Source organism: Arthrobacter sp. 05T444, assembly GCF_056395905.1.
In genome coordinates, this window is record NZ_JBFTKK010000002.1 from 341,701 (window position 1) to 450,112 (window position 108,412).

Consider the following 108,412-nt stretch of genomic DNA (forward strand, 5'->3'; position numbering starts at 1 on the left):
AGGCTGCGGCCAGCGGCATCCACGACCGCGGACGCAGCCCGTTCAGCACGCCCTGGGCCGAATCTCCTCCGGACGAGCTGGGACAGAACATGGCCCAGTGGTACTGGCAGTGCCGGGCCGGCACCCCGCCGCAGTCCTGGGCCCTGATCCTGGGCATCTGGCACGGCGGCACCTTCCTGGGATGCCAGGACGTCGGCGCCAAGGATTTTGCCATCCTCAAGACCGTGACCACCGGCTCGTGGCTGAGGAGGAGCGCGCACGGCCGCGGCTTCGGCAAGGAGATGCGTGCCGCCGTCGCGCTTTACGCCTTTGACTGGCTGAACGCCGACGCCGCGGAATCCGAAGCGGCGGAGTGGAACGCCGCGTCCTTGGGAGTTTCCCGGTCCCTCGGCTACGAGCTGAACGGCGTCACGCGGAGGTCCTGGGGCGGCAAGCCCGAGACAGTCCAGCGCGTCCGCCTCACCCCTGAATCCTTCAAGCGCCCCGACTGGCAGCTCAAGGTAGAAGGCCACGCCCCCACGGCCAAGTTCCTGGGCCTCTGACCGGCCGAGACCGCCCCGGCTTCGACAAGCCCAACCAGCGGCATCCCGGGTTTCGCCAAGCCCAACCAGCGGAACTCCAGGTTTCGACAAGCTCAACCAGCGGCATCCCAGGTTTCAACAAGCCCAACCAGCGGCCCTCGCCGGGACGCGGTCCTTCGCGTAGGAGCGCATCGCGGCGCATCGGACCCGCGGAGGTCGCCCAGCGACCAGAGCGGGTCCATATGCGTCGTGTCTAAGCGACGGCGAAGGGCCGTGGCCCGGCGAACCCGGCCACGGCCCTCGGGCACGCAGGTTAGATCTCAGCCCCTTCCAGCAGCTCCGTCACCAGCGCGGCGATGGGCGAGCGCTCGGAACGGGTGAGGGTGATGTGGCCGAAGAGCGGGTGGCCCTTGAGGATCTCGACGACGGCGGCAACGCCGTCGTGCCGGCCGACCCGCAGGTTGTCACGCTGGGCGACGTCGTGGGTGAGGACGATCTTCGAGTTCTGCCCGATGCGGCTCATCACGGTGAGCAGCACGTTCTTCTCCAGGGACTGTGCCTCGTCCACGATCACGAAGGCGTCATGCAGGGAACGGCCGCGGATGTGGGTTAGCGGCATGACCTCCAGCATGCCGCGGTCCATGACTTCCTCCACGACTTCCTGGCTGACGAGGGCACCGAGGGTATCGAAGACAGCCTGTGCCCACGGGTTCATCTTCTCCGCCTCAGAGCCCGGCAGGTAGCCCAGTTCCTGGCCACCGACGGCGTAGAGCGGGCGGAAGACAATCACTTTGCGGTGCTCCCGGCGCTCCAGCACGGCCTCCAGTCCTGCGCACAGGGCGAGGGCTGACTTGCCGGTGCCGGCGCGGCCGCCGATCGACACAATGCCTACCGCCGGGTCCATCAGCAGGTCGATGGCGAGCCGCTGTTCGGCGGAGCGTCCGTGGAGGCCGAAGACGTCCCGGTCGCCTTTCACGAGGCGGACCTGCTTGTCCGGGCCTACCCGTCCCAGTGCCGAGCCCCTGTTGGAGAGCAACACGAGACCGGTGTTGACCGGCATCTCGGCGGCGGCGGGAATGAAGACCGGCTCGTGGCCGTAGAGCGTGGAAATCTCCTCCTCGCTGGCGTCAACTTCCGCGACGCCGGTCCAGCCGGAATCCTTGACCAGCTCGTTGCGGTACTCATCGGCGAGAAGACCCATGGCCGAAGCCTTGACCCGCATGGGAAGGTCCTTGGACACCACGGTGACGTTGCGGCCCTCGTTGGCGAGGTTCTTGGCGACGGCGAGGATGCGGCTGTCGTTGTCACCGCCGCGGAAACCGGCCGGCAGCACTTCGGACGAGATGTGATTCAGCTCCACCATGAGTATCCCGCCGGCGTCTCCCAGCGGGATGGGCCGGTCGAGCCCGCCATGCTGGACGCGCAGGTCATCAAGGAGACGGAGGGCTGTCCGGGCAAAGTAGCCCAGCTCGGGATCGTGCCGCTTCCCTTCCAGCTCGGTGATGACCACGATGGGCACAATGACCTCGTGCTCCGCAAAGCGGAGCAGGGCGCGGGGATCGGACAGCAACACCGAGGTGTCAATGACGAACGTCGAGACGGCGGGCTGGGATTCTGACCTTGGGCCGGAAACAGCAAGACCGGCCGCGGCGTCTTTCGTGGCCGCACCGGTCTTTGAAATTGCTCGCTTGGCGCGAGAGGTAGCCTTCTCACCCTGGTCCGTGATGACTTCGGGCAGTTGTTCAGAATTAGCCACATCGACTCCAGCCCCGGGGCACATGCCCGGAATTGTTATTGGTGAGGCGGCTCGGCCAAAAGAGGCCGGCTCGGCCTCCCATACAACCGGTGCGAAAATTCCGCTCCATGTACTGGCCTCCCCGATCAGCCGGCGGTTTGCCTGCTGATGGTTTTAACGTAAATCTCCTCCGACTAATTTCCAAAGTCTTGGACCGGCGATTCCTGTTGCCATCTTGTGAATTCAAGATGAACGGCGCGGACAGTCCGCGGTCACGCCGGGACCGGCCCAAGGAAGGCTAGGAGCCAAACCGCCGCTGCCTGCCGGCGTAGTCCCGCAGGGCGCGGAGAAAATCGACCTTTCGGAACGCGGGCCAGAGCGCCTCGCAGAAGTAGAACTCGCTGTAGGCGCTCTGCCACATCAGGAAGCCTGACAGCCGCTGTTCGCCGGAGGTCCTGATGACCAGGTCCGGGTCCGGCTGGCCGCGGGTGTAGAGGAAACGTGAGATGTCGTCCACGGACAGGGTGTCGGCGAGTTCGCTGATGTCGGCCTTGCGGGCCACGGCATCGTGAAGCAACTCCCGCACGGCATCGACGATTTCCCGACGTCCGCCATAGCCGACCGCTACATTGACGTGCAGCTTCTCGCGCACCGGAGTCCGCGTGGTCAGTTTGGTCAGCCGGTCTGCAAGGTAGTCCGGGAGGAGTTCGGGCGCACCCATGGCGTGCACCGAAATGTCGGCGGCCTCATCCAGGCGGTCGAGTGTGTTCGCGATGATGCCCATGAGCAGGTCCAGTTCCTCACCGGAGCGGCTCATGTTGTCGGTGGAGAGCATGTAGAGGGTGACTACCCTGATCCCCAGTTCCTGGCACCAGCCCAGGAACTCGTGGATCTTGTCCGCACCGGCCTGGTGTCCCTGGCTCGTGGGGGCGTTGAACTGCCGGGCCCAGCGCCGGTTGCCGTCCACCATGACGCCGATGTGCCTGGGAATGCGTGCTGGATCCAGCGACCGCTGGAGTTTGCGCTCGTAGAAGCCATACAGGAACCCGGGCAATTCCATCCGGAGATTCACCTGACTTCCTGGCTGTGTGACTTCGTGCAAACCCTAGGCTACCGTCCGGAGGAGGCCCCCGCGCACAGGAGCAGCGCCCGTGGACGCGGTCTTCTCCTGCAGCAGGTCACGCCACCTCCCGTTACCGGCAAGTAACTTACTGAAGCGTAGGTTATTCTTGAGGCATGACGAGCAATACCCCGGAGGGGACTTCGGGCGCGCCCGAGCGTCAGCCGAACGCCATGGACAGCGCCGCCGTCCGCATCGCCGAACTGCTGACGATCAAACCAAAATGGCGCGGCTGGATCCATACAGTCACCGCGCCCCTGGCCCTGGCCGCGGGGATCGTGCTGGTAGTGCTGGCCCCCACGCCGGACCGCAAGGTCACGTCCGCCATCTACGCCCTCACGGGCGTCCTGCTGTTCGGTATCAGCGCCGTGTACCACCGCGGCAACTGGTCCCCCGGCGTGAAGATTGTCCTGAAACGCCTCGACCACACCAACATCATGCTGGTCATCGCCGGCAGCTACACGCCTCTGGCCTGGAGCCTGCTGGAGCGGCCCACCGCGGTGCTGCTGCTGTGGCTGGTCTGGTCCGGTGCCATCCTGGGCGTGCTGTTCCGGCTCCTGTGGACCAACGCGCCCCGCTGGCTCTACGTCCCGATCTACATCGCCCTGGGCTGCGGCTCGCTGTTCTACCTTCCGGACTTCTTCGCGGCAAGCGTGCCGGCCGCCTTGCTCATCTGCATCGGCGGAGCCCTGTATATCGCGGGCGCTGTCTTCTACGCGCTCAAGAAGCCGAACTTCAGCTACCAACACTTCGGCTTCCACGAACTGTTCCATGCGTTCACTGTGCTCGCATTTGCCGCCCACTTCGCGGCAATCCTCATAGCTGTCCTCAGCTAATGCGGTCCGGGCTGAGGCTTTCCAGAACCTCGGCCACGGATGCCACCGGCCGCTCACACACCATGTCGCGGCACAAGTAGACGAGCGGAACCCCGTCGGCGCCGGCCGTCCTGCCGCGCAGCAGCGGCACTCCCTGGGCATGCTCCGCAGCACCGGCACCAGAATCAGGGTCATCGCCCAGTGCCACGACCAGTCCGGGGCTGGGTGACCCCAGCAGTGCCCGGTGCAGCGCGTCCCTTGCCGGACCTGGGGGTCCGACGACGGCGGCCTCCACCGGGCCTGCAGCCGCCGCCTGCGCGGTGGCCAGCAGCCAGCCCGCCACCCGCGGGGCCCGCGGGGCAATCGGCGGCAACAGGGACATGATGTTGCCTGCCGTGATCCGGTGCTCCGCGGAGCCGGACAGGGCCGCGTAGCCCAGCAGGACGCCTGCAAACGCGGCTGCGCCGCTGGGCGTGGCGTTATCGAAGGGGTCCAGTCCCGGCTGGCGGCCCTGGGCATTGAACACCTGCTCGGATTCCCCGGTTGAGTCCGCCAGTTTGCCGTCCACGATGAATCTCGCGCAGGCGGCAGAAATCACCGACTCCGCCAGCCGGTACCAGTGGGCACTGCCGGTGACCGAGAACAGCGCCAGAAAGCCCTCTGCGCAGAACGCGTAGTCCTCCAGCAGGCCGCCGATCCCCCGTGCGGTCCCGGAGTGTGAAACGCGAACCAGCTCCCCGGTGGCAGCGCGCCAGTGGACTTCTTCCAGATAGCCAGCGATCCGCACGGCCGCGTCCAACAGTTCGGGCCGGTCCAGCACCGCGCCGGCCTCGGCCAGGGCCGCCACCGCAAGACCGTTCCAGCCGGCCACCACCTTGTCATCGCGCGCCGGCTGCGGCCGGGCAGCCCTGGCCGCCTGCAGCGGAGCCCGCACCTCCGCCCACAGCGCCGCCTCCTCGCCTGTCAGGGCCCGGGCGGGATGCAGCGGCGAACCGAACTCCGAGACCGTACCCTGGGCGCCCACGTTCATCATCCGGGCAACGGCGGCAGCGTCGTCGGCATCCAGCAGCTGGTCGAGACCGCCGACGGTCCAGAGGTAGCTGGCGCCTTCATGGTGTTCTCCATCGACCACCGAGTCGGCGTCGAGCGAGGACGCCAGCGCGACGGCGTCACTCGGCGCCGTCCGCCCGCCGTCTGCCGCAGGGAGCCCCAGGGACGCAAGCATCCATTCGGCGGTGCGCCCCGACACTTCGGCCGCTTCCGCCGCGGGAAAGCCGGGCGTGCCGCCAAGCCGGATCCAGTGCACGTAAACCCTGAGCAGCTGGGCGTTGTCGTAGAGCATCTTTTCAAAGTGCGGAACGGACCAGTCGCGGGTCACGGAATACCGCGCGAAACCGCCGTCGAGCTGGTCGAACAACGCCGAACGCGCCATGGCCGCCAGGGTACGCCCCGCCATGTCCCGGGCCGCCCCGGCCGTCTCTGAGGGCACGGCCGCGTGCCGTATCAGGAACTCAAGTACCGCCGACGGCGGGAACTTGGGGGCGTCGCCGAAACCGCCGTCGTCGGGGTCTTCCGACCGGGCCAGCGACAGGACCGCGGCGGGAAGTAGCTCCGCATCGAGCAGCTCGGGCGGACCTGATAGGTCCACAGCGGCGGAGAGCTGGGCGTGGCCCATGTTCTGCGAAAGGGAGCGGGCATTCTGTTCCACCGCGTCGCGGCGCTCGTCCCACGCATCCCGCACGGCCTCGAGCAGCTGCAGGAACGACGGCCGGCCGGGCATCGGCCGGGGCGGGAAGTAGGTTCCGGCATGGAACGGGAGTCCGTCCGACGTCAGGAAAACGGACATGGGCCATCCACCCTCGCCACTGATGGCCTGCGTGGCCGCCATGTAGACGGCGTCGACGTCCGGCCGCTCTTCACGGTCCACTTTTACCGCGACAAAATGCGCGTTCAGATAGTCCGCGGTGGCCTGGTCCTCGAAGGATTCATGGGCCATGACGTGGCACCAGTGACATGCGGCATAGCCGATGGACAGGAACACCGGAACGTTCCGGGCGGCCGCGTACGCAAACGCCTGGTCGCCGAAGGGCTGCCAGTGCACCGGGTTGCCGGCGTGCTGGCGCAAGTAGGCGGACGGTTCCCCGCCCAGGGCGTTGTGCGCCCCCGGCTGCGTGGCCACCGGCTGGGTGGCCGGCTGCTCCGTTGTCCCGGGCTCCGTGGTGCTGCCATCGGGGCCGGCGTCAGGCGTCTGTTCTGCCTGCATTGCCGTCAGCGGCATCGTCGTGGGCGATGTCTGCAGCTTCAGCAGCAGCCATGCGCTCCTCTTCGACCTGGGCGCGGTAGCGCACGCGCCGGATGCGGCGCACCATGTCCACAATCAACAGCGCCGTCAGCACGACGATGAACGCCGTCAACAGGAACCCCAGCAGGCCGGGGGTTACCTGGTCCTGCGAGAGGCCCGGGCGCAATGAAGGCGAGGGAGCCGGGGACGATGCCAGGGCGATGAGCAAGTGGTGCACGGTTGGAACCTTCTCGGTGGACTGGGGCGCAGGACGCCTGGCCGTTCTCGGCTGCGTTATTTTCTACCGCGTCATTTTCTACGCGGGATAGAAATGATCTGTTGTCTCTATCTTAGCCCCGCAAAAAGGTCCTTCTCCGGGAGCTCGGCAGGCACCCGCGACTGGATCAGCGTGTAGTCCTCCCACGGCCAGGCCCGGCGCTGCATATCGGGAGAGACAGCGAAAAAGAAGCCCAGCGGATCAACCTGGGTGCGGTGGGCGCGGAGGGCGTCGTCGCGCGCTTCGAAGAAGTCACCGCAGTCCACCTGGGTGGTGGTCGCGTGGGTGGGCTGCGGAGGGGTGTGCCCTTCGGCGTCGGTCTCAAGCCACGCAGCCAAGCGCTCGGCATAGGGCGACTGGAGCCCGGCCTCTTCGAGCGCGAAGTGGAGGGCGCGGAACCGGTCGGGACTGAAGGCGCGGTCGTAGTAAAGCTTGCTCGGCTCCCAGGGCTCGCCGATTCCCTGGTACCTGGCCGGGTCCCCGGCAGCCTCAAAGGCCTCCACCGCCACGCGGTGGGCCATGATGTGGTCCGGGTGCGGGTAACCGCCCTTTTCGTCGTAGCTGACGATCACCTGCGGCTTGAAGTCCCGGACAAGACGTACCAGCGGTGCGGCGGCGCGTTCAAGCGGCTGCAGTGCAAATGATCCGGCGGGCAGGGGCGGGAGCGGATCGCCCTCCGGCAGCCCTGAATCGACGAAGCCGAGCCACCGCTGCCTGACGCCCAGGATCCGCGCGGCCTCACTCATTTCGAGCCTGCGCGCTCCGGCCATGTCCCGCTTGGGGTGGGGCTCCCCCTCCACGGCGGGGTTCTGGATGTCCCCCCGCGAGCCGTCGGTGCAGGTGGCCACCATGACGTCCACACCGGCAGCGGCGTACATGGCCATGGTCGCGGCGCCCTTGCTCGACTCGTCATCCGGGTGGGCATGGACGGTCAGCAGGCGAAGCGAAGGTGACTGGCTGGTGGACGCGGTCATCTGGGACTGCCCCTCTTTCTACTGTTGCCGGTTGCGGCGGCTGGCTCCGGATTTTTCACCGGCGGATCCCCACTAAACTGGAGGGGTGACTACCGAGGACAAGTCGGGCACTCCCCAGCCTGCAGACATTAGCCTAGCCAATCGCTATGGCGGTCCAAAGCGCGGGCTGTCCGGAAAAGCCAAACGGGGCGCAGTGATTGCAGCCCTGGTGGCCGGGATCGGATTCCTGGCCTGGGTGTCCACGTCCTCGGCCATGTCGTCTGTCACGTTCAAGGACCTCGGCTACAGCACCACCGACGCAACCCGGGCCGAGCTGGATTTCCAGGTCACCCGGGAGCCCGGCACCGCCGTGAAGTGCGCGGTCAAGGCGCTCGATTCCAAGTTCGCCGTCGTGGGCTGGAAAGTGGTGGATATTCCGCCGGACCAGCCGGATTCCCAGCAGGCACAGGGTGCTGACGGCGGCCGCACCATCTCCCGGCGCGAAGTGCTGCGCACAGAATCGCAGTCCGTCTCTGCGGTCGTGGACGGCTGCTGGATCCCGGGCGCCGCCAAGTAGGTATGTGACCCACACCGCTTGCTCGTTGGGTTTTATCCACAGGATTGACTACAATGGACCAATACCTTTACCCCGCTGAGTTGGTTGCTGAGTTCCACAAGTGGCCACCGTGGCGGGGTCTTTGCTTGTATGACCTGCTTGTTTAACCACTAGAGGAGAAGTCCGTGTCTACCACCAACAGCGCGCCTGCAGCTTGGCTTACCCAGGAAGCTTTTGACCGCCTGAAGGCAGAGCTGGACCACCTTTCCAGCGCCGGCCGGGCGGATATCGTCCAGAAAATTGAAGCTGCGCGCCAAGAGGGAGACCTCAAGGAAAACGGCGGCTACCACGCAGCCAAGGAAGAGCAGGGCAAGATTGAGGCCCGCATCCGCCAGCTCACCGCGCTGCTCCGCGACGCCCACGTCGGCGAAGCCCCGGCAGATGACGGAATCGTCGAGCCCGGCATGCTCGTCGTTGCCCGGATCGCCGGGGACGAGGAGAAGTTCCTGCTTGGTTCGCGTGAAATCGCCGGCGACTCCGATCTGGATGTCTTCAGCGAGAAGTCCCCGCTCGGCGCGGCCATCATGGGCCACAAAGAGGGCGACAAGCTCAGCTACACTGCCCCCAACGGCAAGGAAATCCCCGTGGAGATCCTGTCCGCCAAGCCCTACGCAGGCTAAGCGGCGCGCCCTTCGCTTCGGCTGGTCGTGCTAAAACGCACGACCGTCAACGCACGACGCCGGCCCTCCCCCATTGCGGGAGGGCCGGCGTCGTGCTTTAACTCGCCTTAGCCGCTGCGGGCCGCGCTTCTTGCCCGTAGCACGACCGCCGCCAGGACGCCGCCGGCGGCGCCGCCGAGGTGTGCTTGCCACGAGACGTAGCCCGCCACGCTTGGAATGAGCCCGAAGAGGATGCTGCCGTAAGCCATGAAGAGCACCACAGACAGCAGAATCTGCCACCAGTTGCGGTTGAAAAAGCCCCGGACCAGGAGGAAGGCGAACAGCCCGAAGACCAGGCCGGACGCCCCCACGGTGATCCCGCCGCCGCCGATCAGCCAGACTGCCGCGCCGGAGCCCAGCCAGCTGCAGGCCACGGCCGTAAGGAAGATCCGCAACCCGGACATGAAGACCAGGAAGCCAAAGATGATCAGGGGCAGCGCATTGGACAGGACGTGGTTCAGGTTGGCGTGGAGCAGAGGGAAGGTGAAGATGTCCAGGATTCCGTCCGCGCTGCGCGGCCGGAGTCCGAAGATGCCGTTCAGGGCGTGGAGCGTGAGCATGTTCACCAGCTCGATGGCAAAGAGGAGCGCCACGAATGACCCCACCACCAGCAGCCCGCCCTTGGCGCGCGACGCCGGCGTGTCCCTCGTGGCCGGAGAGTCGCCAGGGGTGTCCAGCATGCCTGCTCCTAGTGCACCACGATCGGCTGGAAACCCTCGGCGCGCAGCGCACCGAGGACCTGTTCACCGTGCTCGTGGCCCTTGGTCTCGAGGTTCACCGTGATGGAAACGTCCCCCATGCTGATGGATCCGCCCACCCGGGTGTGGTCAAGACCCGTCACGTTGGCATCGTTCTCCGCAATGATCCGCGCGATAGTGGCCAGCGAACCCGGGCGGTCGTCGAGCATCATGCGCACGGTCATGTAGCGGCCGGCGGCGGAAAGACCGCGCTGAATGACCTTGAGCATCAGCATCGGGTCGATGTTGCCGCCGGACAGGATGACTGCCGTTGTGCCGGGGTTTTCGATCTTGCCGTCCATAAGGGCCGCCACGCCCACTGCCCCGGCCGGCTCCACCACCATCTTGGCCCGTTCCAGGAGGAAGATCAGCGCCCTTGCCAGGGAGTCCTCGCTGACCGTGACCACGTCATCCACGAGTTCACGGATGATGCTGAAGGGCAGCTGCCCGGGTCGGCCCACGGCGATGCCGTCGGCCATGGTCGAAACCTTTTTCAAGGGCACCAGGGCATCGGCCGCCAGCGACGGCGGGTAGGCGGCCGCATTTTCGGCCTGCACGCCGATGATACGGATTTCCCGGCCAAGTTCCTTGGCTCTGGCCTTGACGGCCACGGCCACGCCGGCCAGCAGGCCGCCGCCACCGACGCCCATGAGGATGGTGTCGACGTCGGGTATCTGTTCGAGGATTTCCAGGCCCACGGTACCCTGGCCGGCCACCACGTCAACGTTGTCGAAGGGGTGGACAAAGACCGCGCCGGTATCGTCGGCGTAGCGCTGCGCCTCGGCGAGTGCCTCGTCCACGTTATGCCCGTGCAGTATCACCTCGGCGCCGTGGCTGCGCGTGGCGGCCAGCTTAGGAAGGGCCACGCCGAGCGGCATGTAGATCCGTGCCTTGATACCCAGGCTCTTGGCAGCCACTGCCACACCCTGCGCGTGGTTGCCGGCTGAGGCCGCCACAACTCCTCGCTTTTTGTCCGACTCAGAGAGGCGGGCCATCCTGACGTAGGCGCCGCGCACCTTGAAGGAACCGGCACGCTGGAGGTTTTCACACTTGAAGAAGACCTGGCCGCCGACCATGCTGCCCAGCGCCCGGGAGGACTCCACGGGCGTCCGGGTAATAATCCCGTCAAGCAACTTCTGCGCCTCAAGGACATCGTCCAGCGTGACGGGAAGGCTTTCAGGGGTATTCACGAACTATTCTCCTTTGGGAAATTCAGCTTCGGAGCCCGGAGCGGCCTTGCCGCCCGGGGCACCTGTTGCACGATCGGCGTCCTTGCCGTGGCCGGGATTCGCACCCGGCAAACGGACGTCTTTGAAGGTGTTGTCCTGGTCTGCGCCGGCTGAGCCCGCCGCGACACTGCCGCGCGCGGCAGCCAGCACTTGATCATGTTCCCACGTTCTGCCGGCAATATACCGAATCGCCGAGTTTGCTACGGCAAGGATCGGCACGGAGAAGAGGGCTCCGGGGATGCCTGCGAGGTAGGAACCGGCGGCGACAGACAGGATCACTGCCACCGGGTGCAGGGCCACGGCCTTGCCCATGACGAGCGGCTGCAGGATGTGGCTTTCCAGCTGCTGCACCAGCAACACGATGCCCAGCATGACCAGCGCGTTTACGGGGCCGTTGGCCACAAGGGCCAGCAGCACCGCGATGGCACCCGTCACCAGGGCACCGACCACCGGAATGAAGGAGCCGATGAACACGAGCACGCCGAGCGGGAGTGCCAGCGGGACGCCGATGATGGCCGCACCCACTCCGATGCCCACCGCGTCCACAAAGGCCACAAACATCTGGATCCGGGCGTAGCTGACCATCGACGTCCAGCCGCGCCGCCCGGCACCATCGGCGGGAATGCGTGCCCGCCGCGGGAGAAGCCGGACCATGAAGCCCCAGATCCGCTCCCCCTCCAGGAGGAAGAAGATGAGGATGAACAGCGCCAGCACCATCCCGGCGGCAAAGTGTCCTGCAGTGCTCCCGAAGGAAAGCGCACCGCTGAGTATGCTGCTGCTGTTGTTCTGCAGCGCAGCCGTTGCTTCCTGAATGTATTGGTCAATCTGCGCGGCCGTCAGGTGCAGCGGTCCCACCGCCAGCCAGTCCTGGACCTGCTGGACACCCGTCAGTGCCTCGCTCCACAGCTCCTGGAAGCCCAAAGCCAGCTGGCGCCCCACCAGTGCCAGCGCCCCGACGATCAGTCCGACGAACGCCAGGACCGTGAGGGCGACGGCAGCTCCGTTCGGAAGGCGCTGCGAGCGCAGCCACCCCACCACGGGGCTGAGCAGGCCGGCCAGCAGCGCCGCCACCATGACCGGGATGATGAGGAAGCTGACCTTGCTGAGCAGCCATACGAGCCCGCCGATGACCAGCAGGATCAGCCCCAGCCGCCATGCCCACGCCGCCGCGATGCGCACGCCGTAAGGAATGTCGTGCTCGAGGTCATGCTCCGTCCGTGGGCGCGGGGGCGGAAGGATGGTTGTCTTGACAGGTTCTTCGGGCGTGGCGTCCTTAGCTGGCGTCATAGCCCCATAATTCCCTAGCTGCGCGGCTATGGGAAACGGGAGCGAAGCACAGAGTCAGGTGGTGCTCCCGCTGATGCCCCACGTCATGGTGAAAGACTCATCGGGGGCCAGCCACCCGAGGCCGTGGCCGGAGTTGAAGGCGTTCGCCGGCCCGGTCATCGGTTCTATGGCCACCGCCTTGGGCCGGCCGGGAAATTCGCGGGTCACAAACACATGCACGAACGGGCACGTGGCGTCCTGCCACAGGCTCACGGTGCGGCCGTCTGCCGCCGACAGCGTGTGACGGGCAATCCCGCCGTCGAACTCCAGGTCAGTGAGGGCGACGTCGATGTCGAGGTCCCCCACTTTCCGGCCCGGGCGCAGATCGGTGTCTTCGCTGACAGGTTCAGAACTGCGGGGAATGAGCCTGTTGTCCGCCACAAGTCGCGTATCTGCGTGAACGGTCAGGGTGAGGTCCTCGCTGGGGACGTCGCCCAGCCGAAGGTACGGATGCGCCCCCAGGACGAACGGCGCGTCACCCTCCGAATCATTGATCAGGGTTTGGCGCACCACCAGCCCCAGGTCCTCGGCCAGGGAGTACTCCACACGGTGCCGCACCAGGAACGGGTAGCCATGCTGGGGGAAGACGGGGGCTTCGAGGGTCACCGAAAACTCCGACTCGGAGACGAGGGCGTACGACGCGTTGCGCAGGAGTCCGTGGCTGGCGTTATTCCGCGACACCTCGGTGATGTCCAGCTGCTGCTTCTTGCCGTTGAGGTGCCACGTCCCGCCCTCCACCCGGTTTGCCCAGGGCGCCAGGGTTATGCCCGTTGCTCCCGGCGGGATATCGGCGTCGCCATACGACTCGGTGAGCTGGACGCCGCCGCGGCTGTACCAGCGCAGACCCGCGGCCAGCTCGGTCACCACTGCGAGCGCGTCGCCGCGCCTCAGCTCGTACTGCCGGCCGGAGGCATAACGCCTGCGTTCGTGCTGGTCATCACGGGGTTCAGGAAGGGCGCCGGAAGTCATGAAACTTACCGTACAACGTGCGGGCCTTCCGTCGTCAGCCGATCCGATTGTTATCTTTTGTTAGAAAGTATTTGTTTTTGATCGTTTTATGCCACAATGGTGATATGCCGCATACGGGGCAGACGGAGCACTGGTGAGCGGCGCTCCGGACCACAGGCGCCGAAGAGGCCGGAAAGGAGGGACCCTTTGCTTGCAACCCAGCGCCAGCACCGGATCCTCCAGGAACTCGAAGCCCAAGGCACCGTCCGCGTCACCTCACTCGCCGGTCTGCTCAGCGTCTCGGAAATGACAATCCGGCGGGACATCGACGCCCTGGACGCCGAAGGCCTGCTGCTGCGGGTTCACGGCGGTGCCACGAAGACCGGAACCTTTGGCGCCGTCGAACCGGAGTTTGTCAGCAAGTTGGCCCAGGAAACCGAGGCGAAACGGGCCATCGCAGCCGAAGCGCTGAACCTGCTGCGGCCGGACATGACGCTCCTCATCTCCGGCGGCACCACAACGTATGAGTTCGCCCGGCTCCTCCCCCGCGGCCTCGGTCTGACGGTTGCCACGAATTCCATCATGGTGGCCAATGCCCTGGCGGGTCCGGCCCCGTCGCCCCAGTCAGGCCAGGGACAGTCAGGGCAGGGACAGTCAGACCGGGAACACCCAGGCGGTGAACCCGGCGGCATCCGCACCCTGGTGCTTGGCGGCCAGCGGACGCCCTCCGAAGCACTCGTCGGCCCGGTCACCATGCACGCCATGAAAAACCTTCACGCAGACCTTTGCTTCATGGGAGTGCACGGCATCGACCCGCATGCCGGAATCACGTCGCCCAACCTCCTCGAAGCCGAGGTGAACGCCGCCATGATTGCAGCGTCGGGCGAGCTGGTCGTGCTCGCGGATGCCACAAAGTACGGACTCGTCGGGCTGGCCGGAATAGCGCCGCTTTCGGCCGTCGGCACGCTGGTCACCGACACCAGAATCGGCACGGGCTACGGCGGCCGCTCCGCACTGGACCTGCTGCGGGAGACGGTCCGCGATGTGCGCATCGTGCCCGCCGGCCCCCATCACGAACGGCCCGCACGCGGAGCACTCCACGCTTCTGCTGCCGAACTCCACCCCTACCTCCCGGCCGGCCCGAACCGGCCGGTTACCGCGTTCAAAGGACATGACGCATGACCCACATCACCAGCACCCACCTTGCCGACGGCCGGGAACTGCTCTATTTCGACGACGCCGGATCGGCCCGGCCCCGTTCCGTGGAAACCACGCAGGACCGCCGGGACCTCCCGGCCCGCGGGGAACCGGGCGAGGTCCGCTTCGACGCCCTCACCGGGGAATGGGTGGCCGTGGCCGCGCACCGGCAGGCCCGCACGCACCTCCCGCCGGCGGACCAATGCCCGATCTGCCCCACCACCGACGCCAACCCCTCCGAGATCCCGGCGCCGGACTACGACGTCGCCGTATTCGAAAACCGCTTCCCCTCCCTGGGCCCGGCGGTAGGGCCGGTTCCGGACAACCCAGGCTGGGGAACTACTGGACCCGCGTTCGGCAGGTGCGAGGTGGTGACGTTTACGCCCGAGCACACCGGATCCTTCAGCGGCCTGACCGAAACCCGCTCGCGGACCGTGGTTGAAGCCTGGGCCCACCGCACCGCCGCCCTCAGCGCCCTGCCGGGCATCAAGCAGGTTTTCCCGTTCGAAAACCGCGGAGCGGACATCGGCGTGACCCTGCACCACCCGCACGGCCAGATTTATGCCTACCCTTACGTGACACCCCGGGCCGCCGTCATGGGGGCCGCCGCCCGCAAGTTCTATGACGACGCCGACGGCCGGCAAACGCTGACCGGCTCGCTTCTGAGGGCAGAACGGGAGGACGGCAGCCGGATGGTCATGGAAAGCGACAGCTTCAGCGCTTACGTTCCGTTCGCCGCCCGCTGGCCCCTTGAGATCCACCTCGTTCCCCACCGCCAGGTTCCCGACCTGGCGGCACTGACCGGCGAAGAGAAGGACGAACTGGCGCACGTTTACCTGGACCTGCTCAAACGCCTCGACGCCCTGTATCCCACACCGACCCCCTACATCTCGGCCTGGCACCAGGCACCGGTGGACACCCTGCTCCGCCCGGCGGGCTACCTGCACCTGCAGCTCACCTCCCCCCGCCGCGCTGCGGACAAGCTCAAGTTCCTGGCAGGATCGGAGGCCGCCATGGGCGCGTTCATCAACGACACCACACCCGAGCTTGTGGCTGAGAGGCTCCGCGCTGTCACTGTTCCAGCCTCGACGGCTGAAGCACTCGCCCCGTCCGCCTCCGGACTCACCGAAGGAGCCCACGCATGACCGCCGCCAGCACCACCCAGCTCGCGGAACAGTTCCGAGCCGCCTTCGGCAGCGAACCGGACGGCGTCTGGCAGGCCCCGGGCCGGGTGAACCTGATCGGCGAACACACCGACTACAACGAAGGCTTCGTCCTTCCGTTCGCGATCGACAAGACGGCGCGTGTCGCCGTCGGCGTCCGTTCCGACTCAACGGTGCGGCTCTTGTCCACCTACGGGGACCAGGGCCTGACGACGGCGGACACCGCCACGCTGGACGGCCGGACGGCCAAGGGCTGGACCAAGTACCCCCTGGGCGTCATCTGGTCGCTGCAGCAGCGCGGCATCGACGTTCCCGGCCTTGACCTGCTCCTGGATTCCAACGTTCCTCTCGGTGCAGGACTCTCCTCGTCCCATGCCATCGAATGCGCCGTTGTCTCCGCCCTGAATGACATCACCGGCGCCGGGCTCAGCCCCGAGGAAATGGTCCTGGCAACGCAGCGTGCCGAGAACGACTTCGTCGGCGCACCCACAGGCATCATGGACCAGTCCGCCTCGTTGCGGGGCTCAGCAGGGCATGCCGTGTTCCTCGACTGCCGCGACCAAAGCGTGGAGCTGGTGCCTTTTGAGGCAGAGGCCGCCCGCCTGGTCATGCTCGTGATCGACACCAAGGTTTCCCACTCCCATGCCGACGGCGGTTACGCGTCCCGCCGGGCATCCTGCGAGCTGGGGGCAGAAGTGCTTGGCGTCAAGGCCCTGCGGGATGTTGCACCGGGCGACCTCGACGAGGCCAGCGGACTCCTGGACGAAGTCACATTCCGCCGGGTCCGCCACGTCGTCACCGAAAACGACCGCGTCCTGCAGACCGTGGAACTTCTTGGTCTGGAGGGTCCTTCGTCGATCGGCGGACTCCTGGATGCCAGCCACGCCTCCATGCGCGATGATTTCGAAATCTCCTGCGCCGAGCTGGACCTTGCTGTCGAAGCCTCCCGGTCGAACGGGGCCATCGGCGCCCGGATGACGGGCGGCGGGTTTGGCGGCGCGGCCATCGCCCTGACCCCGGTGGCGGAGGAACAGCGGGTGCGCACCGCCGTCGAACGGGCCTTTGCCGAGGCGGGATACACCGCGCCGGACATCTTCACTGTCACCCCGGCCGCCGGGGCGATGCGGCTGGCGTAGCCGCGGGCGTAGGCTGGGCGCATGCCGGAAGCAGTCATTGTTTCAACCGCCAGAAGCCCGATCGGCCGCGCCTTCAAGGGGTCCTTGAAAGACGAGCGGCCGGACGACCTCGCCGCGGCCATGGTGGCCGCGGCGCTTGCGAAGCTGCCGTCATTCGACCCGTCCGGGGACAGCGGTCCCGGGCTCGACGACCTCTATCTGGGGTGTGCCGAACCCAGTGGAGAAGCCGGCTCGAACATGGCACGGGTGGTCACCATACTGGCGGGCCTGGACACCGTCCCTGCGGCGACCATCAACCGGTTCTGCGCCTCGAGCCTGCAGACCATCCGCATGGCTTACCACGCCATCAAGGCCGGCGAGGGGCAGGCGTTCGTGTCGGCCGGCGTCGAGGCCGTGTCCCGGTACCAGAGCTGGGCCGGGGCCGGAGAAACCGACGCCGGCAACCACAACCCCCGGTTCGGGCCGGCCCGCCAGCGCACCGCAGCACGGGCCGAGTCCAACACGCCCTGGACGGACCCGCGGCTGGGCGGGCGTATGCCGGACATCTACGTCGCCATGGGCCAGACGGCCGAGAACGTGGCCACGTCCTACGGCATCAGCCGCGAAGAGCAGGACGCGTGGGCAGTGCTGAGCCAGAACCGGGCCGAGGCCGCCATCGCTTCCGGGTTCTACGCCAGGGAAATCACACCCTATGAACGGCGCGACGGCACGGTGGTGGACCGGGACGACTCGCCGCGCGCCGGCGTCACCCTTGAAGCCGTCAGTGCCCTGCAGCCCGTGTTCCGCCGAGAGGGCACGGTCACTGCCGGCAACGCCTGCCCCCTCAACGACGGCGCTGCCGCGATGGTCATCATGAGCGATTCACGGGCCAGGGAACTGGGACTGGAGCCGCTGGCGCGCATCGTATCGACCGGCGTCAGCGCGCTGTCACCCGAGCTGATGGGAATGGGCCCGGTGGAATCCACCCGGCGGGCCCTGGCTTCTGGCGGCCTGGGCATCGGGGACATTGATCTCGTGGAGCTCAACGAGGCCTTCGCGGTCCAGGTGATCGCCAGCGCCCGCGAACTCGGGATCGATTCTGCGAAGCTCAACGTCCACGGGGGCGCCATTGCCCTCGGCCACCCCTTCGGCATGACCGGTGCCCGGATCACCACCACGCTGCTCAACGGCCTGCGCGCGACGGACGGAACCCTGGGCCTGGCCACGCTCTGCGTGGGCGGCGGGCAAGGCATGGCACTGGTGCTGGAGCGCCTTAGCTGACCGCGCCCCTCCACCTGTATGGAAGAACAGGCTTAATGACGGAAGAGGGCCCCGCCGGAGCGGGACCCTCTTCCTGATTAAGCACGACGGCGGCGGCCGCCTGGCGTTCTAGTCGTCGCCGCGGAGGATGGCCAGCAGGCGGATGATTTCCACGTAGAGCCAGACCAGCGTGACGGTAAGGCCGAAGGCCGCGGTCCACGAGAAGCGCTCGGGAGCGCCGCTGCGCACGCCGGCCTCGATGCTGGTGAAGTCCATGATCAGCGAGAAGGCGGCCAGACCGATGGCCAGGATCCCGATGAAGACCCCCAGCGGAATGCCGAAGATCTCAACGCTGGTGCTGAGCCCGAACGGCGTCTTAACCGCACCGGTCCAGACCAGCACCATGTTGACGAGGGCAAACACGGCGTAGCCGATCATTGCGATCATGAAGAAACGCATGGCCTTCGGGGTGGCGCGGACCTTTCCGCTCTTGAAGAGCAGAAGGGTCACACCGAACACCGAGAGCGTGCCGATGACAGCCTGGAGCCCGACACCCGGGTAGAAGCCGTCAAGGATGCGGGTCAGGCCGCCGAGGAACAGGCCCTCAAGCCCGGCATACGCCAGGATCAGGGCGGGCGAGGGCTGCTTCTTGAATGAGTTGACGAGGCCCAGGACAAAGCCGCCCAGTGCACCAACGATCATCAGCATGCCTGCCAGCGAAAGGCCGACAAACAGGGTGACGGCAGCTCCGGCCATCACGACGCCGAGGCAGACAGCGGTCTTGACAATGACGTCGTCATAGGTCATCCGGCCGGTCTCGGCGGGGCCGGCGGCCGGCCGGTTGTACATCTGCTGCAGCTGGTCCTGCGTCATGTTCTGCTGCTGGGCCATCCAGCCGCCCTGGGCGTCGATGACCTGGCCCGGTGCACGACCGGGAGCCTGGCCGTAGTGGTTTTGGCCGAACGCCTGCGGTACAGGCGGCGCCTGGGTGGCTCCACGGAAGTTCTTTCCGTTGAAGATCGGGTTTCCGCCAAGTGCCATTGCGGGTGTCCTCCAGAGGGGTGCTAGTGGTTTCTTCTATTCAAGCTACCAATTCCCACGCGCCGGCGGCGGGTAAAGTTCCGCCCCGGCCACGGCCGACACGGAATCGTGACCTGCCCGGGCTGCACCCCGGCGTTTTCACCGCCGCAGAAGGGACTGTTTAGGAATACTCCGATACACCAAAAGTTTTCATTAGCGACACTGAATTGTGGATTGGACCCAGCTTCACAGTTGTTACCTGATCGCGATCTAGGCAGCATGTTTGCCCGCAAAGTTTGTACTGCCTGCGCTGTAACATGAGCGAAGAAGGGTGACAAACATCACAAGTATCCAGTAAACAGCTACACCAAAAATTGCACCACCCCTGTCACCTTCTCCGTTCGCAGCGGCTGCAATGAAGCAATCGCAACCCACGCCACCCCCATGTGGAGGTTTTGAATTTGAGACGCACACCGAGAGGCCTGCCGCGCAGACGGCCAGCCGGATTGCTGAAGGTCATGGGGGCAATTGCCGCCGCCACCGTGGCAATCCTGCTCGTCGCCGCACCAGCATCGCTGGCGGCCACGCCATCACCGACGCCATCCCCGTCGAACCAGCAGTTCCAGAACAACATCAGCGGCTTCCTCCGCGATGATGCACGCGCCCCCATCCAAGGTGTGAAGATCACGGCCAAAAACGGTGACTTCACTGGAACAGCAACCTCGAGTGCCAACGGGGCCTGGAACATAGGCGTACCGTCCCAGGGCACCTACGAGGTCCAGCTGGACGAGTCCACCCTGCCGCAGGGCATCAAGCTCGCGGCGGGCCAGGCCAACCCCCGCAGCATCACGTTCAGCCAGACGTCTAACGTCTCGGTGATCTTCGCCTTCGGCAAAGGCATCGTCGTCCAACAGCAGGACTTCGGCCAGAACCTGCTCAACCGGCTGGTCGCCGGCGTGAGCTTCGGGCTCCTGCTCGCCCTCGCATCCGTGGGGCTGTCCCTGATTTTCGGCACCACCGGGCTGACCAACTTCGCCCACGGTGAGATGGTGACGCTTGGCGCCGTTCTCGTATTCGTCTTTAATGCCATGAACCTGCCGTTCTGGCTCGCCATCCTCCTGGCCCTCCTGGGTGGAGGACTCTTCGGCTACGCCCAGGACGCCGGCCTCTGGCGGCCGCTGCGGCGCCGCGGCACCGGTCTGGTCCCCATGATGATCGTCAGCATCGGCCTGGCCCTCGCCATCCGATACGTCATCCAGTTCTACTTTGGCGGTGCCACCCAGCAGCTGCCCTTTGCCCAGAGCGCGGAAATCCAGATCGGGCCGGTCTCCATCTCACCCAACAACCTGTGGTCGCTGGTGATCAGCGCAATCGTGATCGGCCTGATCGGCATCGTCCTACTCAAGACCCGGCTGGGCAAGGCCACCCGGGCAGTGGCGGACAACCCCGCCTTGGCAGCCGCCTCAGGCATTGACGTGGACTCCGTCATCCGTCTCGTCTGGATTGTCGGCGGCGTGCTGGCCTCCCTCGGCGGCATCCTCTGGGCCTACTACCGTCCCGGCGTCACGTTCGACATGGGCTCGCAGATCCTGCTGCTCATCTTCGCGGGCGTGACGCTCGGTGGCCTCGGCACCGTCTTCGGCGCCCTGATCGGATCCGTCATCGTCGGCATCTTCGTCGAGTTGACCACCGTCTTCGGCCTCGCGGCCGACCTCAAATACGTGGGAGCGCTGTTCATCATGATTGTTGTCCTCTTGTTCCGGCCGCAGGGCATCCTGGGCCGTCGCGAGCGCGTGGGTTAGGAGACAGCCATGGACTTCGGATTCATCCTTGCAAGCGCCGCCGGAGAGCTTTTCAGCCCGACGACTGCCGCTTACGCCCTAGCCGCCCTGGGCCTTGCTGTCCACTTCGGCTACTCGGGCCTGCTGAACTTCGGCCAGGCCGGCTTCATGGCGGTGGGAGCCTACGGCTTCGCCATCTCCACCCTTAGCTTCGGCGCCCCCTTCTTCGTGGGATTGCTGATCGCTGTCATCTGCTCTGTGCTGTTCGCGCTGGTTCTGGGTATCCCCACCCTCCGCCTGCGGGCGGACTACCTGGCCATCGTCACCATTGCGGCGGCGGAGATTATCCGCTACGTCGTCACCACCAACCAGCTCACGTCGGTGACTGGCTCGGCCAACGGACTCGCAGCCTTCGAAGGCGGGTTCTACTCGATGAACCCGTTCCCCGAGGGCGACTACCTCGGCATGAACAACAGGGACTTCTTCATCCGGGTCATCGGTTGGGGCCTCGCGGTGATCTGCTGCGTTATTATCTGGCTTCTGATGCGGAGCCCTTGGGGGCGCGTATTGAAGGGCATCCGCGAGGATGAGAACGCGGTGCGCTCCCTGGGCAAGAACGTGTACGCCTACAAGATGCAGGCGCTGGTCATCGGTGGTGTGCTGGGCGCCTTGGCCGGCATGGTCTTCACGCTCCCCCGCGGCGCAGTCCAGCCTGCCAACTACGGCACGGAGCTGACGTTCTTCCTGTGGACCTGCCTCCTGCTTGGCGGCATGGCCACCGTTTTGGGGCCGGTCATCGGCGCCATGATCTTCTGGGTGGTCCTGTCGCTGACACAGGGCATTCTCTACGGCCTCATCGAATCGGGCGCGGTGACCTGGCTGACCACAGTCCAGGCCGGGCAGCTGCGCTACATCCTCGTGGGTGTAGCCCTGATGCTGCTGATGATCTTCAGGCCCCAGGGAGTCTTCGGCAACAAGAAGGAGCTGGCGTTCGCATGAGCAAGCACAGCGAAGAATCAATGGAAGCCGGCGTCGACTACATGACGGACGCCCGCGCGATCGCCGTCGGAGAGAACACCCCCGGCTGCAAGAAGCGGGACCCCATCGTCGTCGCCGAAAACGTGACCCGCACGTTTGGGGGCATCAACGCCGTCGACGTCGAATACCTGGAGATCCCTCGGCACAAGATCACGGCCCTGATCGGTCCGAACGGTGCGGGCAAGACCACCCTCTTCAATCTGCTCACCGGCTTCGACACCCCGAACTCCGGCAAGTGGCAGTTTGAAGGGCAGAGCATTGCCGGCGTCTCCTCCTACAAGGTGGCTCGCATGGGCATGGTCCGCACCTTCCAGCTGACCAAGGTCATGGGCAAGCTGACGGTCATGGAGAACATGCGCCTGGGCGGTTCTGACCAGCCCGGCGAACGGCTTTCCAAGGCCCTGTTCAAGGGCATGTGGGGCAGCCGGGAAAAGGAAATCACGGATCAGGCGAACGTCCTGCTGGAGAAATTCAAGCTGGACACGAAGAAGGACGACTACGCGGCCTCGCTGTCCGGCGGCCAGCGCAAGCTGCTCGAAATGGCACGCTCGCTCATGGTCCGGCCCAAGCTCGTCATGCTCGATGAGCCCATGGCGGGCGTCAACCCTGCGCTGACCCAGTCCCTGCTGGACCACATCAAGAACCTCAAGGCAGAGGGCATGACGGTCCTCTTCGTGGAACATGACATGAACATGGTGCGCCACATCGCTGACTGGGTAGTTGTCATGGCTGAAGGCAAGATCGTGGCCGAGGGTCCCCCGGGCGAGGTCATGAAGAACCCGGCGGTGATCGATGCCTACCTGGGTGCCCACCACGACGTCGACCTGGGCGATTCTGAAGGCATCAAGGCCCTGGAGCAGGAACTCGTCGCCGACGAGGAGTCGATCGTCGGCACGGAAAACGCCGGCATCATCGCCGTGGACGTTGTGGCGCCAGATATGCAGGAGACCATCCGCACAGACAAGGACAAAGCATGAGTGCCACGAGCGCGGCACCGGCCGCAAAGAGCGCAGCAGCGGACGACTCCGTCGTCAAGGTCACGAACCTCGTGGCCGGATATCTGCCCGGTGTGAACATCCTCAATGGCTGCAGCATCGAGGCCCGCAAAGGCGAGCTGATCGGCATCATCGGGCCGAACGGCGCCGGGAAGTCCACACTCCTCAAGGCCATGTTTGGCCTCGTGAAGGTGCACTCGGGCTCAGTGGTGGTCCGCGGCCAGGACCTGACCGGTCTCAAGGCGAACAAGCTCGTCACGCAGGGCGTCGGCTTCGTGCCGCAGAACAACAACGTGTTCGCCACCCTCACCATCGAGGAAAACATGCAGATGGGCATGTTCCAGCGCCCCAAGGACTTCGCCGAGAGGTTCGACTTTGTCACCGACCTTTTCCCTGAGCTTGGCAAGCGCAGGGCCCAGCGCGCCGGTTCGCTGTCCGGCGGGGAGCGCCAGATGGTGGCCATGGGCCGGGCCCTCATGATGGACCCCGCGGTGCTGCTGCTGGACGAGCCGTCGGCAGGCCTCTCCCCCGTGAAACAGGACGAAACGTTCCTTCGCGTGCATGAGATCAACCGCGCTGGCGTGTCCGTGATCATGGTGGAGCAGAACGCCCGCCGCTGCCTGCAGATCTGCGACCGCGGCTACGTCCTGGACCAGGGCAAGGACGCGTACACAGGAACAGGCCGGGAGCTGATGAAGGACCCGAAGGTCATCCAGCTGTACCTGGGAACGCTCGCCGACGAAGCCTAAGCTTCGCTGGACCGCCAGAAGGGCTGTCACCTCCGGTGGCGGCCCTTTCTGCGTGCCCGTGGTTCTTGTCTAGCCCCGGGCGTACCACTCGCTCAGCGAGGCGCACGACTGGAGGCGCACGACTGGAGGCGCACGACGGCGTCACGCGGCGCAGACTGTCGCGTCACCGGTCGTTGCGCAGCGCCAAGCCAATGGTCTGGCACGCAGAAGCCCCCGTCCTCGTGGGACGGGGGCTACTGGTCTGGCTAGGAAAGGGGCTACAGCTTGCCGAATTCTTCCTTCGCAGGCTGCGGCTTGTTGGTGTCGTCGTACTCGTAGATGCCGATGTAGGCTTCCGTGGGGTCACCGGCGTCAGAGAACGTGATCGGACCGGACTGGCCGTCGTAGTCGATGTCCTTGCCGTTCCGGAGCAGGGTGACACACGACGGGAAGGTGTTGCACTTCTCGCCGCCTTCAGAGACTGCCTTGAGCTGCTTGGCAATGTCCGTGCCCTTGGTGCTCTTTGCTGCCTCTGCCGCAAGCGCGGTCATGTTGGTTGCATCGTACGCCTCGCCTGCATAGTTGAACGTCCGCAGGGCGGGATCAATCGCGAGAAGCGACTTCTTGAAGTCCTCCTTAGCAAAGGTTCCCGGCTGCGTGCCGCGAGCGCCCTTAAGGGTTCCTGCTTTGAAGTCCTTGCTGTAATCGAAGAGGTTGCCGTCAACTAGGAACAGCTGTTCCGGCTTGATTCCCTTGCCGGTCAGCAGCGGAATGATGCTCTTGGCTTCGTCGAACGTGATCAGCGCAATGGCGTCGGGCTTGGCGGCGACCAGCGCATCGACCTGGCTGCTGAACTGCGAATCGCCGGTGTTGTAGAGCTGCTCAGCCACAACCTGGCCGCCGGCGGAGGTGAAGGCTTCCTTCACGTTTTTCTGCAGGCCGGTGCCGTAAGCGTCGTTGAGGACCATCATGCCCAGGGTCTGGGCTCCACAAGTGGCCATGTAGTTACCGAGAACCTTGCCCTGAAGGACGTCAGAGGGAGCCGTACGCCAGTACAGGCCCTTGTCGTCCCAGGTGGTGAAGTCCGGGGAAGTGTTGGCCGGAGAGAATTCCAGGACGCCGGCTCCGGTGATCTGGTTGATGACGGTCTTCGAGACGCCGGAGGAAGCCGCGCCGATGATGGCGCTGACACCCTGGCCCAGCAGGGCCGTAGTCGACTGCGTCGCAATGTCCGTCTTCGTGTCGCCCGAGTCGCGGTGGACAACCTGCACCGGCTTGCCCAGAACGCCGCCAGCGGCGTTGATCTCCTTGATGCCAAGGTTAACGCCGGCAATTTCGGGTGGGCCGAGGAACGCCAGCGACCCCGTTGTCGGCAGGAGCGATCCGATTTTCAGCGGAGTGGGGGTGGTCGTCGTCGAAGCGGGCACGGAGGCTTCTGCGGCTGCTGAGCTGGAGCCTCCGGCTGTCGCGCTGGCAGCAGGGCACGCGATGCCGCCGGCCCCGCCGGCCGCTGAGGTGGTCGCGGTTGGAGTGGAGCTGCCACCACAAGCCGTAGCCAGAAGGGCGACGCCGATGCTAAGCGCTGTGAGCTTAGCTACTCGGGGCGCCGTCTGGGGGAGTGAAATCATTTAATGTCTCCTCGATCGAAAGGTGCGAACGGCCTTTGATGCGATTGGTCAGGTGTTCCTGAGCTAACTTCAAGCTAGTGCAATTGGGCCCCGAACATAAGTGAGTAAGGTCACATCCTTATAACACTCGTTGCATATGGGACACCTGAAGGAATGACATTATCCGCGCCCGAATACGGGCCGTTCATACGGCACCTCACGAACCGGGAAACTTGTACCCCAGGTGGGACTCGAACCCACAACACGCGGATTTTAAGTCCGCTGCCTCTGCCAATTGGGCTACTGGGGCGCCCGGTCAATGGTATCGCCTTCCACGGCAGCGAAAGGTTCCGCGTACCGGAAGGTTCCGTGCACGCCTCCGGGCCAGACTGCGAGCGGAAGGAACTGGAAGTTGTCTCCCCACTTTTTATCGGGCGCCTCTATGCCCATGGACGCCGAAGGCACGAAGCCGAACCGCGGGTAATATTCGGTGCTGCCGAGCAAGGCAATGCCCCGCTCCCCTGCCGCGTTGGCCCGGATTACCGTTTCACGCATGAGCGCCGAGCCGATGCCGTGGCGTTGTAGCCTGGGCGCCACACCGATGGGGCCCAGCCCCAGCAGCTCAAGGCCGTCCACCCACGCCCGCGTGCTGATCACGTGTCCCACGATTTCGCCGTCCAGCTCGGCCACAACGCTGAGCTCCGGCAGATACTCCTGCGATTCGAATAGCCGGCGCAGGATGTCCACCTCCACGGGCTCGCCCTCGACCGGCAGTCCTGTGACCGGAGACACCGAGAATGCCTCGGCCGCCAAAGCGAGGATGGCTTCGCGGTCTTCGGGTTTCTCATTCCGCAGCTTCACCTCGCGCACGGGTTCAGGATCAGTTGCGTTCGCCGCTGCGAGCTCGGCCAGCGCCTCGAGGGCCCGGGCAGAGTCTCCCACGGGGACCAGCAAGTGGTCATGGTGAAAGCCTGCCAGCACGTTGCAGCTGATTTTGGCGTCTGTCAGGGCCCGGCTCACGGCGGCAGTCAGGCCCACGGCCTCCAGATCCGAATGGACCTCCAGAGTGATCCAGGCGGCCACGAAGTCGTAATCGAGTCCCAGGGCGTCCGCCTCGGCGCGCGGCAGCACCACGGTCAGCCCTTCGGCTTCACGGACAGCAGCCTCGATGCCGGCTGCCAAGGGCCTTCCGTGCGGCCAGAGCACATACACGTACTCGCCTTCGCGGAGCACCGGATGCATGGCGGCCAGGAGCGTCTGGAGGTTCTTTTCACCCGTCATGCAGCCAGTCTAGACTTCACCGCAGCCGCTTCCCGGGACGCGGCTGCGTCGGAAGCCGCACTGAAGAAAACAGGCCAACGACGAAAGCGGCCGCTCCCCCAGGGGGAACGGCCGCCGTCGTCAGCTGTAGCTCTTTACTTGGCTTCCGCCACAACAGGGTCCTTTGAACCACCCAGCGGGGCGTCGGCGGTCTTGCCGGCAACCGGGGCAGCCGGAGCGGCGGCCGGCTTCGGAGCCGGGGTGGCGGCCGCAACAAAGGCACCGCGGGGGTTGTCGAGGTCCATGAGCGGCGTGGTGTCGCGGCCCATGAAGAAGCTCAGGATCCAGCCAAAGATTACGCGGACCTTGCGCTCAACCGTGGGGATGGCCATGCCGTGGTAGCCGCGGTGTGCCAGCCAGGCGAGGCCGCCCTTGAGACCGATGCGGCCGAGGAGATTGATGTTGGCAACACCCTTCCACTCGCCGAAGCCGGCAACAGCGCCAAGGTTCTTGTGCTTGTAGTCCACCAGCGGCTTGTTCCAGCGGGAAGCCCACAGGTTCTTGGCGAGGCGCTTCGCCTGGCGAAGTGCGTGCTGGGCGTTCGGGACGCAGGTACCGTCCGGCAGTCCACTTCCGGTGAGGTCAGGCACGGCAGCGACGTCGCCGGCAGCCCAGGCATTGTCGACAATGCCTTCGTCGCCTGCGATGCGCAGGTCCGGGAGCGTGCGCACACGTCCGCGCGGCTCGAGCGGGAAGTCGGTGGACCGGACCATCGGGTTGGCCTGCACACCGGCGGTCCACACCAGGGTGTCCGACTCGAATTCCTGCGCCGGGGTCTTGTCCGGGAGGTTGATGAGCTTCAGGGAGCCTTCGGCGCTGTCAAGCGAGGTGTTGAGCAGCACCTCGATGCCGCGGCTGCGGAGGTGCTCCACGACCCATTCGGCCTGCTTGGCCGTGACCTCGGGCATGATGCGGCCCATGGCTTCGACGAGGACGAAGCGGACTTCCTCCTGCTTGACGCGAGGATTGTTCTTGACCGCCGCGCGGGCGAGGTCTTCCATCTCGGTAATGCACTCAATGCCGGCGAAGCCGCCGCCGACGACGACGAACGTCAGGGCGCGGGCACGCTCTGCGGGATCCGTCATGAGCGAGCCGGTCTCAATCCGCTCGAGGACCTTGTTGCGAAGTGCAACGGCTTCCTCAATGGTCTTGAGCCCGATGCCCTTGTCCCCCAGGCCCTTGATGGGGAAGGTGCGGGTAATCGCACCGGCCGCCAGGACAACGTCGAAGTACGGAATCTCGAAGTTGTCGCCGCCGTCTGCCGGAGCAACCACGGCAGTGCGGTTGGCATGGTCAATCGAGGTGACGCGGCCCTGGATAAGTTCGGTCTGCTTGAGGTGCTGGCGGTGGGAGACCACAGCGTGGCGCGCCTCGATGTTGCCGCCGGCGACCTCGGGCAGGAAGGGCTGGTAGGTCATGTAGGGCAGCGGATCCACGACGGTGACGATGCCGCCGGCGTTCGCGATCTTCTTCTGCAGTTTGAGTGCTACGTACAGGCCGACGTACCCGCCGCCGACGACGAGCACCCGGGGACGGTCCTGGAGCTGAGGGGTGGTTGCCATGCATCCAGAATACAGTAGTTTGTGAAAATCTTCACTAACGAGGCGGATCGCCGGAATCCACCCGGTTCAGCACACCCGTATCGGGCTCCTCGCCGCTTCCGCCGGACGCCCGGTAGGCGCGGCGCAGCTGAATGGCTGCGCCGGCGATGATGGCCAGGAAGAGGCCTCCGAAACCGATGACGACGGCGGCAGGAAGGGCGCTGTCCAGAGGCGACGGCGGCTGCGCCACCGGCACCGTGGCCTTGGGAAGGGTGGGCTGGGCCACGTGGGATTCGGCAGGCGGAACCGGGGACGGCGTTGCCAGGTTTCCGCGGCGGTGGACGCGGATCCAGTCCGAGATGGACCCCAGCGGATTGGTCTGCGTCTCTGCGACGTTGTCCTTCAGTGCCGCCTCGGCATTGAGCACCCCGAAACCGTACAGCGGGTCCTTGCCCGGCGCCCCCGCATCCTTGGCAGTGGTGACAATTCTGTTGATGACCTGCTCCGCGCTCATCTGCGGCCATTTGGAGCGGATCAGCGCGGCCACGCCTGAAACGATCGGGGTGGCGCCGGAGGTGCCGGCCCATTCCGCGTAGCTCCCGCCGGGGAGCCCTCCGGCAAGCTTCTCGGCGGGCGCTGCCACGCCGATGCTGATGCCCTGCGACGAGGAGTCCGTGCTGGCGTTGCCGTTACGGTCCAGTCCCGCCACGGTGAGAACGCCCGGGATGGTGGCGGGTGCCCCCACCTGGACGTTTCCACCGACCCGGTTGCCGGCCGCGGCCACAATGACCACGTCCTTCTGTTCCGCGTACAGGAAGGCGGCGTCCCAGCTCTGCGGCCATTCCGGCGATGTGCTGCCCAGCGAAATGTTGATTACCTTGGCCCCGTTGTCCACGGCCCAGCGGACAGCCTCAGGGATCTGGTCCTGATCGCTCTTCCCGCCAGGGTTGGCTGAACCCAGCCATGTGGATACGGAGAGGATCTCGGCTTCGGGTGCGACCCCCATGATCCCGTCCGGCAACGTCTTCGACGGTGACGGGCTGGGCGTCGACTTGGCGCCGGCCTTGGACTTCTTCGGCGGCGGCTGGTGTCCGCGGCCCGCCAGCATGGTGGCCACGAGGGTGCCGTGCTCGGGCTTTGCACCGATGCTTTTCTGCCCGTCGGATGTACCCGCTCCCGAGACGTCATGGCCGCCGGCGATGGCGCCCTTCAGGTCCGGGTGGTCGCCGTCCACGCCGCTGTCGATCACGGCCACTTTGACGTTGGCGCCCTTGGAGATCTCCCAGGCCTTGGTGATGCCTGCTTCCTTGAGCCAGTATTCCTTGTCGCGCCAGGTGTCTGCCTGCGCCGCGGGGGCTGTTGCGATCGCTGCCGCAGCGACGCCGCCGGCAAGCGCCGCAGACAGCAGAGCGGAGACCGTCCGGCGGAACCGGGCTGTTGCTCTGGTCATTCAAGATCCAATACTCGGTTGGCTGGTGCCTCGTTAGCTGACACTCAGTTAACTGACACTCAGGGCAATTCCGTCAAGAATATCGTGCTCGCTGGCGGTGGCTGTAATGACCGCTCCGCCCGTGAGCTCGCCCATCCTGGTGAGGATCTGCCGCCAGACCAGCGCTCCGGCGCCGATGACGTCAACCCGGCCGGGGTGCATGTACGGCAGTTCGGCCCGCTGCGCCTTGGTCATCCTCAGCAGGTCGCTTGCCGCAGCCTGGATGGTTTCGATGGACAGCTCGGCACCGTGGATGGCGGCCGGCAGGTACTCCGGCAGTTTCAGCGCATGCGCGGTGATGGTGGTGATGGAACCGGCAACCCCGACGACGGCGGTGCTGCGTTCCAGCGGAACGTCCAGGCCCGCTTCGGTGATCGCGGCATCTACGTCAGCCTCAGCCGCGGCGATCTGTTCGGCCGTGGGCGGATCGCTCTTGAGGTGGCGTTCGGTCAGCCTGACGCAGCCGATGTCCACGGATTTCGCGGCGATCACGCCGCCGGTGTCACCCAGCACGAATTCCGTGCTGCCGCCGCCCAGGTCCACCACCAGTACCCGGTCACTGCCGGAGAGCGGCAGCACGCTGCTGGCCCCGGCGAAGGACAGCGCGGCTTCCTCATCGCCGGAGATGACCTCCGGCTCCACGCCGAGGAGGCCGTGGATGCCATCCACGAACACCTGGCGGTTGCGGGCGTCGCGGCTCGCGGAGGTAGCCACGAAGCGGACCTTCTCAGCCCGGTATTCACGGATCATTGCGGCGTAATCCGCGGTGGCCGCGAACGTGCGCTCCAGCGCTTCGGGCGCGAGCTCGCCGGTGGCGTCAACGCCCTGCCCGAGCCTCACCACGCGCATCTCCCGCACGATGTCGGTGAGTTTGGTGGCGCCGTTGCCGCGGTCGACGTCGGCGATAAGCAGTCGGATGGAGTTGGTACCGCAGTCAATGGCTGCAACCCTGGTCATTCGCCGGCCTCCTGCTTGGACTTCCGGACGGGTGCGGGCCGCCCGACGATTTCCGGCAGGCCCTGCGGACCGTGGCGGCTGAGGTCCCTCGACGGCGCTTCACCGTCGGTGTCCCAGGCGCCGTCGCAGTAGCAGCGGTCGGCGGTCCACCACTCGGCGATGGCGTCGATGGCTTCGTCGCCGAGGGGATTCACGCCGCGGCCGGCGGCGAGCGACTGGCCGACGAGCACATGCAGGCATTTGACCCGGGTGGGCATGCCGCCGGCCGAGATGCCGTCAATTTCGGGCACGCCGCCAATGCCGGAGCGGGCCCCGATTTCGGCACGGGATGCGAGGTATGCCTCGTGGGCGCCGCGGTAGCTTGCCGCCAGCGCTTCATCCGCGGTGAGGCGGTCGTTCATTTCGTTCATGAGCCCGGCCGCCTCAAGGCGTGACACGGCTGACGTGATCACCGGATGCGTGAGGTAGAAGGTGGTGGGGAACGGCGTGCCGTTGCTGAGCCGGGGAGCCGTGGCCGCCACGAGCGGGTTGCCGCAGACGCAGCGCGCGGGGATCTCGACGACGTCACGGACCGGCCTGCCCAGTTGGCGGCTCAGCACCTCAAGATCGTGTGCCGATGGCTGGCGGGATTCCTCCGGCGCTGTTGCCGTGTTCTCGTCCACTGGCGCGGCCGTCCTTCCTGCCCGGATCTGGCTGTCTCAAAGGCGTGTGAGACAGTCCCGCGGCGGGCGCCGCTCTTAGTCTGTTGCCGAACGCCTGATGGACTCCCAGAGGGAATCCACCCACGGCAGGTTGGCGGGGTCTTGTGCTGCTGCTGCACCGGGCTGGCTGCCTGACGCGCCGGCCGGCAGGTCGCTGCCGAACACCCAGTAGCCGGTCTCTCCCGGCATAACCATGTTAATGCGGTCCCGGGCCTGCTGCTTGACATAGTTCGGGTCCTGCCAGCGCGAGACCTGGCGCTTGAGGTTGTCCTGGTTCGACTTGCTGGCGGCGATGTCCGCTTCCAGCGCCGCGATCTCCGCCCGTTTGTCGATGAAGATCTTTACGGTGGGCGCCAGCATGATGGTGATGGCAATCATAACGACGGCCAGTGCCAGCATGCGGCCGGAAAAGGCTTTGGCGGGAACGGGGTCGAGGGCTTCGTCGGCCGCCTGAACCGCTGAGGATCCGGATGTGCCGCGGTTTTTCCCGGCTGCTTCCTTGCCGGGGGCGGATCCCTTTGCGGGCGCGGGTCCGCCAGCAGGTGCCGTTCCCTTGGCTGGCTGCCCGTGGGTGCCGTTTGCTTTCGACGCAGCCGATTCCCTGGCGCCCGCTGCACCGCTTTCCCGTGTGCCCGTTTCCCTGACGGCGTCAGCAGGACGGTGGCCGCCGAAGTCCGCCTGGATGACGTCTCCCCCGGGGGATCCGGTCTCGGGGTGCCGGGATGCTGGGGTCACCCGGGGAACTTTGGGACGGCGGGTAGCCATGACACTCCTGTAAACGCGTGACGCTGGGCTGTAACGCTGGACGGTAACGCTGGACGGTGGCCGGCCTGACGAGCAGCGGCCGTAGCGGGCAACGGCCTCAAACAAAAACCGGTGGCTATGGTCTTTCCACCATAGCCACCGGTCAGTTGTTTATCCGGCTACTAGCCGTTGAAACGCGGGAAGGCGCTGCGTCCGGCGTAGCGTGCGGCGTCGTCGAGTTCCTCTTCGATGCGCAGCAGCTGGTTGTACTTGGCTACACGCTCCGAGCGGGCCGGGGCGCCGGTCTTGATCTGGCCGGCGTTGGTGGCGACGGAGATGTCGGCGATGGTGGTGTCCTCGGTCTCACCGGAACGGTGCGAGGTGATGGTGGTGTAACCGGCACGCTGGGCCAGTGACACGGCGTCCAGCGTCTCGGTCAGGGAACCGATCTGGTTGACCTTGACGAGCAGCGAATTCGCGGTCTTGGTGTCGATGCCGCGCTGCAGGATGGCCGGGTTGGTGACGAAGAGGTCATCGCCCACGAGCTGGACCTTGTCGCCGATGGCGTCGGTGAGGGTCTTCCAGCCTTCCCAGTCGTTCTCGTCGAGCGGGTCCTCAATGGAAACCAGCGGGTAGTCGGCTACCAGCTCGGCGTAGTAGGCGCTCATCTCGGTGGCGGAAAGTGCCTTGCCTTCGAACTGGTAGGCGCCGTCCGTGAAGAACTCGGAGGAGGCGACGTCCAAGGCCAGGGCGATGTCCTTGCCCGGGGTGTAGCCGGCGTTCTTGATGGCTTCCTGGATCAGGTCCAAAGCGGCACGGTTGGACGGCAGGTTCGGCGCGAAGCCGCCCTCATCGCCCAGACCGGTGGACAGGCCCTTGGCCTGCAGGACTGACTTGAGGTTGTGGTAGACCTCGACACCCCAGCGCAGGCCCTCGGAGAAGGTCTCGGCGCCGATCGGGACAATCATGAATTCCTGGATGTCCACGTCGGAGTCGGCGTGCGAGCCGCCGTTGAGGATGTTCATCAGCGGCACCGGAAGGACGTGGGCGTTGGGGCCGCCCAGGTACTTGTAGAGCGGCAGGTCCGCGGAGGCCGCTGCGGCGTTGGCAACAGCCAGGGACACGCCCAGGATGGAGTTGGCGCCAAGCTTGCCCTTGTTGGCAGTGCCGTCCAGGTCGATCATGGCCTGGTCGATGCTGCGCTGGTCGGTGGCGTCGAAGCCAATCAGGGCCGGGGCGATCTGGTCGATGACCGCGTCAACGGCCTTCTGGACACCCTTGCCGAGGTACCGGCCCTTGTCGCCGTCGCGGAGTTCAACGGCCTCGTGCTCGCCCGTGGAGGCGCCGGAGGGAACCGCTGCGCGGCCGATCTGGCCGTCGGAGAGCAGAACTTCTACTTCTACGGTCGGGTTGCCACGGGAATCGAGGATCTCGCGGGCGTGGATGGCATCGATAAGCGCCATGAATATGCTCCTTATGGTGAAGCGATTTACTGGGAAACTAGCGGAAAATCTCGACGTCCTCGTCAGGGACTAGCGTAGTCGAGAGTGGTGCACGTTACGGAAACCTATCCAGAACCCGGACGTCATGATCCCGGCGGAGCTGAGTTCTGGTACCGCCGGACTGCGCCCCGGAGGGCGCGTTCGGCATCAAACCCCTTGCCGCGGGCAGCACGGACCACCGCGAACAGAAGGTCACCGAGCTGGTTCTCGGAGTCACAGGTTTCGACAAGCTCAACCAGCGGATGGGCATGCCCAACTTGAGGTGTCAGACCCGCCCGGGCGGCCCGGTCGAGGGTTTTCTGGGCACGGGCCAAGGCCGGCAGCGCTTCGGGGATGCCCTCAAAGTGGGTGGCCCGTTCCGGCCGTTCGGCCTTTTTGACGGCGTCCCACTTGAGCACTATCTCCTCCACAGTTGCCGGAAAGGAGTCTTGCAGGGAGCCGTCCGGCCGGAAGACGTGCGGATTGCGCCGGATCATCTTGGCGGTGAGGCCGTGGGCGACGTCGCCGAAAGCGAAGGTGCCGCGCTCTTCGGCGAGCCGGGCGTGCAGCACCACTTGCAGCAGCACATCGCCCAGTTCGCCCTTCAGCTCGGCTTCGTCGGCGCCGGTCTCGATCGTCTCCGCCACCTCGTAGGCCTCCTCGAGGAGGTACTCCACGAGCGACTCATGCGTGAGGGCCCCCATCCACGGGCAGTGCTCGCGGAGTGCTGCAATTATTTCGAGCAGTCTGGAGACCTCCCCGGCGCTGCTTTCAGCCAAGGTCGCCGTAGGCGTCGTTAATGTACTCCACCAGGGCTTCCCTTTCCTCCAGCGGAAGGAAGGACGCCTCGGCGGCGTTGAGCGTCAGTTCAAGCAGGTCGTCGAGGTCATAGTCGAACGTCTCTACCAGAAGCTCGAACTCGTCGGTGAGGCTTACGCCGCTCATGAGGCGGTTGTCCGTGTTGATGGTCACGTTGAAGCCGAGCTGGTAGAGCATGTCCAGCGGGTGGCTTTCGATGCCCTCCCCAAAGCCTGCGATGGCTCCGGTCTGCAGGTTTGAGGACGGGCAGATCTCCAGGGGGATGCCGCGGTCCCGGACCCAGCTGGCGAGGTTTCCGAGCGTCACGAGGCCGATGTTGTCATCGTCTTCGTCGGCGTCGTCGCTGTCGAACTCGACCATGATGTCCTCGGCGATGCGGACGCCGTGGCCGAGGCGCAGTGCCCGTCCGTCCACCAGGGCGGACTGGATGCTGTCAAGGCCTGCGGCCTCGCCCGCGTGAACCGTGGCGGGGAAATTGTTTTCCGCAAGGTAAGTGAAGGCGTCGCGGAAGCGCGACGGCAGGAAGCCGTCTTCGGCACCTGCAATGTCGAAGCCGACGGCGCCGTTGTCGCGGTGGCGGACGGCCAGCTCCGCGATCTCCAGGCCGCGGTCGGCGTGCCGCATGGCCGTGATCAGCTGGCCCACCTGGATCTCGCGCCCGGACTCGGCCACGGCGTCCACACCAGCCTCAAGACCTTCCTGGACGGCCTCAACCACTTCGTCGAGCGTCAGGCCCTTCTGGAGGTGCTGCTCCGGAGCCCAGCGGACCTCTCCGTACACCACACCGTCGTCCCCGAGGTCTTCCACGAATTCCTTCGCCACCCGGAACAGCCCTTCCTTGGTCTGCATCACGGCAATAGTGTGGTCAAAGGTCTCGAGGTAGCGGACCAGAGAACCGGAATTGGCGGACTCACGGAACCATTCCCCGAGTGCGGTGGGGTCTGTTGAAGGGAGGGTGTGGCCAACGGCCTCCGCCAGGTCGATGATGGTGGCCGGTCGCAGACCCCCGTCCAGGTGGTCGTGAAGGGATACCTTTGGAAGGCTCTTCAGGTCGAAGTCAAGGGCAGGGGCGGCGTCAACGATTGGCTCAGTCACGTACCAACTCTAGGGTTGGACCGCGCGCAATGCCAACGGCAATGCGGAGGCCGCGTTTGGCGGGCTAAGCTCAGCGGGCCGATTCGACGTCGGCGGCCACCGCGGCCGGCCGCTCGGCGGCGAGGCTTTCGGCGTCGGGTCCTTTCGGGGCACCCTCCGGTGCCGGCCGATGTTCGGTTGTGCTTCCCGGCGCATGCACGGCGTCGTGGCGGCCGAGCCGCTTGTGCCACCAGCGCAGCAAATGGTCAATGGCGATGCCGAGGATGATGGCGAACACCACGGCGATGCCCGCCCCGAGAAGAGGGTTGCTGTGCAGCCAGGGGAACGAACTGGCAACGATACCGATGCCGATCGAATACCCAACCCAGGTAAAGCAGGCCAGCCCGTCCAGGACGAAAAACCGGCGGTGCGGAAACCCTGTGGTTCCGGCAACGTAATTGACGGCCACTCGCCCCCAGGGGATGTAGCGGGCCGTGAAGATCAGCACGGCGCCGCGCTTCTCCAGCTCATACCGCGCCCAGCCGAAGACCTTTTGCACTTTTGGCCGGCGCATCCATTTCCAGCGGTTCAGTCCGATTTTCCGGCCGAGGAGATATGCCATGTTGTCGCCGGCCATCGCCCCGACGAGCGCAGTGAACCCCAGTATCCAAAGGTTTGGATTGCCGCTTTGCCGGGAGAACGCCGCCAGCGCCACGATGAGTGTCTCGCTGGGAACAACCATGGCGAAGCCGTCCACGAAAAAGAACACGAGCAAGATGGGGTAAATCCACCACTGACCCGCTGCATGGAGCACGGCCTCATTAATAAACTCCACGCGGGTGTTGCTCCTAGCGGAAAATGACCAAAACAATAGTGACGCAAATCGCTCTTTAGTGTCCCATGGCCGGAGCATAGTCCGCTACGCCCGTTCAGGAAAACTCGCCCTCCCCTGCCGGGTCCGGAAGGCGCCCCCGGATCCGGCTGATTACGATGTCCACCACGATGCCCAGCACAATCGCGCAGGCGATCGCGATGGCGGCGCCGAGCAGATGATTGTTCTCGAACCACTGGCCAAAGAACAGCCCGATCCCCACTGAATATGCTGCCCACAGTGACGCGGACAGCACTGTCAGCCCGACGAACCGGGCGTGGGAATAGTGCGTGGCCCCGGCGGTCAGGTTCACGGCCACCCGGCCGATCGGGATAAACCGCGCCACGAGGATCAGCGACGCCGCGCGCTTCCTGAGCTCACGCCCTGCCCAGCGGAAGGCCCGCTGCATGCGGGGCCCCCGCATCCAGCGCCAGCGCCGCGTGCCGACGCCCCGGCCGATCAGGTACGCGGTGTTGTCCCCGGTGAACGCCCCCAGCGCCGCGGTGGCTATGAGCAACCACGGATTGGGGACATCCGCGGTGGCCGCGACCGCCGCCAGCCCCACCACGACGGACTCGCTGGGGATGGGTGGGAAGAAACCGTCAATGATGCAGCAGGCCAGGACAAGGATCAGGACCCAGGGCTGCCCGGCGGCAGCAAGGATGAAGTCGTTGATGGCCTGCATTGGGTCAGGCGATGCGGTCGATGATCAGCTGCTGTGCCGGACGCGATCCTTCCGGCGCGATGGTGACAGCGCTTTCGAGTGCCTCCTTGGCGCGGGCGAATTTCTCCGGGGTGTCCGTCAGCAACGTCATGAGCGGCTCCCCCGCCCGCACAGTGGCTCCAGGCTTGGCGTGCAGCCGGACGCCGGCGCCGGCCTGTACCACGTCCTCCTTGCGGGCGCGGCCGGCTCCAAGCCGCCAGGCCGCAACGCCCACGGCCAGTGCGTCCAGTTCCACGAGGACCCCGTCCGCCGGTGCGTAGATGGTTTCGGACTCCTTCGCGACCGGCAGCTTTGCCTGGGGATCCCCGCCCTGCCCCTTGATCATCCGGTTCCAGACATCCATGGCGCGGCCGTCTTTAAGTGCCGCGGCAGGATCGGCGTCCTTCACGCCGGCACAGGCCAGCATTTCCTCAGCCAGCCGGACCGTCAGTTCCACCACGTCCTCGGGCCCTCCGCCAGCCAGCACCTCCACGGACTCCTCCACTTCGATGGCGTTGCCGGCCGTCAGGCCGAGGGGCGTGCTCATGTTGGTGAGCAGTGCCACCGTGTTCACTCCGGCGTCCTTGCCGAGGGCCACCATGGTCTCGGCAAGCTCCCGGGCACGGGCCTCATCTTTCATGAAGGCGCCGCTGCCCACCTTCACATCGAGCACCAGCGATCCCGTGCCCTCCGCTATTTTCTTGCTCATGATCGACGACGCGATCAGCGGGATGGCTTCGACGGTGCCCGTGACGTCACGGAGCGCGTAGAGCTTCTTGTCCGCCGGGGCCAGGCCAGCACCGGCAGCGCAGATCACCGCCCCGACGTCCTGAAGCTGAGCCAGCATTTCCTCGTTGCTCAGCGCGGCGCGCCAGCCCGGAATGGACTCCAGTTTGTCCAGTGTGCCGCCCGTGTGCCCCAGGCCGCGTCCGGACAACTGGGGCACGGCCACCCCGAATACGGCCACGAGGGGTGCCAGCGGCAGGGTGATCTTGTCGCCCACGCCTCCGGTGGAGTGCTTGTCGGACGTAACCTTCACGCCGCCGTCGGGACGCTGGAGACTCGAAAAGTCCATCCGCTCGCCCGAGGCGATCATCGCGGCGGTCCAGCGGGAGATCTCGGCACGGTCCATGCCGTTGAGCAGGATGGCCATGTTCAGCGCGGCCATCTGCTCTTCGGCGATGACGCCGCGGGTGTAGGCGTCGATGGTCCAGTCGATCTGTGCAGGGCTCAGGATGCCCTTGTCACGCTTGGTGCGGATGATGTCGACGGCGTCAAACGCCTCGGTCTTCTGGGTCACCGTGTTTCCTCCAGGTGTTGGGGGCCGAATGCGTCGGGGAGCACCTGGTCCATGGTCTTGATTCCCTGCGTGGTCATGAGCTCCATGCCGGGAGCCCGGAATTCGTACAGCAGCTGGCGGCAACGCCCGCAGGGCATGAGCACGTTGCCGCCGCCGTCAACGCAATAGAAGGCGCGCAGCAGCCCGCCGCCGGTCATCTGCAGGTTGCCCACGAGCGCGCACTCGGCGCACAGCGTCAGGCCGTAGCTTGCGTTTTCAACGTTGCAGCCGCTCACGACCCGGCCGTCCCCGGTGAGGGCGGTCGCACCCACCGGGAACCTGGAATACGGCGCGTAGGCGTTCTTCATCGCCGCGACGGCGGCGGCCTCCAAAGCCGGCCAGTCGACGTCGGACTTTTCGCCCCGGGTGGTCGAGCTTGTCGAGACGCTCTTGTCCACCGCGGTCAGCCCTTGACGTAAGGGATGCCGCTGGCGGCCGGGGGCCGGGAACGGCCGACCAGGCCGGCCACCGCCAAAACGGTCACGAGATACGGCAGCATGGCCATGAACTGGCTGGGGACCGGGGTGCCGATGATGGTCACAATGCTTTGCAGGTTGTCTGCGAAGCCGAACAGCAGGGCCGCGAAGAACGCGCCAATCGGGTTCCAGCGTCCGAAGATCAGGGCTGCCAAGGCAATAAACCCGCGCCCGCCGGAAATCTCCTTGGTGAAGCTGTCGATCGCCACCAGCGTGAAGAACGAACCTCCGATGCCGGCGATGGCACCGCCCAGTGTGACGTTCCAGAACCGTGTGGCGTTCACCCGGATGCCCATGGTATCCGCGGCCTGCGGGTGTTCCCCGACGGCACGGACGCGCAGGCCCCATTTGGTCTTGAACAGTCCGATCCACACCACGATCACCGCGATGTACATCAGGTAGCCGACCAGGGACTGCTTGAAGAGGATGGGCCCGAGCACGGGAATGCCGGACAGCACGGGGATGTCGATGATCGGGAGCCGCCCCGGAGAATTGAACGTCGCCTTGTCAGCCTGCATCACTGTGCTGAACAGGAAGCCGGTGACGCCGGAGACCAGGACGTTCAGGACCACGCCCACAATGATCTGGTTCACGAGGTATTTGATGCTGAACAGCGCCAGCACCATGGAGACGACGGCGCCTGCCACCGCTGCTGCCAGCAGTCCGATGAACGGGTTCCTGGTCATGCTGGCCACCATGGCTGCCGTGAAGGCCCCGCCCAGCAGCTGGCCTTCGATCGCGATGTTCACGACGCCCACCCGCTCGCACAGCACTCCGGAGAGCGAGCCGAACACGAGGGGAACCGCCAGCGTCACGGAGCCGGCGATGAGGCCGGCAAGGGAGATGCTCGGGGTGCGGGCACCGCCCACCACCCAGATGAGGAAGGCAGCGACGAAGAGGACGATGAAGGCGATGGGCAGCCAGCGGGGTGCAGCCTGGTCCTTCGTCTTGAGGTAAACGGCGTAGCCGGCCAGGCCCAGCATGATGACCGACAGCACGATGCCGCCCAGAAAGCCCGGGACCTCCAGCGCGGGCAGCTGGAAGAAATCCCCGCTGGAGGACAGGCCGAACCGTGCCGTCTGGTTGGGTCCCATAAGGCCAAAGAAGATGAAGGCCACGATGCCCAGTGCCGACAAGAGGACGGGAACCTTCCAGGTCACCGGCTTCTCAGACGTTGCCTGCTGGCGCTCTTCAGCCCGCGGCGGGGTTCCCGCCTGCGGTTTTCCCGGTTGGGGCGAGGTTGCTGTTGTGCTCATGCTGCACCTCCCGTGGTGGCTGCGGTCTTGGACTTGCCGGCGGTTACCGGCTTCTTGCGCCGCGGGTTCAGCCCGAACACTGCCCGCACCAGCGGCGGAGCCGCGATGAAGAGAACGATCAGCGACTGGACCACCAGGACGATGTCGATCGGCGTTCCGGTCTGGATCTGCATCTGGACCGCTCCGGCGCGGAAGGCGCCGAACAGCAGGCCGGCAGCGAACGTCCCCCACGGCGTCGAACGTCCCAGGAGTGCCACGGTGATGGCGTCAAAGCCGTACGTGGCGGCGACGCCGTCGGTGAGGACCTTTTCCGTGCCGGCTACCTGCGCCACGCCGGAGAGGCCTGCGAGGGCGCCGGCAATGGCCATTACCAGAATCGTTGAGCGGGAGACATTGATGCCCGCGGTCTGCGCTGCCTTGGGGTTGGCGCCGACCGCCCGGAACTCGAAGCCCACGGTGGAGCGGTTCAGGAGCCACCACACGAAGACCGTGATGGCGATGGCCAGGAGGAAGCCGAGGTGGAGCCGGTACTGGCTGCCGAAGATCTGCGGGTAGACGGCGCTGGGGTCCAGGATCGGGGAGATGGGGTTGGACTCCCCCGGCCGCCGGAACGCGGGGGTGTTGAGCAGATACCTCAGCAGGTACAGCGCGATGTAGTTGAACATGATGGTGAGGATGACCTCGTGGGCTCCGGTCCGGGCCTTGAGGTAACCCACCAGTCCGCCCCAGAAGGCACCGCCGATGATGCCGGCCACGAGGACCAGCAGCAGGTGCAGGCCCACCGGGAGGTGCAGGGCGAAACCGGTCCATGCCGCCAGGATGCCGGCAATGATGATCTGGCCCTGGGCGCCGATGTTGAACAGCCCGGCGCGGAAGGCCAGGGCCACGCCCAGGCCGGCGGTGATCAGGGGCGTGGCGATGGTGAGTGTTTCCATGAGCGGGGCGAACTGCCCGCCTATGCCTCCTCCGCGCGGATTGAACACCGAGCCCTGGAACAGTGCCACATATGAACGAGTGGCGGCGTTCCAGACCGCCGACAGGAAGTCGGTGGGACGTGCCAGCAGATAGCTTGCCGTGGCGCCGACCTGCTTGTCGGTGAGCGCGATCAGCAGGCCGCCGAGGATCAGGGCGAGCAGGACGGCCAGGACCGATACGGTGCCGCTGCCGGTGAAGATCCTGCGGACGAGTGTTTCCGGGCCGCCTGGGATCTTGCCGCTCTGGGCGGTGGCCGGAACGGCGGAGGGTCCCATGGCTCCGCCGGCAGTGTCCAGTGACACGACGGCGGCGGTCTCCTCGTCCGCGGGCTTCGGCGCATGGTGCCTGTCCGCGTGGGGCTTGTCTGTGTGCGGCCTGCCGGCGTCGTGCTTGTCAGCGGCGTGCTTGTCGGTGTCGTGCTTGTCGGTGTCGTGCTTGTCAGCTTCGTGTTTGTCAGCGTCGGGGCCCGAGGGATTGCCGTCGGGGTGGTGTGGCTGGGTCTGGTCAGTCATGGTCGCCTCCTTCGGCGCGGGAGGCGGACGTCGGCGTAGGGCTGTTGCCGAGGGCTGGGCTGTTGCCGGGTACCGGGTCGTTTCCTAGGGCGGGGTCGCGGTGGTGGAGCTTGTCCGCGTGTGCCTCATCGGGTGAAAGTCCCGCCATCATGAGCCCCAGGACGTCGCGCCCTGTTCCCGCGGGGACGATTCCTACGAGCTTGCCCTTGTAAAGCACGGCGATCCTGTCCGCGAGCTCCATGACTTCATCAAGTTCGGTGGAGACGATCATGACCGGGGTGCCGGTGTCTCGTTCGGCCACGATGCGGCGGTGCAGGAATTCGATGGAGCCGACGTCCACACCGCGGGTGGGCTGCGAGGCGATAAACAGCCGCAGCGGCCGCGAGAGCTCCCGGGCCATCACCACTTTCTGCTGGTTGCCGCCCGACAGCGTTCCGGCAGCGGCTGCGGCGGACGGTGTGCGGACATCGAATTCGCCGATCCGGGAGTTGGCGTTCTCCAGGACCTTGGCCGGGCTCATGCTGATGCCCCTGGCGAAGGGAGCTTTGTCATACAGGTCGAGGACCAGGTTTTCGGCCACGGAGAATGTGCCCACCAGGCCGTCAACCTTGCGGTCTTCAGGCACGAAGCCGACGCCGGCATCCAGCACGTCCTTGACGCTGCGCCCCACGAGTTCCTTGCCGTCGAGCAGGATCGAGCCACTGACCCGCTCCTGCAGGCCAAGGATCGCCTCGGTGAGCTCGGTCTGCCCGTTGCCCTGGACACCGGCGACGGCGAGGATTTCGCCACGGGCGATGCTGAAGCTGATGCCGTCCACGGTGTGGTGGCCGTTCGGCGCGACCACGGTCAGGTCTTTGACCTCGAAGGTGGTCTCCTGCGGCTGCGCGGGGGCCTTGTCCAGGGTGAGGTTCACGGCGCGCCCCACCATCATGGACGCCAGTTCCGTGGTTGAGGCACCGGAATCCGCGGATCCGACCACCTGGCCGCGGCGGATCACGGTGATGATGTCCGAAACGGCTTTGACCTCACGCAGCTTGTGCGAAATGAAGACGATGGAGGTGCCGCCGCCCTTGAGCTGGCGCATGATGTCCAGCAGCTCGTCGGTCTCCTGGGGCGTCAGCACCGCCGTCGGTTCATCCAGAATCAGTACTCTGGCGTCCCGCACGAGTGCCTTAATGATTTCCACGCGCTGCTGGACGCCCACCGGGAGGTCCTCCACGAGTGCGTCGGGGTCGACGTCGAACCCGTAGCGGTCCGAGATCTCCTGGATTTTGCGGCGGGTGTCCTCCAGGTTCAGGAAGCCGCCTGCCTTGGTGGATTCGGCGCCGAGCGCCACGTTTTCGGCGACGGTGAACACGGGCACCAGCATGAAGTGCTGGTGCACCATGCCGATGCCGGCAGCCATGGCGTCTCCGGGGCCGCGGAAGCTGACGGGCTCGTCGTCGATGAGGATTTCGCCGTCGGTGGGCTCGTACAGCCCGTAAAGAACGTTCATCAGGGTGGACTTGCCGGCCCCGTTTTCGCCCAGCAGACAGTGGATCTGTCCGGGTTCAACAACCACATCTATGTGATCATTGGCGAGCAGGGAGCCGAAGCGCTTGGTGATCCCCTTGAGTTCAAGTTTCAAAACTCTGACCAATCTCGTTGCGTCCGGTAGTGAAGGCCGGACGGGATATGTGGCTGCAGCACCAGCCTAGTGCCTGCAGTCATGGGTTGAGCGGGTACGCCCAACGAAAAGCGCCACCTCCCGTGCAGTCAATGACCATCCGGGCGGTGGCGCTTAGCGGAGGAAGTTACGCCTTGGGGCTGGCTGCGGACTCAACCTTCAGCTTGCCGTCCACAATGTCCTTCTTGATCTGGTCCAGCTCGGACTTCACGTCGGCGGGGACGGCCGAATCGAAGTCGTGGAACGGGGCCAGCTGCACGCCGTCGTTGGCGAGCGTGCCGACATACGGCTCGCTGGTGAACTTGCCGTCCTTGTCTTCCTTCACGACGGTCTCAACGGCGGAGCCCATCTGCTTCATGACGGACGACAGCATGATGTCCTTGTAGTCGGGGGCGGTGAGGAAGCCGTCGGAGTCAACCCAGATGAGCTTGACGTCCTTGCCTGCGGCCTTTGCTTCCTTCAGCGCAGCGCCGGCGCCCTTGCCCACCGGGCCGGCCACGGGCATGACAATGTCCGCGCCCTGGTCCAGGAAGTTCTGGGTCAGCTGCTTTCCCTTGTCCTGCTTTTCGAAGTCGTCGGTAAAGCTGCCGTCCTGCTTGGCCTTGTCCCAGCCGAGAAGCTTGACGCTCTTGCCCTTCTTCTCGTTGTAGTACTTCACGCCGTCGGCGTAGCCGTCCATGAAGATCGTGACGGTGGGGAGCTTGATGCCGCCGAAGGTGGCGACGGTGCCGGTCTTCGTGGAGGCGGCGGCGAGGTAGCCGGCCATGAATGCAGCCTGCGCCGTGTCATAGATGATCGGCTTGACGTTGGCGATCGGCTTGTCGTACCCGACGTCGATGATGGCGAAGTGCTTGTCAGCGTTAGCCGCGGCCTGAGCCTTCGTGGCGTCACCGAGGAGGAAGCCGACCGTGATGGTCAGGTTGCAGCCTGCCGAGACCATGGCGCGAAGGTTGGGCTCGAAGTCGTTGTTGGTCTTGGACTCGACCTGGTTGACCTTGATGCCAAGGTCCTTCTCGGACTTTTTGAGCCCTTCGTAGGACGACTGGTTGAACGACTGGTCATCGAATCCGCCGGAGTCGGACACGATGCAGCCGGTGTAGTCGCTGGCCGTGGCAGACGGACTGCCCGCTTGGGGTGCCGGGCCGCAGCCGGTCAGAAGCAGGGCCGCCGCACCAACGGAAGCCACGCCGGCGAGTGAACCGCGCTTGACGTTTGCACGCAGTGAGATCTTCAAATTTCCTCCAGGAAGAACGAGATAGGCGCCACGACGGAGATTCAATGAGTGTCCGTTTCTAATGCTCCACACTGAAATTCTGTTTTCACTGATGGTTTCGCAGCACTGCGCCGAAGCGCACTTATGAAGCCACTGTAGTGGCCTGCGCCACGTCCGGATAACACATCCGAGGCGAAAAATGAAGATTGTTGAGAACTTGTTACCTATGAGTAGCCCGCCGGTGTGCACGCACTCCGTCGGAGCGTCCCGCAGTGGTTGGGCTCGCGCTTTCGGAGCTAGATCCGCACCAGCATCTTTCCGGTGTTGCCGCCGTCGAGGAGATCCATGAACGCCTGCGGAGCGTTCTCGAGACCGTCCACCACCGTCTCGTCATACCTGACGGTGCCGTTTGCCAGCCAGCCGGACATCCGCTCGGCGAACTCCGCCGCATGCTGCCTCTGGCCGCCCACGAGGAAGCCGCGCAGCGTCAGCTGTTTTCCGATGGCCACCGCAAGGTTCCGGGGAGCGGCGGTCGGTTCCGTGGCGTTGTACTGCGCGATGGCGCCGCACAGGGCAACCCTGCCCCCGACGTTGAGGACGGACAGCGCAGCTTCGAGGTGGTCCCCGCCCACGTTGTCGAAGTACACATCGATCCCGCCCTCGCCGGCAGCTTCCCTCAGCTGGTCCCGGACCGGCGCATCACGGTAATTGAACGCCGCGTCAAAGCCGAGCTCTAGCAGGCGTGCAACTTTTTCCGGGCTTCCCGCACTGCCGATCACCCGGGAGGCGCCCATGGCCTTTGCGATCTGACCCACCAGCGAGCCCACGGCGCCGGCGGCGCCGGAGACGAATACGGCATCCCCCGCCTTGAACTCGGCAACCTTCAGCAGTCCGGCGTACGCCGTGAGCCCGGTCATGCCGAGCGCACCAAGGAACGCGGATGCCGGTGCCAGCTCCGTGCGCGCGGGAGTCGTTGCGCCGGCGTCCAGCACCGCGTACTCCCGCCAGCCCAGTGGATGTACGACGGCGTCCCCCACCTTGCGGTCTTCGGCCCTGGACGCGATCACCTCACCCACCGCCCCGCCGTCGAGCGCTTTATCAAGGGCAAACGGCGCCGAGTAGGACTTGACGTCGTTCATCCGGCCGCGCATGTACGGATCAACCGAGATGAACAGGTTGCGGACCAGGACCTGGCCGTCCTGAAGCTCGGGAAGCGGCGTTTCAGCCAGGCGGAAGTTCTCCGGAACCGGACGTCCCACCGGGCGGGATGCCAGCTGGATCTCACGGGTGGTGACGGGCAGAGCCCGCTCGTCGTTGGTGCTCATGCCGCAAACTCCACCAGGGTCAGGGCCACGTCCATGTTGCCGCGGGTCACGTTCGAATAGGGGCAGATCCGGTGGGCCTTTTCCATGAGCGATTCGGCTGCGGCGCGGTCCAGGGCGGGCAGGGCGACCTTGAGTTCGGCAGCCAGGCCGTAGCCTTCACCGCCGTCGAGGGCACCGAAGTGGATCTTCGCCGCAACGGCGGAGTCAGTGAGATTGGCCCGTTCCTTGCGGCCGACGACGCGGAGGGCAGAGTGGAAGCAGGCAGCATAGCCGGCGGCGAAGAGCTGCTCCGGGTTGGTGCCCTCGCCGCTTCCGCCGAGCTCCACCGGACTGGCCAGGTTCACGTCGAGCCTGCCGTCCTTGGAGCGGGCTGAGCCGTCGCGGCCCTCGCCTGAAGCGAGTGCCTCGGCAGTGTAAAGAGTCTTCAAAGTAGTTCCGTTCTGGTCGTTTCGGAGACGGTGGTCTTGGGTGTCAGTGCGAGTCATGGAGGGCAGCGGTGAGCTTGCCGAGAGTTTCCCGGAGTTGATCCAGCTCATCGGGAGTCAGACCGGCAGCCTCTGCGAGGCGCTGGGGAATGCGGGAGGCCCTGCTGCTGAGCGCCCGGCCCGTGTCGCTGAGGTGGACGGCGACACGGCGCTCATCCTCGGCAGAGCGCCGCCGTTCCACGAGCCCGAGGGCTTCGAGCCGCTTGAGCAGGGGTGAGAGCGTGCCGGAGTCCAGGCCCAGCTCCTCCCCCAGTTCCCGCACGCCGCGCGGTTCGTTTTCCCACAGCACCAGCATCACGAGGTACTGCGGGTAGGTCAGGCCAAGCTCGTCCAGCAGGGGGCGGTAGACGGCGGTGGCGGCACGGGACGCCGAGTAGAGCGCAAAGCACACCTGGCGGTCAAGGCGGGGGGCGTCGGTCATGGACACAACACTAGCCCACAATTCAATTGTGCACAACTTACCTAGGCCAGGAAGAGCGCGAACGAACATTCGGGGCCCTCGCAAAGGGGCTGAAGTGTTCGTTCGCGCTCGTCCGACGGTGTTAGAGGTCGCGGAAGGTGCGGAGGGCTGCCGCGGTCAGGACCTGGATGCCGTAGCCGAGGGCCCGCTCGTCGAGGATGTAGTCGCCGCGGTGGAGGTCGTACTCCTCGCCGCCGGGGGTCTTGGTACCCAGGCGCATCATGGCACCGGGCAGCTCGGCGAGGAACCAGGCGAAGTCCTCACCTCCCATGGACTGAGGGGTCAGGACCACGGCGCCTTCGCCGATCTCCGCCCGCGCCGCAGCTTCAATGAGCGCAGTCTCGTGCTCCGAGTTCACCACCGGCGGCACACCGCGGGTGTGTTCCAGGTGCACTTCCACGCCGTAGGGCGCAGCAACCTGCTGCACCACTTCGTCGAGCAGCTCGCCGGCGCTGTGCCAGGCGTCCCTGTCGAGGCAGCGCATGGTGCCGGCCATGTAGCCGGTGCCCGGAATGGCGTTAGGCGCCGAGCCCGCGTTGATCTGGCCCCAAACAACCGACACGCCGCTGCGGACGTCCACCCGGCGCGAAAGGACGGCCGGAACGTTCACGGCGATCTGGGCCAGCGCGAAAACGAGGTCCTCCGTCAGATGCGGGCGCGAGGTGTGGCCGCCGCGGCCGCTCAGCTCGATCTTGATGGTGTCCGAGGCGGACGTGATGGCACCGATGCGCGTGCCGATCTTGCCGACGTTGATGCGCGGGTCACAGTGCAGCGCCAGGATGCGCGGCACGCCCTCCAGGACACCCTGCTCGATGCAGGAGTGGGCGCCACCCGGCATCGTCTCCTCGGCGGGCTGGAAGATGATCCGGACCGTGCCGCCCAGCGGCGATTCCAGGTGCATGCGGTGCAGCACCAAGGCGATGCCCAGCATGGTGGTGGTGTGGATGTCGTGTCCGCAGGCGTGTGTCACACCGTGGTTCTTCGAGGCGAACGGCAGGCCGGTTTCCTCGATGATCGGCAGCGCGTCGATGTCGCCGCGCAGCGCGGTGGCGATGGGGCCCTCGCCGACGTCCACGGTTAGGCCTGTGCCGTCGAGGCGGCGCGGCTCCAGCCCGGCCTCTTCGAGACGTTCCACGAGCTTGTCCGTTGTCCGGAACTCCTTGAACGACAGCTCGGGGTGCGCATGCAGGTCCCGCCGGAAATCGATCAGTTCCGGCAGCAGCGGCTCGAGCCACGGCCCCACCAGTGCGGTGGGCTCAGCTTCAGTAGTGTAATTGCGCACACCACAACTCTAGCGAGGGCCGAAAGAATAGCGGCATCGCCTTCGCCGCGTTACGGATATCCCGACCATGTCGAAGTTCCAGGGGACGTCGAAGTCCTGAAAGGACCGGAAAACTAGAGGACGTCGAAGTCGCCGCTGGCCTTAAGGGCGTTCACAGCCTGCTTCACCCGCTGGGCATGCTGCTTGGTGGTAACCAGCAGCGCATCCGGCGTATCCACGATGACCACGTCCTTGATCCCGATCAGCGCAATGACGCGCTTGGTGTCCGAGACCACCACGCCGCTGGCGTTTTCGGTGAAGACGCGCGCGCCCTCGCCGATGACCGTGACCTCGTCCACTTCCTTGGCGCTGTTGAGCCGTCCCACCGAGGCGAAGTCACCGACGTCGTCCCAGCGGAAGGTTCCGGGCACGACGGCGACGTCCCCGGCTGCCGCCGCAGGCTCGGCGACCGCGTAGTCGATGGCGATCTTGGGCAGGGTGGGCCAGACGCGGGCAGTGACTTCGTCGCGGTTGGGTGTGTCCCACGCCTCGGCGATTTCCTGCAAACCGTTGAACAGTTCCGGCTGGTTCGCTTCCAGGTGCTTGAGCATGAGGGAGACGGGCGCCACGAACATGCCGGCGTTCCAGACGTACTCGCCGCTGTCGACGTACTGCTGGGCGACTTCCTCATCCGGTTTTTCAACGAACTCCACCACCGCCCGCGCGCTGGGCGCGCCGGGGATGTGCAGGGATACGCCGGAGCGGATGTAGCCAAAGCCTGTGGACGGGTGCGTGGGCTTGATGCCGATCGTGACGATCTTGCCGGCCGCGGCGGTGTGGATCGCTTCCCGAACTGTGTCCTGGAAGAGGTCGTCCGGGCTGATCACGTGGTCCGCGGCGAAAGAGCCCATGATGATGTCCGGGTCCCGCTGGTGCAGGATGGCCGCCGCCAGGCCGATGGCGGCACCGGAGTCTTTGGGCTCGCTTTCGAGCACGAGGTCACCGTCCTCGACCTCAGGCAGCTGACGGCACACAGCCGCCCGGTGCGCGTTTCCGGTGACGACCAGGACCCGGTTGCCCGCAAGGGGCTCGAGCCGGTCGTAGGTTGCACGCAGGAGCGTGCTCCCCGAGCCGGTGAGGTCGTGAAGAAATTTGGGAGCTGCTGCACGTGACAGAGGCCAGAGGCGGGTCCCCACACCGCCTGCAGGAATCACAGCTATAAAGCGGCTGATAGGTGAATCCTGGCTTGTCACTTTGTCTTTACTCATCACGCTCTACTTTAGCCGACGACCCCAAAGTGGCCCTTGCGGCGGCACCGGCGGGGCGGACACACTTGGAACCGGATGTGGCGTTCGTCTCATAAAACGCCAAAAACCGTACAGTACGTGGGCGCCAAGGACGCCCTGAATTGAATAAGCTGTGAGCGAAGCCTAGATTTAGGCCTGAGCTACGAGTGCTCTCGCAGCAGGCGTTCCCCCCGCGTGGATCCCACGCCAGCGCCGCTGTGTTGCAGGGAGGTTTATTCAGTGCCGACGAAACCAGCTGGCACCTTGTACCGCGGCCGTGAAGGCATGTGGTCCTGGGTTGGACACCGCATTACCGGTGTTGTGATCTTTTTCTTCTTGTTGGTCCATGTGCTGGACACCTCCCTTGTGAGGGTGTCGCCGGAGGCCTACACCGCAGTGATCGGTGCCTACAAGAACCCGCTGATGGCCCTGGGTGAAACGGGCCTCGTCGCAGCGATCGTATTCCACGCCTTTAACGGCCTGCGGATCATCGCCGTCGACTTCTGGAAGAAGGGTGCCAAGTACCAGCGCCAGATGCTCTGGGTTGTGCTGGGCCTCTGGATCGTCACCATGGTCGCCTTCGCCATCCGCCACCTGTCCCTCGCACTCGGAGGTCACTAAGCCATGACTGCAACGCAGATCCAGTCCCCGCGCAGCGGAAATAACAGCGGCAAAGACAGCAGCGGCAAGATTGGCCCGCAGTACCGCCGCAGCGGCAGCTCCCGCGGCAACTTCGAGATGCTGGCGTGGCTGTTCATGCGGCTCTCCGGCGTGGTGCTGGTTGTCCTGATTTTCGGCCACCTCACCGTGAACCTGCTGGTGGGCGAAGGCATCCACGCCATCGACTTCGGCTTCGTGGCCGGAAAGTGGGCAGACCCGTTCTGGCAGGTCTGGGACCTCGCAATGCTCTGGCTCGCCATGTTGCACGGCACCAACGGTGTGCGGACCATCATCAACGACTACGCCGAGAACAACTCCACCCGCCTCTGGCTGAAGATCGTCCTCTACGCGGCCACCACGGTCATCATCATCCTTGGCACGCTGGTCATCTTCACCTTCAACCCGTGCCCGGTGGTGGACGGCGTCCAGCTCCCCGGTGGTTTCTGCCCGGCGTAGCGAGCTGCGGCTGCCCGCCCCGACCGGCGGGCATCACTTTGCGGAGCAGGCCTCAGCCCGCCCGTTGTTTTATTGCGAATTTTGAGAGAAAGAGCGTCTGGTATGCAGGTCCATAAGTACGACGTCGTCATCGTCGGTGCCGGTGGCGCTGGCATGCGCGCCGCGATCGAATCCGGTCAGCGCGCGCGAACAGCAGTACTGACCAAGCTCTACCCCACCCGCTCCCACACGGGTGCGGCGCAGGGCGGCATGTGTGCGGCATTGGCCAACGTCGAAGAAGACAACTGGGAATGGCACACGTTCGACACCATCAAGGGCGGCGACTACCTGGTTGACCAGGACGCCGCCGAAGTCATGGCCAAGGAAGCCATCGACGCCGTGCTGGACCTGGAAAAGATGGGTCTGCCGTTCAACCGCACGCCCGAGGGCCGGATCGACCAGCGCCGCTTCGGCGGCCACACCCGCGACCACGGCAAGGCTCCCGTCCGCCGCGCCTGCTACGCAGCCGACCGCACGGGCCACATGATCCTGCAGACGCTGTACCAAAACTGCGTCAAGCACAACGTCGAGTTCTACAACGAGTACTACGTCCTGGACCTCCTCACCGTTGAGGAAGACGCCGTGCGCGAGGACGGCACGCCGTTCAAGCAGAAGCGTGTTGCCGGCGTCGTGTCCTACGACCTCGCGTCCGGTGAGCTGCACGTGTTCCAGGCCAAGTCCGTGGTGTTCGCCTCCGGCGGCGCCGGCAAGGTCTTCAAGACCACGTCCAACGCCCACACCCTTACCGGCGACGGCATGGGCATCGCGTTCCGCCGCGGCATCCCCCTGGAGGACATGGAGTTCTTCCAGTTCCACCCGACCGGCCTTGCCGGCCTGGGCATCCTGCTTTCCGAGGCCGCACGTGGCGAGGGCGCCATCCTGCGTAACTCCGAAGGTGAGCGCTTCATGGAGCGCTACGCCCCCACCATCAAGGACCTTGCACCCCGCGACATCGTGGCCCGCTCCATGGCCAACGAAGTCCGTGAAGGCCGCGGCTGCGGACCGAACAAGGACTACGTCCTCCTGGACCTGACGCACCTTGAGCCCGCCCACATCGACGCCAAGCTGCCGGACATCACCGAGTTCGCCCGCACATACCTTGGTGTGGAGCCCTACACGGAGCCGGTCCCCGTCTTCCCCACGGCCCACTACGCCATGGGCGGCATCCCCACGAACATCACCACCGAGGTCCTCCAGGACAACGACACCGTGGTTCCGGGCCTGTACGCCGCCGGCGAGGTGGCCTGCGTTTCGGTCCACGGCTCCAACCGCCTCGGCACCAACTCCCTGCTGGACATCAACGTGTTCGGCAAGCGGGCAGGCATCGCCGCTGCGGAATACGCCAAGACGGCCGACTTCGTGGAGCTCCCGGAGGACCCGGAGGCCTACACCCTGCAGCTCCTCGACATCGCCCGCAACGGCACCGGCGACGAAAAGGTGGCCGTGATCCGCAAGGAACTCCAGGACACCATGGACGCCAACATGCAGGTGTTCCGCACGGCCGACACCCTCAACCAGGTCCTGAAGGACATCGCGTCCTTCGAAGAGCGCTACACGCGCATCAACGTCCAGGACAAGGGCAAGCGCTTCAACCTGGACCTCCTGGAGGCCGTTGAACTCGGCTTCCTGCTGGAGCTGGCCAAGGTCATGACGGTTGCTGCCCTGCACCGCGAGGAATCCCGCGGCGGCCACTTCCGCGAGGACTTCCCCGAGCGTGACGACGAAAAATTCATGAAGCACTCCATGGCGTACAAGGACGAGCACGCTCCCGCGGACGGTTCCGCCGAGAGCATCGCCGGAATTCGGCTTGGCACCAAGCCGGTTGTATTTACGCGCTACGAGCCGATGGTGAGGAAGTACTAATATGTCCGCTGAACTTGCTGAGCCAGCCTCAAAGATTGAACTGCCCGCCGGCGTTGGCGGCGGCGGGGAAATCCCCACGTTCGACATCACGCTGCGCGTGCGCCGCTACAACCCCGAGGTTTCCGAGGAAGCCCGCTGGGACGACTTCAAGCTGACCATGTACGGCACGGACCGCGTGCTGGATGCCCTGCACAAGATCAAGTGGGAAGTGGACGGCAGCGTCTCCTTCCGCCGCTCCTGCGCGCACGGCGTCTGCGGTTCCGATGCCATGCGCATCAACGGCCGCAACCGTCTTGCCTGCAAGACGCTCCTGAAGGACCTGGATACGTCCAAGCCCATCACGGTTGAACCCATCAAGGGCCTGCCGGTGGAGAAGGACCTGATCGTGGACATGGAGCCGTTCTTCCAGTCCTTCCGCGAAGTCATGCCGTTCCTGATCAACAAGGGCCACGAGCCCACCAAGGAACGCCTGCAGTCCGCCGAGGACCGTGAGCGCTTCGACGACACCACCAAGTGCATTCTGTGCGCCGCTTGCACCTCGTCCTGCCCCGTGTTCTGGACGGACGGCCAGTACTTCGGCCCCGCGGCAATCGTCAACGCCCACCGCTTCATCTTCGATTCCCGCGATGATGCCGGAGACATGCGCCTGGAAATCCTGAACGACAAGGAAGGCGTGTGGCGCTGCCGCACCACCTTCAACTGCTCGGAAGCATGCCCGCGAGGCATCCAGGTCACGCAGGCGATTGCCGAAGTCAAGCAGGCAATTCTTTCCCGCAAGATCTAGTCAAGGTCAACGCGGACGACGGCGTCTCTCACCATGCGCGGCAAGCGTGCGGTGAGTGGCGCCGTCGTCGTTTAACGACAACCACCGCAACCTCTCCGCCGTCACCAAGGGGCCTCATGTCACGTTCCGAGAAAATCACCTTTGAAGGGTCCACCGGCGAGATGCTCTCCGGGATCGTCGACCTGCCCGAAGGGCCCGTCAAGGGCTGGGGGGTGTTTTCGCACGGCTTCACACTGGGCAAGGACAGTCCCGCGGCGTCGCGGATGTGTAAGGCGCTGGCGGACAACGGGATCGGCATGCTCCGCTTCGACAACCTGGGCCTGGGCGACTCGGCCGGCTTGTGGTCCGAGGGATCCTTCAGCCACAAGGTGGCCGACACTGTCCGAGCTGCAGAGTACATGCGCGCCGAAGGCCGGCCGGTCTCCCTCCTGGTGGGCCACTCGTTTGGCGGCGCCGCCGTCCTTGCCGCCGCCTCCGAAATTCCGGAGCTCGACGCTGTGGCCACTGTTGGGGCGCCGTTTTCACCCAAGCACGTGGCCCATGTCTTCGACGCCGCCCTGGACAAGATCCTCAGCGAAGGCAGTGCGGAGGTGGACCTCGGCGGCAAGCGCGTGGAGATCCGCAGGCACTTCGTGGAGGACCTCGAAAACGCCGACCTTACCGACTGCATCAAGCGGCTGCACAGACCCCTGATGGTCCTGCACTCCCCCACGGACAACACCGTGGGCATTGAAAACGCCAGCACAATCTTCCAGACGGCACGCCATCCTAGGAACTTTGTCTCCCTTGAGGGCAGCGATCACCTGCTGACGGGCAAGGGACAGGCGGCCCGGGCAGCGAAGATTATCGCGGCGTGGGCCGATCAGTACCTCGACGCCGGGCACTGACTGCCACCGGGCGCGGGTGCTCGGCCGCGTGGTGCCGCTCCACGGGGGTTTTCCCAGGTTGCACCTGCCGTGACCCCCAGCCCGTCTGCCTGGCCGCCGGCGCGGCCTTCAGGTCCTCTTCGCGGATCGCTGACCAGGAAGCGGCCACGAGGTAGACCCGGCTGACCAGGTTGAACCAGATGAGCAGCCCCACGATGATCGCAAAGGGCGCCAGGATGGGATTGCGCCCGGCGCCGGCCAGGAGTTCGGTGCTGAAGACCTGCAGGATGGCGGTGCCCACACCGGCGAGGATGGTCCCTTCCAGCAAGGCCCGCCGGGACAGCTTCAGGCCGCCGGCCAGGCGGAACATGATGAGCGCCGTGATCCAGCTGAGCACCAGCGGCACGGCGATTTTTATCACGGTTGCGAGCGGGACGGCCACGGCGCGGTCCAGCTTGAGCAGCCCGATCACCCAGCCGGCCGCGGTGCCAAAGACCAGCGACGCACCCGAGCTGATCACCAGGGCCAGGCCGAGCAGGAGCAGCGTGCCGGCGTCGTGCAGTTTCAGGACCACGGGGTTGAGCTTCAGCGGACGCAGCATCATAACGCCGCGCAGGCCCTCGCGCAGGCCGGCGATCCAGCCCAGCGAGGTGATGACCGTAACGACGGCTGCGATGACCGCGGTCCAGCCCAGCCCGTCAGGGTTGAGGAGATCCTTGGGGTCCACCAGGCCCTCGCCGCCATTGACCTTCAGGAGGCCCGGCGCGCTTTCTGCCACGCTGGCGATGATGCGGTCAAGCAGGGCCGGCTGGCCCCGGAGCGCAAGGCCGGCAATGGAGAACCCGGTGGTCAGCAGGCCCGTAATGGAGAAGAACATGTTGAAGCCGATGCCGGCGCTCATGAGCGGACCGTGCTGAAGGTTGTAGTGCTGGAAGGCGCGCATGGGCCGCAAGGCGTTCAGCCGGGCCATCAGCCACTGGATCATGGCCAAGAGCTGGGGCACAGTTCCCTTGCCCGACCGGCGCACCTTGCCCCACTCAACCTTTTTGCGGATGACCTCCAGCTTTAGGCGGGCACGTTCAGTGGGAAGCGGCTGCTCCGCCGGCGTCTGCGGCTCGGAGTTGCTCTCGTTCGTCGTCAGGTTCGGTGCCAAAGTCAAGCTCTTCCCGTAGCTGCCAAATACCGTCGGCATCGTGCTCGTAAAGTCCCATGCTAACCACGGGGAAGGTCGCCCTGTAGTTCTTCAGTACCGTTTCGGCCTCGTCCAGGCTTTCCGGCGCCACATCATGGGCAATGGTCACATGGGGGTGGTAGCCGAAAGGCAGGTCGCGTGCCAGAGGGCCCGTCTGCAGTTTTTCGTGCAGTTCGACGCACTCCCCGAAACCCTCTTCCACGTTGATGAAGACCACCGGGGAAACCGGGCGGAAGGACCCTGTGCCGGCGATCGTGACCATGAACGGCGCCTGGGTACGGGCGATCTTGCGGACATGTTCCCGCGCGGCCTCCCAGTCATGGGTGGGCGTGGTGGTGACGAGCGTGATGTGCGCCGGAATGACCGTGGCCATGGGGTCCCCGAAGGATGCCCGCCATCGCTGCAGTTCCTCGGCGATTCCAGGCGGGAAGCCCAGAATGACCCCGAGGCTCATTCCATCGCCGACTCTCCTGTTGGCAGGCATCGGTTTAGCGGGCTCCGGCGTACGGAAGGAAGCCCACCTTGGCATAGACGTCCTGCAGGGTGGCTGCGGCGATTTCACGCGCCTTGTCCGCCCCGTGGGCGAGGAGCCGGTCCAGCTCGGCGGGATCGGCCAGCAGTTCGTTGGCGCGGCTGCGGATCGGCGTGAGGTGCTCCGTCACCACCTCGGCAAGGTCCACCTTGAGGTGACCGTACATCTTGCCCTCGTAGGCCGCGACCAGCTGCTCAACGCTCTGGCCGGTGATCACCGAGTAGATGGTCAGCAGGTTGGAGATGCCCGGCTTGGTTTCGCGGTCGAAACGGATCTCGGTCTCGGCGTCCGTCACGGCCGACTTGATCCGCTTGGCGGTGACCTTGGGATCGTCGAGCAGGTTGATCAAGCCGGCAGGCGACTCGGCGGACTTGGACATCTTGGCGGTGGGATGCTGTAGATCGTAGATCTTGGCAGAATCCTTCTGGATGAAGGGCTTGGGTACTGTGAACGTCTCGCCAAAGCGGGTGTTGAACCGGGCGGCGAGGTCGCGGCTGAGTTCCACGTGCTGGCGCTGGTCCTCGCCCACAGGCACGCCGTGAGGCTGGTAGAGCAGGATGTCCGCGGCCTGGAGGATGGGGTAGGTGAACAGCCCCACGCTGGCATGGTCCGAGCCCTGCTTCTGCGCCTTGTCCTTGAACTGCGTCATGCGGGACGCCTCACCGAAGCCTGTAATGCAGTTCAGGACCCATCCGAGCTGCGCGTGTTCCGGCACCTGCGACTGGACGAACAGAGTGCACTTTTCAACGTCCACTCCGCCGGCGATGTACTGGGCGGCAGTCACGCGCGTGCGGCGGGCCAGTTCGGCAGGATCCTGCGGGACGGTGATGGCGTGCAGGTCCGGGATGAAGAAAATGGCATCGTACTCATCCTGCATCCGCACCCAGTTCACGAGGGCGCCGAGGTAGTTACCGAGGTGCAGCGAGTCGGCGGAGGGCTGCATTCCGGACAGGATGCGGTGCCGGAGTCCGGTGCCGGGCACGGTCCCGGCATCCTGTTGGAGGACGGGGATGGCAGCTGGCTGCCCTGATGCTGCGGCGTCGGTCACGATTGGGGTGGAGGTCATTCGTCGGAGGCCTTAAAACTAGAGCCGGTAGTCCACTACCAGCGGTGCATGGTCAGAGAAACGTGTGTCCCACGAGGGCGCCCGGTCCACGACCGCCGAGACAGCTGCGGCGGCGAGGGTGGGGGTGGCCATGTGGTAATCGATGCGCCAGCCTGAGTCGTTGTCAAAGGCCTGGCCACGTTGGGACCACCAGGTGTAGGGGCCGTTGACGGTACCCGCCAGGCCCCTGTGAACATCCTTCCAGCCGATTTCCTCGCCGAAGAAGCGGTCAAAGTAGGCACGCTCCTGCGGAAGGAAGCCGGCACGTTTGACATTGCCCTTCCAGTTTCTGATGTCCAGTTCCGTGTGGCCAACGTTGAGGTCGCCCGTGACCAGGGCGTGGTCGCTGTGCTTGGAGAGCTCGGGCAAACGGGTGGACATGACGTCCAGGAAACGGTACTTGTCCACCTGCTTTGGCGTGTCCGCCTCACCGGAGTGGACGTATGCACTCGCCACGGTCAGCTGGGCGGGTTTGCCCGCAGTGTCAGTGACGCGGAAGTCGGCTTCCACCCAGCGGCCGGCCATCGCGAAGTAGTCGTCACCGATGTGCGTGCGGGTGGCGAGCGGTTCGTCACGCGAAGCGATCGCAACGCCCGCGCGTCCCTTAGCCTCGGCTTCGGCGTGCAGAATGTGCCAGCCCTCGCCCAGCAGCTTGTGGACTATGGCGTCCGGGGCACGGACTTCCTGCAGGGTCAGGATGTCCACCTCGCGCTCCGCCAGCCACTCCGCCATGCCCTTCTTGTAGGCAGCACGAAGGCCGTTGACGTTGACTGTTGCGATGCGAAGGTGGTCCTTCTTCAATGCCGAGCTCACCCGTTCCACTCTAGTCGATGATGGTTCCGGTAACCGGCTCACCGGGGCCGCCGGAGGACTTGATCATGTCGCGGGCGTTGGTGGCAGTGATCTCGATGGTTTCCAGGGCGCGGCGGATGGTGTCCTGGTCCGCGGCGGCGCCCTTGGCCCGCTCCTGCTCCACAACGCGCACCTGCACCTGCACAATCTTGAAGGAGTGATCCAGCTTCATGTCCCGGATTTCTTCGGCTTCGCCGCGTTCACCCACCAGGCGGGTGCCGCCCTGGTCCGTGGATACCCGTGACGGAGCCCGGCCGGCGGCCGCGTTGAAGGCGTTCTGCGCTTCGCTGAACTTCGCTCCGGCCTTCTTGGCCGCCCTCTGGATGCTGAAAACCACGAATGAGGCAAGCAGTAGCCAGAACAGCGCGATGACAGCCACGATCCAGCCCACGACGTCGTTCTGGTTGGCCGCGAAAATGACGGCCACCAGGAAGGCCGTGATCAGAACCAGCAGGCCGGGACCGCTGATGCGGAACATGGAAAATCCGCCCTTGGTCGGGTGGGAGGAAGACTTGGAGCTGCCCAGTGATTGCATGCAGTTATTGTCTCAAACCCGCGGACCCTGCCAGCAACGCTTCCACCCCGGGCGAACAGCACCGGCGAACAGCACCGGCTGGCAGCACCGGCGGACGGCTACTTGAGGAACAGGCTCCTGAGCCTGCCGGTGGTCAGCGCGAGCCCGAGCACGATCATCACCAGGTAGTAGCCGATGTGGACGGCCGTCGCGGGCGTGAAAGCCCCCGCGCTGATCTGCCGCAGCAGCTCAACGCCGTGCCAGAGAGGCATGGCCTGGATCAGCCACTGGATGTACTGCGGGTAGACGCTGAGCGGATAGAACGTGGCGCTGAACAGGAACATGGGAAGCATGATGAAGTTGATCCAGTCCATCTGCTGGAAGGTCTTCATGAAGCTCGTGATGCCCATGCCGAAGCTGGCGAAGCCGAAGGCGACGAGAACCGAGGCGGGGATCATCAGGAGGGCCCATGGCGTGGTGATGAGGCCCATGACGCCCATCACTGCGGTGAACCCCGTGGCGTACAGCAGTCCGCGCAGCAGCGCCAGGAAAATCTCCCCCACGGCAACATCCAGCGGCCCCAGCGACGTGTAGAGCATCCCCTGGTAGAGCTTGGCGAAGTTCATCTTGAAAAAGACGTTCCAGGTGGAGTCGTACACGGCCCCGTTCATGGCCGAGACTGCCAGGAGGGCAGGCGCGATGTACGCCGCGTAGCTGATTTCCTGGCCACCCGGGCCCTGGACGGTTCCCACCACGGCGCCCATGCCGACGCCCATGGAGAGCAGGAACAGCACGGGCTCGAAGAACCCGGACAGCATGACCATCCAGTTGCTGCTTTTGGTGGCCATCAGGCCGCGTCCGATCACCGCCTTGGCGTTGCGTGAATACAGCGGCCCGAAGCGCCTGTTACGCGCTTCCTCGGTGACGCCGTGGCCCTGGGTCAGGATTGTCACTGCCCCATCCTCCTGGCGAATTGGCGCTTGGTGAGGACCCAGCCAAGCCAGGCGAGTCCGAGCAGGAAGGCAATGTGGATGATGGTGAGCACGGGCGATTCCTCATAGCCGTAGCTCACGACCCGGCCAAGCTCCGTCCCGTGCCAGATGGGCGAAATCCAACCGACCCAGCGGACCGCAACGGGCAGCGTGTCCAGCGGAAAGAACGTCCCGGAGAACAGGAACAACGGCATCACGATGAACCTCATGACCATGGCAAACTGGCCTTTGTCTTCCTTGATGGTGGCGGCGTAGGCCATCAGCGGGAGCCCGAAGGCCAGGCCCGCAAGCGTGGCCACGAGGATGGAGACCCAGCCCCAGCCGCTCGGCGAGGCGCCGAAGAGCGCCACGATCACGAAGTAAATGGCGGACTGGAGGAAGAAGCGCACGGTCACGGCGATGATCTGCCCGCCCGCGATCTGCTCGGGGGTGAGCGGCGAGGCGTGGGGCCCGAAGTAGACCCGCCGCCATTTGAAGCCGTCCATCACAGGGAACGTGAATTCGGTGGCGGCGGTCATGACGGCGGCCGAGATGAGGAGCGCCGGCGCGATGAAGGTTATGTAGCTCACGCCGCCGAACGCCGCAGCGCCGCCGGTGTCCACGAGTGTGGCCAGGCCGACGCCCATGGCGAACAGGTAGGCCGCGGGCTGCCCCACGCTGTACAGGAAGATAGACCAGCCGTAGCCCTTCATCACCCGCAGGACCTGCTCGGCGTAGTAGAACGCGCCCCAGCGCCTTGCTTTGGCGGCCGAAACCTCCGGTGAGTGGGCCCGCAAAGGAGGTACCGACGTCGGGCGCTCCTTGACTTCGTCTGCGAACGACGGCTCAGTCAACGAGGCTCCTGCCCGTCAGCCGGAGGAAAACGTCCTCCAGCGAGGACCTGCGCACCAGCGAGGTGAGCGGGCGGAGGCCGCGGGCGGAGACTTCCTCGAGGGCCGCTTCACCGTCGTGGGTGTAGATGAGGACGCGGTCCGGGAGGGTCTCCAGCCGTTCGCCGATTCCCTCCAGTTCCGCGCCGACGCTGGCGTTGCGCTCGGAGCCGAACCGCAGTTCCAGGACCTCGCGGGTGGAGTAGTCCCGGATCAGGCTGGCGGGCGACCCCTCGGCCATGATCCGGCCTTTGTCCACCACGATGAGCCGGTCGCAGAGCTGCTCCGCTTCGTCCATGTAGTGGGTGGTGAGGATCAGGGTGACGCCCTGTTCCTTGAGCCGGAACAGCCGGTCCCAGAGGATGTGCCGGGCCTGCGGGTCAAGGCCCGTGGTGGGTTCGTCAAGGAGCAGGATGCGGGGCTCGTTGATGAGCGAACGTGCAATCGTCAGCCGCCGCTTCATGCCGCCGGACAGCGCGTCCACCTTGGACTTGGCCTTGTCCGTCAGCTGGGCGAATTCGAGGAGCTCGTCCGCTTTGGGCCTAAGGTAGCTAATCGGCAGCCCAAAATAGCGGCCGTAGACCAGCAGGTTGTCACGGACCCTGAGTTCCTCATCCAGGTTGTCCTGCTGCGGCACGACGCCCAGGTGCGCGCGGACCTCCGGCCCGTGCTGTTCCGGGTCCAGGCCCATGATTGTCAGGCTTCCGGAGGTGCGCTGGGCCACCCCGCCGATCATCTTCATGGTGGTGGATTTCCCTGCACCGTTGGGCCCCAGCAGTCCGAAGGACTCCCCCGCCGGAACGCTGAAGGAAATGCCGTCGACGGCGGTGACGTCGCCATAGGTCTTGGTTAGGTTTTCCGCGGTGATGACGTACGGCCGTGCGGCTGACCCGGATTCGTGGGCGGACCCGGCTTCTTCGGTGGACACAGGTTTTTCAGACGTTTCTTCGGCGGAATGGAGTTCAGGCACTCCACCACGCTAGTACTCGGGCCCTGCCAAAGGAATAGCCCGGTCTCAAAAGATCGGCGCCGCCGCGGCCGACCCCGCCTCTTGACGGTCCCGGCCCCAGCAGGCGCCGATCTTCGTGGGCCTATTTTCCGCCGGTCGTGGCGTCGCCGCGGAGGACCCGCAGCCGCTGGCGGTACTCCGATTCATCGATTTCGCCGCGTGCATAGCGCTCCCGCAAAACGCTTTCACCGCCGCGGGCCGTTGCCCACTCGTGGTTCCGGCGCCAGGTGCGCCTCGCCACGAAAATGAACAGCCCGATGACCAGGATCCAGAACAGCGGGAACAGCAGGAACCACGGTGAGAAGCCGCCGCCATTCCAAGGGCCCCCGTATACAACAGTGTCCGCCGGCAGCTGCGAGGCCGCCGCAGCCAGGGTGGTGGCAAGTGAAGTAAGCATTTCAGTCATCCAAACTCTCGGTGGAGGGCCGTCTTTCGGCTCTGTTCCGAGTCTTGCCGTTCGACGGCGGGGGGGCGTCCGCCGCCGGGAGTCACCTTGGGATGCCCGCCTACTCCGGCAGGAGGCGTGCACCTACGCCTTTGGCCTACACCTTTAAGCTGCCCAGCGCCTTGAGTCAGCCCAGCGCCGTCAGCCGGCCCAGCCCGGGCGCACCAGCCCCGATTCGTAGGCGAGCACCACCAGCTGTGCCCGGTCCCTGATCAGCAGCTTGGTCATGATCCGGGAGACGTGCGTCTTGGCCGTGAGCGGCGTGATGAACAGCCGTTCAGCGATCTCTGCGTTGTTCAGGCCTTCACCCACCAACCGCAGGACCTCGCGTTCGCGCTCCGTAATCTGGTCCAGCGAGGCCGGGGGCCGGGACGCACGCGACTGCACGGCCAGCAGGGCCATGATGCGGCGGGTCACTGCGGGCGACAGGAGGGCGTCGCCGTCGTGGACCACGCGCACCGCGCGGAGCAGCTCCTCCGGTTCCGTGTCCTTGACCAGGAATCCGGCCGCCCCGGCCCGCACCGCCTCCGCGATGTATTCGTCCAGTTCAAAGGTGGTCAGGATTATGATCCGCGTGCCTGCCAGGTCCTCGGCGGCCATGATCTGCCGTGTGGCCTCAAGCCCGTCGCCGCCGGGCATGCGAATGTCCATGAGCACCACGTCCGGATGCTCGCGGGCCGCCAGGCGCACGGCGTCGCGGCCGGTCCCGCACTCGGCCACCACGGCCATGTCCGGTTCGGCGTTCAGCAGTGCGCGGAAACCAGCCCGGATGAGGTTCTGGTCGTCGGCCAGCAGGATGCGGATCATGGCCTGCCGTCCATCTCCTGCAGCGGCGGGGCGGGGACCGGCAGAATGGCCCGGACCCGCCAGCCCGGCTCGAGTGCAGCGAGCTCAAGCGTGCCGCCCAGGGCGGCCGCCCGCTCCCGCATTCCGGTCACGCCGTTCCCTTCGGGAACTCCGGCGGCGCCAGCGCCGTCGTCGTCGATTGTCACGGTGAGCCGGCCGCCGCCGGACTCTGCCGGTGATTCCGGATCTTCCAGGGCGAGGACGACGCCGGCCTTCCGCGCTCCGGCGTGCCGCACCACATTCGTCAGGGACTCCTGGACGATCCGGTAGGCCACCTCCTGCACCGCCTCTGGAAGGCGGCTCGAAACGTCCGGGTCCGGCTGGGTCAGCACCACCTCCAGACCGGCGTTGCGGGCGCCTTCCGCGAGCCAGGCGACGCGCTGCAGCTGTGGCGGCGGCACCGGGCTGAGCGGGGCAGGGTCCAACCGGGCCGGGTCCAACCGGGCCGGGCCCAGCGGGGCTGGGCCCAGCGGGGCCGGGCCCAGCGGGGCGTCGTCGCGGAGGACTCCCAGAAGCTGGCGGATCTCCGCCAGCGATTCCTTGCTCGCTGTCTTGATCGCCTCCAGTGCCGGGCGGAACTGGCCCGGATCCTTCTCCCCCAGGTGCAGCGCCACTGAGGCGCGGACGTTGATCAGCGAGAGTGAGTGCGCCACGACGTCGTGGATGTCCCGGGCGAGCGCAAGCCGGTACTCGTCGCGCGCGGCCTGCTCCCGGGCTTCACGTTGGCGGCGGCGTTCGGCAACCCGCTCGCCGCGCAGCCTGGCACCTTCCCCGAACAGGACGAGGATGCCCAGCCACGATGTTCCAGCGAAGGCCCGGATCAGGGATGCGTCATCGCCGGCCAGCAGTGACACAGCCACCAGCACGGCAGCGCACGCGCCTGCCAACGCCCAGGTCTGCCAGCGTTTGCCGGCCGCCGCGGAGAACACGATGGCGAGGGCCAGCGACAGGAACACCGGGCCCCACGCATAGCCGAGCGCCAAATAGGCCGTGACGGCCGCTGCCGCAACCGGCAGCATGACCAGCGGAGCGCGCCGCCGCAACGATAACGAGGCCGGCCCCAGCAGCAGCAGGACGAAGGCGAGTACATCCAGGGGCCGGTGGTCCGGCTGCCGGGCGGAGGCGAAGAAGGTGCCGACAATCTGGAAAACCGCCACAGCGGTCACGATGACGGCGGTGGGCGGTCCCCGGAAACGGCGCTGCATAGTCCGAGCCTAGCCGCGGGCGCGCTGGTCGTCGTCTGCTTAACGGCGTAGGGCGCCTACTCCGGCAGGAGTAGGCGCCCTACGGTCCGGGCAGTGGAGAGCGAAATCAGCCGACGCCGGAGGTGCTTCCCGCTGCCAGTTGGCGTTCCGCGGCTTCGACCACGTTGGTCATGAGCAGCGCCACGGTCATGGGACCGACGCCGCCGGGGTTCGGCGAAATCCACCCGGCTACCTCGGCAGCGGCAGGATCGATGTCGCCATGGACCTTGCTCTTGCCCGTCTCGGGATCGGTTTCACGGGTGACACCGACGTCGAGCACGGCCGCGCCCGGCTTAATGTCCGCAGCCTTGACGATGTGCTTGGCACCCGCCGCCCCCACAATGACGTCCGCCTGCCGCAGCAGCTCCGAGAGGTTCTTGGTGCCGGTGTGCGTCAGCGTCACGGTGGCGTTCACGGCCCGCCGGGTGAGCAGCAGGCCGATCGAGCGGCCGATCGTGACGCCGCGGCCGACCACCACGACGTGCTTGCCCGCGAGGCTGTAGCCGTTGCGCTCCAGCAACTCGATGACGCCGCGGGGCGTGCACGGCAGCGGCGAGGTGATCTCGCCGTTGACATTGAGCACCAGCCGGCCAAGGTTGGTCGGGTGCAGGCCGTCGGCATCCTTGGCGGGGTCAACCCGCTCAAGAATCGCGTCGGTATCCAGGTGCTTGGGCAGCGGCAGCTGCACAATGTAGCCGTGGCACGCAGGATCCGCATTGAGTTCGTCAATGAGGGCCTCAACCTGGGCCTGGGTGGCATCCGCCGGAAGCTCACGCTGGATCGAGTTCATCCCGATCTCCACAGACTGCTTGTGCTTCATGGACACGTACAGCTGCGAGGCAGGGTCCGCGCCCACGAGTACGGTGGCAATGCCCGGAGTGACGCCGCGGGCCTTCAGGACCGCCACGCGCTCAGCCAGCTCGGATTTAATGGCGGCAGCGGCTGCCCTACCGTCAAGGACCTTCGCGGTCTGCGCCATAGAGGGGTTCACCACTGCTCGTGCTGCGGGTACAGCGGGAAGTCGGCGGCCAGCTTGTCCACGCGGGCCTGCAGTGCCTCCACATCGGTGCCGGACCCTGCCTTCAGTGCGGAGGCGATGATCTCTGCAACCTCGGTGAACTCCTGGGCGCCGAAACCGCGGGTTGCCAGCGCCGGGGTGCCGATGCGCAGACCGGAGGTGACCATCGGCGGGCGGGGGTCGAACGGCACGGCGTTGCGGTTGACGGTGATGCCCACGGAGTGCAGGAGGTCTTCGGCCTGCTGGCCGTCCAGCTGCGAGTTACGCAGGTCAACCAGGACCAGGTGCACGTCGGTGCCGCCGGTGAGGACCGAGACGCCGGCTTCGGCGACGTCGGACTGGTTGAGGCGGTCCGCGATGATCTTGGCGCCCTCGAGGACGCGTTCCTGGCGCTCCTTGAACTCTGCGGTGCCGGCGATCTTGAAGGCCACAGCCTTGGCGGCGATGACGTGCATGAGCGGGCCGCCCTGCTGGCCCGGGAAGACGTTGGAGTTGAGCTTCTTGGCCCACGCCTGCTTTGCCAGGATCACACCGGAGCGGGGACCCGCCAGGGTCTTGTGCACGGTGGAGGTGACGACGTCGGAGTGCGGCACCGGGCTCGGGTGCAGTCCGGCTGCCACGAGGCCGGCGAAGTGCGCCATGTCGGTCCAGAGGAGGGCGCCCACTTCATCGGCGATGGAGCGGAAGGCTGCGAAGTCGAGGTGGCGCGGGTAGGCGGACCAGCCGGCGATGATGACCTGCGGATTCTCGGCGATGGCCTGCTCGCGCAGCTTGTCCATGTCGACCCGGAAGTTGTCCTGCTCAACCTGGTAGGCCGCCACGTTGTACAGCTTGCCGGAGAAGTTGAGCTTCATGCCGTGGGTGAGGTGGCCGCCGTGCGCCAGGGAGAGGCCCAGGATCTTGTCGCCCGGAGTGATCATGGCGGACAGGGCGGCGGCGTTGGCCTGCGCGCCGGAGTGCGGCTGGACGTTGGCGTATTCGGCGCCGAACAGTTCCTTGACGCGGTCGATTGCCAGCTGCTCGGCGATGTCGACGTACTCGCAGCCGCCGTAGTAGCGGCGGCCCGGGTAGCCCTCGGCGTACTTGTTGGTCAGGACGGAGCCCTGGGCTTCCATAACAGCGCGCGGTGCAAAGTTTTCGGAGGCGATCATTTCCAGGGTGCCGCGCTGGCGGCCGAGTTCCTGGTCCAGTACTGCGGCGATCTCGGGATCGAGTTCAGCCAGCGGCTGGTTGCTGACGGTGAAGGAAGTGCTGACGGAAGTCGGTGAAGTAGTCACGAAGAACTCCTGGCTAGGGATGGGCACTGCTAAGGTCAGGCTACCGGCTGGGACGTTGCTCCGCCCCTTGATGACAAGTCACAGGACTGTCCCGGACGCTTGTCCGTTCAGGGCACCGCAGCGAACCGGGTGACCGCTCTTCGAGAAGCGCAGCACCCTGCCGGCAAAACATGACCCTCGGCCCAGGCGTACGATCCGTGGTCTTCGTGATTGCCGCTCCCTGGTGGTTAGCCACCCAACGCCAGTTGCGACCCCACCAGACTACCAAAAGGCAGGCCTCCGCGCGGGTAGGCTGTTCTTCGTGATTGAAGACCAGTTCGCCAAAGCGTACGTAGTAACCCTTTCCTGCCCCGACCGCCCCGGGATCGTCCACGCCGTCGCCGGCGCCCTGCTCGTGGCAGGCTGCAACATTACGGACTCCCAGCAGTACGGCAGCCAGTCCACCGGCACCTTCTTCATGCGCGTTGAAGCAACGACCGCCGCCTCCCGGGCCGACGTCCACGCGGCACTCGAGCCCGTGGCCGGGGCGTTCGGCATGCAGTGGAGCCTCCACCCGGTGGGCCAGAAGGTCCGCACGTTGCTCATGGCGAGCAAGTCCGCCCACTGCCTCAACGACCTCCTGTTCCTGCAGCGCTCCGGCACGCTGCCGATCGAGGTTCCGGCCATCGTCTCCAACCACAACGATCTGGCCGGGCTCGCGGAGTTCTACGGGATCCCGTTTCACCACATTCCGGTCACACCCGACACCAAAGCGCAGGCCGAGGACAAGCTTCGCGCCATCATGGCGGAGAACGATGTCGAACTGACGGTGCTGGCGCGCTACATGCAGATCATCTCCGACGAACTGTGCACCGAGCTGACCGGCAAGGCCATCAACATCCACCATTCCTTCCTGCCGTCCTTCAAGGGCGCCAAGCCGTACCACCAGGCCCACGCCCGCGGCGTGAAGCTGATCGGCGCCACCGCCCACTACGTCACCGCCGCGCTGGACGAGGGCCCCATCATCGAGCAGGAGGTGATCCGGGTGGACCACGCGCGCACTCCGGAGCAGTTCGTGCAGATGGGCCGCGACGTTGAAGGCCGGACCCTCGCCCAGGCCGTGCAGTGGCACGCCGAGCACCGGGTGCTCCTCGACGGCAACCGGACAGTGGTTTTCAACTGACCCGTCCTTAGCTGACCTGGTCACCGCGGGCTTGTTCCCAGCAGGCGGGTTTTAACTCAGACTGGTTAACGCCATGACCCTGCTGACCGAAACTTCGCTGGAAACCTTCATCGCGCTGCTCAAAGCCCAGGGGCGCCACGCAGTGCTGGACGTCTGCTGCGGCCCCGGCGAGGACGGCCTCAGGTTCGTTCGGGCCGGCATCCACTACACCGGGGTGGACCCGTTCGACGGGAACGTCCGGTACGCCCTCTCCCGCCGCCTCAGCGTTTCCGTCGCGGAACCCGCCCGCCTGCCTTTCGCGGACCACAGCTTCCCAGCGGTGTGGGCAGTGCAGGCTCTGGCGGGGCTCACCGCTGAGGAGGCGGACGACGTCGTACGGGAACTCGAGCGGGTGGCGGCACCAGGCGCGCCGATCGCCGTCGTCCTCCCCTGACCACCCAACCGTGTCTGAGCGTGCACTCACGTGACAAAATAGGGTGTATTATCCGCCACCGCATCTGCATTTGCGCTTGCGCTAAGGATGGGCAATGAAGAAAGAGCTGAAGGACGCCGCGAACGCGGTCGAGGACGCATCGAATTCCAGGGCTCTCGTGATTGCCGCCAGAGCAGGTTTTGCCGTCAGCGGCCTGTTGCACCTGCTTATCGGGTTCGTCGCCATCCAGTTGGCATTAGGCACGGCGGGAAAGGCGGGACCGGCCGACCAAGCCGGTGCAGTCGCCCAACTCGCCGCCCAGCCGCAGGGTCTGCTGCTGCTCTGGGCCGGATTCGCCGCCTGCGTAGCTCTGACTCTCTGGCAAATCAGTAACTCCGTGTTCGATTACGGTCAGCTGGAGGCCAAGAAGAAGGTGGGCAAGAAGATTTCCGCAGCCGGCAAGGCGGTGGTGTTCGCAGTCATCGCGCTGACGTTCGCCGCCTCCGCAAGCGGCAACAGCAAGAACAGCGGAAAGACCACCAGTGATTTCACCCTCTCAATCATCAAAGCGCCCGGAGGTGCGGTCCTGCTGATCGCCATCGGGGCCGCGATCGCCATCGGCGGCCTTGTCTTCGTGGTCCTCGGAGTCAAAGGATCGTTCAAGAAGGAGCTCCGGCTGCCGTCCTCGGGCACCGCCCGTTCCGTCGTGACCGGGCTGGGCGTCGTCGGCTACGTGGCCGAGGGCGTCGCACTGTTTCTGGTGGGATTGCTGTTCATCATCGCCACCGCCAACGCCCGCCCCCAGGAGTCCACTGGCCTGGATGGCGGGTTGAAGGCACTGCGCGAGCAGCCGTACGGGGTGTACATGCTCACCGCCGTCGGCGCCGGCCTGATCTGCTACGGGCTCTACCTGATGGTGAAGGCCAAATTCGCACGGATGTAAGCTCCCCGCCGGCGCATATACGGAAATATTCCCGGACATGAGGCGATCCCCCGTTCGGCCAATTTTTCGCTCAGCCTGAGGCCGGCGCGAGCTGCTACGCAAATGGGCCGAACGGGTGTCTTAGGCTGGTGGCATGGCTCCCATATATTCTTTCGCCGGCGACACCCCGGACATCCACCCCTCGGTATTCGTGGCGCCGACAGCGTCGATCATCGGCCGGGCTACGCTCGCGGAGGACGCCAGCGCCTTCTACGGCGTTTCCGTGCGGGCGGACACCGCGACGATCAGCGTCGGCGCCGGCAGCAACCTGCAGGACAACGTAGTGCTGCACGCCGACCCCGGCTTCCCCTGCAGCGTCGGGGCACGTGTCAGCGTCGGGCACAGCGCCGTGGTCCACGGCTGCACCGTTGAGGATGACTGCCTCATCGGCATGAGCGCCACCATACTCAACGGCGCAGTGATCGGCGCCGGCTCGCTCGTGGCCGCCGGCGCCGTGGTCCTCGAAGGAACCGTGGTTCCGCCGCGCTCCCTGGTGGCCGGTGTACCGGCCAAGGTGCGCCGCGAACTCTCGGATGAGGAGTTCGACGGCGTGAAGCGCAACGCCGCCCACTACCGTGAACTCGCGCAGGCACACCGCGAACTGCACGCCAGCTAGCAGCGGCTGACCGAGCTCGTCGAGATCACGGTTTTGACGAGCTCAACCAGCGGCTAGTCCAGGCTGATGGGTCCCAGCGCGTCGAGCAGGTCGCCGGGGCCCGGGTTCGCAGCGGACGACGAACCGCCGAGGTGGTTTACCACGCCCCACACGGCGTTCAGCCCGGTGGTCACGGCGCCCTCGGCCCAGCCGGCGGTGAACGAGATGTCGTCGCCGGCCAGGAAGAGCCCGCGCTGCGCTTCCGGCAGCTTGTCCTGCTTAAAGTGGCTGAAGAGCCGCTGCTGGTAGCGGTAGTGCCCCGGCAGGTTTGCCTTGAATGCACCCATGAAGTTGGGGTCAGCTTCCCAGGAGACGGTGATGGGCTGGCCCACGATGTGGCTCGCGATGTCCACGCCCGGGTAGATCTGCTCCAGCGAGTGCAGCATCAGCTCGACCCTCTGGTCGGCGTCGAGCGCGAGCCACTTCAGGGCGTCGTCGTTCCAGGTGTAGGACAGCAGGATCACTGCCGGCTTGTCCGGTCCGTTGTCCAACAGGTACGTGGCGCGGTTAAGGCGGTCTGTCAGCGTCATGGACAGGACCTCGCGGCCGGTGGCGGGGTCGATGTCCTTCCAGAAAGGCCGGTCCACCATCACGAAGGTCTTGGACGACTGCATGTAGTGGGAACGCTCAATCGCCGTCCAGAGCTCCGCCGGGAACAGCGCCTCCTCGGTGTGGATGCGCGTGGACAGCAGCCACGACTGGCATGTGGTGACCACGGCCGGGTACGCGGACTCGCGGCCCCACCGCTCGCGGATGCGCAGGTCGCCGCTGGCATCGCGGCTGATCCGGTCAACGGCTCCCCGCGGGGAGCCCGAGTGCAGCGACGCCAGTGACGTCCCCTCCGGCCAATGGGCCATGCCCGACGGCGCGTGGTGCCACAGTGCCTCGGGGAGCCTTTGCGCTCCCCCGGCGATGAGACGGTGCTGGTCGTCGGCGTCCGTGTACACGACGCGCAGGATCTCCAGGATGGAGTTGGGGAAGTCCGTGTCCCAGCCGCCGGTGCCGAAGCCCACCTGGCCGAAGGCCTCGCGGTGCGCGAAGCCCGCCTCCTTGAACGAGTCGCTTCCGGCAATGAAGCCGTAGAAGGTCTGTTCGTCCAGCAGCGGCAGCAGCTCGTTCCAGAGCTCCTTGATCCGCGCTGTGTCGCGAGCCCGGATGGCGTCCTGCATCTCACTGAACTTGGCGCCGTCGTTCACGGCCGCCTTCCAGGCCTCGGCCACTTCGCGGAAGAACGGCGGCAGGTCCGCCGCGGTGCTTGCGTAGTGCTTCTGCCCGGCGAGTTCGATCACAGTGCTGGAGGTTGCGGGGGCCAGCGGGTTGGGGAAGTCCTGGGTCTCGATGCCCAACAAGTCAACGTAGTGGTAGAACGCCTTGCCTGACACCGGGAAACGCATGCCGCCCAGATCCGCAACCACTCCCGGAGCGGAGGGGAAGCTGGCCGTGCGCAGGCGGCCGCCGATCTGGTCGGCTTCATAGACTACCGGGCGCAGCCCGAGCTTCATGAGTTCGTAGGCGGTGACAAGTCCAGACAATCCCGCACCCACCACAGCCACTTCTGTGCCGTATAGCTCGGCCGGCACGGAGCCCAGTCCGTCCGGGTGGGCGAGGTAGTGGTCGTAGCTGAACGGGAAGTCCGGGTTCAGCATGGTGATAGGGGCCTGGTCCAGCTTGTCGGAAGCGGCCGCTGCGGTGCCGGTCAGGGTGCCGGCGGAGGTGCCGACGCTGGACGGATCCGAGGCGGGCAGTTCGGTGGCGATGGTCATGGAAGCTCTGCCTTCATGGTTTCGGGGGTTGACGTGGTGCTCGAAAGTTCGCGGCTGGACAATTCACGGTATTCCTCGTGACTCAGGGAAGCCACCCTTGAGTTGCGGCGGCCGTAGCCGAAGTAGGCGGCCAGGCCTACCAGCATCCAGATCCCGAAGGTCACCCAGGTATCGACGCCCAGGTTAGCCATCAGGTAGGCGCACATGAGCGCACCGAGGATCGGGGTGAGCGGGAAGAAAGGGACCCGGAAGGTCCGTTTGAGCTCTGGCCGGGTGCGGCGCAGGTAGATGACGGCGACGTTTACCAGCGCGAAGGCGAAGAGGGTGCCGATGCTGGTGGCGTCGGCCAGGGCACCGAGCGGAACCAGCCCGGCAGTGAGGGCGACGAGGATGCCCACGATCAGCGTGCCGGCAACCGGAGTGCCGGTCTTCGGCGAGACCCGGCCGAAGACCTTGGGCATGAGTCCGTCGCGGGCCATGGAGAGCAGGATGCGGGTTTGTCCGTAGAGGACGGTCAGCACGATGCTGGCGATGGCCAGGACGGCACCCACGGCGAAGACGAGGGCGATCCACGGCTGACCGGTGGTCTCCTCAAGGATCTTGACGAGCGCGGCTTCGTTACCGTCGAACCAGCCCCAGGGCCGGGCGCCGATGGCGGCCACGGCAACCAGGACGTAGATGGTGGTGACGATCAACATGGAGAGCATGATGGCCCGCGGCAGGTCGCGCTTGGGGTTGCGGGCTTCCTCGCCGGCGGTGGATGCGGCGTCGAAGCCGATGTAGGAGAAGAAAACGCTGGAGGCTGCGGCGGACACCCCGGCGGCACCCATGGGCATAAGAGGCTCGAAGTTGCCGGCGTTGAAGGCTGTGAAGGCAACCGCGCAGAAGAAGAGCAGGATGACCACCTTGATAGCCACTATGGCCGTGTTGATCCAGGCGCTTTCCTTGGCACCCCGTACAAGCAGGATCATGGCCAGGAGAACAATGATCATGGCCGGGATGTTCATGACGCCGCCGTCACCGGGCGGCTGGGAGATCGCGTCCGGCATGACCATGCCGAAGACCGCCAGGGCCTCGTTCACGTACTGGCCGGCGCCCACTGCGACGGCGGCCACCGAGACGGCGTATTCCAGCACGAGGCACCAGCCGCAGATCCACGCCATGCCCTCACCCAGGGTGGCGTAGCTGTAGGAATAGCTGGAGCCGGCCACCGGCACCAGGCCGGCCATTTCGGCGTACGACACGGCGGACAGCAGGGCGGCCACGCCGGCGATGGCGAAAGAGATCCAGATGGCCGGCCCGGCCAGCGGTACCGACTCACCCAGAATCACCAGGATGCCGGTTCCGAGGGTGGCACCCACGCTGATCATGGTCAGCTGCAGGACGCCGAAGCTGCGGACCAGGCGGGGTCCGCCGTGGCCTGTTTCGGCTTCAGTGACCATCTGTCCGATCGGCTTGCGGCGCAGCAGCTGGGCTGCCAGGCCGGGCCGGCCGGCCGGCGCCGCCGGCCGCTGTTCTGTGTAGGTGGGCACAGTCATCGTTGACGTCCGTTCGTGAGTAGTTGTCGATTCCCCTCGCCCTAGCCTAGACGTGTGAGGCACCTCTCACTGTTGTGCAAAATGACCTATAGTGTTCTGGCATGAGACGTAATGCACAAAAGAAAACCACGCCCTCTGCCGTGTTTTCCGGCCAGGTCAGCGTTGACCTGACTGCCATTTCCGACAATGTCCGGGCCCTCCGGGCGCTCACTTCTGCGCCGCATTTCATGGCGGTGGTCAAGGGCAACGCCTACGGCCACGGGCTGGTGGACGTGGCCCAGGCAGCCCTTGCCGCCGGGGCCGACTGGCTCGGGACCGCGCAGCTCACCGAAGCCCTCGCGCTGCGACGGGCCGGCATCACCGCCCCGGTTCTGTCCTGGCTGTACCTGGCCACGGCGTCCAGCGACATCATTCGCGAGGCCCTGGAAAACGACGTCGACATGTCCCTGGGCAGCGCCGCCCAGCTGGATGTGGTGGCGGGCATCGCCCGCGCGCTCGGAAAGCCGGCGGCGGTCCATCTGGAGCTGGACAGCGGGCTGAGCCGAGGCGGCGCCCGCACCGAGGACTGGCCGGACCTTGTGGCCGCCGCACGCAGCGCCGAGCTTGAGGGAACGCTCACCGTCAGGGGAATCTGGACCCACCTGGCCTGGGCCGACGTGCCCGCGCACCCCAGCAACGCCGCCGCGGTAAACGCCTTCGAGGACGCCGTGCGGCTGGCCCGGGAAGGCGGGCTGGATCCGGAACTCAGGCACGTTTCCAGTTCCGCCAACATTCTGGACCGCCCCGAGTTCGCCTTCGACATGGTGCGGGCCGGACTGGCCGTCTACGGCCTGGCGCCTGCCGACCACCTGGATCCGGCGGATTTCGGGCTGCGTCCTGCCCTCACCGTGACGGCTCCCGTGGTGCTGGTCAAGAGGGTGCCTGCGGGCACCGGCGTGAGCTACGAACACCAGGCCATCACGCATGAGGCGCGGTTCCTGGGGCTGATTCCGCTGGGCTATGCGGACGGCATTCCCAAAGGCATTTCCGGCCGCAGCATGGTCCAGCTGGGCGGCAGGCGGGTGCCCGTGATCGGCAAGGTGTGCATGGACCAGTTCATGGTGGATCTCGGCCCGGAAACCGGCGGCGTGTCCGTCGGCGACACCGCCGTGCTGTTTGGTGATCCGGACACCGGAGCGGCGAGCGCTGACGACTGGGGCTCGGCCATCGGCAGCCACGGCGACGAAATCATCAACAGAATCGCGCCCCGCCTCCCCCGGACCTACGGCCCGCCCCTTAATAGCGGCCTGCCCAGGGCTTACGAGTGCCCCGACTACCAGGACCCCGAAGACGGTGCGAACCATGTCGCCTGAGGCTGCCGCCGGAACCGGAACCGGAACGGGCTCCGGGACCGCGGCCGGGGCCGGGGCCGGAGCCGGCGCCGGCGCCGGGACCGGGACCGAACGGCTGAGCGTTGTCACGCTCCAGCAGTTCCTGGACAAGTTGCCGCCTGAGTTGAAGATCCTTCACGACGGCGGCAACGGCACCGGCCTGCTCCGGTGGGTCGAGCCCAGTGAGCTTGAGGATCCCACCCCGTATCTGCTCGACGGCGAGTTCCTCCTCACCGCGGGGCTGCCTTTTGTGGGCGAGGCAGGCCACGAAGCCAGGGTTGATGCCTACGTGCGGCGCCTGGTGGGAGCCCGCGTAGGTGCCCTGGGTTTCGGCCTTGAGCCCTACTTCAACGCTGCGCCGGAGGCACTGGTCGACGCCTGCGTCCGGCACAACCTGACACTGGTGGAAGTGCCCAGCACGGTGCCGTTCGCGGCCATCGGGCTGGAGTTCTCACAGCTGCTCGAATCGGACAACGCCAAACTGTTCAGGCAACTGGCGGACACCAACCGGCAGCTGATGCGCGCGGTCCTTTCCGCCCGCCCCGAGCACGAACTCCTGGCCGCGCTGACCCAACGGGTCCCGGTGTGGGCGGTGCTGGTCGGCGCGGACGGAAGGGTCCGCGCCCGGGCGGGCGCTGGCGTCGAGCTTCCCGCACTGCAGCAGATCCTGGAACGGCTCCTGGGCGGCAGCGGGCCCCGGGTGGAGATGGATTCCTTCGACGTTCCCGGCTCCGCGCTGGTGTTCGGGCATCCGCTGCGCAGCACCCGCGACGCCAACCTTGGCGCTCTGATCCTGGGCACTGACGCCCCGCCGACGCCGTCGCAGAACAGCGTGGTGTCATCCGCCGTCGGACTCTTGGAACTGCTGGTCCGGCAGCGGACCAGCGGGTCCCTCGCCCCCAGCCAACTGGCCACCGCGCTGCTGCTGCACCCGGACAGCCTGGCAAGCGGAGGAACGAAGCATGTCAACGGCCTCAGGGACCTGCTGGCCCAAAGCACGTCCTCCACCCGATCGGCCCCGCTGCGGGTGGTGCAGGGCATCAAGGCGGAGCATGCCGCATGGCCGGCGGGCGACAGCCCGGTGCGGGAACTGCTGCAGTGGCGGCGGCTGTTCGACACGAAGCTCGTGGAGATCACGGACTACGGCTTCGCGGCCGTCACGCGGCTGAAGGTCGACGACGCCCTGGTGGGCGAAGTCGAAAAACTCGGCTGGCGCCTGGTCATCGGGGACGCCACCGAACTGGCGGGGCTGGCAGGCGCGTACCAGCGCGTGACGTCACTCCGGTCCCGGGTCAGGAACACCGGAAAGAGCGCGCGGGTGGATGACGTCTCGTGGACGGTGGCCGGCCTGCTGGGCCGCGAAGCCGGCACCATGCTGGCGGGCCGCCTGCTGGAGCCTCTGCTCAGCCAGGAGCCCGAACGCCGGGACGCGCAGCTCGCGGTCCTGCGCTCGTGGCTGGGCGAAAACGGAAGCTGGGATGCCACGGCCAAGGTGCTCGGACTGCACCGCAACAGCGTCCGGCGGCAGATCAACGCCGTGGCGGAACTGCTGGACAGCGACCTCAACCAGGCGCAGGTACGGGCCGAGCTGTGGATCGCCCTGCAGTACGTGGACGAGCTGTTGCCGGCCGCCGGCGCCGCGACGGCCGGTCCCGTGACGTAATTAACCCGGGCCGTCCACATCCAGGCCGTCTTCCCACGCGCGGTAGACGCGCGGACGGCGTTCGGCCAGGTACGGCACGGTCTCCCTTGCCTGCCGGGCCGCCTCGGCGCTGACGTCAGCGAACAGCAGTTCCGGGCCGGACCCGGCCGCGGCCAGCAGGGAACCGTCCGGAGCGGCAATCACGCTTCCGCCGAGGAATTCGCAGCCATCTTCCGTGCCCGAGTGGTTGGCGTAGGCCACCGTCAGTTGGCTTTCCAGCGCACGGGCACGCAGGAGGATCTGGGGAACCTCGTCGAATCCGTGGGCAAGCGCGGTGGGAACGAGGAGCAGGTCGGCGCCGCGGGCGGCCGCGGCACGCGCGGTCTCGGGAAATTCCACGTCGTAGCAGATCGCCAGTGACGTCTTGATCCCGTCTAGATCCACGACGGCGGGGGCTGCTTCGGCGGGGCTGAACGCCTTGCGCTCCTCGGGCCCGAACAGGTGGACTTTGGAGTAGCTGAGCAGTTCCTCACCGTGGTTGCTGACCAGGGTCGCCGAGATCTGCCATTGCCCGTCGGCCGCGATGGCAGGAAGGCTGTAGACGATCGCGATGCTGCGGCGCCGGGCGATGTCCGCCAAGGTACTGCGGATCGCGGAGAGGCCGGCAGGGTCCAGTTCCGTGCGGACCCGCAGCGGCGCGTAGCCCACCGGAAACAGTTCGGGGGTCAGCAACACGCGCGCACCTGCCGCCGCCGCGTTCTGCGCCGCCTCATCAACCGCACGGCAGTTGTGTTCCACATCCAAAACAGTGGAGTTTGCCTGCATCAGCGCCAGCAACACCATGATCACCTCAAGAGTCTTTTGCGAATGTCCGCCTGGACCGGACCGCCTTTGTCTTCAGCGTAGCCCCGGCCGTAAGTCCTTAACCCGGGCCATTTGCACCGTCGAAGTCGGCCTGCGGGACGTATTGTCCGCCTGCACCCGGGCAATGAGAACCCCTCCCTTGCGTTAACTTCTTGACTGCAAGGCTGCGATGGTGCACTCTTCTAAGCATGCCCTCAACATCGCGCTCAACGAGGAGCCGAACTAAAAACCCAGGGTCGCAGTCCGCTCTCCGGCATCTGAACCAGCAGCGGATCATCGAATGCCTGCTGAACGGACCCTCAACCCAGGCGGAACTCGCCCGGCAAACGGGCCTGTCAACCGCGACCGTGTCCAACATCGTGAAAATCATGCAGGATTCCGGCCTGGCCTCCACCGAGCCGATTACCAGTTCCGGGCGGCGGGCGCTCAACGTGCGGCTGAACAGCAACGGCGCGGTGGCTGTGGGCATCGACTTCGGCCGCCGGCACTTGCGCGTGGTGCTTGCCTCCCTGAGCTACCACATCATCGCCGAGGAATCCGTCCTGCTTCCCCTCGGGCACCACGCCGATCAGGGCATCCTGGCCGCCGTCACGCTGCTGTCCAAATTGCTCACCGACAGCGGAGTGGAGCGCAGCGCCATAGTGGGTGCCGGCGTCGGCATCCCCGGCCCCATAGACCGCCGGACGGGCACGGTGGCCCAAGGCGCCATCCTCCCCGAATGGGTGGGTATCAACATCCTGGAACACCTCGAAAACACCCTGCAGTTCCCCATATTCATCGACAACGACGCCAATCTTGGGGCATTGTCCGAGGTCACGTGGGGACCGCACAGCGGCATCAGCAACCTCATGTTTATGAAGATCGGTTCGGGCATTGGCGCCGGGCTGATTCTCAACGGCAACCCGTACTACGGCAACGTAGGCATCACGGGTGAAATCGGCCATGCCACGATCCACGAACACGGACTGATCTGCCGGTGCGGCAACAGGGGCTGCCTCGAGACCATCGCCTCCACCACCACCATGATCGAGCTGCTGAGCCGGGGGGAGGAAAAGCCGCTGACACCCGAGGACATTGTCCGCAAAGCGCTGGCAAGGGACTCGGCCACCCTTCGCGTGGTGGACGACGCCGGCTTGGCAGTCGGGCGTGCGCTGGGCAACGTGGCCAACCTGATCAACCCGGAGGTGATAGTGGTGGGCGGCCCGCTGGCCGGGCTCGGCGAGCTCCTGCTGGACCCCGTCCGCAGGGGTCTGGTGCGGCACGCAGTCCCTGTTATCGGAGAAACGACGACCCTGACAATGTCCTCTTTGGGCGACCGCGCCGAGGCTCTGGGCGCGGCGGCCCTGGTCTTCCAACACGCCGGAATCCGGCGTTCGTAAGGTTTTCGTTACCTGCCCGTTGCGTTAAAGACTTGACGACAAGGGTTGTGATCCAGTTTACTTTTTCATCAGACGGCCCTGCGTTTTGCAGGGCGGACAACGAAGTCACGCATTGGAGGCGTAAGGGCAAATGACGTCCCTCGACACGCATAGCGATCCCGTAATCCTCGAGATGCGCTCCATCACCAAGGAATTCCCCGGCGTTAAAGCTTTGGCCGAGGTAAGCCTGTTGGTGAAGGCCGGAGAGATCCACGCGATCTGCGGTGAGAACGGCGCCGGCAAGTCCACGCTGATGAAGGTCCTCTCGGGGGTGTACCCCCACGGCACGTATACCGGCGACATCGTTTACCAGGCACAGGTCCAGCAGTTCAAGGACATCCGTGCCAGCGAGCACGCCGGAATCGTGATCATCCACCAGGAGCTCGCGCTGATCCCGGAGCTCTCCATCGCGGAGAACATCTTCCTGGGCAACGAGCCCGTCAAGCGCGGCGTTATCGACTGGGCCGAGGCCCGCACCCGGACCCGCGAGTTGCTCGCACGGGTGGGATTGCGGGAGGACCCGGATACTCCTGTCAAGGAAATCGGCGTCGGGAAACAGCAGCTTGTGGAGATCGCCAAGGCGCTGAACAAGTCCGTGAAGCTGCTCATCCTCGACGAGCCCACCGCGGCGCTGAACGAATCCGATTCCCAGCACCTGCTGGACCTGATCCTGGGCCTGAAAGGCCGCGGCATCACGTCCATCATCATTTCCCATAAGCTCAACGAGATCGAGCAGATCGCGGATTCCATCACCATCATCCGCGACGGGAAGTCCATCGAGACCCTGGACGTGAAGGCCGACGGCGTCGACGAGGACCGGATCATCAAGGGCATGGTCGGCCGCACGCTGGAGTCCCGGTTCCCGGACCACGTGCCCAAGATCGGCGAGGTCCTGTTCGAGGTCAAGAACTGGACCGTCGGGCACCCGCAGGTCCAGGACCGCATTGTCTGCAAAGGCTCTAACTTCTTCGTCCGCCGGGGCGAGATCGTCGGCTTCGCCGGCCTCATGGGAGCCGGCCGCACCGAACTGGCACGGTCGGTGTTCGGCCGTTCCTATGGCCGCTACATCACCGGCAGCATCTACAAGGACGGCAAGGAACTCCACCTCAAGAACGTCAAACAGGCCATCGACGCCGGCCTCGGCTACGTCACCGAGGACCGGAAGTCCCTGGGCCTGAACCTCCTGGATGACATCAAGACCACCACCGTCTCGGCGGCGCTGCACAAGATCAGCAAGCACTTCGTGGTGGACGTCAACAAGGAGTTCACGGTGGCCGAGCAATACCGCAAATCGCTGCGCACCAAGACGCCATCCGTGGAGGAAGGCGTGGCCAAGCTCTCCGGCGGCAACCAGCAGAAGGTGGTCCTTGCGAAGTGGATGTTTACCGATCCCGACCTGCTGATCCTGGACGAGCCCACCCGCGGCATCGACGTCGGCGCCAAGTACGAGATATACGGCATCATCCAGCAGCTGGCCAACCAGGGCAAGGGAGTCATCGTCATCTCCTCCGAACTGCCTGAACTGCTCGGCCTCTCCGACCGCATTTACACGATCTTCGAAGGCGCCATCACCGGCGTCGTGGACAAAGACGAAGCCAGCCAGGAAAGCCTCATGAAACTTATGACTTCCGCCAGAAAAACCGCCTGACCCTCTGGAATCCTCCAGAACCTTCCAGAACAAGGACTGACACAATGAACGCGCTCAAGAAGCTCTTTGGCGGCAACACCCGCCAATTCGGCATGATCTTCGCCCTGGTTGCCCTGATCGTCTTCTTCCAATTCGCCACTGAAGGCCGCACGCTCACCCCCGGCAACGTCATCAATCTCTTCAACGGCAACTCCTACATCCTGATCCTGGCCATCGGCATGGTGCTGGTCATCATCGCCGGCCACATCGATCTGTCGGTCGGCTCTGTGGCAGCGTTTGTCGGCGTCACCGTGGCCCTTGCCATCAGGGACTGGGGAATCCCCTGGTACCTGGGCATCCTCCTCGGGCTCGCGCTCGGAGCCCTGATCGGCGCCTGGCAAGGGTTCTGGACGGCCTACGTGGGGATTCCCGCCTTCATCGTCACGCTGGCCGGCATGCTGCTGTTCCGCGGCTTCAACCAGTTCGTCGGCAAGTCCAACACCATCCCGGTCCCCGCCGACTTCCAGTACATCGGCTCCGGCTACCTTCCCGAGGTCGGCCCGAACACGGGTTTCAACAACCTCACCCTGCTGCTCGGCCTGCTGGGCGTCGCATTCGTGATCTTCAGTGAAATCCGCTCCCGCCGCACCGCCAAGGCACTCGGCGCCGAGGTCCCCGAGGCCTGGGTGGTCATCACCAAGCTCGTGCTGATCTGCGGTGCCATCCTGTACGCCACGTACCTGTTCGCCACGGGCCGCCCGGGCACCTCGTTCCCCATCCCCGGGCTCATCCTCGCCGTCCTGGTCCTGATCTACGGGTTCATCTCCGCCAAGACCGTCGTCGGCCGCCACGTGTACGCGGTGGGCGGCAACCGGCATGCAGCCGAGCTCTCCGGCGTCCAGTCCAAGAAGGTCAACTTCCTGGTCATGATGAACATGTCCATCCTGGCCGGCCTAGCCGGCATGATCTTCGTGGGCCGGTCCACCGCCTCTGGACCGTTCGACGGCGTCGGCTGGGAACTAGACGCCATCGCGGCCGTGTTCATCGGCGGCGCCGCCGTGACCGGCGGTGTCGGCACCGTGATCGGCTCGATCGTCGGTGGCCTTGTGATGGCAGTGCTGAACAACGGCCTGCAGCTCCTCGGCGTCGGCGCCGACCTCACCCAGATCATCAAGGGCCTGGTCCTGCTGATCGCCGTGGCGTTCGACGTCTACAACAAGAGCCAGGGAAAGAGGTCCATCATCGGCATGCTGACCCAGAGCTTCAACCGCCCCAGCGGCGGCACGTCGCTCCAGCCGGACGAGACAACTTCCACCAAAGAAACCATCTCCCGGGAAGCCTGAGCACCGCCACTCCCCGGAAGCATTTCCCACCCCTATAGAAAGTGAACCAACAATGCGAATGATTGGTAAAGCAGGAAAGGCGGCAGCGATCGCTGCCATTGCGGCACTGGCGCTGACAGCCTGCGGCCGTTCCGACTCCGGTACAACGGGCGGTGGCACAGCTGGCGGCGAGGCTTTCCCCCAGAACTCCTCGATTGGCGTCGCGCTCCCCCAGAAGACCAGTGAGAACTGGGTCCTGGCGGAAAAGCTGTTCAACGACGGACTCACCGGCGCCGGCTTCAAAGCAGACGTCCAGTTCGCCAACGGCGGCGTCTCGGAGCAGCAGAACCAGATCAGCGCCATGATCACCAAGGGCGCCAAGGTCATCATCGTTGGCGCCATCGACGGCGCCCAGCTTGGCACCCAGCTCAAGCAGGCCAAGGACGCCGGCGCGACCATCATCGCCTACGACCGTCTGCTGCTGAACACCGAGAACGTGGACTACTATGTGGCCTACGACAACTTCAAGGTCGGCGAGCTGCAGGGCCAGGCACTCCTCGAGGGCATGGCGAAGAAGAAGGCCCAGGGACCGTACAACATCGAGCTCTTTGCCGGATCCCCCGACGACGCCAATGCGAAGGTCTTCTTCGACGGCGCGATGAAGGTGCTCCAGCCGAAGATCGACGACGGCACCCTCAAGGTGGTTTCCGGCCAGAAGTCGTTCGAACAGGCCGTCACCCAGGGCTGGAAGGCAGAAAATGCCCAGCGCCGTGCCGACACGCTGCTGACCGGCAGCTACTCCTCCGCTTCGCTGGACGGCGTCCTGTCCCCGAACGACACCCTGGCCCGTGCAGTACTGACGTCAGTCAAGGCCGCCGGCAAGCCGCTTCCGGTTGTCACCGGCCAGGACTCCGAGGTTGAGTCCGTCAAGTCCATCATGGCCGGCGAGCAGTACTCCACCATCAACAAGGACACCCGCAAGCTCGTTGAGCACGCGATCGTCATGGTCAAGGACATCCAGGCCGGCAAGAAGCCTGAAATCAACGACGACAAGTCCTACAACAACAAGGTCAAGACCGTTCCTGCGTACCTGCTGGAGCCGGTCATCGTGACCAAGGAGAACGTCAAGACGGCCTACGTGGGCGATCCGGTACTCGGACCGATCACGAAGTAAGGTCACAGGCGTCCCAGCGTTCCAGACACTGGCACCGACGAGCCCCGGCTCCCCCGCAAGGGAGGGCCGGGGCTCGTCGCTTTCCTCCCCAACCCTCCTGCACCTTTCGCAACAAAACTCTCAACCCTCCTGCACCTTTCGCAACAAAACTCTCAACCCTCCTGCACCTCCCGGAGGGCGCTGGGAAACAGTCACAGCAAACGCATAGCTTTGGCTCCGACTCTGCACAGCCGCGGGCGCCAGTGTGGGATCCGAAGCCGGCCATTCCGCCGGCACGTGATCCCAAGGAGTACCGTGAGCGTCCTCGCCCGCAGTGTAGGCAATGCCTTCAGAAACAAGGTCAGGACGGCTGCCGTTGTGGCCGTTCTTGCCGTAGCAATCGGACTGGCCCTGGCCATGCTCGTGGCCAACCAGGCTGTGGCGGCGAAAGTCCAGGAGCTGAACGCTTCGGTGGGGACGGTGCTCACGGTCAATCCGGCCGGCGGCCAGGGGTTCGAGGGCGGCGGCGAGCCGCTGACCTCGGCACAGGCGGTGACGGCGGCCGGCGTCCCCAACGTGACCGCCGTCGTCGGAACCAAAACGCTGCGGCTGCGCAACGCCACGGAAGCTGCCGCGCAGGCGGCGGCCGGGACCCAGGCAGGTCCGGGCGGCGGCCAAGGGGGCCCCGGCGGACAGACCACCACGCTGACCACCAGCCTCACCGCGGCGGTGGACGCCGGAACGCTCGGCACCCGGAACCAGGCCAGCTCGGGAACCACTGGCACCACCGGCGCCGCCACACAGCCGGCGCGGACTCTTCCTATCACTGCCACCGGCATCGGCGCCGAGGTGGACAGCGCCGGAAAGGCGCTTGAACTGACCGAAGGCGCCGGTTTGGGCAATTACACCGCGGCCTCCACCAAGGCGCTGCTGGGCACCACCCTCGCCGAGAAGAACAACCTCAAGGTGGGCTCCACGTTCACCATCAACAGCACCAAATTCACCGTCGCGGGGTTGTTCGACGCCGGCACTGCCTTCGGCAACAACGCCCTGTACGTGACGCTGCCGGCGGCGCAGACGCTGGCGGAACTGCCCGGTGAACTCTCCACAATGATCGTCACGGTCAACAGCATGGAGAACGTGGACTCCACCAAGACGGCCCTGCAGGCCGCCATCGGGTCGGACAAGGCGGACGTCACGCAGGGCCAGCGCAACCTGGAAACCGCCGTCAGCTCGCTGGACAGCGTCAAGAACATCTCCCTGGTGGCCTTCCTGGCCGCGCTCGGAACCGCCGGCCTGATCATTCTGCTGATCATGGTGATGCTGGTCCGGGAGCGCCGCCGCGAGATCGGTGTCCTGAAGGCCATCGGCGCACGCAACGGCACCATCGGCCTCCAGTTCGTGCTCGAGGCCCTGGTGCTGGTGGCCCTGGGAAGCGTGGTGGGTGCCGCCATCGCGTCCTTCGCCAGCGGCGGCATCGCCAGTGCGCTGGTCAGCTCTGGCACGAGCACGACGGCGGCTGCCCGGCGCGGTGCCGGCGTCCCGGGCGGCGCGGGCTTCCCCGGCGGCGGGGCCGGTCTTCCCGGCGGTCCGTTCGGCGGGGCGTCGCAGCTGCTGACCTCGGTCACCGCGAGTGCCTCCCCCGGCGTGATCGCCGCCGGCATCGGCGCGGTCTTCGGGGTCGCCATCATCGGTGCGCTGGTCCCCGCCCTGCTCACGGCCCGCATCCGTCCCATCGAAGTCCTCCGAGGAGAATAGCCATGATTGAAGTCAAGAACCTCGTCCGCACCTTCAAGACCGGCGACCGGACCATCAAGCCGGTCAATGATGTCAGCTTCGAGCTGGAACAGGGCACACTGGCGTCCATTGTCGGGAAGAGCGGCAGCGGCAAGAGCACGCTGTTGTCCCTCCTCGGTGCGCTGGACAAGCCCACGAGCGGGGACGTCGTCGTGAACGGCGTGAGCCTGGCGAGCATGCCCGACGGCAAGCTGACGGAGTACCGGCGCCGGGACATCGGCTTTGTGTTCCAGCAGTTCAACCTGATCCCCAACCTGTCCGCGCTGGACAATGTGATGCTTCCGATGGAGTTCGCCGGCGTACGGAAGTCAGGGCGGGTACAGCGGGCGCGCGAGCTGCTCGAGCAGGTACAGCTCGACTCGGAGAAGCACGCGCGCCGGATCAACCGGCTCTCTGGCGGCGAGCAGCAGCGCGTTGCCATCGCCCGGGCGCTGGCGAACGAGCCCAAACTGATCCTGGCCGACGAGCCCACGGGCAACCTGGACGAGCAGACGGGCGAGCACATCATCGAACTCCTCAGTTCGCTCAGCCGGGACCACAACACCACCATCCTCGTGGTGACGCACGACCGCCAGCTCGCCAACAAGACCGACCGGCGCTTCCGGCTGCAGCAGGGCAAACTGACGGAGGAACCCGCCCGCAGCCGGGTGGGCGCGGCGGCGGCGGGGTAACGTCCCCTAGGGGTGCGGGCACAGCGGGGAACTGAGGGAGGGCTGGTTTCAACCCTCTCTCAGCTCCCGCAGCGTTCAACACAACGCTCTCTCACTTCCCGTCGGAAATCTTCGAACGCTCTCTCAGTTGCTGTCGGAAATCTTCGAACGCTCTCTCACTTCCTGCAGCGTTCGACCCAACGCTCTCTCACCCGGATGAGAGGATGGCGTCATGACGTCACCCATCGCCACGCCGTGGCTTTTCAGCCAGTCCAACCAGGATCCCCTCGCCGCCACCGGCGCTCCGATTCGGTGGGGTGTCATCGCCACCGGGCGGATCGCCTCGCTGGTCTCCCGGGATCTGGCCCTGCTCGAAGATGCTGAGCTGTACGCGGTCAGTTCACGCCGGCAGGAGGCGGCGGACACCTTTGCCGCCGAATTCGGCTTCTCAAGGGCGTACGGTGGCGACGGCGGGACGCCTGGGTATGAGCGCCTTCTCGCCGACGACTCGGTCGACGTCGTGTACGTGGCCACGCCTCACGCCCAGCACCACCAGATGGTGCTGGCCGCCCTGAATGCCGGCAAACATGTGCTGTGCGAAAAAGCCTTCACGATCAACGCCCGCGAGGCCGCCGAGCTGATCGCCGTGGCCCGCGAAAAGCAGCTGTTCCTGATGGAAGCGGTGTGGAGCCGCTTCCTTCCCAGCATTCAGCGGGCATTCGAAATCGCCGCCTCCGGCGAACTAGGAACGGTGCAATGGGTCACCGCGGATCTGGGCTTCCCCGCACCCTATTCGCCCACAGCACGGCTGTGGGCGGTCAAGGACGGCGGCGGTGCGCTCCTCGACCTGACGGTGTACCCGCTGCTGTGGGCGCTGGGCACCTTAGGATTCCCGCAGGCGGTCAGCGCCACGGGCTTCCTTAATGATGACGGCGTCGACGCCCAGAATGCGCTGACGCTGGGTTACCACCACGGAGCACAGGCGCAGCTGACCTCGTCGCTGCTGGCCCACGGCCCGCGGGCCGCCACAGTTGCCGGAAGCCTGGGCTATCTTCAGGCACTCGGCTCGATCAACAACCCCAAGCAGCTAGTCATCGGCATCGGGCGCGAACCGCTTCGCACGGAACATTTCCACGTTGCGGGCCAGGGCTACACCTATGAGCTTCGCGAGGTGACCCGGTGCATCCAGCAACGCCTGACGGAAAGCCCTGTCATGCCGCTCGAGGATTCCCTGAACACCATGCGGCTTTTCGACGGAGTCCGGGCACAGCTTGGGGTCAGCTATCCGAACGACGCCCACTGACAGGCTGGTCCTGTGCAGGCACTTGCTTCGCAGAAATCCAAATAATATTGTCTGCCGGGTCTGGACTCTCACTTTGAAGCGGGCTTAGGCTGTAGAAGATCGTCGATTATTCGGTGACTTGGGGGGGTGTTGCGCATGGCTGGTGCCGGATTGCCATGGTCCGCGCTCCGCCCCCTGCGCCCGGTGCTTATCGCCGGAGCTGTCGCTGTGGCCTGGCTCTCCTTTTCAGCCCCGGGTGCAGACGCATCCAACTCGTCCACCTCCGAGTCTCCTCTTGGCGAAATCACCGCGACGGTTTCGTCGCTAAGCACTGGCGTCGATAACGCTGTTGACGTCATCCACCATGCACAGAACGTTGCCGATCCGGTAGGCGAGACGCTGCCGGACCCTGCTGCGGTTGTCATTCCGGAGCCTGCGCCGGCCGCTCCGCTGCCCCAACCCGATCCGCAAACGCCCGCTCCCGAGACGGCGGTGCTACCGGCCGTCGTCGCTCCCGTCGTGGACGAGATCGCGATCCCGTTGGAGACGGTGGTAGGCATCCTGCCTGCGGCAGAAGTACTGCCCGCCGAGGCCGTTGCGCCGGTCGCCTCACAGGTGGATGCCGCGGTTAGCGGTGTGGTGGAGACAGTTGTGCAGCCCGTGACCGAGACGGTCCCGGTGGACCAGGTGATCGGCCAAATTCCCGATCTGCATCCTGATGCCCCGGCCCTCAATGCTCCTGTGGGCACGCCAGTTGTTGAGGCCGTGAAGGACCTCGTCACCGTTCCCGAATCCTCCACCGGTCCCCCGCTCACGCCTGCTGCCACGTCTGTTGCTACGTCTGTTGCCACTGAGAGGACTGACGGCGCAGGCCTTTCCGCGCAAGTCCGCCCGGGATATGCCCCCCTGGTGACCGCTGTGGCCTCCAGCGAAATTGCGCCCAGTCACCTGGGCGGTGCCGGCCATGCGGGTCACAAGAACGCTTCGGGCTCGTCGCCTGCACTTCCCTCCGGCGGAGGAACACCCGGCGGCGACAGCACGCGGTCCCCGGATGCCCTGCTGCCGTCTACGCCGTCGGGGTCGGGCAGTGGCCAGTCCTCGGGCGGCCCGTCAACCTCCGCCGCGTGGCTGACCAGTCCCTTTGAATACCTTCCGCTTACCGGCATTGTCCCGGCCAGCGGTCCACTTCAGCATGTCCCTTCGCCGGTGGCTATTGACCCCGGCTCCTCTCCTGACTAGTTGGGCCTTTCCTGCCTTTCCTTGGGCAGAAATCCGGCCAATCGGGCTGCCTCTGTGCGCCTGTCAACAACTCTTCAGGAGACATCAAAATGCACCAGAAAATTCGCAGGGGCCTACTGGGCACCCTCTTTGCCGGCGGGCTCTTAGCCCTCGGCGCCACCGCGGCTAACGCGGATACCACGGCCACAGGAACTGTTACTGTTGCGCCCGCATCCGCGTCAGCGGACCTCACTGCTTCGACGTCGTTGGGTCTGCTGGGTGGCCCAACGCCGTCGGATACTCCTCAAGTCGCTGTAGCTGCTGACATCGACCTCATCACTGGCAGCAACACGGCGCCGGCTACCGAAACCATCCCGGCAGCCAACGCCACCGTCGACGTGAACCTCGGAAACACCACCGGCGCAGGCACCGAAACCATCCCGGCCGCCAACGCCACCGTCGACGTCAACCTCGGCAACACCACCGGCGCAGGCACCGAAACCATCCCGGCCGCCAACGCCACCGTCGACGTCAACCTCGGAAACACCACCGGCGCAGGCACCGAAACCATCCCCGCAGCCAACGCCACCGTCGACGTCAACCTCGGCAACACCACCGGCGCAGGCACCGAAACCATCCCCGCAGCCAACGCCACCGTCGACGTCAACCTCGGCAACACCACCGGCGCAGGCACCGAAACCATCCCCGCAGCGGACGCCCTCGTCGACGTCAACCTCGGCGAAACGGGTCTCCTGGGCGATGGCGATGGCGGCGCGGCAGCCGAAGGCACCGTCGACGTCACCCTTGGCACCGGGACGGGTACTTCCCTTGGTCTGGGTATCGACCTTGGCGTCCACCTCGGTACTGACACGGGCACCACACCCCCTGCGTCAGATCCCACGGACGGATCCGGAACGGGATCCGATCCTGCTGACGGATCCGGAACGGACGCCGGCACCACCGACGGCACCGGCACCCCGGACCCCGGCACCGGCGGAACCGGCACCGGCACCTCGGACCCCGGCACCGGCACCACCGACAGCTTCGGCACCGCAACGGGATCGGACTCCGGAGCCCTTGCCACCGGCGGGACCGGATCCGGAATCGTTGTCCTGCCTGCGGGTTCAATGACAACGGACTCGTCAATGGCAGCCAACACGTCCGCGGCAGCCATGGGCTCCGGCCAGACAGTAGGCGCCAAGCAGTCCCTCGCCAACACCGGCGCAGACGCTGGCCTGCTGCCCCTCGCCCTCGCACTCCTTGCCATCGGAATGCTGATGGTCATCCGGAGGAAGAAGGCATAGCCCCCTGAAGGAATAATCAGCCGGGACCGCGCGTCCGGGCTGAGCACAACGGACCCATATCGGCGGTCCGGCTTCGACTGGTCCTTGGACGCTCCGAAGCCGGACTGCCGATAAGGCCGTGTCCGGGGCTGGCCCGTTCGGGGCATCCCCTGCGGCATCTCGGCGTCCTCCGCTCCGCGCGCGTATTACCCTTAACGGGACCCACTGCGGATAAGGACGGCAAAGTGTTGGAAGATTCGCCCAGCGGGATGACGGCTGATGTGCTGGACGGCCGCTACAGGCTCGGAGAAATAATTGGCCGCGGAGGCATGTCATCGGTCTACACGGCCCGGGACGAGAACCTCGGCAGGGACGTGGCGCTGAAGCTCTTCGCTCCTCAGGCTGCTGACGCGGATGAGCTCAAGCGTCAGGAAGCCGAGATCAAGCTGCTCGCCACGCTCAACCATCCGAGCCTCGTGACACTGTTCGACGCCGGCGTGGACACCCGTGTGCCTGACCAGCCGCGGCCGTTCCTCACGATGGAACTCGTGGCGGGCCAGGACCTTCGGGGCCGCCTCCGCCACAGCCGGGTTCCGCTCGAGGAGCTGGCCGTGATCGGAGCCGGGGTCGCCGACGCGCTGGCGTATGTGCACGGTCTGGGCATCATCCACCGCGATATCAAACCGGCCAATATCCTTCTCGTACAGGTGCGCCCGGGAGAACCAGTGCGGCCCAAGCTGACCGACTTCGGCATCGCCCGGATCGTCGACGGCACCCGGCTCACGGCGACCGGTACCATGGTGGGCACCGCGGCGTACCTGAGCCCGGAACAGGCCATGGGCTCGCCGCTGTCGCCGGCCACGGACATCTACTCCCTGGGCCTCGTGCTGCTGGAATGCATCAAGGGAACCGTGGAATATCCGGGCAGCGCAGTGGAATCAGCGGTTGCCCGGCTGCACCGCGCACCCGAGCTTCCCGCGGACCTCCCGGCAGAGTGGCAGCACCTTCTGGCCTCCATGACAGCCCTCGATCCACTGGACAGACCCACCGCCGCAGACCTGGAGGTCGCTCTGCGCCAGGCCCTGGTTTCGCCGGAATCCGTGCCGGGCGACGTGGCCGAGGAGCATACCCGTGTCCTGCCCGCCCTGCCGTCGCGGCTGCCGTCGTCAGTGCTTCCGGAAGGCTACGCCCAGACCGAAGAGCCCGCTGAAGACACTGCCACCGCACGGCAGAACAGCGACACACGCCGGGACGGCAAGAGGCCCAGCCGGCGCGTCTGGCTGGCGTCCGCCGTCGCCGCTGCCGCCCTGCTCGCCGGTGGAGCGGCGGTGACCGCCGCCGTAATGGCCCCAAAAACGCCCGACGTCGTGACGTATCCCAAGGTGACCGGAACCATGGGTGATCATCTCGCTGAGCTGCAAAAGAGCGTTCAGCCGTGATCCCGCACGCCGGGTTGCGCCCGCAGGGCATCCGGCGGAGCAGCGCGTTGTCGGCTCTCGCCGCCGGCGCGCTTGCCGTCAGCCTTGCGGGCTGCGGCGGCACTGCCGCGGAGTTGGAGACCGCTGCCGCGGGGCAACTGCAGCAGCGCGTGCTGGCTGTCACCAAGGCAGCCGCGGGGAAGAATCCGGCCGCCGCACTCAAGTCCCTTGACCAGCTGACGTTGGAGCTCGACGCCGCCGCTGCCGCCGGCCAGGTTTCCTTCCGGCGCCACCAGAGCATCACGGTGGCCGTCAACGCGGTGCGCGCCGACCTCGCGGCCGTGCAGGCGGCCACGAAGGCCACGGCCAAGGCCGCTCCTCCCGCGTCTCCCGCAACGACTTCACCGGTTGTCGTCTCCCCGGCGCCCGCGCCGGCCACCGGCGGACAGCCGGGCTCCGGGCAGGGCAAGTCAGGGCAGGGCGAAAAGGGCAAGGGATCGGACAAAGGCAAGGGGTAGTCTGCGCGACGTCGCCGGTCAGCGCAGTTTAAGAGCCGGGCAGGCAGGAACGCACGACGGCGGTGCTTCCTGCCTGCCCGGCCTTCAGCAGGCAGCTGGCCTGTTAGGTGTTCTGCGGTCCTGCGGCAGACGCCGGGAAACGCTCCCACGTCCGGTGCGCTGCCAGCAGTTCCTGGATAGTGGGCAGGACATCTTCCGGACCGTCGCCCAGCACTACGCCGGCTGCGTCCTCCGTGATGCTGGCTGCATCCACTCCCGCGGCACCTGATCCCCATGCCCCGATTGCCTTGGCATGACGGAAGGCCTCAGACAGCAGGAGCACCACCCGGGGATCAAGCGAGGCACCCGGTTCGCCGGCCTTGGCATCGAGCCCCGGCTCAGCATTGTCGGCGGGGGCGCCGGAGCCCGCCACAACGACTGCGTCGAACTCCGTGGAGCGCGCGGTGAGATAGGTCCGCTGAACCGGGATCCCGCCGTCGTTCTCCGCGCCGAGGGTTCCTCCCACGGGCGCGATCACCAGCGGAACGATTCCGGCGGCGTGAAGGGTCTTGCGTGCTGCGCGCACGGAATCAAGATCGCTGGATCCGTCCGCGACGATACCCACTACCCGGCCGGCAACGGGCCAGGTCTGCCCGAGCTGGGACAGGGCTGGGCTCGGATCCGCGTCAGGCACTGCCTCAGTGGCCTCGGGCGCCGGCATGCCAAGTCCCTGCGCCACCGCCGCGCACAGCCTGGAATCGATATTGGCCAGGGCAAGCAGCTGCCGCTCCCGGATCACCTTCTCGTAGCACTTGCCCAGTTCGAACGTATACGCCTGGATCACGTGCTCCTGCTCCACCGGCGTCAGGCTGCGGAAGAACAGCCGCGGCTGGCTGAAATGGTCGTCAAAGCTCGCCGGAGACTTCCGCTCCTTGATGGCCTCCGCAATCGCTTCCGGAACCTCCGCGAACGCGCCCAGATCCTGCCCGGCTTTGAAGGGGCACCCGCCGTCCAGCGAATTCGGCCGGTACGGGGCGACTCCCCCGTGAACGGCCGTCTGGTGCATGCCGTCCCGCAGCATGTCGTTCACGGGAGCCTGCGGACGGTTAATGGGGATCTGGCCGAAGTTGGGACCGCCAAGCCGGGAGATCTGCGTGTCAAGGTAGGAGAACAGCCGGACCTGAAGGAGCGGATCGTTGGTGACATCGATTCCGGGAACCAGGTGGCCGGGGTGGAAAGCAACCTGCTCTGTCTCCGCAAAGTAGTTGACCGGGTTGGCGTTGAGTGCCATGAGACCGATGGGCTGCACGGGCGCGAGTTCCTCGGGCACGAACTTCGTGGGGTCCAGGAGGTCGATCCCCTCGAACATCTGATCTTCGGTGTCCGGGAAAGTCTGGATTCCCAGCTCCCACTCCGGGTAGGCGCCTGCCTCGATGGCGTCGGCAAGATCCCTGCGGTGGAAGTCGGGGTCCATGCCGTTGATGATCTGGGCTTCTTCCCAGACCAGAGAGTGCACGCCCTGCTTGGGCTTCCAGTGGAATTTGACGAGCGTGGTGCCGCCCTCGGCATCCACCAAGCGGAAAGTGTGAACGCCGAAACCTTCCATGGTCCGGTAGGAACGCGGGATACCGCGGTCGGACATGTTCCACATCGTGTGCGCCTGGGCCTCAGTGTGAATCGAGACGAAGTCCCAGAAGGTGTCGTGGGCGCTCTGGGCCTGCGGGATCTCGCGGTCCGGGTGCGGTTTGGCCGCGTGGACAACGTCCGGGAACTTGATGCCGTCCTGGATGAAGAACACCGGGATGTTGTTGCCGACAAGGTCGTAGGTGCCTTCGTCGGTGTAGAACTTGGTGGAGAATCCCCGGGTGTCCCGCACCGTATCTGCGGACCCCCTCGAGCCCAGGACGGTGGAGAACCTCACGAACACGGGGGTCTCCACGTCCTTGGCCAGGAAGCCCGCCCGGGTGATTTTGGCAGCCGTTCCATACGACCTGAAGATTCCGTGCGCGCCGGCGCCACGGGCGTGGACGACCCGCTCGGGGATCCGCTCGTGGTCGAAATGCGTGATTTTCTCGCGGAGATGGTGATCCTGCAGCAGGATGGGACCACGCGAGCCTGCCTTCAGGGAATGGTCAGTGTCGCTGAGCCGCAGTCCTTGCGCGGTCGTAAGGTACTGGCCGGACTGCGCCCGGGAATTGGCTGGGGCGCCGGTGGGGGTGCCGGTTGGGGACACTGCCTCGGGCCCCTGTTGGTCAGGCTTGGGAGGTAACGGCTCCCGGGGCGTTGTGGGCTCCTCGGCGCTGGGAGGCTCGGGAGCGGGCGCACCAGGGATATTGATGTTGGTCTCTGCTGACATGAAATGCTCCTTCTATCTTGGACAGCCTTGGCAAGATTCGGCACACAATAGAAAAGCTAAGCCTGCTTAGCACTCTATGGAATATGCCTTCAGGCCACAACCGAGGTCCGTTTTTCGATGGACGCCGTCTTGGTCAGCAAAGGTACTGTCTCTCTTCAATTGCATCGCGCTTCGGACTAGCTTGGAGATGTTCCACCGAACGTGCAGCTATCAGAACCGCGGGCTGACCGCCCGCTCCCTGAAGGAGTGAACTACGCATGGCAACTGTTCAGGAATCCATCGACGTCGATGTCCCCGTGACCAAGGCCTACAACCAATGGACGCAGTTCGAGGACTTCCCGCACTTCATGAGCGGCGTTGACGCGGTGCGCCAGCTCGATGACACCACCGTTCATTTCGAGACAAGCATCGCCGGCGTCAAGCGTGAATACGACGCCCAGATCACCGTGCAGGAGCCTGACCAGCGTGTCAGCTGGGAGAGCCTGAACGAGCCCCGCAACGCAGGAACCGTATGGTTCGAGTCCCTGGGACCTGAGCAGACCAAGGTCAATGTCGAACTCACCTGGGAACCGGATTCCGCGGTGGAGAAGGCTGGCGCCGCCCTGGGCCTGGATTCCCGCCAGGTTGCCTCGGACCTGAAGAAGTTCAAGAAATACATCGAGAGCCAGGACTCCGAAACCGGCGCGTGGCGTGAAAGTGTCCGCGACGGCGACGTCGAAGACACAGCCGGGCCAACGGGTACCGCTGCGGCCGCCGGAGGGGCCGGGGCTGCCGGAGTAGCCGGGGCTGCCGGAGTAGCCGGGGCTGCCGGAGTAGCCGGGGCTGCCGGAGTAGCCGGGGCTTCCGGCGCTGCTCCGGCCGGTAGCTACGGGACAGACGACGACGGCACGGGCTATGCGGCCGGACCCGGAATGGACGCGACCCCCGGCCGCACCTACGAATCCGGTGACGGCTACGACACCGCAGCCACCGAAAGGCCGGTGGATGCGGATCCTGACATGGCGGTCGACGCCCCCTATGGCGACACGGAAGCAGGTGAGCCCCGGATAGACACCAGGGGTGACACCCGGCGGGACGAAACCCCGGACCGCTAACCGGTTCGTCCGGCCCGGCTGAGCCGGCCGGGCCAACCCGGACGGTCAGAACAAACCAAAGCAGAAGCGCCCCGCCACTCGAGTGGCGGGGCGCTCCTGATCTGTTGAGAGTGTAGGCGCTAGCTCAGGCTCGCGACAACCTTGTTGAGCGTCGCGGACGGACGCATGACAGCAGCGGCCTTCTCTGCGTCCGGGCGGTAGTAGCCACCAATGTCCACGGGCGAACCCTGGACGCTCAGCAGTTCGGAAACAATGGCGTCCTCGTTGGAGGCGAGGGCCTCGGCGATGGCGGAGAAGGACGCTGCCAGTTCGCCATCCTCGGTCTGCTTGGCCAGCTCCTGCGCCCAGTACAGGGCCAGGTAGAAGTGGCTGCCGCGGTTGTCGAGTTCACCGACCTTGCGCTTCGGGGACTTGTTCTCCAGCAGGAACGTGCCGGTTGCACGGTCCAGCGTGTCCGCGAGCACCTGTGCACGGGCGTTGTCAGTGGACGTGGCCAGGTGCTCGAAGCTGACAGCGAGGGCCAGGAATTCGCCGAGGCTGTCCCAGCGGAGGTGGTTTTCGTTCAGCAGCTGCTGGACGTGCTTCGGAGCGGATCCGCCTGCCCCGGTCTCGAAAAGGCCGCCGCCGTTGATCAGCGGAACCACGGAGAGCATCTTGGCGCTGGTACCAAGTTCGAGGATCGGGAAGAGGTCCGTCAGGTAGTCGCGCAGCACGTTGCCGGACACGGAGATGGTGTCCTCGCCCTTGCGGATGCGCTCCAGGGTGAAGGCCGTGGCCTTGTCCGGAGACATGATCTCGATCTGCAGGCCCTCAGTGTCGTGCTCCTTGAGGTATTCACGGACCTTTTCGATGAGCTTGGCGTCGTGGGCGCGGTCTTCGTCCAGCCAGAAGACGGCAGGTGTGTTGGACGCGCGGGCGCGGGTCACGGCCAGCTTGACCCAGTCGCGGATCGGCAGGTCCTTGGTCTGGCAGGCGCGCCAGATGTCACCCGGGGCCACCTCGTGCTCGACCAGGACCGCTCCGGAACCGTCAACGATCTGGACCTTGCCGGGGACCTGGATCTCGAAGGTCTTGTCGTGGCTGCCGTACTCCTCTGCGGCCTGGGCCATGAGGCCGACGTTCGGCACCGTGCCCATGGTGGTGGGGTCGAAGGCACCATTGGCACGGCAATCGTCGATGACAACCTGGTAGATGCCGGCGTAGGAGCTGTCCGGGAGAACTGCCAGAGTGTCGGCTTCCTTGCCGTCCGGTCCCCACATGTGGCCGGAGCTGCGGATCATGGCCGGCATCGAGGCGTCCACGATGATGTCGCTCGGGACGTGCAGGCTGGTGATGCCCTTATCAGAATCGACCATGGCCAGCGCCGGGCCTTCTTCCAGGCCCTTCTTGATCGCGGCCTGGACGCCCTCGCGGACGTCCTCCGGAAGGTCTTCAAGCCCGTTGAGGATCGCGGCAAGTCCGTTGTTGGGGCTGATGCCGGCGGCGGCGAGCTGCTTGCCGTAGGTGTCGAACAGTTCGGAGAAGTAGGCCTTGACCACGTGGCCGAAGATGATGGGGTCCGAGACCTTCATCATGGTGGCCTTCAGGTGTGCCGAGAAGAGCACGCCTTCTTCCTTGGCGCGCACCACCTGGGCCGCGAGGAACTCGTCGAGGGCCGCGGCGCGCATCACGGTGCCGTCGATCACTTCGCCGGCGAGGACGGGGAACGCCTTCTTGAGGACCTTGACCGTGCCGTCTTCGCGGACCAGCTGGACCTCGATGGTGCCGTCAGCCGGGATCACCACGGTCTTTTCGTTGGAACGGAAGTCATTTTCTTCCATGTGCGCAACGTTGGTTTTCGACTCGGAAGACCATGCGCCCATGGAGTGTGGGTTCTGGCGGGCGTAGTTTTTCACGGACAGCGGAGCGCGGCGGTCGGAGTTGCCCTCGCGCAGGACCGGGTTCACGGCGGAGCCCTTGATCTTGTCGTAGCGGGAGCGGATGACGGTCTCTTCATCGGAGGACGGGTTGTCCGGGTAGTCCGGCAGGTTGTAGCCCTTGGCCTGCAGCTCTGCGATGGCGGCCTTCAGCTGCGGCACGGAGGCGCTGATGTTGGGAAGTTTGATGATGTTGGCTTCCGGCTTCTTCGCCAGGCCCCCGAGCTCAGCCAGGGCGTCGCCGATCTGCTGCTCTTCGGTGAGGTAGTCGCCAAAGACAGCGATGATGCGGCCGGCCAGCGAAATGTCGCGGGTCTCCACCTGCACACCTGCCGTGGAAGCGAAAGCCTCAACGATCGGCAGGAACGAATATGTAGCCAACATCGGCGCTTCGTCGGTGTGGGTATAGATAATTTTGGCCATGCTCGGGCGTCTCCCTGGAGGTCGGCTTGTATATGGAATCCGGTCTATTTCACCAACCTTTAACTTACCCGAGGACGCCGCGTTGAACCCCACCCGAGCGGCCGGATCCCGTTCCGTGACCTCACGCCACGCCCCCAAGGTGACCAATCCCATTGTCCCCAGCCCGGCGGACCTTTATCTTTAGGTCATGGAAGAAAACCGCTTAGGCGGCTGAACGTCATTCAGTAACCCCTTGCGGCAGGGGCAGAGCGCATTACCCCTACCTGGAATACATAACTTGAAATGTCTATCTACAGAGCTTGTCATACCCGGGTAGGTTCAATCCGTCACTCGGCGGGCAGCACCATCGCCCGCCCCACCCCGATCGGTAGGACCACAATGACGAGCACAAAGTCTCTGGCCACTAGCCTCATAAGCCTTTCAGCAGGCTTGCTGCTGGCGCTGTCCGCAGCTGGCGGCGCAACGGCCTCTCCTTCAAAGTCGCAGGATTCGGGCCAGCCGCAGGTCGCCACCTCCACCGTCGCGAGTGCAACCACCACCGTCTCGGGTGCAACCACGGCAGGTTATTGGACGCCCGAGCGCATGCGCGCCGCCATTCCCGGCGATGTGCTGGCTGACCGGGCGGTTGCCCGGCAAAACTCCAAAGGCACCAATTCCGGCCCCAGCGTGGAGGAGAAGGGTTCCAGCACCAAAATCGCCGGCACGTCCGGAAAGGCCAGCAAGACAACCGCACTGCACAAGGATGAGCTTCCGGTAAACCACATCGGGAAGGTGTTCTTCACCCTCGGGGGCGCCAACTTCGTGTGCTCCGGGAACTCCGTGGTTTCGACCAACAAGAGCACCGTCTCCACGGCCGGACACTGCGTGAATGAGGGCCCGGGCGCCTTCGCCACCAACTTTGTCTTCGTTCCGCAGTACAAGGACGGTGCGGCACCCCTCGGCAAATGGCCGGCCAAGGCGCTGTTTGCGCCGAAGCAATGGAGCGGCGACGGAAACATGCAGTATGACACCGGCTTCGCGGTCGTTTCCCAACTCAACGGCCAGAACCTTGCCGACGTCGCAGGCGCCTCGGGTGTCGCTTTCAACCAGGCACGCGGACTGAATTACAAGTCGTATGGTTACCCGGCCGCCGCACCGTTTACCGGCCAGACCCTTGTGAGCTGCACCGGCAAGTCAGCCAATGACGTCATCAACCCCCAGTTCGACACCCAAGGCATTCCTTGCGACATGACCGGCGGTTCCTCGGGCGGGCCATGGTTCATGGGCTCGGACGCTACGGCGTTCCAGAACTCCATCAACAGCTATGGCTATGGCACGCGCTCCACAACGATGTTCGGTCCTTACTGGGGCGACACAATCCAGCAGGCCTACAAGAGTGCATCGGCCACCAAGTAAGGACGGTCCGCGACCCGACGAGGAGGACCCGGTAAGCCGCTCCGACGCCAGCCAGACCCCGGAAGAAATTCTGGAGTACTGGACGCCGGAGCGGATGGCGGAAGCGAAACCGCGTGAGGTCCGGCTCCCGGACCCTCAAGGCCGACCGGACCCTCAAGGGGAACCCGGCCCACAAAGTGAACCAGGCCTCCAAGGTGAAGCAGGACCGTCACCTGAGGACGGCTGAATCAAGTTAAAGCCCGACGGCGGTTGTCCCCATAAGGGGGCAACCGCCGTCGACGTTTCACCGCGTTCTAGTGGAAACTGCGCGCTAGTGGAAGAAGTGGCGCGCGCCCGTGAAGTACATCGTGATGCCTGCCGCGTTGGCTGCCGCGATGACCTCATCGTCCCGGACGGAACCGCCGGGCTGGACCACGGCGCGGACGCCGGCGTCGACCAGGATCTGCAGGCCGTCGGCGAACGGGAAGAACGCGTCCGAGGCAGCCACGGCGCCGCGGGCACGCTCCGGCGCCCCGCTCGCGTCGCCGCCGGCGGCGCCGCCGGCGGCGTCGACGTCGGACGTCACGGTGACGCCCAGGCTGTTGGCGCGCTCAACGGCAAGCTTGCAGGAGTCCAGGCGGTTGACCTGGCCCATGCCGATGCCCACGGCAGCGCCGTCAGCGGCGAGCAGGATGGCATTGGACTTGGCTGCCCGGCAGGCGGTCCAGGCGAAGGCGAGGTCGGCCAGCGTGGCCTCGTCCGCAGCTTCACCGGCGGCGAGGGTCCAGTTGGCGGGGTTGTCGCCTTCGGCGTCCACCTTGTCGGAGACCTGGACCAGAACGCCGCCGGAGACTTGGCGGATTTCTGCCGGGTAGCGGCCGTAGCCCTCCGGGAGGGACAGGAGGCGGATGTTCTTCTTCTTGGAGAGGATCTCGACGGCTTCGGGCTCGAAGCCGGGGGCGATGACCACTTCGGTGAAGATGCCGGCCACGGTGCGGGCCATGCCGGCAGTGACTGTGCGGTTGGCTGCGATTACGCCGCCGAAGGCGGAGACAGGGTCGCAGGCGTGCGCCTTGGCGTGGGCGTCCGCGATCGGGTCTTCGGCTGAGTCCGAACCGACGGCCACACCGCACGGGTTGGCGTGCTTGATGATGGCGACGGCGGGCTCGGTGAAGTCGTAGGCTGCGCGCAGGGCGGCGTCGGCATCCACGAAGTTGTTGTAGCTCATGGCCTTGCCGTGCAGCTGGTCGGCCTGGGCGATGCCGGCGGGGGCTGCCCTGTCCACGTACAGGGCGGCCTGCTGGTGCGGGTTTTCGCCGTAGCGGAGAACTTCGGAGCGTTCCAGCGCAAGGCCGGCGTAGGCCGGCCAGTCAATGATGCCGTCGCCGTCTTCGTCCAGGAACTGGCTCGCCGTCCAGGTGGCCACGGCGTTGTCGTAGGTGGCGGTGTGCGCGAAGGCCTTGGCGGCCAGCCGGCGCCGGGTCTTCAGGTCGAAGCCGCCTTCACCGGCGGCGCGGACAACCTCACCGTAGAACGTGGGATCAACCACAATCGCGACGGCGGCGTGGTTCTTCGCGGCGGATCGCACCATCGCGGGGCCACCGATATCGATCTGCTCCACCACGTCGTCCTGGGCGGCGCCGGACTTGACGGTCTCAACGAACGGGTAAAGGTTCACCACCACGAGGTCGAAGGTTTCGATCTCCATGTTGGCGAGGGTATCCATGTGGGCCGGAACGCGGCGGTCGGCCAGGATGCCGCCGTGCACGCGCGGATGGAGGGTCTTGACGCGGCCATCCAGCATTTCCGGAGAGCCGGTGACTTCCTCGACTTCCTGGACCGGGATGCCGGCCGCGGCGATCTTCTTGGCCGTGGAGCCGGTCGAGACGATCTTGACGCCTGCTGCGTGCAGGCCCTTGGCCAGCTCCTCCAGACCGGTCTTGTCGTAAACCGAGATCAGGGCTCGGCGGATGGGAACACGGTCTAGCTGCGTGAAGCTCACAAAGGTCTCCGTCTTTTTACGCGGTTGTTGCCGCGGTTGGTGGGGATAGGGCCAGTTTATCGCGTTGCCGGACGTGTCCTTCCTGCCCGCCCGAGTGTGAAGGCCGCGCACTTCCGGAGCGCCGCAACGTAAGGTTTTAACAGGAGGCCGAGATGAACACTTACACCACTGTGCCCAGCGGCGAACAGGTGGTCCAGGAACTGCCGTGGCGCTGGAAGGTGCAGGGCCGGATTTTCGTGATCGGCGGCCTTGGATTCATGTTTGATGCCTGGGACGTGACGCTGAACGGCATCCTGATTCCGCTGCTGTCCACCCACTGGCAGCTCACCCCCGGCGAGGCCGGCTGGATCGGCACGGCCAACCTGATCGGCATGGCGCTCGGTGCGTTTATCTGGGGCACCATCGCCGACACCATCGGGCGCAAGAAGGCCTTCACGGCCACGCTGCTGATCTTCTCGCTGTTCACCGTTTTCGGGGCGTTCTCCCCCGACTTTGTCTGGTTTTGCGTCTTCCGCTTCATGGCCGGATTCGGTCTGGGCGGCTGTATCCCCGTGGACTACGCGCTCGTGGGCGAGTTCACTCCGCGCCGGCAGCGCGGCAGGGTCCTCACCGCCATGGACGGGTGGTGGCCCGTGGGAGCCGCGCTGTGCGGCTTCGTTTCGGCGGGGCTGGTGGCGGCCTTCGCGGACTGGCGACTGACCATGCTGGTGATGGTGCTGCCGGCCCTGCTGGTTTTCTGGATCCGCCGCAGCGTCCCCGAATCGCCCTTGTTCCTCATCCGCAAGGGCCGCCGTGAGGAAGCCGCCAAGGTCATCGACGATCTGGTCCTGGCCACCGGCGCGGAGCCTCGCGCCTACAGCCTGCCCGATCCCGGGGCCGTCCCGCGCCTTTCGGCCGGCAGCGCCTGGCAGCAGCTGCGCGGCGTCTGGCAGTTCAACTGGAAAATCACCGCCACCGCCTGGGCCCTGTTCTTCAGCATCCTGCTGGTCTACTACCTGTCCCTGACCTGGATGCCCCGGATTCTGATCGGCGCTGGGTTCGCCGAGTACAAGGCGTTCCTTACGACGGCGGGGATGGCCGCCGTCGGACTTCTTGGCGTGGTGGCAGCGGCGCTGCTGGTGGAGCGGATAGGCCGCAAGTGGCTGCTGGCCGTCACCGGACCGCTGTCCGCCCTGGCACTGGTGATCGTGGCCTTTGTGGTGGACATTCCGACGGCGGCCGTGGTCTGGCTGCTGGTGTTCGGCTTCGTGGTGCAGGTGGCCATTCCGGTGCTCTACACCTACGTCTCCGAGCTGTACCCCACGGAGCTGCGCGGCACCGGCTTCGGCTGGGCGTCCACGTTCTCGCGGCTGGGCGCGGGCTTCGGCCCGCTGATCTTCGCGAACTACTTCTGGCCCGAGCTGGGTCTGGCCACATCGTTCGCCCTCGCCGGCGGCCTGGTGGTGCTGGCCGTGCTGTGGATGATGTTCTTCTCCCCCGAAACCAGGCAGCGCCGCCTCGAATAGCGCTTCGAGCTAGTTCGGAGTGTGCGCCGCGGCCAGCTCGGCGAGGGTGGACACCAGAAGCCGGCGTTCCACCACCTTGATGCGTTCATGCAGGGTGTCTTCGGTGTCGCCTTGCTCGATGGCCACGGCTTCCTGGGCGATGATGGGCCCCGTGTCCACGCCCGCGTCAGCCCAGTGAACGGTGCAGCCCGTCACCTTCACGCCGTAGGCCATGGCATCCCGCACACCGTGGGCGCCCGGGAAGGACGGCAGCAGGGCGGGGTGCGTGTTGAGGTATTTCCCGTCGAACGCGTCGATGAATTCCGGGCTCACGATCCGCATGAAACCGGAGGAAACCACAACGTCCGGCTGGTACGCCTCCACGGCTTCCGTTAGGGCGGCGTTCCAGGCGGCACGGTCCGCGTAGGCCTTGAAGTCCACCACGAACGTGTCGATCCCGGCGTCGGCCGAGCGCTCCACCCCGAACGTTCCCGGCCGGTCCGCCCCCACCGCGGCGATCTCCACGTCCAGCTCCCCCGCTTGCACTGCGTCGATGACAGCCTGGAGGTTGGAGCCGGTTCCGGAGACGAGGACTACGATGCGCATTGCTCCAGCTTATGCGGCTGCTCGCGTAGGCTGGAAAACATGAACCCCACCCCCGGCCCGAACGGCTCACAGCGGACAAGGCATCCGCTCAGCGAGGACGCAAAGTCCTCGCTGCTGAAGACGCACACCCTCTTTCGCATGTTCATCGTGGCGGTGCTGGGCTCGTTCTTCGTCTTCCAGCTGGACGTCGGCTACCTGTGGCTGGCGTCAATCCTGACCGTGGCCGGGATCATCCTGGGAATCATGGTGCTCATCCGTGCCGTCAGGCTCAAGGAATCCAGGCTGGTGCTCTTCGGAACCATCTCGGGCCTGGTGGTGTCCGCCGTGATGGTGCTGCTGGTGCTGGCCTCCGCCTTGTTCTTCAACCAGGTGCGTGACTACCAGCAGTGCGCCCGCCACGCCCTGACCAGCCAGGCGAGCAACGACTGCCGCGCCCAGCTTGAGAACTCGATGCCCGGCCAGTTCCGCTGACCGTACGGGCTACTTGCCCGGCGCCGTCCCGAGGTCGGCTTCCCGCAGTTGCTGGCGGCGTTCCAGCCACGGCCCGGCTGCGTAACCGACGACGACGCCGATGCCCGCTTCCGCTGCCACCCAGACTGCCGTCCACCAGGGGTCGGGACCGATCTCCGTGAGCCGGCCGATTCCGGCCGAGCCGCCCGCGATCCACGCCAGGACGCCGGCCAGCAGGCCGGCGGCGACGCCTATGATGATGCCGAGGAACAGCGTGGAGGCTGCGGCCGTGAACCAGCGGACGCGGACCTTGATGGACAGCCACTCGTCGAGGTGGTTCTCGCCTTCACGCAGGAACCACCAGCCGGCCAGGACACCGGCGAGTACCGGCACCACCAGCGCCACGAGGCCGTAATCCAGCGGTCCGGCGGGAATTGCTGCAAGCACGGGTACTGATGGAAGCGGCCCGGCTGCGGTGCCCAGCGGGCCCACCTGTGAACCAGCACCGAGCGCGAAGCCCGAGCCGGACACCCAGGCGAGCGCGAAGACGGCAAGGTTGGGAATGAAGCCGAGCTGCGCGATGGTGAGGACCGCGCCTCCCATGGCCCCGGCGTTGAGCCCTTCATATACAGCCACCACCAGGTTCCAGTGGATGACGAGATCCACCGCCAGCAGGGCCGCCGACAGGGCGAGCGCCGCCATGATGGCCAAGAACCCGGCCTTCGCGGCAGAGGCCAAGTACGATCCCGCCCAGCGTGAATGCTGGCTGGTCCGGGCGATCCAGTCAACGGCGTCGACGCCGATCAGGCGGCTCCACGAGCCAGCCTCGCGCCGCGCACCGATCACCATGCCCAGGGCAAAGGGAACCAGCGGCAGTAGCGCGGCCCACCAGAGGAAGACCCCAACGTCGTCCGTGCGGCAGACAAATCCCGTGGCCACACCGAAGGCAGAATAAACGAGCCAGGACCCCAGCAGCGCCTGCCAGAGCTGGTCAGTATAGGAGGCCCGGGCCAGGCGCCGGCCCGCCCGCCAGGCCAGCAGGAACGGTATCAGCGTCAGGCCCAGGGGAATCAGCGAGAGCGTGCCCGTTTCCGGCCGTGCCGCAGCCCCCTCGGCGACGATGGTCAGGTACAGGGGCACCCCGTGAATGACCAGCCAGGCCTGGCCGGCAAGCCGCGCCAATACGTCGACGTGTGTGTCCTGGAAACCGGACGTTGCCCACACGGCCACGATAGGGGCGACGACCACCAGCGCGGAAATTATCGCCGCCTGGGCCGACTCCAGCCCGCCCTGCAGCCACAAGGGCATGGGAAGGCCACGGTCTCCGGTCTGATCAGCGCGCAGTTTCATCGTGTCCCATCGTGCCACGGGCGGCCTGGCTCTCCTGTTTTCGACAGGCTCAATGCCGGCAGAAGACAGGCCGGAGTGAATCCGGGCAGGCTTCTATGCAGGCAACGCCCAGCGCTTTTTCGGGCGGACCGACGTAAAATTACTGTGTCCGCAATCAGTGGTTGGAGGCAGAAAATGACTACCGCATCCCCACATGCACACGGCGTTCACTTTGGTCGGACAGATGTCCAGAACGTTGGCATGGGTGTTGGTATTGTCGCGTTGGTGGTTGGTGTCCTGGGGTTCATCCCTGGTGTTACCGCACGTTATGGCGAAATGATGTTCCTTGGGCCTGATTCGCACGCCATGTTCCTAGGCCTGTTCCAGGTATCCATGCTGCTCAACATTGTGCAGCTGGTCATCGGCGGAACCGGCTGGGCCATGTCACGCAATGAAATGGGTGCGCGCAGGTTCCTCATGGGCGCCGGGGCGCTGTACATCATCCTCAGCATCTACGGGCTCAGTGTCGGCGTGGATTCGGCGGCCAATTTCCTGTCGCTGAACATGACGGACAGCTGGACCCTCCTGGTGGTGGGTGTACTGATGATTGCCGCCGGCTGGATGTTCTCGCGGCATCTGGCCGAGGACAGGAAATAACCCGGAACGCGAACGCCCGGGAACTAGGAGCCGCGAATGAGTAGATATCTAATCTGAGTATTCGTACTACCGGTTGGTGCAGGTGCCACACGAAAGTCCGTGGGCAGCTGCACCAACTTTGTGTCCGGGCTCTCTGAGCTGAACCGGACCTCGTGGCGGAGCGTCGTGAGACCCGCGCCGGGTCCGGCGGTTCGACGGCGTCCCTTGCGTTTAGAAGCGGATCAGGGAGTACGGCAGGCTCGGCAGATTGCCCGCCGTCCAGGGCCGTTGAGGCGGTTCGGACGGGACATTGCCGCGACCGTCGCGCAACACCACCACGACCGTGCCGATGATTGCCAGCGCTGCAATTACGGCAAGGATTACCAGGACGACGACGATCGATCCAGACATCACTCCAACACCTCTGACATCAATTTTACGGCGGAACGGGCATTGCCATCAGGGTTGTTCTGCCCGCCAGCCTGCCGATAGTAAGCAGGCGAATATTTTTGACTCTGGACGGAACCGGCGCCCGGGCATATGCTGATCTCCCATTGCCTCTGGGGGGTGAATCGGAATGGGCAGCAGCCTGCGTCTTCTTTGCGCCATATCGTTGCGCGCGCTCCTGCTGCCCGCAGTGATCGCGCTGGCTTGGCTCATCTGGGGTGCAGGAACGGCGACGGCATCGTCTCCGGACACCGGAGCGCTCAGTTCAGAGTCGCTGAATTCCGGATCATTACTCGCCAAGCCCCTCAGGTCCGGCCTGGCCGGTGACGCAGCGATCTCAGCGGTGACCGACTCTGCCGAGGCAGTCATCGGGAAGGCATCGGGGGTGGTTTCCACCGTCACCCGAACGGCCGCGCCGGTGCTGTCCGAGGTCGACAAAGTCATTGGCACCGTAAATAATACCCTTGCCTCAGTAGATCCGCGTCTGCCACAGATCCCGGTTCCGGGCGTCACCGTTCCCGAGGTCCAGGTCCCGGGCGTCACCATTCCCGAGGTCCAGGTCCCGGGCGTCACCGTACCGGTAGTCCCTGTTCCGGGCGTCACCATTCCTGAGGTCCAGGTCCCGTCTGTGGACGTTCCTACCGTTCCCACACCGCTCCCCTCGGAGCCGCGGCCGGTTCCCGCTCCCGACGCCGAACGCCCGGCGGCGGCGGTTCCTTCGCCGTCAATTGGTGAACCCAAAGCTCCGGCGGCTTCCGTGGTTGAGGCACCGTCCACGACGGGAAGCGTATCCGTCGCAAAGAACGCCGCACCGGCATCACCCGGAGCCAACTTTGCGGACTCCGATTCACGCGGCCAGACGCTGGCGCAGCTTGCCATGACGTCGTCGGGACGCCCCCTGGCGGCGGTAACACTCCATGCGCGGCCGCTCGTGCACACCCCGCTCGCCCCGGAGCATGCCTACCTCGCCGCGACACAGGGCGAGTCCGGTTCCTCGCTCTCGGGCTCTGACGGCCCCGGCGGGCAGGCTGCAGATGTCACAGGGGCGTGGCGCAACCTCTCCCGGGACCTCGGGACGCGCGTCCTCGACGCCGCCACTGCCCTTCCTTCCAGTCCGGCATTCGATCCGGGGTCTTCCCCCGACTGAACAGGTCAACTCTGCCTTCATCACGGCAGAAACGACCACCTGCGCCACCGGCGTACGGATCCCAAAGTTCAGTCAAGGAGAACATGTCATGTCTACCCACGCCTCGATGCTCGCTGCCTCCCGTTGCCCCCTGCCCTCGTCCGGAAGCGCGCACAGCCACTCCGGCCCTTCCCGCGCCGGCATCGGCAACTGGCCCGACCCCATGCGCGGACGCATCGGCAACTGGCCCGACCCGATGGCCGGTTTCATCGGCAATTGGCCGGACCCGATGGCCAAGGGCAGCCTCGCTGCCGGGTCTTGAAAAACACGAGAAGAAAGCAGTAAAAAGCACTGCCCCCGCTCCACCAGGCGGTGGCGCGGGGACAGCGCTTCTTCGCATTCAGTTTTCCGGACTGCTTTCCGGCGGCCCCGCCTTCTCTGCGGTCTCAGCCACTGATTCATCTGGGCGCACTTCGTCCGGTTCTGTTTTCTCCGAACGGACTGCCTCTGCCTTGGGCGGACCGGGAAAGTAGCTGATCACCCGCGAGAGCTCCCGGCTGAGCACAGTGCCGCCAACCATGTCCGGAGGCAGGGCCTCCTTCTCCACCCTCCGGGCTGCCGCCAGAGCCTGCAGCCCGGCTTCCGTTATCGCCACCTCGTTGCTGCGCCGGTCCGTGGAACTGGACCGGCGGGAAACAAGCCCGGCTCCCTCAAGCCGCGCGAGCACCCTGCCCAGCGATTGGCTGCGGACTTTGATGTCGGCGGCAAGCCGCTCCTGGTTGAGCGGCCCGGCCGCGAGGCCTTGAAGGGCGATGACGGCCGCATGGGTGAGGCCCAGGTCAGCAAGGGCCTGATCCTGTCGGCGCTGGATGAGCCGGGCGGCCATGGACAGCAAGTGATGGGGCCCCCACGGCTCGGCGTCAGCATTCGGGACCATCGGTTCCGTCCTTCCTTCTCGAGCCTGAGTTGGTCAGGAGCAATGCCCCGGCCGCCGCGACCACGGGGGCCGGGACCGCCCGGCCCCCGTGCTTTGCGTGTCAGCGACGGGTGTCGTCAACGCCGTCGGTCTCAATGCGCTCCTTGCGGACTTCCTCATCAACTGTGACCTCGTCCGTGACGGTTTCGGTGTCCAGGCGGACCCGTTCCACGGGCACAGTCTCCTTGTCCACGACCGGCCGTTCTTCGTGGAGGATGACCTCGTGTTCCTCTTCGCTGAGGTCCGGGCCGCCCATTGCGGCACCTGCGTTTCCGTCCGTGATGGGTTCGCGTTCCACCCGTACTTCCTCACGACGCACCGGTACCGTCTGCGTGACATTTTCCGTCGTCACGTACTTGCGCAGCCGCGCCCGGCCGGTGGCCTGCCTCTCGGTGCCCACGTTGAGGCGCTCCTCGGAACGAGTCATGGCGTCGTCCGTGGTGGGGACCGAAGTGTCCCGGCCCACCGTGCCTGATTCGTCCGCTGCGTTGTAGGTGCCGCCACTTGCAGCAAAGCCGGCGTCGCGCTCTGTGTTCGAGTACCGCTCCGTGTTCGAGTACCGCTCTGTGTTCGAGGACTCGGTGTCGCGGTCGATGACACCGCCAGTGCCCCGACCTGATGTGGCGTCCGTGCCGGATGTGACCTCCGGGTAGGTCCCGCCGCCGCTGAGCTGATAGTGGTCGTACAGACGTTCCTCCTCCGAAGGCTCAAGGTGGCCGTCTGTGTCCACCCGCGGCGCGTCCTTGACCTGTTCCTTCGAGTAAGGGACCACGATGTTGTCGCCATCGATGCGGGCGCCTTCAAGCGGAACGAAGGACTCGGAAGTCCCGAAGAGGCCCGTCCGCACCGTCACCCATGTGGGCTGGCCGTTGTCGTCATCCGCGTAGATCTGGCCGATAGAGCCAATCTTGCCCCCGTCAGTGGAGAGGATGTCTCCATCCCGCTGGAGCAGGTCGTCGATATGTTCCTTGGTGAGCATTCTTGTCTCCTTGGATCTTGACTATTGGTGCAACTGGCTTGCTGGCTGTACGCCCTGGTGTTGCGGGCGCTTTGCCGGTGCGGCCCGGCGGCAGGGATACCTCTGGCTGAGGAAACCGGCGGTCCGCTGGAGAGATTTCTGAAGGTCAACCTCGCATCTACACCCTAAGCATGCTTACTATCGTATTGGCAAGCCTGCTTAGCATTTTAATGTTTTCGGAAGGCCGGCAAGCAAGGAGGCGCCGGCCCTGGTGACGCGGCCCCGGCACTTCATGAAAGCGGCAGCAATCCCGAAAATCTCCATCGCAAGTCAAGAAAAAAGACAAGGGTGCTTACTATTTATTAGTAAACATGCTTACCATTGCATGCCAGCAACGCTGGTTCTAAACAGCAGCTGACCCTTTCGGAAAGAGAGAGCGAAGATGACAGAGAACCAATGGCCGCAGGACGGGAGCCTCACGGTTCCCCCGGCTACACCGAACTCACCGGCTTACGGCTCGGGCGTCTCCTCCGGGAGCCCGGCGTCAGCCTCGAAGACCGACACGGCGAAGGAAGAAGCCGCCAATGTGGCTGGCCAGGCCGCCGGCGCCGCCCAGAATGTGGCAGGCACCGCCAAGGCCGAGGCCGCAAATGTGGCTTCCGAAGTGAAGACCAATGCCAAGGATCTCCTGCACCAGGCGAAGTCCGATCTGACAAGCCAGGCCGGCACCCAGCAGCAGAAGGTAGCCGAGGGACTTCGGTCCATTTCCGGCGAACTGCACACCATGGCCAACGCCTCGGATCAGCCCGGCGTCGCCTCGGACCTCGTCCGCCAGGCCGCAGAGCGCTCACAGTCCGTAGCATCGTGGCTGGACAACAGGGATCCGGGGTCCCTGCTGGACGAAGTGAAGTCCTTTGCCCGCCAGCGCCCGGGCACCTTCCTGCTCCTCGCTGCCGGCGCAGGCGTCCTTGCGGGCCGGCTGGGCAGGAGCCTGCAGGCCGGGGCCCCCGCCGCTACCCCGGCAACCGGCACCGCCGTTCCGCCCCAGCCGGTTCAGCCGCCCGTCACGGAAACCGCAGTCGGAGCCGGCATAGGTGAGCCGTTCTACGACGAATCCGCACTCGGTGAGCCCGCCTTCGGCGAGCCGGCCTACGGGGAGCAGACCTATGGCACCCCCGCGTACGGCGAACCGGCCGCCGGGGAGCCCGCTTTCGGCGAGCCTGCTTTCGGGGAGCCCGCTCGGCCCGGCATGGCAGGTCCGGCTTCGGCGCAGACCCTTCCGGGAGGTTCCCCGGCAGGAGTTCCGCTGCGTGACGTCGATGACCCCTTTGCCGAAGGCGAAGGACGCCACCTGTGAGCAGCCAAATACCGGAGACCCACTCCACTGCCGCGCACGCCAAGGCGGATTCGACGTCCCTGGGAGATCTCCTGGGTGAAGTCACCCGGGACCTGTCCACCCTGATCAGGCAGGAAATAGAACTCGCCAAGGCCGAACTGAAGCAGTCCGGCACCCGGGCCGGCAAGGGCGGCGGCATGCTCGCCGG

The 108,412-nt window shown here is 65.7% G+C and carries 100 protein-coding genes, 1 tRNA gene and 1 riboswitch (1 of these 102 cut by a window edge); of the genes, 43 read left to right on the forward strand and 58 right to left on the reverse strand.

Going from position 1 to position 108,412, the window contains the following annotated elements; translation table 11 throughout:
* On the forward strand, positions 1–542 hold the 3' portion of the coding sequence (locus AC1DD3_RS03705) for a GNAT family N-acetyltransferase (protein ID WP_476880964.1). The gene continues 103 nt to the left of window position 1, outside the view; the window shows 542 of its 645 coding nt (coding positions 104–645); its start codon lies off the left edge, out of view; it ends in the stop codon at positions 540–542.
* Between the two features lie 292 nt (positions 543–834).
* Here AC1DD3_RS03705 and AC1DD3_RS03710 read toward each other — a convergent pair whose 3' ends face one another.
* Together AC1DD3_RS03710 and AC1DD3_RS03715 are read right to left on the reverse strand one after the other, a co-directional pair.
* On the reverse strand, positions 835–2,277 hold the full coding sequence (locus AC1DD3_RS03710) for a PhoH family protein (RefSeq protein ID WP_230117161.1): 1,443 nt from the start codon (positions 2,275–2,277) through the stop codon (positions 835–837).
* Positions 2,278–2,554: 277 nt separating this feature from the next.
* On the reverse strand, positions 2,555–3,316 hold the full coding sequence (locus AC1DD3_RS03715; RefSeq protein ID WP_230117191.1) for an isoprenyl transferase: 762 nt from the start codon (positions 3,314–3,316) through the stop codon (positions 2,555–2,557).
* 233 nt (positions 3,317–3,549) lie between these two features.
* Between AC1DD3_RS03715 and trhA the strand changes: the two genes are divergently transcribed.
* Positions 3,550–4,212, forward strand: a complete 663-nt coding sequence (gene trhA, locus AC1DD3_RS03720; RefSeq protein ID WP_354962123.1) for a PAQR family membrane homeostasis protein TrhA — start codon at positions 3,550–3,552, stop codon at positions 4,210–4,212.
* Here the strand turns inward: trhA and AC1DD3_RS03725 are convergent.
* The 3 genes from AC1DD3_RS03725 to mca form a co-directional block, all read right to left on the reverse strand.
* Positions 4,205–6,454 (reverse strand): thioredoxin domain-containing protein, encoded by a 2,250-nt coding sequence (locus AC1DD3_RS03725; protein ID WP_476880965.1) that lies wholly within the window; start codon positions 6,452–6,454, stop codon positions 4,205–4,207. The genes trhA and AC1DD3_RS03725 overlap by 8 nt on opposite strands.
* Positions 6,432–6,710 carry a hypothetical protein gene (locus AC1DD3_RS03730; protein ID WP_230117158.1) on the reverse strand — a complete coding sequence of 93 codons (279 nt, stop codon included), beginning with the start codon at positions 6,708–6,710 and terminating at the stop codon, positions 6,432–6,434. Before AC1DD3_RS03730 ends, AC1DD3_RS03725 begins: the two co-directional genes overlap by 23 nt.
* Before the next feature lie 107 nt (positions 6,711–6,817).
* Positions 6,818–7,723: a mycothiol conjugate amidase Mca gene (gene mca / locus AC1DD3_RS03735; RefSeq protein WP_230117157.1), complete on the reverse strand. Its 906-nt coding sequence runs from the start codon at positions 7,721–7,723 to the stop codon at positions 6,818–6,820.
* An 85-nt stretch (positions 7,724–7,808) separates the two neighbouring features.
* On the opposite strand from mca, the gene AC1DD3_RS03740 reads away from it, so the two are divergent.
* Together AC1DD3_RS03740 and greA are read left to right on the forward strand one after the other, a co-directional pair.
* On the forward strand, positions 7,809–8,279 hold the full coding sequence (locus AC1DD3_RS03740; RefSeq protein WP_230117156.1) for a DUF4307 domain-containing protein: 471 nt from the start codon (positions 7,809–7,811) through the stop codon (positions 8,277–8,279).
* Positions 8,280–8,443: 164 nt separating this feature from the next.
* Positions 8,444–8,938 carry a transcription elongation factor GreA gene (gene greA / locus AC1DD3_RS03745; protein WP_230117155.1) on the forward strand — a complete coding sequence of 165 codons (495 nt, stop codon included), beginning with the start codon at positions 8,444–8,446 and terminating at the stop codon, positions 8,936–8,938.
* 107 nt (positions 8,939–9,045) lie between these two features.
* Here greA and AC1DD3_RS03750 read toward each other — a convergent pair whose 3' ends face one another.
* Genes AC1DD3_RS03750 through AC1DD3_RS03765 form a run of 4 tightly spaced genes read right to left on the reverse strand, consistent with a single transcriptional unit; the run spans position 9,046 to position 13,238 of the window.
* Positions 9,046–9,657 (reverse strand): rhomboid family intramembrane serine protease, encoded by a 612-nt coding sequence (locus AC1DD3_RS03750; RefSeq protein ID WP_230117154.1) that lies wholly within the window; start codon positions 9,655–9,657, stop codon positions 9,046–9,048.
* Between the two features lie 8 nt (positions 9,658–9,665).
* Complete coding sequence (ilvA, locus tag AC1DD3_RS03755) at positions 9,666–10,904, reverse strand: threonine ammonia-lyase (protein ID WP_230117153.1); 1,239 nt, start codon at positions 10,902–10,904, stop codon at positions 9,666–9,668.
* Positions 10,905–10,907: 3 nt separating this feature from the next.
* Complete coding sequence (locus AC1DD3_RS03760; protein WP_230117152.1) at positions 10,908–12,230, reverse strand: AI-2E family transporter; 1,323 nt, start codon at positions 12,228–12,230, stop codon at positions 10,908–10,910.
* A 54-nt stretch (positions 12,231–12,284) separates the two neighbouring features.
* Positions 12,285–13,238, reverse strand: coding sequence for an aldose 1-epimerase family protein (locus AC1DD3_RS03765; RefSeq protein ID WP_230117151.1), 954 nt, complete (start codon positions 13,236–13,238; stop codon positions 12,285–12,287).
* A 186-nt stretch (positions 13,239–13,424) separates the two neighbouring features.
* Between AC1DD3_RS03765 and AC1DD3_RS03770 the strand changes: the two genes are divergently transcribed.
* The 4 genes from AC1DD3_RS03770 to AC1DD3_RS03785 are packed head-to-tail and all read left to right on the forward strand — an operon-like array spanning position 13,425 to position 17,973.
* Positions 13,425–14,399 (forward strand): DeoR/GlpR family DNA-binding transcription regulator, encoded by a 975-nt coding sequence (locus AC1DD3_RS03770; protein ID WP_230117150.1) that lies wholly within the window; start codon positions 13,425–13,427, stop codon positions 14,397–14,399.
* Entirely contained in the window at positions 14,396–15,559 is a 1,164-nt protein-coding gene (galT, locus tag AC1DD3_RS03775) for a galactose-1-phosphate uridylyltransferase (RefSeq protein ID WP_230117149.1), read from the forward strand. The genes AC1DD3_RS03770 and galT overlap by 4 nt, the downstream gene beginning before the upstream one ends.
* Entirely contained in the window at positions 15,556–16,713 is a 1,158-nt protein-coding gene (gene galK, locus AC1DD3_RS03780; protein WP_230117148.1) for a galactokinase, read from the forward strand. Before galT ends, galK begins: the two co-directional genes overlap by 4 nt.
* Positions 16,714–16,734: 21 nt before the next feature.
* On the forward strand, positions 16,735–17,973 hold the full coding sequence (locus tag AC1DD3_RS03785; protein WP_230117147.1) for an acetyl-CoA C-acetyltransferase: 1,239 nt from the start codon (positions 16,735–16,737) through the stop codon (positions 17,971–17,973).
* A 108-nt stretch (positions 17,974–18,081) separates the two neighbouring features.
* Here AC1DD3_RS03785 and AC1DD3_RS03790 read toward each other — a convergent pair whose 3' ends face one another.
* Positions 18,082–18,993, reverse strand: coding sequence for a Bax inhibitor-1/YccA family protein (locus tag AC1DD3_RS03790; RefSeq protein ID WP_230117146.1), 912 nt, complete (start codon positions 18,991–18,993; stop codon positions 18,082–18,084).
* Between the two features lie 497 nt (positions 18,994–19,490).
* Between AC1DD3_RS03790 and AC1DD3_RS03795 the strand changes: the two genes are divergently transcribed.
* Genes AC1DD3_RS03795 through AC1DD3_RS03810 form a run of 4 tightly spaced genes read left to right on the forward strand, consistent with a single transcriptional unit; the run spans position 19,491 to position 23,535 of the window.
* Positions 19,491–20,774: a branched-chain amino acid ABC transporter permease gene (locus AC1DD3_RS03795; protein WP_230117145.1), complete on the forward strand. Its 1,284-nt coding sequence runs from the start codon at positions 19,491–19,493 to the stop codon at positions 20,772–20,774.
* 9 nt (positions 20,775–20,783) lie between these two features.
* Positions 20,784–21,752 (forward strand): branched-chain amino acid ABC transporter permease, encoded by a 969-nt coding sequence (locus tag AC1DD3_RS03800; RefSeq protein ID WP_230117144.1) that lies wholly within the window; start codon positions 20,784–20,786, stop codon positions 21,750–21,752.
* The gene (locus AC1DD3_RS03805; protein WP_230117143.1) at positions 21,749–22,768 is read left to right on the forward strand and encodes an ABC transporter ATP-binding protein; all 1,020 of its coding nucleotides are present in this window, start codon (positions 21,749–21,751) and stop codon (positions 22,766–22,768) included. Before AC1DD3_RS03800 ends, AC1DD3_RS03805 begins: the two co-directional genes overlap by 4 nt.
* Positions 22,765–23,535 (forward strand): ABC transporter ATP-binding protein, encoded by a 771-nt coding sequence (locus AC1DD3_RS03810; protein ID WP_230117142.1) that lies wholly within the window; start codon positions 22,765–22,767, stop codon positions 23,533–23,535. Before AC1DD3_RS03805 ends, AC1DD3_RS03810 begins: the two co-directional genes overlap by 4 nt.
* A 257-nt stretch (positions 23,536–23,792) precedes the next feature.
* Here the strand turns inward: AC1DD3_RS03810 and AC1DD3_RS03815 are convergent, their stop codons facing one another.
* The 24 genes from AC1DD3_RS03815 to AC1DD3_RS03930 form a co-directional block, all read right to left on the reverse strand.
* Complete coding sequence (locus AC1DD3_RS03815) at positions 23,793–25,142, reverse strand: ABC transporter substrate-binding protein (protein WP_230117141.1); 1,350 nt, start codon at positions 25,140–25,142, stop codon at positions 23,793–23,795.
* A 215-nt stretch (positions 25,143–25,357) separates the two neighbouring features.
* Positions 25,358–25,431: transfer RNA gene (locus tag AC1DD3_RS03820), tRNA-Leu, on the reverse strand.
* A complete protein-coding gene (locus AC1DD3_RS03825) occupies positions 25,422–26,402 on the reverse strand; it encodes an N-acetyltransferase (RefSeq protein ID WP_476874983.1) in 981 nt (326 codons plus the stop codon). The genes AC1DD3_RS03820 and AC1DD3_RS03825 overlap by 10 nt, the downstream gene beginning before the upstream one ends.
* Positions 26,403–26,536: 134 nt before the next feature.
* Positions 26,537–28,003 (reverse strand): NAD(P)/FAD-dependent oxidoreductase, encoded by a 1,467-nt coding sequence (locus AC1DD3_RS03830; RefSeq protein ID WP_230117139.1) that lies wholly within the window; start codon positions 28,001–28,003, stop codon positions 26,537–26,539.
* Between the two features lie 34 nt (positions 28,004–28,037).
* On the reverse strand, positions 28,038–29,432 hold the full coding sequence (locus AC1DD3_RS03835; protein WP_476880966.1) for a S8 family serine peptidase: 1,395 nt from the start codon (positions 29,430–29,432) through the stop codon (positions 28,038–28,040).
* A gap of 48 nt (positions 29,433–29,480) precedes the next feature.
* Complete coding sequence (locus AC1DD3_RS03840) at positions 29,481–30,428, reverse strand: Ppx/GppA phosphatase family protein (protein WP_230117137.1); 948 nt, start codon at positions 30,426–30,428, stop codon at positions 29,481–29,483.
* Positions 30,425–31,090: a DUF501 domain-containing protein gene (locus tag AC1DD3_RS03845; protein ID WP_230117136.1), complete on the reverse strand. Its 666-nt coding sequence runs from the start codon at positions 31,088–31,090 to the stop codon at positions 30,425–30,427. Before AC1DD3_RS03845 ends, AC1DD3_RS03840 begins: the two co-directional genes overlap by 4 nt.
* A gap of 75 nt (positions 31,091–31,165) precedes the next feature.
* Positions 31,166–31,894, reverse strand: coding sequence for an FtsB family cell division protein (locus AC1DD3_RS03850; protein ID WP_230117135.1), 729 nt, complete (start codon positions 31,892–31,894; stop codon positions 31,166–31,168).
* A 161-nt stretch (positions 31,895–32,055) separates the two neighbouring features.
* Positions 32,056–33,336, reverse strand: coding sequence for a phosphopyruvate hydratase (eno, locus tag AC1DD3_RS03855; RefSeq protein ID WP_230117134.1), 1,281 nt, complete (start codon positions 33,334–33,336; stop codon positions 32,056–32,058).
* Between the two features lie 122 nt (positions 33,337–33,458).
* Complete coding sequence (locus AC1DD3_RS03860) at positions 33,459–34,058, reverse strand: MazG nucleotide pyrophosphohydrolase domain-containing protein (protein WP_230117190.1); 600 nt, start codon at positions 34,056–34,058, stop codon at positions 33,459–33,461.
* A 67-nt stretch (positions 34,059–34,125) separates the two neighbouring features.
* Positions 34,126–35,268 carry an adenosine deaminase gene (locus AC1DD3_RS03865; RefSeq protein ID WP_230117133.1) on the reverse strand — a complete coding sequence of 381 codons (1,143 nt, stop codon included), beginning with the start codon at positions 35,266–35,268 and terminating at the stop codon, positions 34,126–34,128.
* 70 nt (positions 35,269–35,338) lie between these two features.
* Positions 35,339–36,082 carry a DedA family protein gene (locus AC1DD3_RS03870; protein WP_230117132.1) on the reverse strand — a complete coding sequence of 248 codons (744 nt, stop codon included), beginning with the start codon at positions 36,080–36,082 and terminating at the stop codon, positions 35,339–35,341.
* Between the two features lie 94 nt (positions 36,083–36,176).
* The gene (locus AC1DD3_RS03875) at positions 36,177–36,803 is read right to left on the reverse strand and encodes a DedA family protein (RefSeq protein ID WP_230117131.1); all 627 of its coding nucleotides are present in this window, start codon (positions 36,801–36,803) and stop codon (positions 36,177–36,179) included.
* 4 nt (positions 36,804–36,807) lie between these two features.
* A complete protein-coding gene (locus AC1DD3_RS03880; RefSeq protein ID WP_230117130.1) occupies positions 36,808–38,121 on the reverse strand; it encodes a thymidine phosphorylase in 1,314 nt (437 codons plus the stop codon).
* Positions 38,118–38,558: a cytidine deaminase gene (locus AC1DD3_RS03885; RefSeq protein ID WP_476880967.1), complete on the reverse strand. Its 441-nt coding sequence runs from the start codon at positions 38,556–38,558 to the stop codon at positions 38,118–38,120. The genes AC1DD3_RS03880 and AC1DD3_RS03885 overlap by 4 nt, the downstream gene beginning before the upstream one ends.
* A gap of 5 nt (positions 38,559–38,563) precedes the next feature.
* Entirely contained in the window at positions 38,564–39,892 is a 1,329-nt protein-coding gene (locus AC1DD3_RS03890) for an ABC transporter permease (RefSeq protein ID WP_230117128.1), read from the reverse strand.
* Positions 39,889–41,379 (reverse strand): ABC transporter permease, encoded by a 1,491-nt coding sequence (locus tag AC1DD3_RS03895; protein ID WP_476880968.1) that lies wholly within the window; start codon positions 41,377–41,379, stop codon positions 39,889–39,891. The genes AC1DD3_RS03890 and AC1DD3_RS03895 overlap by 4 nt, the downstream gene beginning before the upstream one ends.
* Entirely contained in the window at positions 41,372–43,006 is a 1,635-nt protein-coding gene (locus AC1DD3_RS03900) for an ABC transporter ATP-binding protein (RefSeq protein ID WP_230117126.1), read from the reverse strand. The genes AC1DD3_RS03895 and AC1DD3_RS03900 overlap by 8 nt, the downstream gene beginning before the upstream one ends.
* A 166-nt stretch (positions 43,007–43,172) precedes the next feature.
* The gene (locus AC1DD3_RS03905) at positions 43,173–44,279 is read right to left on the reverse strand and encodes a BMP family lipoprotein (RefSeq protein ID WP_230117125.1); all 1,107 of its coding nucleotides are present in this window, start codon (positions 44,277–44,279) and stop codon (positions 43,173–43,175) included.
* A 275-nt stretch (positions 44,280–44,554) separates the two neighbouring features.
* Positions 44,555–45,583 (reverse strand): NADP-dependent oxidoreductase, encoded by a 1,029-nt coding sequence (locus AC1DD3_RS03910; protein WP_476880969.1) that lies wholly within the window; start codon positions 45,581–45,583, stop codon positions 44,555–44,557.
* On the reverse strand, positions 45,580–46,011 hold the full coding sequence (locus tag AC1DD3_RS03915) for an organic hydroperoxide resistance protein (RefSeq protein ID WP_476880970.1): 432 nt from the start codon (positions 46,009–46,011) through the stop codon (positions 45,580–45,582). Before AC1DD3_RS03915 ends, AC1DD3_RS03910 begins: the two co-directional genes overlap by 4 nt.
* Positions 46,012–46,054: 43 nt before the next feature.
* Entirely contained in the window at positions 46,055–46,489 is a 435-nt protein-coding gene (locus AC1DD3_RS03920; protein ID WP_476880971.1) for a MarR family winged helix-turn-helix transcriptional regulator, read from the reverse strand.
* Between the two features lie 121 nt (positions 46,490–46,610).
* Entirely contained in the window at positions 46,611–47,810 is a 1,200-nt protein-coding gene (locus tag AC1DD3_RS03925; RefSeq protein WP_476880972.1) for an amidohydrolase, read from the reverse strand.
* 113 nt (positions 47,811–47,923) lie between these two features.
* A complete protein-coding gene (locus AC1DD3_RS03930) occupies positions 47,924–49,057 on the reverse strand; it encodes a mannose-1-phosphate guanylyltransferase (protein ID WP_230117120.1) in 1,134 nt (377 codons plus the stop codon).
* A 258-nt stretch (positions 49,058–49,315) separates the two neighbouring features.
* Between AC1DD3_RS03930 and sdhC the strand changes: the two genes are divergently transcribed.
* From sdhC to AC1DD3_RS03955, 5 genes are all read left to right on the forward strand, one after another.
* Positions 49,316–49,696 (forward strand): succinate dehydrogenase, cytochrome b556 subunit, encoded by a 381-nt coding sequence (gene sdhC / locus AC1DD3_RS03935; protein WP_214973516.1) that lies wholly within the window; start codon positions 49,316–49,318, stop codon positions 49,694–49,696.
* Between the two features lie 3 nt (positions 49,697–49,699).
* Positions 49,700–50,191, forward strand: a complete 492-nt coding sequence (locus AC1DD3_RS03940; RefSeq protein WP_230117119.1) for a succinate dehydrogenase hydrophobic membrane anchor subunit — start codon at positions 49,700–49,702, stop codon at positions 50,189–50,191.
* A gap of 102 nt (positions 50,192–50,293) precedes the next feature.
* On the forward strand, positions 50,294–52,093 hold the full coding sequence (gene sdhA / locus AC1DD3_RS03945) for a succinate dehydrogenase flavoprotein subunit (protein WP_230117118.1): 1,800 nt from the start codon (positions 50,294–50,296) through the stop codon (positions 52,091–52,093).
* A 1-nt stretch (position 52,094) separates the two neighbouring features.
* Entirely contained in the window at positions 52,095–52,877 is a 783-nt protein-coding gene (locus AC1DD3_RS03950; RefSeq protein ID WP_205654223.1) for a succinate dehydrogenase iron-sulfur subunit, read from the forward strand.
* A 116-nt stretch (positions 52,878–52,993) separates the two neighbouring features.
* Positions 52,994–53,764, forward strand: a complete 771-nt coding sequence (locus AC1DD3_RS03955) for an alpha/beta hydrolase family protein (protein ID WP_476874985.1) — start codon at positions 52,994–52,996, stop codon at positions 53,762–53,764.
* Here AC1DD3_RS03955 and AC1DD3_RS03960 read toward each other — a convergent pair.
* The 13 genes from AC1DD3_RS03960 to glyA form a co-directional block, all read right to left on the reverse strand.
* The gene (locus AC1DD3_RS03960) at positions 53,721–54,896 is read right to left on the reverse strand and encodes a YihY/virulence factor BrkB family protein (protein ID WP_476881001.1); all 1,176 of its coding nucleotides are present in this window, start codon (positions 54,894–54,896) and stop codon (positions 53,721–53,723) included. The two genes, AC1DD3_RS03955 and AC1DD3_RS03960, sit on opposite strands and share 44 nt — an antisense overlap.
* A complete protein-coding gene (locus AC1DD3_RS03965; protein WP_230117116.1) occupies positions 54,823–55,419 on the reverse strand; it encodes a 2'-5' RNA ligase family protein in 597 nt (198 codons plus the stop codon). Before AC1DD3_RS03965 ends, AC1DD3_RS03960 begins: the two co-directional genes overlap by 74 nt.
* 4 nt (positions 55,420–55,423) lie before the next feature.
* Positions 55,424–56,533, reverse strand: a complete 1,110-nt coding sequence (trpS, locus tag AC1DD3_RS03970) for a tryptophan--tRNA ligase (protein WP_290369702.1) — start codon at positions 56,531–56,533, stop codon at positions 55,424–55,426.
* 18 nt (positions 56,534–56,551) lie between these two features.
* Complete coding sequence (locus tag AC1DD3_RS03975; RefSeq protein ID WP_476880973.1) at positions 56,552–57,385, reverse strand: exodeoxyribonuclease III; 834 nt, start codon at positions 57,383–57,385, stop codon at positions 56,552–56,554.
* A 10-nt stretch (positions 57,386–57,395) separates the two neighbouring features.
* Complete coding sequence (locus AC1DD3_RS03980; protein WP_230117114.1) at positions 57,396–57,959, reverse strand: hypothetical protein; 564 nt, start codon at positions 57,957–57,959, stop codon at positions 57,396–57,398.
* Between the two features lie 98 nt (positions 57,960–58,057).
* A complete protein-coding gene (locus AC1DD3_RS03985; RefSeq protein ID WP_476880974.1) occupies positions 58,058–58,891 on the reverse strand; it encodes an ABC transporter permease in 834 nt (277 codons plus the stop codon).
* Positions 58,888–59,763, reverse strand: coding sequence for an ABC transporter permease (locus AC1DD3_RS03990; RefSeq protein WP_230117112.1), 876 nt, complete (start codon positions 59,761–59,763; stop codon positions 58,888–58,890). Before AC1DD3_RS03990 ends, AC1DD3_RS03985 begins: the two co-directional genes overlap by 4 nt.
* Positions 59,756–60,727 (reverse strand): ABC transporter ATP-binding protein, encoded by a 972-nt coding sequence (locus AC1DD3_RS03995; RefSeq protein ID WP_230117187.1) that lies wholly within the window; start codon positions 60,725–60,727, stop codon positions 59,756–59,758. The genes AC1DD3_RS03990 and AC1DD3_RS03995 overlap by 8 nt, the downstream gene beginning before the upstream one ends.
* Positions 60,728–60,890: 163 nt before the next feature.
* A complete protein-coding gene (locus AC1DD3_RS04000; RefSeq protein WP_230117111.1) occupies positions 60,891–61,205 on the reverse strand; it encodes an SHOCT domain-containing protein in 315 nt (104 codons plus the stop codon).
* Positions 61,206–61,394: 189 nt separating this feature from the next.
* On the reverse strand, positions 61,395–62,060 hold the full coding sequence (locus tag AC1DD3_RS04005; RefSeq protein ID WP_476880975.1) for a response regulator: 666 nt from the start codon (positions 62,058–62,060) through the stop codon (positions 61,395–61,397).
* Positions 62,057–63,304, reverse strand: a complete 1,248-nt coding sequence (locus AC1DD3_RS04010) for a sensor histidine kinase (RefSeq protein ID WP_476880976.1) — start codon at positions 63,302–63,304, stop codon at positions 62,057–62,059. Before AC1DD3_RS04010 ends, AC1DD3_RS04005 begins: the two co-directional genes overlap by 4 nt.
* Before the next feature lie 106 nt (positions 63,305–63,410).
* Complete coding sequence (locus AC1DD3_RS04015; RefSeq protein ID WP_230117108.1) at positions 63,411–64,322, reverse strand: bifunctional methylenetetrahydrofolate dehydrogenase/methenyltetrahydrofolate cyclohydrolase; 912 nt, start codon at positions 64,320–64,322, stop codon at positions 63,411–63,413.
* Positions 64,323–64,330: 8 nt separating this feature from the next.
* Positions 64,331–65,638, reverse strand: a complete 1,308-nt coding sequence (glyA, locus tag AC1DD3_RS04020) for a serine hydroxymethyltransferase (RefSeq protein WP_476880977.1) — start codon at positions 65,636–65,638, stop codon at positions 64,331–64,333.
* Positions 65,639–65,811: 173 nt separating this feature from the next.
* Positions 65,812–65,897: riboswitch (ZMP/ZTP riboswitch) on the reverse strand.
* 42 nt (positions 65,898–65,939) lie between these two features.
* Here glyA and purU point away from each other — a divergent pair.
* The 4 genes from purU to AC1DD3_RS04040 all read left to right on the forward strand — a co-directional run bounded on the left by purU (position 65,940) and on the right by AC1DD3_RS04040 (position 68,810).
* A complete protein-coding gene (purU, locus tag AC1DD3_RS04025; RefSeq protein ID WP_476880978.1) occupies positions 65,940–66,800 on the forward strand; it encodes a formyltetrahydrofolate deformylase in 861 nt (286 codons plus the stop codon).
* 73 nt (positions 66,801–66,873) lie between these two features.
* The gene (locus AC1DD3_RS04030) at positions 66,874–67,233 is read left to right on the forward strand and encodes a class I SAM-dependent methyltransferase (RefSeq protein ID WP_230117105.1); all 360 of its coding nucleotides are present in this window, start codon (positions 66,874–66,876) and stop codon (positions 67,231–67,233) included.
* A 94-nt stretch (positions 67,234–67,327) separates the two neighbouring features.
* Positions 67,328–68,155, forward strand: coding sequence for a DUF1206 domain-containing protein (locus tag AC1DD3_RS04035; RefSeq protein WP_230117104.1), 828 nt, complete (start codon positions 67,328–67,330; stop codon positions 68,153–68,155).
* A 133-nt stretch (positions 68,156–68,288) separates the two neighbouring features.
* A complete protein-coding gene (locus tag AC1DD3_RS04040) occupies positions 68,289–68,810 on the forward strand; it encodes a gamma carbonic anhydrase family protein (RefSeq protein WP_230117103.1) in 522 nt (173 codons plus the stop codon).
* 53 nt (positions 68,811–68,863) lie between these two features.
* On the opposite strand, the gene AC1DD3_RS04045 is transcribed toward AC1DD3_RS04040, so the two are convergent.
* Both AC1DD3_RS04045 and AC1DD3_RS04050 read right to left on the reverse strand, forming a co-directional pair.
* On the reverse strand, positions 68,864–70,612 hold the full coding sequence (locus AC1DD3_RS04045; protein ID WP_230117102.1) for a flavin monoamine oxidase family protein: 1,749 nt from the start codon (positions 70,610–70,612) through the stop codon (positions 68,864–68,866).
* The gene (locus AC1DD3_RS04050; protein WP_230117101.1) at positions 70,609–72,150 is read right to left on the reverse strand and encodes an amino acid permease; all 1,542 of its coding nucleotides are present in this window, start codon (positions 72,148–72,150) and stop codon (positions 70,609–70,611) included. The genes AC1DD3_RS04045 and AC1DD3_RS04050 overlap by 4 nt, the downstream gene beginning before the upstream one ends.
* A gap of 101 nt (positions 72,151–72,251) precedes the next feature.
* On the opposite strand from AC1DD3_RS04050, the gene alr reads away from it, so the two are divergent.
* Together alr and AC1DD3_RS04060 are read left to right on the forward strand one after the other, a co-directional pair.
* Positions 72,252–73,502: an alanine racemase gene (alr, locus tag AC1DD3_RS04055; RefSeq protein WP_230117100.1), complete on the forward strand. Its 1,251-nt coding sequence runs from the start codon at positions 72,252–72,254 to the stop codon at positions 73,500–73,502.
* Entirely contained in the window at positions 73,492–75,183 is a 1,692-nt protein-coding gene (locus AC1DD3_RS04060) for a PucR family transcriptional regulator (RefSeq protein WP_476880979.1), read from the forward strand. Before alr ends, AC1DD3_RS04060 begins: the two co-directional genes overlap by 11 nt.
* Here the strand turns inward: AC1DD3_RS04060 and AC1DD3_RS04065 are convergent, their stop codons facing one another.
* Positions 75,184–76,005 carry a nitrilase-related carbon-nitrogen hydrolase gene (locus tag AC1DD3_RS04065; protein ID WP_230117186.1) on the reverse strand — a complete coding sequence of 274 codons (822 nt, stop codon included), beginning with the start codon at positions 76,003–76,005 and terminating at the stop codon, positions 75,184–75,186. It abuts the gene before it with no gap.
* 209 nt (positions 76,006–76,214) lie between these two features.
* Here AC1DD3_RS04065 and AC1DD3_RS04070 point away from each other — a divergent pair, with 209 nt between their 5' ends.
* The 11 genes from AC1DD3_RS04070 to AC1DD3_RS04120 all read left to right on the forward strand — a co-directional run bounded on the left by AC1DD3_RS04070 (position 76,215) and on the right by AC1DD3_RS04120 (position 89,712).
* Positions 76,215–77,405 (forward strand): ROK family transcriptional regulator, encoded by a 1,191-nt coding sequence (locus AC1DD3_RS04070; protein ID WP_230117098.1) that lies wholly within the window; start codon positions 76,215–76,217, stop codon positions 77,403–77,405.
* Between the two features lie 130 nt (positions 77,406–77,535).
* On the forward strand, positions 77,536–79,092 hold the full coding sequence (gene mmsA, locus AC1DD3_RS04075) for a multiple monosaccharide ABC transporter ATP-binding protein (protein WP_230117097.1): 1,557 nt from the start codon (positions 77,536–77,538) through the stop codon (positions 79,090–79,092).
* A gap of 44 nt (positions 79,093–79,136) precedes the next feature.
* A complete protein-coding gene (mmsB, locus tag AC1DD3_RS04080; protein WP_230117096.1) occupies positions 79,137–80,414 on the forward strand; it encodes a multiple monosaccharide ABC transporter permease in 1,278 nt (425 codons plus the stop codon).
* Positions 80,415–80,466: 52 nt separating this feature from the next.
* Positions 80,467–81,567 (forward strand): substrate-binding domain-containing protein, encoded by a 1,101-nt coding sequence (locus tag AC1DD3_RS04085; RefSeq protein ID WP_230117095.1) that lies wholly within the window; start codon positions 80,467–80,469, stop codon positions 81,565–81,567.
* Between the two features lie 294 nt (positions 81,568–81,861).
* Entirely contained in the window at positions 81,862–83,304 is a 1,443-nt protein-coding gene (locus tag AC1DD3_RS04090; protein WP_230117094.1) for an ABC transporter permease, read from the forward strand.
* A 2-nt stretch (positions 83,305–83,306) separates the two neighbouring features.
* On the forward strand, positions 83,307–84,014 hold the full coding sequence (locus AC1DD3_RS04095; protein ID WP_476880980.1) for an ABC transporter ATP-binding protein: 708 nt from the start codon (positions 83,307–83,309) through the stop codon (positions 84,012–84,014).
* 211 nt (positions 84,015–84,225) lie between these two features.
* Positions 84,226–85,296 (forward strand): Gfo/Idh/MocA family protein, encoded by a 1,071-nt coding sequence (locus tag AC1DD3_RS04100; protein WP_230117092.1) that lies wholly within the window; start codon positions 84,226–84,228, stop codon positions 85,294–85,296.
* Positions 85,297–85,431: 135 nt separating this feature from the next.
* Positions 85,432–86,514: a hypothetical protein gene (locus tag AC1DD3_RS04105; protein WP_230117091.1), complete on the forward strand. Its 1,083-nt coding sequence runs from the start codon at positions 85,432–85,434 to the stop codon at positions 86,512–86,514.
* Positions 86,515–86,603: 89 nt separating this feature from the next.
* Entirely contained in the window at positions 86,604–87,797 is a 1,194-nt protein-coding gene (locus AC1DD3_RS04110) for a hypothetical protein (RefSeq protein WP_476880981.1), read from the forward strand.
* A 224-nt stretch (positions 87,798–88,021) separates the two neighbouring features.
* Positions 88,022–89,215, forward strand: coding sequence for a serine/threonine-protein kinase (locus tag AC1DD3_RS04115; protein ID WP_230117089.1), 1,194 nt, complete (start codon positions 88,022–88,024; stop codon positions 89,213–89,215).
* Positions 89,212–89,712: a mucin-associated surface protein gene (locus tag AC1DD3_RS04120; RefSeq protein ID WP_230117088.1), complete on the forward strand. Its 501-nt coding sequence runs from the start codon at positions 89,212–89,214 to the stop codon at positions 89,710–89,712. The genes AC1DD3_RS04115 and AC1DD3_RS04120 overlap by 4 nt, the downstream gene beginning before the upstream one ends.
* Before the next feature lie 103 nt (positions 89,713–89,815).
* Here AC1DD3_RS04120 and AC1DD3_RS04125 read toward each other — a convergent pair whose 3' ends face one another.
* Positions 89,816–92,047: a catalase gene (locus tag AC1DD3_RS04125; protein ID WP_476880982.1), complete on the reverse strand. Its 2,232-nt coding sequence runs from the start codon at positions 92,045–92,047 to the stop codon at positions 89,816–89,818.
* A 257-nt stretch (positions 92,048–92,304) separates the two neighbouring features.
* Here AC1DD3_RS04125 and AC1DD3_RS04130 point away from each other — a divergent pair, with 257 nt between their 5' ends.
* Entirely contained in the window at positions 92,305–93,141 is an 837-nt protein-coding gene (locus AC1DD3_RS04130; RefSeq protein ID WP_476880983.1) for an SRPBCC family protein, read from the forward strand.
* A 119-nt stretch (positions 93,142–93,260) separates the two neighbouring features.
* Here AC1DD3_RS04130 and AC1DD3_RS04135 read toward each other — a convergent pair whose 3' ends face one another.
* Entirely contained in the window at positions 93,261–95,480 is a 2,220-nt protein-coding gene (locus AC1DD3_RS04135) for an NADP-dependent isocitrate dehydrogenase (RefSeq protein WP_476880984.1), read from the reverse strand.
* Between the two features lie 378 nt (positions 95,481–95,858).
* Between AC1DD3_RS04135 and AC1DD3_RS04140 the strand changes: the two genes are divergently transcribed.
* Positions 95,859–96,875, forward strand: a complete 1,017-nt coding sequence (locus AC1DD3_RS04140; protein ID WP_230117084.1) for a trypsin-like serine peptidase — start codon at positions 95,859–95,861, stop codon at positions 96,873–96,875.
* A gap of 310 nt (positions 96,876–97,185) precedes the next feature.
* On the opposite strand, the gene purH is transcribed toward AC1DD3_RS04140, so the two are convergent.
* On the reverse strand, positions 97,186–98,856 hold the full coding sequence (purH, locus tag AC1DD3_RS04145; protein ID WP_230117083.1) for a bifunctional phosphoribosylaminoimidazolecarboxamide formyltransferase/IMP cyclohydrolase: 1,671 nt from the start codon (positions 98,854–98,856) through the stop codon (positions 97,186–97,188).
* A 152-nt stretch (positions 98,857–99,008) separates the two neighbouring features.
* Here purH and AC1DD3_RS04150 point away from each other — a divergent pair, with 152 nt between their 5' ends.
* Positions 99,009–100,361, forward strand: a complete 1,353-nt coding sequence (locus tag AC1DD3_RS04150; protein WP_230117082.1) for an MFS transporter — start codon at positions 99,009–99,011, stop codon at positions 100,359–100,361.
* 9 nt (positions 100,362–100,370) lie between these two features.
* On the opposite strand, the gene purN is transcribed toward AC1DD3_RS04150, so the two are convergent.
* The gene (purN, locus tag AC1DD3_RS04155; protein WP_230117081.1) at positions 100,371–100,946 is read right to left on the reverse strand and encodes a phosphoribosylglycinamide formyltransferase; all 576 of its coding nucleotides are present in this window, start codon (positions 100,944–100,946) and stop codon (positions 100,371–100,373) included.
* Between the two features lie 39 nt (positions 100,947–100,985).
* Here purN and AC1DD3_RS04160 point away from each other — a divergent pair, with 39 nt between their 5' ends.
* Entirely contained in the window at positions 100,986–101,417 is a 432-nt protein-coding gene (locus tag AC1DD3_RS04160; RefSeq protein WP_230117080.1) for a hypothetical protein, read from the forward strand.
* Positions 101,418–101,426: 9 nt separating this feature from the next.
* Here AC1DD3_RS04160 and AC1DD3_RS04165 read toward each other — a convergent pair whose 3' ends face one another.
* Positions 101,427–102,746, reverse strand: coding sequence for a cell division protein PerM (locus AC1DD3_RS04165; RefSeq protein WP_476881002.1), 1,320 nt, complete (start codon positions 102,744–102,746; stop codon positions 101,427–101,429).
* A gap of 240 nt (positions 102,747–102,986) precedes the next feature.
* Between AC1DD3_RS04165 and AC1DD3_RS04170 the strand changes: the two genes are divergently transcribed.
* A complete protein-coding gene (locus AC1DD3_RS04170; protein ID WP_476880985.1) occupies positions 102,987–103,382 on the forward strand; it encodes a DUF4383 domain-containing protein in 396 nt (131 codons plus the stop codon).
* A 210-nt stretch (positions 103,383–103,592) separates the two neighbouring features.
* Here AC1DD3_RS04170 and AC1DD3_RS04175 read toward each other — a convergent pair whose 3' ends face one another.
* Positions 103,593–103,772 (reverse strand): hypothetical protein, encoded by a 180-nt coding sequence (locus AC1DD3_RS04175; protein ID WP_230117184.1) that lies wholly within the window; start codon positions 103,770–103,772, stop codon positions 103,593–103,595.
* A gap of 166 nt (positions 103,773–103,938) precedes the next feature.
* Between AC1DD3_RS04175 and AC1DD3_RS04180 the strand changes: the two genes are divergently transcribed.
* The gene (locus tag AC1DD3_RS04180; protein ID WP_476880986.1) at positions 103,939–104,955 is read left to right on the forward strand and encodes a hypothetical protein; all 1,017 of its coding nucleotides are present in this window, start codon (positions 103,939–103,941) and stop codon (positions 104,953–104,955) included.
* Positions 104,956–105,043: 88 nt separating this feature from the next.
* A complete protein-coding gene (locus tag AC1DD3_RS04185) occupies positions 105,044–105,256 on the forward strand; it encodes a hypothetical protein (RefSeq protein ID WP_230117077.1) in 213 nt (70 codons plus the stop codon).
* Between the two features lie 78 nt (positions 105,257–105,334).
* Here AC1DD3_RS04185 and AC1DD3_RS04190 read toward each other — a convergent pair whose 3' ends face one another.
* Together AC1DD3_RS04190 and AC1DD3_RS04195 are read right to left on the reverse strand one after the other, a co-directional pair.
* Positions 105,335–105,871: a MarR family winged helix-turn-helix transcriptional regulator gene (locus tag AC1DD3_RS04190; RefSeq protein WP_230117076.1), complete on the reverse strand. Its 537-nt coding sequence runs from the start codon at positions 105,869–105,871 to the stop codon at positions 105,335–105,337.
* 100 nt (positions 105,872–105,971) lie between these two features.
* On the reverse strand, positions 105,972–106,889 hold the full coding sequence (locus AC1DD3_RS04195) for a PRC and DUF2382 domain-containing protein (RefSeq protein WP_230117075.1): 918 nt from the start codon (positions 106,887–106,889) through the stop codon (positions 105,972–105,974).
* A 421-nt stretch (positions 106,890–107,310) separates the two neighbouring features.
* Here AC1DD3_RS04195 and AC1DD3_RS04200 point away from each other — a divergent pair, with 421 nt between their 5' ends.
* Both AC1DD3_RS04200 and AC1DD3_RS04205 read left to right on the forward strand, forming a co-directional pair.
* Positions 107,311–108,225 (forward strand): hypothetical protein, encoded by a 915-nt coding sequence (locus AC1DD3_RS04200; RefSeq protein WP_230117074.1) that lies wholly within the window; start codon positions 107,311–107,313, stop codon positions 108,223–108,225.
* Positions 108,222–108,412: phage holin family protein (locus AC1DD3_RS04205; protein WP_476880987.1), on the forward strand; the 191-nt coding region annotated here is incomplete at its 3' end. The genes AC1DD3_RS04200 and AC1DD3_RS04205, both read left to right, overlap by 4 nt.

Coding starts and splice junctions, on each gene's coding strand:
- AC1DD3_RS03715 (WP_230117191.1), bottom strand. CDS start 3,316: ATGGAATTGCCCGGGTTCCTGTATGGCTTCTACGAGCGCAAACTCCAG.
- trhA (WP_354962123.1), top strand. CDS start 3,550: ATGGACAGCGCCGCCGTCCGCATCGCCGAACTGCTGACGATCAAACCA.
- AC1DD3_RS03725 (WP_476880965.1), bottom strand. CDS start 6,454: ATGCAGGCAGAACAGACGCCTGACGCCGGCCCCGATGGCAGCACCACG.
- mca (WP_230117157.1), bottom strand. CDS start 7,723: ATGACCGCGTCCACCAGCCAGTCACCTTCGCTTCGCCTGCTGACCGTC.
- AC1DD3_RS03750 (WP_230117154.1), bottom strand. CDS start 9,657: ATGCTGGACACCCCTGGCGACTCTCCGGCCACGAGGGACACGCCGGCG.
- AC1DD3_RS03760 (WP_230117152.1), bottom strand. CDS start 12,230: ATGACGCCAGCTAAGGACGCCACGCCCGAAGAACCTGTCAAGACAACC.
- AC1DD3_RS03765 (WP_230117151.1), bottom strand. CDS start 13,238: ATGACTTCCGGCGCCCTTCCTGAACCCCGTGATGACCAGCACGAACGC.
- galT (WP_230117149.1), top strand. CDS start 14,396: ATGACCCACATCACCAGCACCCACCTTGCCGACGGCCGGGAACTGCTC.
- galK (WP_230117148.1), top strand. CDS start 15,556: ATGACCGCCGCCAGCACCACCCAGCTCGCGGAACAGTTCCGAGCCGCC.
- AC1DD3_RS03785 (WP_230117147.1), top strand. CDS start 16,735: ATGCCGGAAGCAGTCATTGTTTCAACCGCCAGAAGCCCGATCGGCCGC.
- AC1DD3_RS03790 (WP_230117146.1), bottom strand. CDS start 18,993: ATGGCACTTGGCGGAAACCCGATCTTCAACGGAAAGAACTTCCGTGGA.
- AC1DD3_RS03795 (WP_230117145.1), top strand. CDS start 19,491: ATGGGGGCAATTGCCGCCGCCACCGTGGCAATCCTGCTCGTCGCCGCA.
- AC1DD3_RS03800 (WP_230117144.1), top strand. CDS start 20,784: ATGGACTTCGGATTCATCCTTGCAAGCGCCGCCGGAGAGCTTTTCAGC.
- AC1DD3_RS03805 (WP_230117143.1), top strand. CDS start 21,749: ATGAGCAAGCACAGCGAAGAATCAATGGAAGCCGGCGTCGACTACATG.
- AC1DD3_RS03810 (WP_230117142.1), top strand. CDS start 22,765: ATGAGTGCCACGAGCGCGGCACCGGCCGCAAAGAGCGCAGCAGCGGAC.
- AC1DD3_RS03815 (WP_230117141.1), bottom strand. CDS start 25,142: ATGATTTCACTCCCCCAGACGGCGCCCCGAGTAGCTAAGCTCACAGCG.
- AC1DD3_RS03825 (WP_476874983.1), bottom strand. CDS start 26,402: ATGACGGGTGAAAAGAACCTCCAGACGCTCCTGGCCGCCATGCATCCG.
- AC1DD3_RS03830 (WP_230117139.1), bottom strand. CDS start 28,003: ATGGCAACCACCCCTCAGCTCCAGGACCGTCCCCGGGTGCTCGTCGTC.
- AC1DD3_RS03835 (WP_476880966.1), bottom strand. CDS start 29,432: ATGACCAGAGCAACAGCCCGGTTCCGCCGGACGGTCTCCGCTCTGCTG.
- AC1DD3_RS03840 (WP_230117137.1), bottom strand. CDS start 30,428: ATGACCAGGGTTGCAGCCATTGACTGCGGTACCAACTCCATCCGACTG.
- AC1DD3_RS03850 (WP_230117135.1), bottom strand. CDS start 31,894: ATGGCTACCCGCCGTCCCAAAGTTCCCCGGGTGACCCCAGCATCCCGG.
- eno (WP_230117134.1), bottom strand. CDS start 33,336: ATGGCGCTTATCGATGCCATCCACGCCCGCGAGATCCTCGATTCCCGT.
- AC1DD3_RS03860 (WP_230117190.1), bottom strand. CDS start 34,058: ATGGGGGCCCTCACGCATGAGTCGCTCGTGGAGTACCTCCTCGAGGAG.
- AC1DD3_RS03875 (WP_230117131.1), bottom strand. CDS start 36,803: ATGCAGGCCATCAACGACTTCATCCTTGCTGCCGCCGGGCAGCCCTGG.
- AC1DD3_RS03890 (WP_230117128.1), bottom strand. CDS start 39,892: ATGAGCACAACAGCAACCTCGCCCCAACCGGGAAAACCGCAGGCGGGA.
- AC1DD3_RS03895 (WP_476880968.1), bottom strand. CDS start 41,379: ATGACTGACCAGACCCAGCCACACCACCCCGACGGCAATCCCTCGGGC.
- AC1DD3_RS03910 (WP_476880969.1), bottom strand. CDS start 45,583: ATGAGCACCAACGACGAGCGGGCTCTGCCCGTCACCACCCGTGAGATC.
- AC1DD3_RS03920 (WP_476880971.1), bottom strand. CDS start 46,489: ATGACCGACGCCCCCCGCCTTGACCGCCAGGTGTGCTTTGCGCTCTAC.
- AC1DD3_RS03930 (WP_230117120.1), bottom strand. CDS start 49,057: ATGAGTAAAGACAAAGTGACAAGCCAGGATTCACCTATCAGCCGCTTT.
- AC1DD3_RS03940 (WP_230117119.1), top strand. CDS start 49,700: ATGACTGCAACGCAGATCCAGTCCCCGCGCAGCGGAAATAACAGCGGC.
- sdhA (WP_230117118.1), top strand. CDS start 50,294: ATGCAGGTCCATAAGTACGACGTCGTCATCGTCGGTGCCGGTGGCGCT.
- AC1DD3_RS03950 (WP_205654223.1), top strand. CDS start 52,095: ATGTCCGCTGAACTTGCTGAGCCAGCCTCAAAGATTGAACTGCCCGCC.
- AC1DD3_RS03955 (WP_476874985.1), top strand. CDS start 52,994: ATGTCACGTTCCGAGAAAATCACCTTTGAAGGGTCCACCGGCGAGATG.
- AC1DD3_RS03965 (WP_230117116.1), bottom strand. CDS start 55,419: ATGCCTGCCAACAGGAGAGTCGGCGATGGAATGAGCCTCGGGGTCATT.
- trpS (WP_290369702.1), bottom strand. CDS start 56,533: ATGACCTCCACCCCAATCGTGACCGACGCCGCAGCATCAGGGCAGCCA.
- AC1DD3_RS03980 (WP_230117114.1), bottom strand. CDS start 57,959: ATGCAATCACTGGGCAGCTCCAAGTCTTCCTCCCACCCGACCAAGGGC.
- AC1DD3_RS04000 (WP_230117111.1), bottom strand. CDS start 61,205: ATGCTTACTTCACTTGCCACCACCCTGGCTGCGGCGGCCTCGCAGCTG.
- AC1DD3_RS04005 (WP_476880975.1), bottom strand. CDS start 62,060: ATGATCCGCATCCTGCTGGCCGACGACCAGAACCTCATCCGGGCTGGT.
- AC1DD3_RS04010 (WP_476880976.1), bottom strand. CDS start 63,304: ATGCAGCGCCGTTTCCGGGGACCGCCCACCGCCGTCATCGTGACCGCT.
- AC1DD3_RS04015 (WP_230117108.1), bottom strand. CDS start 64,322: ATGGCGCAGACCGCGAAGGTCCTTGACGGTAGGGCAGCCGCTGCCGCC.
- AC1DD3_RS04030 (WP_230117105.1), top strand. CDS start 66,874: ATGACCCTGCTGACCGAAACTTCGCTGGAAACCTTCATCGCGCTGCTC.
- AC1DD3_RS04035 (WP_230117104.1), top strand. CDS start 67,328: ATGAAGAAAGAGCTGAAGGACGCCGCGAACGCGGTCGAGGACGCATCG.
- AC1DD3_RS04040 (WP_230117103.1), top strand. CDS start 68,289: ATGGCTCCCATATATTCTTTCGCCGGCGACACCCCGGACATCCACCCC.
- AC1DD3_RS04045 (WP_230117102.1), bottom strand. CDS start 70,612: ATGACCATCGCCACCGAACTGCCCGCCTCGGATCCGTCCAGCGTCGGC.
- AC1DD3_RS04050 (WP_230117101.1), bottom strand. CDS start 72,150: ATGACTGTGCCCACCTACACAGAACAGCGGCCGGCGGCGCCGGCCGGC.
- alr (WP_230117100.1), top strand. CDS start 72,252: ATGAGACGTAATGCACAAAAGAAAACCACGCCCTCTGCCGTGTTTTCC.
- AC1DD3_RS04060 (WP_476880979.1), top strand. CDS start 73,492: ATGTCGCCTGAGGCTGCCGCCGGAACCGGAACCGGAACGGGCTCCGGG.
- AC1DD3_RS04065 (WP_230117186.1), bottom strand. CDS start 76,005: ATGGTGTTGCTGGCGCTGATGCAGGCAAACTCCACTGTTTTGGATGTG.
- AC1DD3_RS04070 (WP_230117098.1), top strand. CDS start 76,215: ATGCCCTCAACATCGCGCTCAACGAGGAGCCGAACTAAAAACCCAGGG.
- mmsA (WP_230117097.1), top strand. CDS start 77,536: ATGACGTCCCTCGACACGCATAGCGATCCCGTAATCCTCGAGATGCGC.
- mmsB (WP_230117096.1), top strand. CDS start 79,137: ATGAACGCGCTCAAGAAGCTCTTTGGCGGCAACACCCGCCAATTCGGC.
- AC1DD3_RS04085 (WP_230117095.1), top strand. CDS start 80,467: ATGCGAATGATTGGTAAAGCAGGAAAGGCGGCAGCGATCGCTGCCATT.
- AC1DD3_RS04095 (WP_476880980.1), top strand. CDS start 83,307: ATGATTGAAGTCAAGAACCTCGTCCGCACCTTCAAGACCGGCGACCGG.
- AC1DD3_RS04100 (WP_230117092.1), top strand. CDS start 84,226: ATGACGTCACCCATCGCCACGCCGTGGCTTTTCAGCCAGTCCAACCAG.
- AC1DD3_RS04105 (WP_230117091.1), top strand. CDS start 85,432: ATGGCTGGTGCCGGATTGCCATGGTCCGCGCTCCGCCCCCTGCGCCCG.
- AC1DD3_RS04110 (WP_476880981.1), top strand. CDS start 86,604: ATGCACCAGAAAATTCGCAGGGGCCTACTGGGCACCCTCTTTGCCGGC.
- AC1DD3_RS04125 (WP_476880982.1), bottom strand. CDS start 92,047: ATGTCAGCAGAGACCAACATCAATATCCCTGGTGCGCCCGCTCCCGAG.
- AC1DD3_RS04130 (WP_476880983.1), top strand. CDS start 92,305: ATGGCAACTGTTCAGGAATCCATCGACGTCGATGTCCCCGTGACCAAG.
- AC1DD3_RS04135 (WP_476880984.1), bottom strand. CDS start 95,480: ATGGCCAAAATTATCTATACCCACACCGACGAAGCGCCGATGTTGGCT.
- AC1DD3_RS04140 (WP_230117084.1), top strand. CDS start 95,859: ATGACGAGCACAAAGTCTCTGGCCACTAGCCTCATAAGCCTTTCAGCA.
- AC1DD3_RS04150 (WP_230117082.1), top strand. CDS start 99,009: ATGAACACTTACACCACTGTGCCCAGCGGCGAACAGGTGGTCCAGGAA.
- purN (WP_230117081.1), bottom strand. CDS start 100,946: ATGCGCATCGTAGTCCTCGTCTCCGGAACCGGCTCCAACCTCCAGGCT.
- AC1DD3_RS04160 (WP_230117080.1), top strand. CDS start 100,986: ATGAACCCCACCCCCGGCCCGAACGGCTCACAGCGGACAAGGCATCCG.
- AC1DD3_RS04165 (WP_476881002.1), bottom strand. CDS start 102,746: ATGAAACTGCGCGCTGATCAGACCGGAGACCGTGGCCTTCCCATGCCC.
- AC1DD3_RS04170 (WP_476880985.1), top strand. CDS start 102,987: ATGGGTGTTGGTATTGTCGCGTTGGTGGTTGGTGTCCTGGGGTTCATC.
- AC1DD3_RS04175 (WP_230117184.1), bottom strand. CDS start 103,772: ATGTCTGGATCGATCGTCGTCGTCCTGGTAATCCTTGCCGTAATTGCA.
- AC1DD3_RS04180 (WP_476880986.1), top strand. CDS start 103,939: ATGGGCAGCAGCCTGCGTCTTCTTTGCGCCATATCGTTGCGCGCGCTC.
- AC1DD3_RS04185 (WP_230117077.1), top strand. CDS start 105,044: ATGTCTACCCACGCCTCGATGCTCGCTGCCTCCCGTTGCCCCCTGCCC.
- AC1DD3_RS04190 (WP_230117076.1), bottom strand. CDS start 105,871: ATGGTCCCGAATGCTGACGCCGAGCCGTGGGGGCCCCATCACTTGCTG.
- AC1DD3_RS04195 (WP_230117075.1), bottom strand. CDS start 106,889: ATGCTCACCAAGGAACATATCGACGACCTGCTCCAGCGGGATGGAGAC.
- AC1DD3_RS04200 (WP_230117074.1), top strand. CDS start 107,311: ATGACAGAGAACCAATGGCCGCAGGACGGGAGCCTCACGGTTCCCCCG.